The sequence below is a fragment of the Lacibacterium aquatile genome, from assembly GCF_042683105.1.
GTDB lineage: Bacteria > Pseudomonadota > Alphaproteobacteria > Elsterales > Elsteraceae > Lacibacterium > Lacibacterium aquatile.
The window spans coordinates 341,659-453,791 of the sequence record NZ_JBHUIP010000014.1 but is presented as its reverse complement, the minus strand read 5'-3'; the positions used below and the strand labels follow the sequence as shown (position 1 = coordinate 453,791).

At 62.7% G+C, this 112,133-nt stretch carries 109 protein-coding genes and 3 tRNA genes (2 of these 112 only partly in view); 46 read left to right on the top strand and 66 right to left on the bottom strand.

All coding sequences use genetic code 11. The features are described 5' to 3' along the window. Together ACFSM5_RS19215 and ACFSM5_RS19210 are read left to right on the top strand one after the other, a co-directional pair. Positions 1-3,889, top strand: the 3' portion of a protein-coding gene (locus ACFSM5_RS19215) for a glycosyltransferase (RefSeq protein ID WP_379878211.1). Its footprint begins 1,220 nt before the window's first position; only the last 3,889 of its 5,109 coding nucleotides appear in the window; its start codon lies beyond the left edge, outside the window; its stop codon occupies positions 3,887-3,889. A gap of 102 nt (positions 3,890-3,991) precedes the next feature. Then, complete coding sequence (locus tag ACFSM5_RS19210) at positions 3,992-4,390, top strand: RidA family protein (protein WP_379878210.1); 399 nt, start codon at positions 3,992-3,994, stop codon at positions 4,388-4,390. A gap of 83 nt (positions 4,391-4,473) precedes the next feature. Here the strand turns inward: ACFSM5_RS19210 and ACFSM5_RS19205 are convergent, their stop codons facing one another. From ACFSM5_RS19205 to ACFSM5_RS19155, 11 genes are all read right to left on the bottom strand, one after another. Beyond that, on the bottom strand, positions 4,474-4,956 hold the full coding sequence (locus ACFSM5_RS19205) for a hypothetical protein (protein WP_379878209.1): 483 nt from the start codon (positions 4,954-4,956) through the stop codon (positions 4,474-4,476). Further along, positions 4,949-5,683, bottom strand: a complete 735-nt coding sequence (locus ACFSM5_RS19200) for a hypothetical protein (RefSeq protein ID WP_379878208.1) — start codon at positions 5,681-5,683, stop codon at positions 4,949-4,951. Before ACFSM5_RS19200 ends, ACFSM5_RS19205 begins: the two co-directional genes overlap by 8 nt. A gap of 121 nt (positions 5,684-5,804) precedes the next feature. After that, on the bottom strand, positions 5,805-7,310 hold the full coding sequence (locus ACFSM5_RS19195; protein ID WP_379878207.1) for a formylglycine-generating enzyme family protein: 1,506 nt from the start codon (positions 7,308-7,310) through the stop codon (positions 5,805-5,807). Continuing rightward, complete coding sequence (locus tag ACFSM5_RS19190) at positions 7,303-8,511, bottom strand: ABC transporter permease (RefSeq protein WP_379878206.1); 1,209 nt, start codon at positions 8,509-8,511, stop codon at positions 7,303-7,305. Before ACFSM5_RS19190 ends, ACFSM5_RS19195 begins: the two co-directional genes overlap by 8 nt. Next, on the bottom strand, positions 8,508-9,170 hold the full coding sequence (locus ACFSM5_RS19185; RefSeq protein WP_379878205.1) for an ABC transporter ATP-binding protein: 663 nt from the start codon (positions 9,168-9,170) through the stop codon (positions 8,508-8,510). Before ACFSM5_RS19185 ends, ACFSM5_RS19190 begins: the two co-directional genes overlap by 4 nt. Further along, positions 9,167-11,083, bottom strand: coding sequence for a vWA domain-containing protein (locus tag ACFSM5_RS19180; RefSeq protein WP_379878204.1), 1,917 nt, complete (start codon positions 11,081-11,083; stop codon positions 9,167-9,169). Before ACFSM5_RS19180 ends, ACFSM5_RS19185 begins: the two co-directional genes overlap by 4 nt. After that, on the bottom strand, positions 11,080-12,123 hold the full coding sequence (locus tag ACFSM5_RS19175; RefSeq protein WP_379878203.1) for a tetratricopeptide repeat protein: 1,044 nt from the start codon (positions 12,121-12,123) through the stop codon (positions 11,080-11,082). The genes ACFSM5_RS19180 and ACFSM5_RS19175 overlap by 4 nt, the downstream gene beginning before the upstream one ends. Before the next feature lie 13 nt (positions 12,124-12,136). Then, entirely contained in the window at positions 12,137-14,812 is a 2,676-nt protein-coding gene (locus ACFSM5_RS19170) for a virulence factor SrfC family protein (RefSeq protein ID WP_379878202.1), read from the bottom strand. Positions 14,813-14,824: 12 nt separating this feature from the next. After that, entirely contained in the window at positions 14,825-17,890 is a 3,066-nt protein-coding gene (locus ACFSM5_RS19165) for a virulence factor SrfB (RefSeq protein WP_379878201.1), read from the bottom strand. 73 nt (positions 17,891-17,963) lie between these two features. Then, positions 17,964-19,262: a hypothetical protein gene (locus ACFSM5_RS19160; RefSeq protein WP_379878200.1), complete on the bottom strand. Its 1,299-nt coding sequence runs from the start codon at positions 19,260-19,262 to the stop codon at positions 17,964-17,966. Between the two features lie 10 nt (positions 19,263-19,272). Continuing rightward, a complete protein-coding gene (locus ACFSM5_RS19155; RefSeq protein ID WP_379878199.1) occupies positions 19,273-20,880 on the bottom strand; it encodes a VWA domain-containing protein in 1,608 nt (535 codons plus the stop codon). 107 nt (positions 20,881-20,987) lie between these two features. Between ACFSM5_RS19155 and ACFSM5_RS19150 the strand changes: the two genes are divergently transcribed. Next, positions 20,988-22,031, top strand: a complete 1,044-nt coding sequence (locus ACFSM5_RS19150; protein ID WP_379878198.1) for a S1 family peptidase — start codon at positions 20,988-20,990, stop codon at positions 22,029-22,031. Positions 22,032-22,089: 58 nt separating this feature from the next. Here ACFSM5_RS19150 and ACFSM5_RS19145 read toward each other — a convergent pair whose 3' ends face one another. Then, complete coding sequence (locus ACFSM5_RS19145; RefSeq protein WP_379878197.1) at positions 22,090-23,316, bottom strand: MFS transporter; 1,227 nt, start codon at positions 23,314-23,316, stop codon at positions 22,090-22,092. Between the two features lie 129 nt (positions 23,317-23,445). On the opposite strand from ACFSM5_RS19145, the gene ACFSM5_RS19140 reads away from it, so the two are divergent. Further along, entirely contained in the window at positions 23,446-24,036 is a 591-nt protein-coding gene (locus ACFSM5_RS19140; protein ID WP_379878196.1) for a TetR/AcrR family transcriptional regulator, read from the top strand. Here ACFSM5_RS19140 and ACFSM5_RS19135 read toward each other — a convergent pair. The 4 genes from ACFSM5_RS19135 to ACFSM5_RS19120 all read right to left on the bottom strand — a co-directional run bounded on the left by ACFSM5_RS19135 (position 24,033) and on the right by ACFSM5_RS19120 (position 28,364). Further along, positions 24,033-25,034, bottom strand: a complete 1,002-nt coding sequence (locus ACFSM5_RS19135) for a serine hydrolase domain-containing protein (RefSeq protein WP_379878195.1) — start codon at positions 25,032-25,034, stop codon at positions 24,033-24,035. The genes ACFSM5_RS19140 and ACFSM5_RS19135 overlap by 4 nt on opposite strands. A gap of 134 nt (positions 25,035-25,168) precedes the next feature. After that, positions 25,169-26,677 carry a tripartite tricarboxylate transporter permease gene (locus ACFSM5_RS19130; RefSeq protein WP_379878194.1) on the bottom strand — a complete coding sequence of 503 codons (1,509 nt, stop codon included), beginning with the start codon at positions 26,675-26,677 and terminating at the stop codon, positions 25,169-25,171. A gap of 10 nt (positions 26,678-26,687) precedes the next feature. Beyond that, positions 26,688-27,173: a tripartite tricarboxylate transporter TctB family protein gene (locus ACFSM5_RS19125; protein WP_379878193.1), complete on the bottom strand. Its 486-nt coding sequence runs from the start codon at positions 27,171-27,173 to the stop codon at positions 26,688-26,690. Positions 27,174-27,251: 78 nt separating this feature from the next. Continuing rightward, entirely contained in the window at positions 27,252-28,364 is a 1,113-nt protein-coding gene (locus ACFSM5_RS19120; RefSeq protein WP_379878192.1) for a GntR family transcriptional regulator, read from the bottom strand. A gap of 213 nt (positions 28,365-28,577) precedes the next feature. On the opposite strand from ACFSM5_RS19120, the gene ACFSM5_RS19115 reads away from it, so the two are divergent. The 3 genes from ACFSM5_RS19115 (at position 28,578) to ACFSM5_RS19105 (ending at position 30,978) form a co-directional block, all read left to right on the top strand. After that, a complete protein-coding gene (locus ACFSM5_RS19115; protein ID WP_379878191.1) occupies positions 28,578-29,348 on the top strand; it encodes a Bug family tripartite tricarboxylate transporter substrate binding protein in 771 nt (256 codons plus the stop codon). Then, positions 29,345-29,551, top strand: coding sequence for a hypothetical protein (locus ACFSM5_RS19110; protein WP_379878190.1), 207 nt, complete (start codon positions 29,345-29,347; stop codon positions 29,549-29,551). The genes ACFSM5_RS19115 and ACFSM5_RS19110 overlap by 4 nt, the downstream gene beginning before the upstream one ends. Before the next feature lie 86 nt (positions 29,552-29,637). After that, positions 29,638-30,978, top strand: a complete 1,341-nt coding sequence (locus ACFSM5_RS19105; protein WP_379878189.1) for a class-II fumarase/aspartase family protein — start codon at positions 29,638-29,640, stop codon at positions 30,976-30,978. On the opposite strand, the gene ACFSM5_RS19100 is transcribed toward ACFSM5_RS19105, so the two are convergent. The 3 genes from ACFSM5_RS19100 to ACFSM5_RS19090 form a co-directional block, all read right to left on the bottom strand. Continuing rightward, entirely contained in the window at positions 30,959-31,885 is a 927-nt protein-coding gene (locus ACFSM5_RS19100) for a lysylphosphatidylglycerol synthase domain-containing protein (protein ID WP_379878188.1), read from the bottom strand. The genes ACFSM5_RS19105 and ACFSM5_RS19100 overlap by 20 nt on opposite strands. Before the next feature lie 71 nt (positions 31,886-31,956). Next, positions 31,957-32,145, bottom strand: coding sequence for a hypothetical protein (locus ACFSM5_RS19095; RefSeq protein WP_379878187.1), 189 nt, complete (start codon positions 32,143-32,145; stop codon positions 31,957-31,959). 81 nt (positions 32,146-32,226) lie between these two features. Continuing rightward, the gene (locus ACFSM5_RS19090; RefSeq protein ID WP_379878186.1) at positions 32,227-32,775 is read right to left on the bottom strand and encodes an ATP-binding protein; all 549 of its coding nucleotides are present in this window, start codon (positions 32,773-32,775) and stop codon (positions 32,227-32,229) included. Positions 32,776-32,915: 140 nt separating this feature from the next. Here ACFSM5_RS19090 and ACFSM5_RS19085 point away from each other — a divergent pair, with 140 nt between their 5' ends. From ACFSM5_RS19085 to ACFSM5_RS19070, 4 genes are all read left to right on the top strand, one after another. After that, entirely contained in the window at positions 32,916-33,338 is a 423-nt protein-coding gene (locus ACFSM5_RS19085; RefSeq protein WP_379878185.1) for a hypothetical protein, read from the top strand. Positions 33,339-33,405: 67 nt separating this feature from the next. Then, positions 33,406-34,296, top strand: coding sequence for an MbnP family copper-binding protein (locus ACFSM5_RS19080; protein ID WP_379878184.1), 891 nt, complete (start codon positions 33,406-33,408; stop codon positions 34,294-34,296). Next, positions 34,296-35,438: an MbnH family di-heme enzyme gene (locus ACFSM5_RS19075; protein ID WP_379878183.1), complete on the top strand. Its 1,143-nt coding sequence runs from the start codon at positions 34,296-34,298 to the stop codon at positions 35,436-35,438. The genes ACFSM5_RS19080 and ACFSM5_RS19075 overlap by 1 nt, the downstream gene beginning before the upstream one ends. Positions 35,439-35,812: 374 nt before the next feature. Further along, positions 35,813-36,598, top strand: coding sequence for a MetQ/NlpA family ABC transporter substrate-binding protein (locus ACFSM5_RS19070; RefSeq protein ID WP_379878182.1), 786 nt, complete (start codon positions 35,813-35,815; stop codon positions 36,596-36,598). A 70-nt stretch (positions 36,599-36,668) separates the two neighbouring features. Here the strand turns inward: ACFSM5_RS19070 and ACFSM5_RS19065 are convergent, their stop codons facing one another. Together ACFSM5_RS19065 and ACFSM5_RS19060 are read right to left on the bottom strand one after the other, a co-directional pair. Then, positions 36,669-36,863: a hypothetical protein gene (locus ACFSM5_RS19065; protein ID WP_379878181.1), complete on the bottom strand. Its 195-nt coding sequence runs from the start codon at positions 36,861-36,863 to the stop codon at positions 36,669-36,671. Between the two features lie 85 nt (positions 36,864-36,948). Continuing rightward, positions 36,949-37,512 carry a TetR/AcrR family transcriptional regulator gene (locus tag ACFSM5_RS19060; protein ID WP_379878180.1) on the bottom strand — a complete coding sequence of 188 codons (564 nt, stop codon included), beginning with the start codon at positions 37,510-37,512 and terminating at the stop codon, positions 36,949-36,951. Positions 37,513-37,685: 173 nt separating this feature from the next. Here ACFSM5_RS19060 and ACFSM5_RS19055 point away from each other — a divergent pair, with 173 nt between their 5' ends. From ACFSM5_RS19055 to ACFSM5_RS19005, 11 genes are all read left to right on the top strand, one after another. Next, complete coding sequence (locus ACFSM5_RS19055; protein ID WP_379878179.1) at positions 37,686-39,104, top strand: MFS transporter; 1,419 nt, start codon at positions 37,686-37,688, stop codon at positions 39,102-39,104. A gap of 68 nt (positions 39,105-39,172) precedes the next feature. Further along, a complete protein-coding gene (locus ACFSM5_RS19050) occupies positions 39,173-40,327 on the top strand; it encodes a winged helix-turn-helix domain-containing protein (protein ID WP_379878178.1) in 1,155 nt (384 codons plus the stop codon). A 159-nt stretch (positions 40,328-40,486) separates the two neighbouring features. Further along, the gene (locus ACFSM5_RS19045; protein ID WP_379878177.1) at positions 40,487-41,146 is read left to right on the top strand and encodes a MarR family winged helix-turn-helix transcriptional regulator; all 660 of its coding nucleotides are present in this window, start codon (positions 40,487-40,489) and stop codon (positions 41,144-41,146) included. 56 nt (positions 41,147-41,202) lie between these two features. Continuing rightward, positions 41,203-41,922: a hypothetical protein gene (locus ACFSM5_RS19040; RefSeq protein ID WP_379878176.1), complete on the top strand. Its 720-nt coding sequence runs from the start codon at positions 41,203-41,205 to the stop codon at positions 41,920-41,922. A gap of 85 nt (positions 41,923-42,007) precedes the next feature. After that, entirely contained in the window at positions 42,008-42,556 is a 549-nt protein-coding gene (locus ACFSM5_RS19035) for a carboxymuconolactone decarboxylase family protein (RefSeq protein WP_379878175.1), read from the top strand. A gap of 56 nt (positions 42,557-42,612) precedes the next feature. Continuing rightward, entirely contained in the window at positions 42,613-43,155 is a 543-nt protein-coding gene (locus ACFSM5_RS19030) for a redoxin family protein (RefSeq protein WP_379878174.1), read from the top strand. A gap of 12 nt (positions 43,156-43,167) precedes the next feature. Then, entirely contained in the window at positions 43,168-43,872 is a 705-nt protein-coding gene (locus tag ACFSM5_RS19025; RefSeq protein ID WP_379878173.1) for a glutamine amidotransferase, read from the top strand. Further along, entirely contained in the window at positions 43,869-44,564 is a 696-nt protein-coding gene (locus ACFSM5_RS19020) for an MOSC domain-containing protein (RefSeq protein WP_379878172.1), read from the top strand. The genes ACFSM5_RS19025 and ACFSM5_RS19020 overlap by 4 nt, the downstream gene beginning before the upstream one ends. A gap of 78 nt (positions 44,565-44,642) precedes the next feature. Then, complete coding sequence (locus tag ACFSM5_RS19015) at positions 44,643-45,266, top strand: response regulator transcription factor (RefSeq protein ID WP_379878171.1); 624 nt, start codon at positions 44,643-44,645, stop codon at positions 45,264-45,266. Between the two features lie 89 nt (positions 45,267-45,355). Further along, entirely contained in the window at positions 45,356-45,730 is a 375-nt protein-coding gene (locus ACFSM5_RS19010; RefSeq protein ID WP_379878170.1) for a response regulator transcription factor, read from the top strand. A gap of 51 nt (positions 45,731-45,781) precedes the next feature. Next, positions 45,782-47,836, top strand: coding sequence for a PAS domain-containing sensor histidine kinase (locus ACFSM5_RS19005; protein ID WP_379878169.1), 2,055 nt, complete (start codon positions 45,782-45,784; stop codon positions 47,834-47,836). On the opposite strand, the gene ACFSM5_RS19000 is transcribed toward ACFSM5_RS19005, so the two are convergent. After that, positions 47,818-48,255: a helix-turn-helix domain-containing protein gene (locus ACFSM5_RS19000; protein WP_379878168.1), complete on the bottom strand. Its 438-nt coding sequence runs from the start codon at positions 48,253-48,255 to the stop codon at positions 47,818-47,820. The genes ACFSM5_RS19005 and ACFSM5_RS19000 overlap by 19 nt on opposite strands. Positions 48,256-48,528: 273 nt before the next feature. Next, a complete protein-coding gene (locus ACFSM5_RS18995; RefSeq protein ID WP_379878167.1) occupies positions 48,529-49,233 on the bottom strand; it encodes an SDR family oxidoreductase in 705 nt (234 codons plus the stop codon). Between the two features lie 100 nt (positions 49,234-49,333). Between ACFSM5_RS18995 and gcvA the strand changes: the two genes are divergently transcribed. Further along, positions 49,334-50,218 carry a transcriptional regulator GcvA gene (gcvA, locus tag ACFSM5_RS18990; protein ID WP_379878166.1) on the top strand — a complete coding sequence of 295 codons (885 nt, stop codon included), beginning with the start codon at positions 49,334-49,336 and terminating at the stop codon, positions 50,216-50,218. Between the two features lie 6 nt (positions 50,219-50,224). Here the strand turns inward: gcvA and ACFSM5_RS18985 are convergent, their stop codons facing one another. Both ACFSM5_RS18985 and ACFSM5_RS18980 read right to left on the bottom strand, forming a co-directional pair. Next, the gene (locus tag ACFSM5_RS18985; protein ID WP_379878165.1) at positions 50,225-50,575 is read right to left on the bottom strand and encodes a hypothetical protein; all 351 of its coding nucleotides are present in this window, start codon (positions 50,573-50,575) and stop codon (positions 50,225-50,227) included. A gap of 160 nt (positions 50,576-50,735) precedes the next feature. After that, on the bottom strand, positions 50,736-51,620 hold the full coding sequence (locus ACFSM5_RS18980; RefSeq protein ID WP_379878164.1) for a MurR/RpiR family transcriptional regulator: 885 nt from the start codon (positions 51,618-51,620) through the stop codon (positions 50,736-50,738). Positions 51,621-51,716: 96 nt separating this feature from the next. Between ACFSM5_RS18980 and ACFSM5_RS18975 the strand changes: the two genes are divergently transcribed. Continuing rightward, the gene (locus tag ACFSM5_RS18975) at positions 51,717-52,022 is read left to right on the top strand and encodes a DUF1289 domain-containing protein (RefSeq protein ID WP_379878163.1); all 306 of its coding nucleotides are present in this window, start codon (positions 51,717-51,719) and stop codon (positions 52,020-52,022) included. On the opposite strand, the gene ccoS is transcribed toward ACFSM5_RS18975, so the two are convergent. From ccoS to ACFSM5_RS18930, 9 genes are read right to left on the bottom strand one after another with little or no spacing between them, the layout of a single operon-like run. Next, positions 51,970-52,173, bottom strand: a complete 204-nt coding sequence (gene ccoS, locus ACFSM5_RS18970; RefSeq protein ID WP_379878162.1) for a cbb3-type cytochrome oxidase assembly protein CcoS — start codon at positions 52,171-52,173, stop codon at positions 51,970-51,972. The two genes, ACFSM5_RS18975 and ccoS, sit on opposite strands and share 53 nt — an antisense overlap. After that, positions 52,173-54,500: a heavy metal translocating P-type ATPase metal-binding domain-containing protein gene (locus ACFSM5_RS18965; RefSeq protein WP_379878161.1), complete on the bottom strand. Its 2,328-nt coding sequence runs from the start codon at positions 54,498-54,500 to the stop codon at positions 52,173-52,175. The genes ccoS and ACFSM5_RS18965 overlap by 1 nt, the downstream gene beginning before the upstream one ends. Then, positions 54,497-54,946, bottom strand: coding sequence for a FixH family protein (locus ACFSM5_RS18960; protein WP_379878160.1), 450 nt, complete (start codon positions 54,944-54,946; stop codon positions 54,497-54,499). Before ACFSM5_RS18960 ends, ACFSM5_RS18965 begins: the two co-directional genes overlap by 4 nt. Positions 54,947-54,951: 5 nt before the next feature. Further along, entirely contained in the window at positions 54,952-56,358 is a 1,407-nt protein-coding gene (ccoG, locus tag ACFSM5_RS18955; protein WP_379878159.1) for a cytochrome c oxidase accessory protein CcoG, read from the bottom strand. A 2-nt stretch (positions 56,359-56,360) separates the two neighbouring features. Continuing rightward, positions 56,361-57,224, bottom strand: a complete 864-nt coding sequence (ccoP, locus tag ACFSM5_RS18950; RefSeq protein ID WP_379878158.1) for a cytochrome-c oxidase, cbb3-type subunit III — start codon at positions 57,222-57,224, stop codon at positions 56,361-56,363. A gap of 3 nt (positions 57,225-57,227) precedes the next feature. Further along, positions 57,228-57,377: a cbb3-type cytochrome oxidase subunit 3 gene (locus ACFSM5_RS18945; protein WP_379878157.1), complete on the bottom strand. Its 150-nt coding sequence runs from the start codon at positions 57,375-57,377 to the stop codon at positions 57,228-57,230. 10 nt (positions 57,378-57,387) lie between these two features. Then, positions 57,388-58,113, bottom strand: a complete 726-nt coding sequence (gene ccoO, locus ACFSM5_RS18940; protein ID WP_379878156.1) for a cytochrome-c oxidase, cbb3-type subunit II — start codon at positions 58,111-58,113, stop codon at positions 57,388-57,390. Between the two features lie 3 nt (positions 58,114-58,116). Next, positions 58,117-59,565, bottom strand: coding sequence for a cytochrome-c oxidase, cbb3-type subunit I (gene ccoN, locus ACFSM5_RS18935; protein ID WP_379878154.1), 1,449 nt, complete (start codon positions 59,563-59,565; stop codon positions 58,117-58,119). Next, the gene (locus ACFSM5_RS18930) at positions 59,562-59,741 is read right to left on the bottom strand and encodes a hypothetical protein (RefSeq protein ID WP_379878153.1); all 180 of its coding nucleotides are present in this window, start codon (positions 59,739-59,741) and stop codon (positions 59,562-59,564) included. Before ACFSM5_RS18930 ends, ccoN begins: the two co-directional genes overlap by 4 nt. Before the next feature lie 62 nt (positions 59,742-59,803). Here ACFSM5_RS18930 and ACFSM5_RS18925 point away from each other — a divergent pair, with 62 nt between their 5' ends. After that, a complete protein-coding gene (locus tag ACFSM5_RS18925; protein WP_379878152.1) occupies positions 59,804-60,565 on the top strand; it encodes a sulfite exporter TauE/SafE family protein in 762 nt (253 codons plus the stop codon). Positions 60,566-60,884: 319 nt separating this feature from the next. On the opposite strand, the gene hemN is transcribed toward ACFSM5_RS18925, so the two are convergent. Then, complete coding sequence (gene hemN, locus ACFSM5_RS18920; protein WP_379878151.1) at positions 60,885-62,234, bottom strand: oxygen-independent coproporphyrinogen III oxidase; 1,350 nt, start codon at positions 62,232-62,234, stop codon at positions 60,885-60,887. Next, positions 62,219-62,650, bottom strand: a complete 432-nt coding sequence (locus tag ACFSM5_RS18915) for a hypothetical protein (protein ID WP_379878150.1) — start codon at positions 62,648-62,650, stop codon at positions 62,219-62,221. The genes hemN and ACFSM5_RS18915 overlap by 16 nt, the downstream gene beginning before the upstream one ends. A 155-nt stretch (positions 62,651-62,805) precedes the next feature. On the opposite strand from ACFSM5_RS18915, the gene ACFSM5_RS18910 reads away from it, so the two are divergent. Next, positions 62,806-63,543 (top strand): Crp/Fnr family transcriptional regulator, encoded by a 738-nt coding sequence (locus ACFSM5_RS18910; protein WP_379878149.1) that lies wholly within the window; start codon positions 62,806-62,808, stop codon positions 63,541-63,543. Here ACFSM5_RS18910 and ACFSM5_RS18905 read toward each other — a convergent pair. Then, positions 63,540-65,297 carry a methyl-accepting chemotaxis protein gene (locus ACFSM5_RS18905; RefSeq protein WP_379878148.1) on the bottom strand — a complete coding sequence of 586 codons (1,758 nt, stop codon included), beginning with the start codon at positions 65,295-65,297 and terminating at the stop codon, positions 63,540-63,542. The genes ACFSM5_RS18910 and ACFSM5_RS18905 overlap by 4 nt on opposite strands. A gap of 43 nt (positions 65,298-65,340) precedes the next feature. Continuing rightward, positions 65,341-65,682 carry a hypothetical protein gene (locus tag ACFSM5_RS18900; protein WP_379878147.1) on the bottom strand — a complete coding sequence of 114 codons (342 nt, stop codon included), beginning with the start codon at positions 65,680-65,682 and terminating at the stop codon, positions 65,341-65,343. A gap of 270 nt (positions 65,683-65,952) precedes the next feature. Here ACFSM5_RS18900 and ACFSM5_RS18895 point away from each other — a divergent pair, with 270 nt between their 5' ends. Then, positions 65,953-66,561: an HAD family hydrolase gene (locus ACFSM5_RS18895; protein WP_379878146.1), complete on the top strand. Its 609-nt coding sequence runs from the start codon at positions 65,953-65,955 to the stop codon at positions 66,559-66,561. Positions 66,562-66,565: 4 nt separating this feature from the next. Here ACFSM5_RS18895 and ACFSM5_RS18890 read toward each other — a convergent pair whose 3' ends face one another. Beyond that, a complete protein-coding gene (locus ACFSM5_RS18890) occupies positions 66,566-66,805 on the bottom strand; it encodes a hypothetical protein (protein ID WP_379878145.1) in 240 nt (79 codons plus the stop codon). A 190-nt stretch (positions 66,806-66,995) separates the two neighbouring features. On the opposite strand from ACFSM5_RS18890, the gene ACFSM5_RS18885 reads away from it, so the two are divergent. After that, positions 66,996-67,919 (top strand): ketopantoate reductase family protein, encoded by a 924-nt coding sequence (locus tag ACFSM5_RS18885; protein ID WP_379878144.1) that lies wholly within the window; start codon positions 66,996-66,998, stop codon positions 67,917-67,919. A 7-nt stretch (positions 67,920-67,926) separates the two neighbouring features. Here the strand turns inward: ACFSM5_RS18885 and ACFSM5_RS18880 are convergent, their stop codons facing one another. Then, complete coding sequence (locus ACFSM5_RS18880) at positions 67,927-68,682, bottom strand: GntR family transcriptional regulator (RefSeq protein WP_379878143.1); 756 nt, start codon at positions 68,680-68,682, stop codon at positions 67,927-67,929. A gap of 151 nt (positions 68,683-68,833) precedes the next feature. Between ACFSM5_RS18880 and ACFSM5_RS18875 the strand changes: the two genes are divergently transcribed. From ACFSM5_RS18875 to ACFSM5_RS18860, 4 genes are all read left to right on the top strand, one after another. Further along, positions 68,834-70,093: a glycosyltransferase family 4 protein gene (locus ACFSM5_RS18875; RefSeq protein ID WP_379878142.1), complete on the top strand. Its 1,260-nt coding sequence runs from the start codon at positions 68,834-68,836 to the stop codon at positions 70,091-70,093. Further along, positions 70,090-71,955, top strand: coding sequence for a tetratricopeptide repeat protein (locus tag ACFSM5_RS18870; RefSeq protein WP_379878141.1), 1,866 nt, complete (start codon positions 70,090-70,092; stop codon positions 71,953-71,955). The genes ACFSM5_RS18875 and ACFSM5_RS18870 overlap by 4 nt, the downstream gene beginning before the upstream one ends. Positions 71,956-71,978: 23 nt before the next feature. After that, a complete protein-coding gene (locus ACFSM5_RS18865; RefSeq protein ID WP_379878140.1) occupies positions 71,979-72,503 on the top strand; it encodes an adenine phosphoribosyltransferase in 525 nt (174 codons plus the stop codon). Between the two features lie 135 nt (positions 72,504-72,638). Beyond that, the gene (locus ACFSM5_RS18860; protein ID WP_379878139.1) at positions 72,639-73,271 is read left to right on the top strand and encodes a LysE family translocator; all 633 of its coding nucleotides are present in this window, start codon (positions 72,639-72,641) and stop codon (positions 73,269-73,271) included. Positions 73,272-73,299: 28 nt separating this feature from the next. Here ACFSM5_RS18860 and ACFSM5_RS18855 read toward each other — a convergent pair whose 3' ends face one another. After that, complete coding sequence (locus ACFSM5_RS18855; protein WP_379878138.1) at positions 73,300-73,557, bottom strand: YjhX family toxin; 258 nt, start codon at positions 73,555-73,557, stop codon at positions 73,300-73,302. Between the two features lie 166 nt (positions 73,558-73,723). Next, positions 73,724-73,978: a TfoX/Sxy family DNA transformation protein gene (locus ACFSM5_RS18850; RefSeq protein ID WP_379878137.1), complete on the bottom strand. Its 255-nt coding sequence runs from the start codon at positions 73,976-73,978 to the stop codon at positions 73,724-73,726. A 106-nt stretch (positions 73,979-74,084) separates the two neighbouring features. On the opposite strand from ACFSM5_RS18850, the gene ACFSM5_RS18845 reads away from it, so the two are divergent. The 7 genes from ACFSM5_RS18845 (at position 74,085) to ACFSM5_RS18815 (ending at position 81,862) form a co-directional block, all read left to right on the top strand. Next, on the top strand, positions 74,085-76,010 hold the full coding sequence (locus tag ACFSM5_RS18845) for a PhoX family protein (RefSeq protein WP_379878136.1): 1,926 nt from the start codon (positions 74,085-74,087) through the stop codon (positions 76,008-76,010). 101 nt (positions 76,011-76,111) lie between these two features. Next, a tRNA-Val gene (locus ACFSM5_RS18840) sits at positions 76,112-76,186 on the top strand. Between the two features lie 394 nt (positions 76,187-76,580). Beyond that, positions 76,581-77,597, top strand: a complete 1,017-nt coding sequence (locus ACFSM5_RS18835) for an ABC transporter substrate-binding protein (protein ID WP_379878251.1) — start codon at positions 76,581-76,583, stop codon at positions 77,595-77,597. After that, on the top strand, positions 77,594-78,634 hold the full coding sequence (locus ACFSM5_RS18830) for a FecCD family ABC transporter permease (RefSeq protein ID WP_379878135.1): 1,041 nt from the start codon (positions 77,594-77,596) through the stop codon (positions 78,632-78,634). Before ACFSM5_RS18835 ends, ACFSM5_RS18830 begins: the two co-directional genes overlap by 4 nt. Beyond that, positions 78,631-79,392, top strand: coding sequence for an ABC transporter ATP-binding protein (locus tag ACFSM5_RS18825; RefSeq protein WP_379878134.1), 762 nt, complete (start codon positions 78,631-78,633; stop codon positions 79,390-79,392). The genes ACFSM5_RS18830 and ACFSM5_RS18825 overlap by 4 nt, the downstream gene beginning before the upstream one ends. Positions 79,393-79,467: 75 nt before the next feature. Beyond that, a complete protein-coding gene (locus tag ACFSM5_RS18820) occupies positions 79,468-79,761 on the top strand; it encodes a hypothetical protein (protein WP_379878132.1) in 294 nt (97 codons plus the stop codon). A gap of 400 nt (positions 79,762-80,161) precedes the next feature. After that, positions 80,162-81,862, top strand: coding sequence for an EAL domain-containing protein (locus tag ACFSM5_RS18815; RefSeq protein WP_379878130.1), 1,701 nt, complete (start codon positions 80,162-80,164; stop codon positions 81,860-81,862). Here the strand turns inward: ACFSM5_RS18815 and ACFSM5_RS18810 are convergent. The 9 genes from ACFSM5_RS18810 to ACFSM5_RS18770 all read right to left on the bottom strand — a co-directional run bounded on the left by ACFSM5_RS18810 (position 81,831) and on the right by ACFSM5_RS18770 (position 88,610). Next, on the bottom strand, positions 81,831-82,511 hold the full coding sequence (locus tag ACFSM5_RS18810; protein WP_379878128.1) for an SOS response-associated peptidase: 681 nt from the start codon (positions 82,509-82,511) through the stop codon (positions 81,831-81,833). The genes ACFSM5_RS18815 and ACFSM5_RS18810 overlap by 32 nt on opposite strands. Then, positions 82,512-84,260, bottom strand: a complete 1,749-nt coding sequence (locus ACFSM5_RS18805) for a sensor histidine kinase (RefSeq protein ID WP_379878126.1) — start codon at positions 84,258-84,260, stop codon at positions 82,512-82,514. Between the two features lie 269 nt (positions 84,261-84,529). Then, positions 84,530-84,605 (bottom strand) — tRNA-Phe (locus tag ACFSM5_RS18800). 55 nt (positions 84,606-84,660) lie between these two features. Continuing rightward, complete coding sequence (locus tag ACFSM5_RS18795) at positions 84,661-85,329, bottom strand: HAD family hydrolase (protein WP_379878124.1); 669 nt, start codon at positions 85,327-85,329, stop codon at positions 84,661-84,663. Positions 85,330-85,362: 33 nt separating this feature from the next. Beyond that, positions 85,363-85,566 (bottom strand): DNA gyrase inhibitor YacG, encoded by a 204-nt coding sequence (locus ACFSM5_RS18790; RefSeq protein WP_379878122.1) that lies wholly within the window; start codon positions 85,564-85,566, stop codon positions 85,363-85,365. A 5-nt stretch (positions 85,567-85,571) separates the two neighbouring features. Then, on the bottom strand, positions 85,572-86,864 hold the full coding sequence (locus ACFSM5_RS18785; RefSeq protein WP_379878120.1) for a ribonuclease E/G: 1,293 nt from the start codon (positions 86,862-86,864) through the stop codon (positions 85,572-85,574). Next, complete coding sequence (locus ACFSM5_RS18780) at positions 86,861-87,439, bottom strand: Maf family protein (RefSeq protein WP_379878118.1); 579 nt, start codon at positions 87,437-87,439, stop codon at positions 86,861-86,863. Before ACFSM5_RS18780 ends, ACFSM5_RS18785 begins: the two co-directional genes overlap by 4 nt. A gap of 12 nt (positions 87,440-87,451) precedes the next feature. Continuing rightward, positions 87,452-87,670, bottom strand: coding sequence for a translation initiation factor IF-1 (infA, locus tag ACFSM5_RS18775; RefSeq protein WP_379878115.1), 219 nt, complete (start codon positions 87,668-87,670; stop codon positions 87,452-87,454). Positions 87,671-87,752: 82 nt separating this feature from the next. Next, on the bottom strand, positions 87,753-88,610 hold the full coding sequence (locus ACFSM5_RS18770; RefSeq protein WP_379878112.1) for a DMT family transporter: 858 nt from the start codon (positions 88,608-88,610) through the stop codon (positions 87,753-87,755). Positions 88,611-88,733: 123 nt separating this feature from the next. Between ACFSM5_RS18770 and ACFSM5_RS18765 the strand changes: the two genes are divergently transcribed. Beyond that, positions 88,734-89,201, top strand: coding sequence for an Lrp/AsnC family transcriptional regulator (locus tag ACFSM5_RS18765; protein ID WP_379878110.1), 468 nt, complete (start codon positions 88,734-88,736; stop codon positions 89,199-89,201). A 187-nt stretch (positions 89,202-89,388) separates the two neighbouring features. On the opposite strand, the gene ACFSM5_RS18760 is transcribed toward ACFSM5_RS18765, so the two are convergent. From ACFSM5_RS18760 to ACFSM5_RS18725, 8 genes are all read right to left on the bottom strand, one after another. Beyond that, a complete protein-coding gene (locus ACFSM5_RS18760; RefSeq protein ID WP_379878108.1) occupies positions 89,389-89,853 on the bottom strand; it encodes an arsenate-mycothiol transferase ArsC in 465 nt (154 codons plus the stop codon). Positions 89,854-89,858: 5 nt separating this feature from the next. After that, positions 89,859-90,344 (bottom strand): UPF0262 family protein, encoded by a 486-nt coding sequence (locus tag ACFSM5_RS18755; RefSeq protein ID WP_379878106.1) that lies wholly within the window; start codon positions 90,342-90,344, stop codon positions 89,859-89,861. Positions 90,345-90,347: 3 nt separating this feature from the next. Continuing rightward, positions 90,348-91,646 carry a histidinol dehydrogenase gene (gene hisD / locus ACFSM5_RS18750; RefSeq protein ID WP_379878104.1) on the bottom strand — a complete coding sequence of 433 codons (1,299 nt, stop codon included), beginning with the start codon at positions 91,644-91,646 and terminating at the stop codon, positions 90,348-90,350. Beyond that, entirely contained in the window at positions 91,630-92,301 is a 672-nt protein-coding gene (gene hisG, locus ACFSM5_RS18745; RefSeq protein ID WP_379878103.1) for an ATP phosphoribosyltransferase, read from the bottom strand. The genes hisD and hisG overlap by 17 nt, the downstream gene beginning before the upstream one ends. Then, positions 92,298-92,705 carry a DUF2948 family protein gene (locus tag ACFSM5_RS18740; RefSeq protein WP_379878102.1) on the bottom strand — a complete coding sequence of 136 codons (408 nt, stop codon included), beginning with the start codon at positions 92,703-92,705 and terminating at the stop codon, positions 92,298-92,300. The genes hisG and ACFSM5_RS18740 overlap by 4 nt, the downstream gene beginning before the upstream one ends. Continuing rightward, a complete protein-coding gene (gene murA / locus ACFSM5_RS18735) occupies positions 92,705-93,994 on the bottom strand; it encodes a UDP-N-acetylglucosamine 1-carboxyvinyltransferase (protein WP_379878101.1) in 1,290 nt (429 codons plus the stop codon). Before murA ends, ACFSM5_RS18740 begins: the two co-directional genes overlap by 1 nt. A 29-nt stretch (positions 93,995-94,023) precedes the next feature. Continuing rightward, positions 94,024-94,578, bottom strand: coding sequence for a dCTP deaminase (gene dcd, locus ACFSM5_RS18730; RefSeq protein WP_379878100.1), 555 nt, complete (start codon positions 94,576-94,578; stop codon positions 94,024-94,026). 93 nt (positions 94,579-94,671) lie between these two features. Continuing rightward, entirely contained in the window at positions 94,672-94,857 is a 186-nt protein-coding gene (locus ACFSM5_RS18725) for a hypothetical protein (RefSeq protein ID WP_379878099.1), read from the bottom strand. 116 nt (positions 94,858-94,973) lie between these two features. Here ACFSM5_RS18725 and ACFSM5_RS18720 point away from each other — a divergent pair. Both ACFSM5_RS18720 and ACFSM5_RS18715 read left to right on the top strand, forming a co-directional pair. Further along, a tRNA-Thr gene (locus tag ACFSM5_RS18720) sits at positions 94,974-95,049 on the top strand. Positions 95,050-95,349: 300 nt separating this feature from the next. Next, on the top strand, positions 95,350-95,940 hold the full coding sequence (locus ACFSM5_RS18715) for a hypothetical protein (protein ID WP_379878098.1): 591 nt from the start codon (positions 95,350-95,352) through the stop codon (positions 95,938-95,940). A gap of 242 nt (positions 95,941-96,182) precedes the next feature. Here ACFSM5_RS18715 and ACFSM5_RS18710 read toward each other — a convergent pair whose 3' ends face one another. Together ACFSM5_RS18710 and ACFSM5_RS18705 are read right to left on the bottom strand one after the other, a co-directional pair. Continuing rightward, entirely contained in the window at positions 96,183-97,592 is a 1,410-nt protein-coding gene (locus ACFSM5_RS18710) for a PleD family two-component system response regulator (protein ID WP_379878097.1), read from the bottom strand. 12 nt (positions 97,593-97,604) lie between these two features. Then, entirely contained in the window at positions 97,605-97,967 is a 363-nt protein-coding gene (locus ACFSM5_RS18705; RefSeq protein ID WP_379878096.1) for a response regulator, read from the bottom strand. Between the two features lie 141 nt (positions 97,968-98,108). On the opposite strand from ACFSM5_RS18705, the gene ACFSM5_RS18700 reads away from it, so the two are divergent. Further along, complete coding sequence (locus ACFSM5_RS18700) at positions 98,109-99,377, top strand: DNA polymerase IV (RefSeq protein WP_379878095.1); 1,269 nt, start codon at positions 98,109-98,111, stop codon at positions 99,375-99,377. A gap of 5 nt (positions 99,378-99,382) precedes the next feature. Here the strand turns inward: ACFSM5_RS18700 and ACFSM5_RS18695 are convergent, their stop codons facing one another. The 4 genes from ACFSM5_RS18695 to aspS all read right to left on the bottom strand — a co-directional run bounded on the left by ACFSM5_RS18695 (position 99,383) and on the right by aspS (position 105,997). Beyond that, positions 99,383-101,329 carry a sensor domain-containing diguanylate cyclase gene (locus ACFSM5_RS18695; protein WP_379878094.1) on the bottom strand — a complete coding sequence of 649 codons (1,947 nt, stop codon included), beginning with the start codon at positions 101,327-101,329 and terminating at the stop codon, positions 99,383-99,385. A gap of 92 nt (positions 101,330-101,421) precedes the next feature. Beyond that, positions 101,422-102,234, bottom strand: coding sequence for a cell envelope integrity EipB family protein (locus ACFSM5_RS18690; RefSeq protein ID WP_379878093.1), 813 nt, complete (start codon positions 102,232-102,234; stop codon positions 101,422-101,424). Between the two features lie 114 nt (positions 102,235-102,348). Beyond that, on the bottom strand, positions 102,349-104,109 hold the full coding sequence (locus ACFSM5_RS18685; RefSeq protein WP_379878092.1) for a carbamoyltransferase C-terminal domain-containing protein: 1,761 nt from the start codon (positions 104,107-104,109) through the stop codon (positions 102,349-102,351). 91 nt (positions 104,110-104,200) lie between these two features. Further along, a complete protein-coding gene (gene aspS / locus ACFSM5_RS18680) occupies positions 104,201-105,997 on the bottom strand; it encodes an aspartate--tRNA ligase (protein WP_379878091.1) in 1,797 nt (598 codons plus the stop codon). A gap of 155 nt (positions 105,998-106,152) precedes the next feature. Between aspS and rnd the strand changes: the two genes are divergently transcribed. Continuing rightward, entirely contained in the window at positions 106,153-107,304 is a 1,152-nt protein-coding gene (rnd, locus tag ACFSM5_RS18675) for a ribonuclease D (protein WP_379878090.1), read from the top strand. 191 nt (positions 107,305-107,495) lie between these two features. On the opposite strand, the gene ACFSM5_RS18670 is transcribed toward rnd, so the two are convergent. Further along, positions 107,496-108,569 carry a methylglyoxal synthase gene (locus ACFSM5_RS18670; RefSeq protein ID WP_379878088.1) on the bottom strand — a complete coding sequence of 358 codons (1,074 nt, stop codon included), beginning with the start codon at positions 108,567-108,569 and terminating at the stop codon, positions 107,496-107,498. 193 nt (positions 108,570-108,762) lie between these two features. On the opposite strand from ACFSM5_RS18670, the gene ACFSM5_RS18665 reads away from it, so the two are divergent. Next, a complete protein-coding gene (locus tag ACFSM5_RS18665; RefSeq protein ID WP_379878086.1) occupies positions 108,763-110,811 on the top strand; it encodes a peptidase domain-containing ABC transporter in 2,049 nt (682 codons plus the stop codon). Between the two features lie 17 nt (positions 110,812-110,828). Next, positions 110,829-112,133, top strand: the 5' portion of a protein-coding gene (locus ACFSM5_RS18660) for a peptidase domain-containing ABC transporter (RefSeq protein WP_379878084.1). It continues 900 nt past the right edge of the window; only the first 1,305 of its 2,205 coding nucleotides appear in the window; it begins with the start codon at positions 110,829-110,831; its stop codon lies beyond the right edge, outside the window.

Sequence of the window (112,133 nt, the reverse complement as noted above, 5' to 3'; positions counted from 1 at the left end):
CCTGGAACGCGGCAACATCGACAAAGCCACCAATGCCAATCGGCGTGCCCGCGCACTTCTTGACCGGGACAAATCCTTCCGGATTCAGAGCGTCTATATCCTGTTGCACCAGGATCCGCAGGCCGCCAATCGTGAGGCCGAGGATCTGGTCCGCGAGTATCCGCAATCGGCGGAATGCCTGGCACCGTTGGCTCAAGTACGCTTGGTTCAGAAGTCGTTTCTGGAAGCCTATCGCTACTTCCGGCAAGCCGTCGATCTTCAACCCACCGTTGCCGATTTCTGGTCAGGCATGGCTTTCGCGCTGATCCCGCAGGATCGTCTTCTCGAGGCGGACGAAGCCTTAAGTCAGGCGCGTTTACTACGGCCCGAGAATCGGTACTATCGGACCGAACACGCAATTCTTTACCGGCTGATGGGCCGCTTCGCGGACGCCCTGGATCTCTTGCGGACCGCAGCGAACAATACGGATCGTCTGCTGATTGAGGAGGCCCGCAACGAATTCCATCTCGGATATCACCAAGAAGGCAAGGCGCGGGATGAGCATTGGCAGCGGGCTCACGATTGTCTCGCCCGCGTTCTCCGGCGTAATTCCCGCCACTCAGAAGCATCCGCAGAACTGCTGCGGTTAGCAGCCTTCGGTGACGGTCGAAGCGAGGCAGCTCGAGAGCTTGCCAACAGACCCGATCGCGAACGGATCTATTCCGAACAATTGGCGGCGGCCATTGCCCGTCGAGGTGTGGACGAAGCGGCGGCTTGGTCACGACTGGCGCGGCAAGACGGCTTCACTGGCGCGATGATGGAGGCGACAGATCTTTATCTGCGCCTCATGCGCGGCGGGCAATCAATCGACGAGATATTTCGGGATGTACGCGGCTGGACCCGTCGTTTTTCGGCAGAAACCGGCTGGGCTAGACCCCGCCCGGTCACACGGGGTAAACGGCTGCGTGTCGCGTATCTCGCTGCGATTCCTCATCCGGCTATCCTGTTTCCTGTAATCACGGCCCATGACGAGAGCGTCGATATATCGGTCTATACGTCGGATCCGGCCACCGCGATACAAGCGCTGCCGGGCCGATGCACCATCTTTCCATGGAATGCAGACACGCTTGAAACCGCCCTGCTGGCGGGAGGCTATGACGTTGTTATCGATACGGTCGGCATGCATCCCTTGTGCAGGCAGGACGCAGCACTGAAAGCGTTGCAGCGCCGCGTCGCAACGGTGCAATGCGGATGGCTGGGCGCGAATTGGGGCACAAGCGGCGGCCTTTACGACGCGATCTTTCTGGACGAGGCCTGTGCGCCGGATGGGAACCTGCAGCATTATTCCGAAGAAATAATCCGCATTCCAGGCGGCCAATGGGCTTGGGAGCCACCCCGCCTGTCCCCGCCGCTCACCGTGCCGCCCTCCCAGAAGAACGGCTTTATCACCTTCGGCGTGAGCAACCGCAGCTTTCGCTTCTCGAGTGACACCCTGCGAACCTGGGCAGAGGTCTTGCAACGCCTGCCGGGCGCCCGCCTGGAAATCCTGGGTGATCAGAACCGAGACTGGGTTCATCGGCACGACTTTGCGAAGATTCTGCAATCGATGGGCGTCGATGGGGACCGCGTCGGATATCGCGGCTTTCGGCCCTATGCCGACAGCCTTGCCTTCATGCAGGAAATTGACATTTTCCTCGATTGTTTTCCCGGCGCCGGCGGCCTTAGCAGCCTGGATGCCCTGTGGATGGGAGTGCCGCTCGTCACCCTGTCGGGTGCCGCTGAAGGATGGAGCGGTGCGCGTCAAGGCGCCTCGGTCCTGGCAGCAATTGGCCGGGCGGACTGGCTTACCGATACAGCGGACGCCTATGTGGAAAAAGCACTCGCATTGGCAGCCGACGAAGAGGGCCGGGCTGAATGGCGGCGTGAAGCCCGTCGTCATATCCTGGCGTCTCCACTCTGCGATGGCCGCCGGGTCGCGGCGGAGTTGGAGAGCCACAGCCGGCGCCTCCTCAGTGACTATCCGCCCGCCGAAGACTTTGACGGCCTGATCGAGACGACAGCGCGCCGCCGCCTTGCCGCTTTCCACGGCAACGGTCGAAAAATTGCTTTCCCTGCCACCCCGACACCCGACCTTTCAGTTGTCATCGCGCTGAACCGAAAAGCTCCCTCGCTGCTGGCAACCCTTGAGGCCCTGGCCGACGAGCAGGACGTCGCGCTGGAAGTCATCCTGGTCGACTGCGGCGCGGATACGGAAGCAACCCGCCTGCTTCCATCAATCGAAGGGCTGCGCGTCCTATCCTCCCCCACCGGCACCAGCCCGGCGGAGGCGATCAACCTGGGCGCCGAAAAAGCTCGCGCGCCCCTCCTGCTGGTACTGGATGGATCGGTTGTCGTAACGCCAGGTGCTCTCCGATCGGCCGTGCAGACTATGGCAGACGACTATGCCGTCGGCGGCCTTGCTGCCCGCTTGACCCAGGCGGATGGCACCTTGAAGGAAGCAGGCTCGGTCCTGCTGCCTCTTGGCCAGACCATTGCTTTTGGACGCGGCGACTCGCCCCAGAACTCAGCCTATCTCCATCGCCGGGATATCGATTTCTGTTCGACCGATTTCCTGCTGACCCGTACCGATCATTGGCAGATGTTCGGCGGCTTCTCGACCGACCCCGTCCAGGATCTCGGCCTGGATTATTGTCAGCGCCTGCGTTCCATCGGCCTCAGGATTGCCTATGATCCCGATGTACTGGCTGCCAGTCACACCGCCCCCAATCCGGGCGCCGTCCCCTCCTACCGCCTCGGAAGCGGGGACAGGGAGCGGGTGCTGATGATCGATTTTGCGATACCGCATCAAGGCACCGGCGCCGGGCTGCCCAGGGCAAAGCTGATGGTGGAGGCCCTAGCCGCCACCCGCCACGTCACCTATTACCCCTTGCACAAGCCTTTCGAATCCCGGCGCCAGCTCAAGCGAGCCCTGCCAGACACGGTGGAAGTGGTGCTCGATCAGGGCGTCGCCGGTTTGGAAGGGTTCCTCTCTGCGCGTATCGGCACCTTCGATATTCTTCTGGTCAGTAGACCAACCAATATGAACGTGGTGCAGGATCTCAAAAGACGTCGCCCCGACCTCTTCCAGGGCATGCGCATCGTCTATGATGCCGAGGCACTTTTCGCCCTGCGCGAGGCTGCCGAAGCAGCTTTAAAGGGCCGCGCGCTCCCGCTTGCCGATCAGCGTATGCGGATCAAGAATGAAATTGCCCTAGCCAGAGATGCCGATGCGATTCTCTGCGTCTCACCTATGGAGGGGCGCTATTTTGTCGGCGCAGGGCATTTGGACGTCCGCGTCGCAGCCCATGCAGTCATACCGCGCACCAATGCCCCCGGCCCCCAGAAGCGGCGCGGCCTGCTGTTTGTCGGTGCCCTGGTCCCCGGCACTCCCAACGAGGATGGGTTGGAGTGGTTTGTCACCTCCATCCTGCCGCACTTACGCGGCACCCCTCGCCTCACCATCGTCGGAACTTGTCTGTCGAACCGCATCGCGGCGCTGGCAGGCCCACAGGTTCGGCTGGTTGGTGGTGTCCGCGACCTTGGGCCGCTCTATGACTCCCACCGTCTCTTCGTCGCGCCGACGCGATTTGCCGCTGGGGTACCGGCCAAGGTTATCGAAGCGGCAGGGGCCGGTATTCCCGTTGTCGCCTCCGCCCTCCTCGCCCAGCAGTTGGAATGGCAGGACGGGCAGGAACTTTTAAGCGCAGACGACGGCGATACTTTCATCCAGGCCATCGATCGGCTGATTGAAGACGACGCCCTGTGGCTCGACCTGCAGGCTCGCGCGCTGGCGCAGACGGCGCTGCAGTTCGATCCCCAGCGCTTCGCCGCAACCGTCCGCGAGGTTTGCCGCAGACCGGATCCAGAATAACCGGCGCCGCCCCATTGACATACGCTTCGTATGTACAAATCTACTGACATACGGAGCGTATCTGAATGATCGCTCCGATCAGTCGATTATCGGAGTTGAACCATGTCTAAACGTGATGCGATCTTCCCTGCCGGTCGGCAGGCGCTGTACGAGATCAATCATTATTCCGCAGCGATCCGCTCGGGCGATCTGCTGTTTGTTTCAGGGCAGGTTGGCAGCCGCGAAGATGGCTCGCCGGAGCCGGATTTCGCCAAGCAGGTCCAATTGGCCTTCGACAATCTTGCCGCCGTGCTGAAGGCCGCGGGCGCCAGCTTCGATGATGTCGTGGACATTACGACCTTCCACACCGATCCGCAGAACCAGTGGGAAACCATAGCTCCCATCCGCCTGAAGGCAATCGGCGAGAAGCCCTATCCCAACTGGACCGCCGTCGGGGTGAACTGGCTGGCAGGCTTCGACTTCGAGATCAAAGCCATCGCCCGGATCCCCGCGCAAGCCTGACCCCTGAAACGACACGGCCCGCCGAGGCGGCCGGAAGCAAAAAAGTACGGCCCGCCGAGGCGGGCCGTGTTTTGAGAGCTTCTCTAGCCCCCGAGGGCCAGCTTGATCGCCTTATCCAGCTCGGCTTTGCGCCGCTCCAGCTCCTTCAAGCGAGCTTCTTTGGCCGCGAGTTCAGGACTGCCTGACGCACGATCGTTCTGCACCTGAAGATCCAGGGTGGCGAGATCACCGTTCAGCTTATCTGACTCGGATTTCAGCCTGGCATACTGCTGCTCGGAAACTTTCTTCTTCGCCCTGGCATCGGCAAGCTGCGCATTGGTCTGCTTCAGATCCGCCTGAGCCGCGGAGATGCGCTTCTCGTTGCGTTCGATATCGCGCTCGATCTGCAGGCGCTGATCTTCGAGGTTCTGATTGGTGGCAACGGCCGCGTTGTAGTTCGACTGCGCCTGGGCAACCCGCTGCTGCGGGCCACCGGCTGCCAGATCGGCACGTTGGTTCATGTAGGTCGAGCAGCCTGCAACGGCCAATGCCGGAAGCAGGACGATGAGCGAGCGATACTTAGCCAACGCGGGTTACCTCCAATGCCGAGTTCAGGCTGGAGACATTCGCTTCCAACTCCTGAACCTGTTTCTCCATTGCCGCGATCTGGGCATCCATCTCGGCGGTATTGCCGCCTTGTGCCTTCATGCGCTGGGCAGCTTCCTTATAGCTGTTACGCTTCTCGACGCCGGTCTCCAAGGTCTTCTGCATCAGCGCCTGATTGGCTTCGATCCGGCTGCGTTCGGCATTCGCCTGGGCGACCGTCAGACGCTTGGCGGCAACATCGGCTTTGATGTCCTCCAGCCGGTCCTTGCTGTCGGCCAGAATGGTATTGGAACTGGCGACCATGCGGCGCAGCCGATCCGTATCCTTCTTCGCATCCTCAGTCATGGAATTGAGCATGCGGACTTTGTTATTGGCGTTCTCCTGCGCCTTGGCGGTCATATAGCCATCGACGCCGCCCAGCACGCCACCCGCCGCCGCACCCACGGCGGCGCCGGTCGCAATCGCCTGCCCCCGGTTCTTGCCGCCGGACGCAGCCCCCACCAGGGCACCGAGCAAGGCACCGACAACGACGCCGGTGACGACACCGCCCGCGACCGTCTCATTGAAGGTATCGGCTTCGGCCCGCAGTTGCTGCTCGGCCGGGGTCAGCGGACGCGAGCTCTGATCCGTCGTCTGGCAGGCCGCGAGCCCCATCGCAGCCACCACCACCAATGCCGTCGTCTTGCTCCGGAATAGCTTTAGCCCCATCACCCGCATCCCCCGCTTTTGACCCACATTCTTGGGTTGAATTGCCACGATCTTATCACCGCGCGCAGCCTTCCCAACTTAGCGTTTCGTCATCTCTTCGAAACCACCAGGAAACCTCAGCCTAGTCGATTTCGTCCAGCAACTTCGCGCGATCCAGGTTCTGGCCGCCGCGCAGGCGCTCCACGTGTTTGACAAAGGTATCAATGCGCTTGTTGAGGGCGGTAACTTTTTTTGCTTCCAGATCCCGTTTCAGAACCTCCGCCTGACTCGACACCACGGTAGGCGGATAGTCGGATGCAACCGCCAGCGCGACATCGAGATAATAGCTAAGATTATCGTCGAACGCCGCCTGCGATCGGGCGAGCCCTTCCTCGTAGCCCTTACGCTCCGGCGACCCTGCCGCTGCGGTCTTCAGAATGCTCCTGCGGGCTTCCAGCAGCTTGCTGTCGGCCACCAGCTTGTCCGCGACATAGGCCCCGACGCGCAGGGCATTGACCGCCGCCCGGTCGCGCTGTTCGTTGCGGGTCTGGATCGAGGTCTTGATGACCGTCGACAGCGCCGCGATCCGCTGGCGCAGGGCCGGATCGTCGACCGACTGGGCCAGCGCCTCGGCTTCCTTCACCGGATCATCCTGCGGCGCCACCGACGCGCTGGTCGGCAGCGCTGCCCATTCCGCGCGGATCGCCGTCAGGCGCTGCGGGCTCGGCAGGCTCGGCGCCACCAGAACAAGCCGCAGGCCCGTCATAGCCGAGCGCCGCTCGCCCTTCTTATCGACGGGGGCGAATTCCTGGCGGGCCGCGCTGCGCAGATCCTTCAGCGGCGTGCGATAGTCCCCGCCCTTGACGATCTGCCCCCCCGCCTGCCCATGCAACCGCGAGAGTTTATTGAGGCGGAAGGGGTCCAGCACGAACTCCCCCACATTCCCCAGTACGTCATGGAGCCCCAGTGGATTAGGCTTCAGCAGACCGACGGCATTCAGCTCGTTATTGGCCGAATCCGTGCCCTGATACCAGACGTAGCGCGCGGGCGCCTCGCTCATCGGGAATGTTGCTTCGATGAAGGTCGACTCCGGTACAGCCGCCCCACCACGCGCGGCATATTCCCATTCCGCCTCGGTCGGCAGGCGCAGAAAGGCCGGGCTGCCGTCTTCTTGCGGCAGTTCTTTCGTGGCATTGGCAACGGCCCAGGCGGAGTATTTCGCGGCAAACCCCACGGACTCGGCCCAGGTAACATTGATCGCGGGCATGCGCCCCTCGTCCGTCACCTTCCTGCAGGGGGCATCGAACGCCGCCCATTGCGCCTGGGTGACCTCATATTTCCCGATGTAATAGGCCTGGGTGCCTTTCTTCTTCGGGTCGGTGAACCCCCCGCCGACGTAATCGGCGCGGCTGTTCTCGGCATAACCCAGCGCCTCATCCGTGCGGCCCAGTTGCACCCGGCGATCCCCCAGCAAACCGTCGGCAGGCAGCTCGACCCGGCGGAAAGCCATGGCACCGCCGCAGGGCATCGGCAGCAGCAGATCGCCCTCGGCCTTCTGGGGATTATAGATCCGCTCCGGCCAGGGGGCATCGGCGGCAGCAGCCAGACCAGGGCAAAGCAGCAAAGCCGCGAGCAATAACCTAGACATCCCTGATTTCCTCGGCTGGATCGATACGGGCGGCGCGCCAGCCTGCGGCCAGACCGGCGGGCAGCGCGACGATAAGGGTGGCCCCCATGATTCCGGCGATCTCGGCGGGCGTCAAACGGCAGGCGCTTTCGCCCGCGCCCAGGCTGGTCGCAAAGAAGCTGTTGATGGCATAGGCGGTGACGCTGAACAGTACCACCGCCAGCCCGCCGCCGATCAGGCACACGGCGAAGACCTGCCCCACGGGCAAGGCCGCCAGCCAGCCGGGGCCATAACCGATGAGGCTGAGGATCGCGAGATCCCGGCGCTTCTTCTGCAAGGCCGCCAATTGCCCGGCCAGCAGCGACACGGCAATCCCGAGGCTCGCCGCCACCAGAATGATCGCCAGCACAGCCCGCAGATTGGCATCCAGTTGCAGCGTCCCGGCAATCTCGCTTTCCCGCGTCGCGACCTGGATCCCCTCGGCCCGCAGAACCGCCGCCAGGGGAGCCACATCGCGGATCGACTTGGCATAGAGGCGAAACAGCGGAAACGCCTTGGTTTCCGGCGCGGGTCCATTGCCGCCGCTCCCCAGACCCGCAACCTCAAAACCATCGCGATAGGCCTGGATATCCAATAGCAGCGGCAGGCTCACATAGGCCCCGGTCCCAGCCGCTTTCTCCACCGGCAGGACAGCAGCAACACTCACGGCGCGGCTGGCCGGTTCGATCCGGCCGCTGCGGGTGCGCTCGATCGCCAATGTCAGCCGGTCGCCCGCCTTGACCGCCAGCCGCCGCGCGGTTTCCGCCGTCAGCGCGATTGTGTCCGCCCCGCTGACCGCCTCTCCCCCGCCCAGCGGATCGCCCGGCGCGGTGGGATTGAGCGACACCCGCAGGCTTTCCCCGGATGCAGACACCAGATCGACCTGGCCTGCGATGGCACGGGTGTTCGGTAGAGCAAAAGCCACATCCGGCCGAGCCCGCCACGTCGTGAACCAAGCGTCATCGAAGCGGGAATTCCCCGTCACTTCGGGCAGGATCAGGCGCATCGCCGGATCGCTGTCCATCCGCTCGATCAGCGTGCCGATCACCCCGCTGCGCAGTCCCAGCAGCACCATCAGCGGCACCAGGACCGCCGCCAGCGCCAGCGCCTGACAGGAGACGGCGATGCGGTCATGGCGCACATCGGCCAGGGTCAGCCGGAAAAGCTGCGCAAGCCGCCTCATGATACGATCACCGTGCGGCCGGGCTCGGTCCGGCAGGCGACGATGGTCAGCCCAGCCTCCCGCGCCAGATCGGCATCATGGGTAACGATCAGCAGGCTCGATCCCCGCTGACGGGTCAGGTCGACCAGCAGCGCCATCACCTCGGCAGCGCGGGCGGGATCGAGGGCCGCCGTCGGCTCGTCCGCCAGCACCAGGGCCGGTTCATGCATCAGGGCGCGGGCAATCGCCACCCGCTGCCGCTCGCCTATGGAAAGCGCTGCCGGTTTGCGGTCCAGCAGATGGGAGATGCCCAGGCGCCCCGCGATATCCGCCATCGCCCCGGCGCCCGCCAGATCCAGCAGGCGGCGGGACAGGCGGATATTCTCGGCCACCGACAGGAACGGCACCAGCCCCCCGGTCTGCAGCACATAACCGATGGAGCGGGCGCGCCAGCTGGTCATCTCCCCGGATGACAGCATCGGCAGATCCGCCCCCGCCACCCGCAGCAGCTTGACCTTCTCAGGGCGTAGGGTTCCCGCGATCAGGTCCAGCGCCGTGCTCTTGCCGCACCCCGACGGGCCAACCAGCGCCGTCAGCGAGCCTTCTGCCAGAGCAAGCCCCTCCAGGGCAACCGTCAGACCGCCCCGGACCTTCTCCACTCCAACGGCGTCGACAATCACGGCAGGCTATCGATGGGAACGGGATAGACCGTATCGCCAGCCCCGGCGCCGTCGGCCAGCTTCACCCAGCGGTCGACATCGTCGTGGTAGCGCTGATAGAGCGCGACCTTGGACTTAATGTCATCGATCACCGCCTGCTGCTCGCCAACGCCCATCCGGCTCCAGCTATCCTCGTCCAGGGCCATCAGCTTGCTCTGATACGGCAGGCCGTCCAGATATTCGCCCATCAGCCCCGCCTGCTCCAGGTTCCGCACCTGACCCTGGCCGATCTTGCCGGGATCGCGGCCCATGGCGGCGGCGGCGCTGCGCAGCTGATTGAAGAAATCGCCCGGCTGCAGCTGGGCCTTCTCGCCCGCTTCCACGATGCGCCGCAGGGTCGCCTGCAGATCGGAGAGCTGGTTCTTGGTCAGCAGCACACGGACGCTGAAGGCTGCCACATCGGGCTTGGCGAAATCGCGGTCCGATGCCCAGGCTTCGAACATCGAGGGCGCAGCAGTGTTCTGTGCCTTGCCCAGATAGGCCAGACGCATGGCATGGCCCACAGCCTCGGTGGTCTTGGCCAGCTTGTCGTCAGTCGGCTTGGCGTCGGGCTTGGCATTCGGGTCACCCGCCTTGCGCACCTGATCGACCAGAAGATCGGCCAATTGCTTCACCTCGGCCTTGAAAGCCTCGGGATCGCCTGAGGGAACCGGGAAATAGAGCGAACCTGTACCGGGATAGTTCGACAAGCGCTCATACTGCGATTTCGCCGCCGCATGATCGCCCTTGCCCTCGGCCGTCAGCTGATGCAGCACATAGATCGCGGTGCCGTTCTCCTGCGCCATCTGGCGCATCTGATCGGTCGACAGCTTGGTCGCGGACAGGGGTGAATTACCTTCGCGCGAACTGGCGTCGGTGATCATCACGATGAATTTACCACCGAACCCATCCCAGTCGATACCACGCAGGGCATGCTCCAACCCGGCATAGCCATCCTCGGCAAAGGCGCGGGTGGAGATGGTGGAGGCCTTCACCCCTTCCGCCGCTTTCAGGAAGTCAGCCTTGGTCGAGGCCTTGTTGGGATCGGCGAAGGTCTTGGCGAGATATTCGATGCCCTTCACTTCCGACGGGTCGTCGCGATAGGCGACCATGCCGAAACGCACCTTGTCGTTCAGCTTGGCCGCTTCGACCCGGTCGAACACCTCCGACACCGCCTGACGGGTGCGGTCGATATAGGGCTGCATGGACGACGAGGCATCCACCACGAACACCACGCCCGACCGGAAGTCCTTCAGCGCATCGCTCGGATTGACCCGCTGGGCCTGCACCGGCTTATCGTCCTTGGTGACCGAGGCGACACGCACCGTGCGCACCCGGAAGCCCGACGGCAGCACGGCTGACTTAGCTTCCAGGATCGGCAGCAGATAGAACTGCTTCTGCAGATCGACCGTATTTTCCGGCTCGATAGAGATGACAGGGCTGTCGGCGGGCAGTTTGTTGTCGGCAATCGCCTTGCGCTGAGGGGCGGCGGCATCGGCGGGCTTTTCCGCCGTCAGCGTCGCCATCAGCCCGTCGCGCTCCTTATAGAACAACACCCGGTCACGGCCCGCCGGATTGGCGAACCCCATGACCAGCGTGTGTTGCCAGGGAATGGTCTCGGCTTCAGTCAGGAAACCCTGCACCTTGCCGTCCGACGCAGCCCCGACCTCGACCAGCCCATCCTTGCGGCCATAGACGAACAGCACGCTCATCGGTGCCAGAACTTTACCGCCCGATGCGCCCGGCTTGTCGATCAGCTTGGCGCCCGGACGGGTCAGGATCTTCTGATACAGCGTCGTCTTGCCTTCGATCAGCAGTGGCGTGCGCGCCTGGGCCACCGCCTGCGGGGCGGCCAGCAGCAGAGCCAATGCCAGCGATGTCGCGAGTTTCTTCATTGCCCAAGCGCCTCCTTGGCTTTGGCATGCCCCTGGTCTGCGGCTTTTTTAAGCCAGGAGACCGCCTGTTCGGGGCCGTTGGTTGCTTCGGTCTTGCCGCTTTTCAGCAGCAGGCCCAGACGATATTGCGCCTCCGCATCCCCCGCATCGGCCGCCCGCTTGTACCAATCCACCGCCTGTTCGGCGTTGGGCGCGGGCAGCGGGCTCGTCTCTTTGCTCCAGCTTGCCGGATCATAGAAATTGCCCACGGCAACGGAGGCTTTGGCGTCGCCCTTTTCGGCAGCGGCCCGGAACAGAATGAAAGCGCCATCGAGATCCTTGGCGGCCAGATGTGCCTCGCCCAGTTCCCGCGCGGCTTGCGGCTCGGGATTGGCCGCCAATGCGGTCCGGGCCGCAGCCAGCGTGCGATCAGGAGCAGCCGCAGGCGTTTCAGCCGTCTGCGGCTCCTTGTCGCGCCCCAGGAACCACCAGCCCGCGCCACCGCCAGCAACCAGCAGCACCAGCAGCCCGGCGATCAGCGGCAGGAAAGACCGCTGGCGCGGCTCCTCCTTCTTGAGCTCGACCCGCGGCTCCACCTCGATCGGCGCCACCGGCACCTCAACGGGTTCGGGTACGGCCTCGACAACCGGTTCAGGGGCAGGCGGCGGAGGGGGCGGTGCCGCATCGACCGGTTTCCAGCCGGTGGGCGGCGCGCTCGGCAACCGCATGGCAATCCCGAGCAGCGGCGCATTGGGCCGTGCTCCGGTTGCATCTCGCAGCGCCACCAGATAGGGCCGGTTCGGCGTCAGATGGAACGTGGTGAAAGCATCGAGCGTCAGGATCAGCGCCCCACCCTCCTGCCGTGCCGCCACCGGGCGCTGCCAGAATTCGGCAGCCCCCCAGGGGTGGGCACTGTCTCGGGGATCGAGGTGATGTTGCCCGCCACCCGGCAGCGGTTGGCCGATACAGATCTCGGCCGAAGCGGGATCCATCGTGACACCGGGGCAATGAAGCTCGGCGGTGCCGGGCGACATGGTCTGGGTCTGGACGAGGCGCAGCATCGTGGATCTACCTTCAGGCAACGCGGGTCAGAATGGGATTGAGCGCATCCAGGATACGCCCCAGCCGGGCATTGCCGACATCATCGATCTCGCGCCCGCCGCCAAAGCTGACGTTATCGAGAGCGAGGCGATGCAGGCCGGTTGCCCAATCCAGGAAATAATCCAGCTCCAGCCGCTGGCGATGATCCCCCAGCGACGGCAGCCCTTGGAAGATGGGCGGCGGGGCGAAGATCGGCAGATCGGACTTCGGGCGCTTGGGACGTTCGCCCGCCGGCAGCACGCCAAAGCCGAGGTCGGCGACAAAATCATTCAGGATGCCATTGGCGAGATTGGCCGCGCGGTCGGCCACATCGTCCCAGCGCACGTTGGCCGCCTGGGTCTGACGGCGCACCACATCGGCGATGGCGCCGCCCAGGTTGAGGCGATTGGCGCCGACGATCATCTCGCTCGCCATATCCTCGATGATCCGGCCCGAAATCCCGAAACCGGCGGCAGCCTGGGGCAGGCGACGCAGCTTGTCGGCCCAGAGGTTCATGAGATCGCGGGCGAAATGCGCGGGCCGGTCCTGCAGCACCACCGGTTTTGGCGCTGGCGCGGCGACGGGCGCGGCAGGCGCCTCGGCCCAGGGATCGTCCGCCCAGGGGTCGCTGGCAGCCGCAGGCGCTTCGGCAGCAGCGGGTTCCTGTTTGGGCACCGCCACGGTCAGAAAACATTCCCGGCTTTCCCGGTCTTCCAGCGCCATGGCGGCGATCAGGCGCAGGAACGGCTTATACTGCTGGGGATCGACCTGGCGAAACAGATCGCGCCGCAGCGCCTGGATCGCCAGATCCTTCTCCTTGCGGCCCGCATCATCGTCGGCGTGATAGAAGCGGCGGAACTGGCTATGCAGCACCCGCGCCTGCTCGCTCAACCGCTCGCCGATCTGCTTGGCTTTCAGCCGTTCATCGATGGTGTTGGTCAGGCGGTCGACCAGGAAGGAAATACCGCCGTCGTTGGGCGACAGGGCTGCCTCCCAAACCGCCTCGCGATTGGCAAAATGTTTGGCCGTGATCTCAGAGGTCAGGAAGGCATCGCGATATTCCGCGACAACCGGCGCCTTGGCTGGCGCGATGCCGCCTTCGACCAGATGTTCGCTGCCATCGGGCAGGCGTTTGATCTCGGCATAGGACATCAGATGTTCCTGCTTCATGCCGGGATTGCGCAGGAACAACGTATTGGCAAACGGCTTGCCATCCCAGTCGGCGGGCCAGCCGTCGCGGCCATACAGCTCCAGGAAGGAGGCATAGAGCCGCCGGTCCCACTTACCCTTGCGGGTTTCGGAAGTCTCGCCGCCCTTTTCGATGAATTCCAGGTCGAACTTGGTCAGCACCAGGAACAGGGCGTTGCGCACGCTCGCGCGCTCGGCCGGGGTGTCGCCGTGGGTCAGCCCGATCCAGCCGCGCACCATGGCCGCCAGATCCTTCACTTCGGCCGGGTTATTCGGCATGCAGAGCAGCATGGCCGTCAGTTCGCGCTCCTCGGTGAAGCGCTGGAACAGATAGGCGATCTTGCCGCGCAGCAGCAGCCCGCGCACCTGTTCCACCTGTTCTTCGGCGTCCGACGCGATCTCGATCATCTTTTCGCGCGACCGGGCGCCGGGGAAATCCAGCAGATCCGTCTGCCCCAGGAACGGCCAGGCCGTCTCCGTCATCACGATCTTCAGCTCGGCCACCAGCGACGCCAGCAGCGCACGCGGCAGGCGCACGGCACCCCCGGCCCCCGAAGCCAGCAGGGGCTGGACCGCAATCGTATCCGCTGCATCCTCTGGCGTGCGCAGGCGCTTCAGGGTGAAGACGTCGATGATGCTGGCTTCGCGTGGCACCAGGGCGTCGATAGCCGCCCGCGCCTCGGGCGCATGGCCCAATTGCTCCAGCCCCTGGGCCAGATGCAGGAACAGCGACGTCAGCTCGGCAATCCCGCCCCACAGCGGGGCATAGAGCCGGGCGCGCCCCGCCAGCGACAGCCGCCCGCCCAACCGGATCAGCGCCTCCCAATAGCTGGTCTGCCGTAGGGTTTCGATACGGGCCGGGAAATAGCGCTCGAAATATTCGCCGAGGTCGAACAGCACGATCTCATCGAGATGCGCCGCCACCGACGCTGGCGCTGCTTCTGCCTCCGCCGCCGCGATCACCGCACGCAGGGCAGCCTCGTTCGGAGCCGCAATCTTCAGGTTATTCGCATCGAAGTCGGAGAAATAGGCGTTCGCCAGGATCTTGACGATATCGGTTTCGCTCAAAAGCCGCAGTTCGACGGGGAAAGCCGGATCGACCGTGCCACTGCGTGCCGTGGTGAAGCGGGTGACGAGGCCGGTCGATTCGCGATCGCCCGGCGGGTTGATATCGCGCAGGAAATCCTTGGGCGTTCCGGCGAAATCGCAGATCAGCGTGCTCCCCGGACGCCGGGCGAGTGCCGATACCAGATAGGACTTGCCTGCCTGACTGGGGCCAAAGACGCCGACGCAGGGGCGACGCCCGGCGGCTCCACTCAACCGGCGGCCCAGGTTTTCGGCCCGGCGGGTGGTGGTAATCAGGGCATGCGCCTCGTTCGCGACGCTTCCAGCCACGGGCGCAATATCGCCGACCCAGGCACGGGCTTCGCTGGCGGCACGCCCAAGGCCTTGGGCGGCGGAGGGCAGATTGTCGATGCTCATGATGCTGTCCGCCTATTGGTCCAGCAGGATGCCGGTGTCGAGCCAATAGCCCAACTGGTTGTCGATGGTCTGCAAACGCAGGCGAAGCTGATCGTTTGGCACGCTGCGCCCGTCGCGATCCTCGATCTTGCCGATCAGGAACTTGTCGACCACCCGCTTGGCCTTGTCGCCCGACTTGTCGCGGCGCAGGCGGACCGTCAGCGGGGTGCGCTGCTGGATCGAGCTGATATCTGCATTGTCGGCATAGGCCAGATTATAAAGTCGCGTCGCAGGCCACCAGTCGGCAGCCATCTGGCGGAAGCCCAACGGCATCGGCCCCCGGAACTCCACCCCCGTCTCCGGCAGCGGCCAATCGGTATCTTCCAGATGCATATCCGTGAAGAACTCATCGTCCTTCAACAGACGGCTGCCCCGGTCGAGCTTGCCGAAGAAACGCGCGGTTGAAGCCGGGCGCAGCAGGTCCGCGCGGAAGTTGAAGTTCGGTAACTGCCCCTCGGACAGCAGGCAGATCATGGCGCCCACCGCTGCAGTAGTCTTGGGATCGGCGATGGTGGCGCGGGCATCGCGGAAGGGATACCAGCCGCCAACGCGGAAGCGATGCAGCGGAATGATACGGGCGGGCGGCAGACAGGCCGTCTCCCACAGCAGCTTGGCGATCGCAGGCAAACGTGACGGACGGCCAGATACGAGCAGCACGTCACAGCGGAAGCGCCAGACCATCTCTCCCAGGGCCTGCATCATCTCGCTGAACGCCTCCCGCACCGTACGGTCGATCTCCGCCACATCGATGGGGATTTCCAGCTCCAGCAGATTGAAGGCCGGATCGCCCGCCTTGCGGACCTCGGCATTCACATAATCCACCAGCATCATCGGTAGCCCGTCGCCCTCATTGAAGAAGGCGCTGAAAGGCCGCCGCTCCAGGGCGGGTGGATTCTGCGGGTCATTCTGCTCGTAGGTCGAAAGCAGCGCGATGGCGATAGGCGCCGCGATCTGGGTCGCGAACTGCTGACGCCGCAGCTGTTCGATCACCTTCATGTCGCCCCGGTCGCCGCCGAACAGCTGCGACAGGATCGACTCGGCCCCATCGGCGCCTAGCGGACCATCGGCCAGTCGCTTGCGCAGCGGCGGCAACACATGTTCGCGAACCACTTGTTGCACGGCATCGTCACCGGCCAGATTGAAGCCTTCGCGGAATTCTTGGGTCGGCGAGACGGTGACATTCGCTCCGCGGCCATCAACGTCGAGGCGCGTGATCACCAGATCGGTGGTGCCGCCGCCGATATCCAGCGTTGCCACCCGCAGCGCATCCTTCATCGCCGGATCGGACTTATTCACCGGATGCCGCATGCTGTCGAAGAAAGCGCGGGCGTCGCCGGAATAATTTACGGCTATCTGGGTGTAGAAATAAATCGCCTGGGTCGCACTCGCCTCGTCCCACTGCAGCCGCACCTCGGGGCCAACGGTGGGCTGATCGGCGCTGCGGCGCACGTCGGAGGCATAATGGACCGCCGGGCGGCCATCCGCACCCTGCTCCCGCCAGGCCAGCCCCAGCGCCATATAGGCCAGCTCGCAAGCCGCCTCGGCCTGTTCGGTCAGGATCTGCCGCTCGGCCAGCGGCATCGCGGTCGGCATGGTCATGATCAGACGGCGCAGGCGGCGCGGCAGCCGCTCGTTCGCCGCCCGTCGCACCCGGTGGGCGGCGGAATTCATCATGCACAACGCCTGAAGGATGATCTCCGCCAGGGTGAAGGACATGAGGTTACGGCGGGCATACAGCGCGCGGATCGACGGGAAGCTGTCTTCCAGCGGCATCCCCGGCCCGGTTTCCATCCGGTGCAGCGCTTCGCCCTTATCATTGACCAGGGTGGTGAAGGCCACCCCGGTCGCAATGTCCGACTGTTCGCCCGAAATGAACGGACTGTTGAAGCGCCAGCTGTCCCGCCGTGCATCCTCGTCCCACAGATAGCGCTTGGGGCTGGACAGACCCGACGCCCCCTCACTGCCACGACGCAAGCCCGCAAGGCGGGACGCCTCCGGCCCCACCCGCACGATGCTGGGCCAGGAGAAGCGGTCAGCGAGGCCAGAGCGCAAGGAGAGATGGTCGCGCCCGAAGCTGGCCCGGCTGAACTCGATCCGACTGGCAAACGGGTCGGTATAGACATTGTAGGGGCGCGAGAGATCCCGCAGCTTCAGCTTCACTGCATTGGTGATATCGGCGCCGGTTTCGCTGGGGTCCGCCTCGATCAGCAGGCCGCAGGTACGTGAGTTGCCGAGATCCAGCACCAGATCCACATCAATGGGTGCGGCATGACCTTCGGTCGCCCGATCCACGATGACAATGGCAGGCAGCACGCCCGAGGAATGCAGCCAGTCGAGATAGGCGCGATAAGCTGCCAGATGCAGCATCGGCTTACCTTCCTCAACCATCCAGGCCTGTACCTCCTCGATAGTCGGTGTCGGCACGGATCGGCCCTTGGCGGCGGCGCGCTCGCGCTTCTCCACCACATCCTTGCCTGCCTCGATGCACCAGTCGCGCACCCATTCTTCCTGCAGGTACCAGTCTATCGGATCGCGATAGGAGGGCAGCGCGAAAGGACGGCCGTTCTTGGCGTCGCTTGAGCTTGGCGCGACATAGGCTTCCTCTTCAATGAAGGGGATGAGACGGGTATCCAGGCTGACCGTAACCCGGTGGGTATTGCCGTCGGCATCCGCCTCGGTCAGGCGATGCAGGAACACCCGCGCCCAGTTCGTCGGTCCCCGGAAGAAGCTGCCGGACAGATCGCGCCGAAACAGCGGCAGCGGCATCCATTGGTCGCCGAACAGAGTCTCGATGTCCTTGAGGTCGACCTCGCAGGTCACACGGCCAGTGCCGCTCGCTCCACCAGGGACTTCCCGCTGCACCAGTTGCGGCAGGTCCTTGCCGGTCAGCGCCCAGGCCTTATCCGCGTAGAACCCCCAGCGTTCCGGCATCTCAGTCTGATCTTTTCCGACACGGATGCCGAAATCCAGGAACTGCAATCCGCTTTCCGGGATGATGGGCACGCTGTCGTGAAAATGGCTCAGTTCCGCGAGGGGCATGACTCACCGAAAATTGTTCGAGAACATTCAAGACGTTGAATCTGCATAGCCTATCGGCAGCACAGACACAAAGTTAAGGTTTTTCCAGTCCGACACGATAACGGCTGCCATCAGGATTGACACCATAGCAGGCTGTGACACCGCTGGCCGTACGGTCGCATTGGGTTTGCGAGCGGTCATAGGTACGGCCGTCCGGGCAGACCAGGTCGCCCTGCTCCTCCAGCACCAACTGCCCGCCCTTGAAGGTACCGCGCGCCGGGGCCTTGCATTCAACACCGTCAGCGCGCCGCACCACCGCTTCGCCCCGACCGTCCTGGCCGAACCGATAATATTGCGTCAGTGCCTCGCCGGTATTGTTGTCGATCAGCCCCCGGCGCGACCGCCACAAGCCATCCAGGAAGCCGGTATCACCCTTCGCAGCTGCGTCGGGCGGGATCTCCATCGGCTTGCCGGGCGGCGCATCGGGCCGGGGTGGTGGTGGCACGGTTGGTGGTGTTGTGGGCGGCGGCGTCGCTGGCGGCGTGACCGCTGGCGGAGTCGTGGCGGGCGGTGTTTCCGGCGTTCCCCCAGGGGGCGTAGCCGGAGTCGTGGGCGTCGTTCCCGTACCAGGAGCAACCGACCCAGGGGCGCCAACACCAGGAACCACCGGGACGGGGGTCACCGGCTCAGGCAGAGAAGGCTTAATCTCTTCCGGCTTCTTGGGTTCTTCAATGGCGGGTGGCACCGGCGGGACGACCGGCTTTTCGTCGCGCCACCATCCCCAGAACCACCAGAGCAGCAGAGCCAGCAACAGCAGCAACGCCAACAACCACAGCAGCCACTTCCACCAGGGAGTGGTGGCTACGACAGCAGCTGCGGCCACCGGCGCGGCCGGGCCGCCAACCGGCGCTCCGGCCGGAGGCGGAGCGAAGCTGGTGACCACTGTGCCTTGTGCGGACCGGAAACCCCAGAAGCTTAAGACCGGCTGCTCACCGACCAGATGCACATGCTCGATGCCCGGAATGCTGAGGGCATTATCGATCAAGGCAGCAAAACTCAAGGCGCCGCCATCCTGCGTTCCCGCCCGGATCTCTGCAGCATAGGCTTTGAGGTCGGCCTGCATCATCTCAAGTGTCAAGGCGGTGCGGGTCTGCTCCTCGGGCGATAGATCGCTCCAACGCCGTGCCTCACCCGGCACCTCGGCCACCCAGCGGATGGTTTCGTCACGGGCATCCTGGTCGGGCCGGGAGAAAAGCGCCGCATGCTCCGCCCCAAAGCGCTGCGTCAACGCCGCCTTCAGCTGGACATGGGACTCGAACACCGGCTGCCCATGAATACCGATGGGCTGATAGCGATCGGCAGGCGCCGCCGCCAGGACGGTTCCCAGTCTCATAAGGCCCCCCTCATGGCCTGCAGTTACGCATGTCAGGCTGCTTGGTCGCCTGCTGCAGCTTGCGGGCAAAGTCGGCAGGCGAATTCGGCTTCAGCACCTGCCCGCCGGTCGCCTGGGCGACACATTGGATCGCGGCACGCCCGCCTGCATCGCCGGAAATATCGATCACATTGATGACCGCATTCGGCTTGGCCTTCTTCAGGGCACGGGCAGCAGCGCAGGGATCGCCCCCGCAGGTATCCTCGCCATCCGAGACAACGACAATCACCGAGTCCACATCGTTGGAGACGATATTGCCCGCCCGCTCGATGGATCGGGCCAGCGGCGTCCCACCCCAGGGGCTGAGGCCGTTGACCTTGTTCAGCAGTTGCTGACGCTCGCTGTCGGAATAGAAATCGTCGCGATTGACGGCATCGCAGCCCCGGAAGTCGATCAGGCCGATGTCGATCCCCGGCGGCATGCCCTTCACCACACCATCAATGGACCGGCGCGCCTGATCGATACGGGACGATCCCCCCGCGAAGTTTTCATTCATGCTCCCGGAGCCATCGACGATCATCACCACTTCCGGTTCGTCGCCCGGACCATAGGACGGCGTGCAGCTGGGCGGCGGCGTCGCATCGGCACGCGGCGGTGTCGGTGCCGGAGTCGGAGTCGGACGCGGCGTGGGGGTCGGGGCCGGTTTCGGCGGCTCCACCGGCTTTGGCGGTTCCGGCTTAACAGGTTCGGGCTTAACAGGTTCGGGCTTCGGGGGTTCTGGTGTCGGAAGCGGTTTTGGCGTCGCGGGCAGATCTTCGGCCCGCCGCGGCGGGGTCGGATCATCAGGGACGCAGCGGTTCAGAAACTCCGCCTTTTCCTTGCCAAGCTGCGCCTGCTCATCCTTCAAAGCCTGAAGCCGCCGTTCGAGGTCCGCCGTCGGATCGGCAGGCGCTGCGGGCGGATTGGGATCGGGCACTTGCACGATCTTCGGCATCATCGGCTCGCAGGCCTTGAGCAGCAGAAGCAGCAGGAGCAACAGCAGCAGGAACGGCAGCAGCCAGAACAGCCACCCCCAGAATCCCCGGCGTGCAGGGGCTGCCGCCATCGCGGAGACAGTTGCTTCAGCAGCAACCGGAGCCGGGGTTGGGGCCGGAGTTGGTGCGGGCGGAGGCGGCGCCATCGGCGCCACGGGGGCAGCGACCACCCCTTCTGTCTCGTGCCCCCACATGGCGAGGACCGGCTGGTCGCCGACCTGATAGAGGAAATCGGCCCCCGGCGCGGTCAAGGCGAGCGCCAGCATTCGGCCGACCAGTTCCCCCGTCCCGCCGCTCTGGATCAGGGTCTGGCTCAGCGACGCGATATCGGCCTTCAGCGCCTCGGCATCCGCACGCAGCTTTCCCTGCGCCTCGGGCGGCAACTGCGTTACCGGTGTCACGGTTCCAGGCAGGGCTGAATACCAGTCGATACGCTGCCCTTTGGGGTCGATGCGCGGCAGGGCCAACAGGGCCGCATGGCGGGGCGAGAGACGGCTGGAGAGAATGGAGGCGAGCTGCCGATGGGAATCGACAACGGCCTGTCCATGCACCCCCAGTTGTCGATATCCCCCTGTCGGGCTAGTCGCGATCAGCCGGTCGGCCATGGGGTGCTTGTCGCCTCTTGCTTGGCATTGCTTCTGGCAGGAGTGTAGAGTCTGCACTGCGTGCTGCGCAAGGCGGGCGGCAGTTAATTAACTTTTAGGACAGGCGGATGGCCGCATCGGCTGCAGAGGCGAACAACAACGACCGCAGGTTCCTGGGCGCCATCCCCGGCCGCTGGCTCTGGCTGGCGATGATGCTGTTGCTACTGCTTGGCATCCTGGCGCTGGGGGCTTGGATCTGGTGGTTCAAGAAGCCGCTGGTCATCGAACAGATCATCCCGGCGCAAGCGGCGGAGCTTGCCCCGGACATCCAGAAGCGCGCGGTCCAGTTGGCCGACGAGATCGCCGCCCTGGAGAAAGCCATCGCCGACGCCCGCAGCCAGAACAATCCCCTGCTCTGCCCGCCTGGACAGAAGCTGCGGCAAGGTGCGGCACTGGCTCCCGCCCCGCTTGCGCCCACCGCGACCGGCCCCTTAAAGACCCTGACCATCCCGGAATTGACGGATCGGCTGGAGAAAGCCACCGCGCTGGTGCTGACGAGCGACAGCATCGCCACCGGCTTTTTCATCGCCCCCGACCTGCTGATGACCAATCGCCATGCGGTCGAAGATGCCAAGAACGGCCGCCTGCTGATCGCGAGCGCCAGCCTCGGCCGTGCCGTTCCGGCCCAGGTCGTTCGCACATCAGCCTCTGGCAAGCCTGGCGCCGCCGACTTCGCCCTCGTCCGCCTCACCGAAGGAAGCGCTCCGGCGACACTGCCCCTGACCAGTCAGAACGGCAAACTGACCGCTATCGTGGCTGCCGGATATCCGGGCCTGACCGTCCAGAATGATCCCGGCTTCCGCCGACTTGTCTCAGGCGACCCCAAATCCGCCCCCGACCTCAATCTCACCCAGGGCGTGGTGCAGTCTCTCCAGACCTCCCCTCAAGGGGTGCCGGTAGTGCTGCATACCGCGTCCATCCTGCAAGGGAATTCCGGCGGACCGCTTGTGGATAGCTGCGGCCGGGTCATCGGCATCAATACCTTCATCACGGTCGATGCCGAGAATGCGGGCCGCATCTCCTACGCCCAGACCTCGGGCGCGATCAGCGATTTCCTGGCCCAAAGTGGCGGGCGACTGCCTTTGGACAGCCGCCCTTGCCCCTCGAACTAGCCGCTTACGCGGCGGGCGACTGCCTCTCGACAGCCGCGCTTGCCCCTCGAACTAGCCTCTATTCGGCTGGTTGAGCCACAGGCTCAGGCGCTTCTGCCTCGGTCTTATCGGCCAGCGTGCCTTGGCCCAACGCGATCGTCAGGGCCGCCGCCACACTGGCGATGACTGAGACCCAGAAGCCGTTCTGCGCCCCGAAATTATCGACAACCCAGCCTGTGGCGAACGACCCGAACGCCATACCGATGCCGATCCCGGTCATGACCCAGGTCACGCCTTCCGTCAGCATCGACTCCGGCACCCGGCGCTCGATCAGGCCAAAGGCGGTGATGAAGGTCGGCGAGATCGCAATCCCGCTGACGAAGACCGCCGCCGCCAGCAGCGCAACCGATGTGCCGGCAAACAGCAGCGGCACCGACGTCACCGCCAGAATGCTGACCGCGATCAGCAGTTGGCGGCGCAGCGCCATCTTGGGATTGAGCGCACCCAGGATCAGACCCACCACGAAAGACCCCACGGCATAGACGCCGATCACCAGAGTGGCCCCGCTCTCCTGGCCCAATTGCTTGGTGATCGCGACGGCACTGACTTCCGCCGTAGCAAAGGTCGCGCCGACAAAGATCAGGGCCAGGGTGATGATCTGCACAGCCCGCAGTCGGATCGCCGACCCCTGCGGTCCGGCAGCATCGACGGGACGCACTTTCGGCTCGGTGCCGCGTTGAAGCAGGAAGGCTGAAGCGCCAATGGCAAAGAAGATCGTGCTCGCCAGCATCCCCGCTTCGGGGAACAGCGAGACGGACAAGCCGACCGAGATCGACGCCCCTGAGATATAGATCAGCTCATCCGCCGCGGATTCGAAGGCAAAGGCCGTATTGAGTTCGGGCCGGTCGCGGAAAATCTCGCTCCAGCGCGCCCGCACCATGGCCGAGATGCTGGGCATTGCAGCGGCGAGGAAAGCAGAGGCAAACAAAGTCCAGACCGGCCAATCCTGGTTCGTCGCCAGGATCAGCAAAAGAAAGGCGATGACCGATATCGCCGCCGCCGGTCCGCCGACCGCAGCCTGGCCGAACCGATCCACAAGGCGCGAAACCTGGGGAGAGATGAAAGCATTGGTCAGGGCAAAGGTCGCGGACACAGCGCCCGCCAGCCAATATTCGCCATGAGTCTGCGACAGCATCGCGACGATCCCGATGGGCGCCATCGCAAACGGCAGGCGCCCCATGAAGGCTGCAGCCGAAAAGCCTTTAGCCCCCGGCGCACGGAAGATTTCGGCATAGGGATTGGACATTTAAACAGCTCCTTGATCGAATGCCCGCTTCACATATATACGTGACGTATGTGAATGACATAATCGCATACACTTCGTATGTCAATTAACATACGCGACGTATGCGAGATTATTTTTGGAGCCCTCCCAATGCGAAAATCCCGCCAGGAGATGATCGCCGAAACCAGAGCCAAACTGATCGCCGCCGGGCGCCATGCCTTCGGCACGGTCGGTTATGCCGACAGCTCGATGGATGATTTCACGACCGAAGCAGGCCTGACGCGGGGCGCGCTCTATCATCATTTTGGCGACAAAAAAGGGTTGCTGCAGGCGGTCGTCCATCAGATCGACTCTGAAATGTCGCAGCGTCTCAAGGAAATATCGGAGCGCACTCCGGATGCCTGGCAGGGCGTGCTCGACGAGTGGGTCGGCTATATCGAGATGGCGCTAGAGCCGGAAATCCAGCGCATCATGTTCCGCGATGGCCCTGCTGTCCTGGGCGATATTTCCCAATGGGAAAACAACAACTGCTGCGTCATGGTGCTGAAAGAACGTCTGGACGCTCTGAAAGCGGACGGCAAGCTCATCGATATCGATACGGAAAGCGCCGCCCGCCTGATCAACGGCGCCAGCAGCCACGCCGCCACCTGGATCGCGAGTTCCGACAACCCGCAAGAAACCTCGCAAAAAGCCGTCGCCGCTTTCCGCGACCTGCTGGAAGGGTTGCGGCGGAAGAGCTAACCCGCGACCTGCGTCGCCAGGATGCGACCCAGCAGCCCCGTCAGTTGCTCGCGATAGCCGGTGCGCCCCGACGGCTCATTCTCGTTCGAGGTCATCACCACGACCATATCGAGCGACGGCACGATATAGAGCATCTGCCCGCCATACCCCCAGGCATAGCGCACCTCGTGCTCCCCCACCCTCCGCAGGAACCAGCCATAGCCATAGGCATCGCCGGTAAAGCGCGAGGCAGTGCGCGGCAGCCAGGACTGGTCGATCCAATCTTCCGAAATCAGCCGCACCCCGGTCGGATTCCGCCCGCGATTGCGGTAAAGCTCGCCGAACGCCAGCAGGGAACGCGGACTCATCGCCATCTGATTGCCGCCGAAATAAATCCCCTGCGGGTCCCGCTCCCAGGCCGCGATGGCAAAGCCAGGCATGCCGCCCAGCCACTCGCGCGCCAGCTGCAGCGTCGATTTCCCGGACACCCGGGTCAGGATGGCCGACAGCAGATGGGTCGATCCGGTGGAATAGAGCATATCGCCGCCCGGTTCATCGACGAAGGGACGGCTCAAGGCGCCCTGCACCCAGTTTCTGCCCGCCGTCCAGCGGCCATAGAAGGCGCCCGACGTCCGCTCCAGTCCCGCCTGCATCGACAGCAGATGCCCGATGGTGATCTGCCGCAATCTCGGGTCGGGCTTGGCAGGCAGATCGGCTTTCAGCAGCGGGGCGATCAATTGATCCGGCCCGCTCAACAGCTTCTTGTCGATGGCGATCCCAACCAGGGCCGACACCACCGATTTGGAGGCCGATTTGATATTGGTAGCCCGGCTGGTGGAGCGGCCCCGATAGCCGCGCTCAATCAGAATCTCACCACCGCGCGCGACGATCACCGTCTGCAGCGTCTCGAAACTCGCAGCCTCATTCAGCAGACCCTCAAGGGTAGCCCCTTGCGCCTGGGAGAAGCGGCTCAAGGCCAGCAGGCTGGCGGTTCCGGCGATGAAGGCGCGACGATCCATGAATGATGGTAAGCCTGTGCTTTATGGCGACAGCGTGACCTCGAAAATGGAACCGGGCCGGACCGAGGGGCACCTCGACCGACCCGGTTCTCCAGGCGGATATATCCTTAGACCCGCAGGTCCGCCTGGATCTCTTAGCTCTCGCCTTCCTGGAACGCCTCCTCGCGGCGTTTACGGATGACGGGCAGCACCACGATCAGCAGCAGAATGGCGGCGACGGCCAGCAGGCTTGCGCTGATCGGGCGCGTCACCAGCACCAGCGGATCCCCGCGCGAAAACAGCAGGGTCCGCCGCAGGAACTCTTCCATCATCGGCCCCAGGATGAAGGCCAGCAGCATCGGCGCCGGTTCGGCCTCAAGCTTTCGGAAGACATAACCGAGCACGCCGAACACGGCCATCAGCCCCACGTCGAACACATTATTGTTCACGCTGAACACGCCGATGGCGCAGAAGACGATGATGATCGGAAACAGGAAGTGGTAGGGGATCGAGATCATGCGGACCCAAAGCCCGATCAGCGGCAGGTTCAGCACCAGCAGCATCAGATTGCCGATCCACATCGACACGATCAGACCCCAGAACAGCCCCGGCTGTTCGGTCATGACCGCCGGCCCCGGCTGGATGCCCTGCATGATCATCGCGCCAATCATCAGCGCCATGACCGTGTTCGACGGCAGGCCGAGGGTCAGCATGGGAATGAAGGAGGTTTGCGCGCCCGCATTATTGGCCGCTTCCGGCGCCGCGACTCCTTCGATGGCGCCTTTGCCGAACCGGCTCGGATCCTTGGCGATCTTCTTTTCGATGGAATAGGCGCCGAAGGATGCCAAGGCCGCGCCCCCGCCGGGCAGGATACCCAGAACCGACCCCAGGGCGGTGCCACGGAAGATTGGCCCCAGCGTGCGCTTCCAATCCTCCCGCGTCGGCATCAGGCCGGTGACCTTCTTGGTCAGGAGGGTACGGTCCCCCTCCTGCTCCAGGTTCGCGACAATCTCGCCGATCCCGAATATGCCCATGGCCAGCACGACAAAATTGATGCCGTCGCTCAGTTCCGGGATGCCGAAGGAATAGCGCTGTACCGCCGAATTGACGTCGGTCCCGACCATACCCAGCAACAGCCCCAGCAGAATGATCCCCAGCGCCCGCAGCAGCGATCCATGGGCCATGACGATGGACGCGATCAACCCCAATACCATCAGCGAGAAATATTCCGCCGGACCGAACTTCAGGGCGATGACCGTCAGGCTGGGGGCAAAGACCGCCACCAGGATCGTGGCGACCGTGCCCGCGATGAAGGACCCGATGGCAGCGGTCGACAGCGCGCGTCCCGCCTCGCCCTTCTGCGCCATCTGATACCCATCAAGGGCGGTAACCACCGATGACGGCTCGCCCGGCAGATTGACCAGAATGGCCGTGGTCGATCCGCCGTATTGCGCGCCGTAGTAGATACCGGCCAGCATGATCAGCGAGGTTTCTGGCGGCAGACCGAAGGTGACGGGCAGCAGCATCGCGATGGTCGCAACCGGCCCCAGGCCCGGCAACACGCCGATGGCCGTCCCAAGGAAGACACCCAGCAGGCAATAGAGCAGGTTCTGGAAGGTCGCGGCGACGGTGAGGCCGAGCCACAGATTATCGAGAATATCCATGACTACCCCCTCACGCGCCGAAGCCGGGCACAAGGCCCGTGAACCAATCGCCGACCAGCGGCATCGGTACCCCCAGGCCCTTCACGAAAACGGCAACGCAGAACACGACGAGCAGCACCAGTCCCAGCACCGGCTTCCAGCCTAGGCGGAAGCGAACGCTGGCAACTGCGCTCACCAGAGTCAGCACGATCAAGGCGACGATCAGCCCCGCCCCCTGCAGCAACCAGCCGAACGCCAGCACCGACACGGTGATAAGGCTCAGTGCCTTCCAATTGAAAGGCGCGATGGGCGCGGAATCCTGGACCATCCCCCGCGCGATCGAGATCAGCCCCAGCAGGATCAGCAGCGCAGAGATCACGGTCGGGAAATATCCCGGCCCCATCCGTCCGGCCGTCCCGAATGCATAGCCACGCGCTATCGCCAACCCGGCCAATCCGCTGACGGCAAAGATGATCCCTATCCAGAAATCTTGCTGGCCTTTGATTTTCAAAAGCATAAAGCCTCCCTGTCCCGGCAGCTTATGCGGCTGCCTTGGCATAGTTCAGTCAGGTCCACTTAAAAACCGGATGAAAGATCAGCCGGTATCGGTTCTCCACCCATTCATGGGGGCAACGGTCTGGCCGCTGCGCTCATGCATGGGGACAAATTCAGGCACATAGGGCGCCGAAGGGTTCGCCCAACGGTGCAACAGCTTGGCATGCAGCGCCGCGCCCTGCTCGGCCGAGCTATAGCCGATCATCGTGAAGAAATCGGCGTGTTCCGCGACCAGATCGGTGCGCCCCAGCAGCACGACGGACATACGGGCCGGGATGGTTCCGAGGTGACGTTCGAGCAGGCTGCGCAGCACGGCGCCATTCTCGACGCCCCAGACCAGCACGGCGGTCATCTTGTGCTGATCCTTGGCCGCCCGGATCTGCTCGACCACCAGTTGTTCGTAATCGGCATGGGGCAGTTTGGAGAGTTCGACGATCTCCAGCAGCCTGTCGGCAAACTCCGGCCGCTGGCGCAGACGGCGATAGCGCAGCTTGCCCAACTCATTGGCCAGGAAGCTGCTGGCGGTGGTGATATAGCCGATACGCCGATGCCCCTGCTGCACCAGCAGATCGATGGCGCGCGCCACCGGCTCGCCCCATTCAAAACCGACCGCATCGACGTCGGTCCCCATCAGCCAGGCACCGTCGACCACCACCGTGTCCGTCTTCTTGCGAATCGCGGTCAGCATATCGATGGGCAGTTTTTCGAAGAAATTCTGCACCAGACAGGCGTCAAACCGAGGCATGCCCTGCAGCACCTGCTTCGCATGATCCGCATCGGAATAGGCAACTTCCAGCGCCAGATCGCCCGATTGCAGGATACGGTTCTGCACATCGTCGGCGACGAACCGCGCCCGTCCCGTGCTTAAGACCCGCCGCAGCAGCATGACGCTGCGCCCGCGCTGCTTCACCAGCGGCGGCTTTTCGACCGGCAGTTCGACCGAACCGTCGCCGCCTTTGACAAAGAAGGTTCCGCGCCCGATCTGAGCAGAAATGACGCCTTCGTGTTTCAGGTCGGCCAGCACCCGCTGCACATTGGGCTGCGACAGGCTGAAATCCCGCATGAGGTCGCGCACCGGCGGCAATCGGTCGCCCGGCAAGGCCTTCGCCGCCAAGTCCCGCAGATGATCCTGAAGCTTCGATAGTTCGACCATGCACCGCCACTCTCACGCTTACAGGTCAGGTGTATATACGATACAATACAATATGACCAGCCCAGAAAAGCGTAACAACGACCAGAATCCCAGTTGATCCGCCGCCGAGAATCGTGTTAGCCCTCAATTACACGACGATACAATATGTATCGTATCAAAGATGCCAATCGCCGGATCGCAAATTGGCACGCTTCATACCGGAGGAAAGTCCCGATGACGGTCAAAGCTTCAGCCTTTCGCGCGGCCTGCCTAGCCGCTTCCCTGCTGGCGGCCCCTGCTGCATTCGCCCAGTCGACCGGCCCGATTACCTTGCTTGTCGGCTATTCCGCAGGCGGCAGCGCCGACTTCGCCGCCCGTGTGGTCGCCCCTGAGATTGCCAGCCGCCTCGGCCGTACTGTCGTAGTGGAAAATGCCACCGGCGCCAGCGGCATGATCGCCCTGCAGAAGCTGATCAATGGCAAGGCTGATACAAATACAATGTATTATGGCGGCTTCGATACGGTTGCCGTGCCGCTGGTCAATAAGGACGTCAAGATCGACTGGGCCAAGGAAACCATTCCGGTCAGCCGCACCGTCGTCACCTCGATGGCTTTTGCCGTTCTCAAAGACAAGCCCTACACCGATCTTCAGGCGTTTGTGGCGGCCGCCAAGGCCGATCCGTCGAACCTGACCTATGGCACCCCCGGCATTGCTTCGGCCCAGCATTTTCTGGGCGAAATGGTCGCCGCCCGCGCTGGTGTAAAGCTGCTCCATGCCCCCTATCGCGGCGGCGCGCAGGTGTCGAACGATCTGCTGGGCGGCATTCTCAGCTCGGCCGTTCTGACCACCTCCACCGCTCTGCCGTTTGTGCAGCAGGACAAGATCCGGGTGCTGTTTGTCAGCGATACCACTCGCTCGCCCCAGCTTCCCAATGTTCCGGCCTTGTCGGAAATCCCCGGCTTCGAAGGCCTCTCGCTGCCGCTCTGTGGCAGGGCATTTTCGTGAAGTCGGGCACGCCGGATGATTTCGTGAAGAAGCTGGAAGCCGCCATCGCCGACGGCCTTAAGAACCCGGACGCCCAGAAGAAATACGCCGACGCCGGTTTCTCGACTTCGCCGCTGGGTGGCAAACCGTTCCATGACTTCGTCCAGGCCCAGGCAGACGCCTACAAGAAGATCATCACCGACGCCAATATCACGGCCGAATAACTCCCTCTCCCTCCCGCCTTGGCGAAGCGCGTGCTCCCCAATAACGCGCTTCGCATTTTTTTCCGATGCAGTCCGGAGCCTTCCCCGTGCCCTTGAGCATGTATGATTCCTATATCACCAGCCATTGGTTCAGTGCCGACGCCAAGGCCGTCTGGGATGATCTGGCGACCATACAGGCCTGGCTGGATGTGGAAGCAGCCCTGGCCCAGGCCCAGGCTGACGTCGGGCTGATCCCGGCGGATGCCGCCGTGGCGATCACGGCGTCGGCCGATGTCTCTCTGCTGGATCTCGACAAGCTGGCCGAGGATATCGCCTTTGCCCAGCACCCCTTTGTCCCGGTTCTGAAGCAGATCGAAAGTCATTGCGGTGACCGCGCTGCGGGTTACCTGCATTGGGGCGCAACGACCCAGAATATCTTCGATACCGGCGCGGCCTTGCAGATGCGCAAGACCCATGCGCTGATCCTGACCGCCCTGACCCAGGTCGAGACGCAGGTTGCCGCCCTCGCCCGCCAGCATAGCGCCACCGTTCAGCCCGGCCGCACCCATGGCCAGCACGCCCTGCCGACCACCTTCGGCTATAAGGCCCTGGGTTGGCTGGAAGAATTGCGCCGCAGCCGCCAGCGCCTGGAAGATCGCATCGACGGCAGCTTCGTCGCCTGCATGGGCGGCGCCATCGGCACCTTTGCCGCGATGAACGGCCAGGGCCGCCGGGTCGAGGCGTTGATGGCGGAAAAGCTGGGCCTGCGCCCCGCCGTTGTTCCCCTGCGTTCCTCCTTCGACCGGGCCAGCGATTATATCTCGTCCCTGACGATCCTGGCAGGATCGGCCGAAAAGGTTGCCCAGGACGTGGTCTTCCTGCAGCGGACCGAACTGGGCGAGCTCGAAGAGTCCTTCCACATGGGTAAGGTGGGCAGTTCCACCATGGCCCAGAAGCGCAATCCATCGATGTCCCTCACCTTGATCAGCCTCTGCCGGATGCTGCGCTCCCGCGCGGCCCTGGCCGTGGAGACCATGGTGCGGATGGATGAAGGCGACAGTTCCACCACCAATATCGCCGATATCACCCTGCGCGAGGTGGCGATCATCGCGGTGTCCATCGTCGAGATGCTGGCCAAGCTGACCGCCGGACTGACCGTCCATGCCGACGCCATGCGCCGCAATCTGGAAATCTCCAACGGCCTGATCGCCTCCGAAGCCGTGATGATGCAGCTCTCGGATCAATTGGGCCGCCACCATGCGCACCATATGCTCTATGAGGCCGCCCAGCGATCCGTCGCCGAGGGTATTCCCTTCCTGACCCTGATCCGCGACAGCCTGACCGCCAGCGGTCATCCCGAGATCGCGGAGAGCGTTACCATCGACCCCGCCGCCTATCTGGGCGAGGTCGAAAGCCTGATCAGCGATCTTACCTCTCCGACCGCTTAGGGCTGGCAAACACCTCCGCCAGCAGGAATGCCAGCACGCCCAAAGGCAGCGGTGCCAGGTAATAGAGGGCGCGGAAGGTGACGGCGGCGGCCAGCACCTTCGCCCCTGGTAAAATCGTGACCAGGACAGCCTCGATCACCCCCATACCGCCGGGGACATGGGAGACCAGCCCCGCCACATTGGCCATGCCATAGGCAGCGGCGGCCGACGGGTAATCGATCTCCACCACCGCCAGCAGCAACTGGTGGAGACAGGCGGCGACGCAGGCGAAATTCAGCGGCCCCAGCAACACCTGCGCCACGGCGACCTTCACCGTTGGAAAGCCGAATGACCAGCGCCAGAGCTTCAAGGGACGGCGCAATTTCGCCGCCAGCAGCGGATAAATCACCAGCAGCGCCAATCCAACAGCGCCGATCACCCGCACCCAGGCAGACGAGAGTCCGACGATCGTTTCCGCCAGATCCGGTTTGATCAGCAGGCTCAAGCTGATCAAACCCGTCAAGCCGAGGCCGACCGTGACGCCGCAGCACAGGATGACCTTGGCCACCTGTTCGGCATTGAGGCCCCAGCGGCTATAGAAACGATAGCGGATGGCGCCGCTGCTCAAGATCGCCAGCCCGATGGTATGGCCGATGGCATGGGTGGTGAAGGACGCCAGGGCGACACGGAGATGGCTGAGAGGCTTGCCCGCGTAATGCAGGCCAATGGCATCGAAGCCGGTGAGGCAGAGATAACTTAGCGCCGCAAAACCGCCTGCCGTCAGCAATCGCTGCATCGGCATCGCCCGCACCGCCTGCCAGACTTCCGCGAAGTCATATTGCTCGGTCAGCCGATAAACCAGCCAGACGGCGGCGCCCGCCATGATCAGTGCAATCAGCGGCTTCGACCACCGCTGAAGAAAAGACATTGTTCCTGCCACCACCCCTCCCGCTTTGTCTGCAAAGACAACTCGGGCTGGGGCGGGCAGTTCCGGGCCGGTTAACCGAGAGCGCCCGGCTTCCGGATGCCCTGCGGCTGGGCTCTACCCTGAAGCCTGTCCGCAACTGCGCTGACGAGGGTGCGGACGTCCTGCTCGGTTACCTGGTCGCGCCCCATGGTCAGGCGGACGATGGGATCCGCCATCATCTCCTCCAGGGTCAGTTCGACAATCGATAATCCTTTGCCCATGCGACGGCTCCTTAAGCGTTCGCGATGGATAACGCGCCGAAGCTTTAATTGCAAATGACTATCAATTGCGAATACTGATTGTCACACCCAGCCACTGCCCTGAAGGATCAGTGCCGCCAGCTCCTGGGGTGACTTGCCATCCGTCTGCAGAACCAGGAACTCGCTGGCATCCTGACTGGCGATCCGCTGGGCCTGCCCCAGGGAGCGCTGCACCTGCGCCTCCGCCCCCGATCCGGTTTCGCGCCGGGCGAGCCTTTCGGTAATCGTCGCCTCATTGCCCATCAGACGAACCACCTTGATCGTGGCATCGGGAATAGCGGCCAAGATCCAGCGGCGATCGAACCCCACATGCACCATCACGCCGGACATGATCAGGCGCCGATGGCCCAGCGCATGGTAGGTCGACCAGATCCCCGCCAGCGTCAGGCTGCTGATATCGCGCGTCCCAGGACGCAGCGCCTCCAACTCCTCAGCCGACGGCTTGGGAAATACCCGGTCCAGCTCGTCCGTTTCGACGATGGCATGGGCGATCTCTTTGGCCGCCAGTTGCGCCCCGACCTCCCAACTGACCGTCGATTTTCCGACACCCGCCGGACCTGTGATCAAGAGTATTTCGACCTGTTGATTCATTCAGCGCTGCATCCCCGACGCGATTTCATGTGTCTGCGTCTCATTCTTACCTGAAAACACGGGATGCGGGTATGATGGCCGAAGCTTGAACTCCAGCCTTTTTCTTGACGCAATCCCCCGCCCTGAGGAATCTTCAGGGCATGAGCCGCCATCTGCCGTATCGGAAGGGATCGCAGCCCTGCTCGACACTCCGTCGGCAGGCGGGAGTCCTCTTGGCAATCCTGGCGATCCTCATCTCCAGTTTCACGATGCCGATGGCGTCCAAATCCGCAATGGCCAGGGCTTTGGATATTGAGCGGATCCAGGTTGCGGCGCTTTTTGGCAGTGATGCCTTCTGTGAACCGACCCAGCATCAGGGCGACAAAACCACCCCGAGCCATGCACATCATTGTGTGCTCTGCTCGTCCCTGCGCTTTGCTCTGCCCGACATCAGCCCGATCCTAATCGGATTCGAGGGGTTGGAGATCGCTTCTCTGCCCCAGGCGCGCCATCTGGCGATGGTCCGGGAACCGGACATCGCGTCGCGTCCCCACAAGCCGCGCGACCCGCCGTCCCTGGCTTAAACGACGCTTTCCAACCGGCGCCCCCTATGCCGGTGACCTTCATGCCCCCAAGACAAAAGGCAGTTCCATGATGCGCTCGCTTCTCGCGGCCATGGCCGTTCTTTGCGCCACCAGCGCCTTTGCAGCCGACAAGCCCGTTGAAATCCGCTTCGCCGCCAAGGTCGGCGACCAGCCCTTCATATGCGGCAATTCCTATCCGGGGATCGGCACCAGCGCTTCGACGGTGAAGCCCAGCGACTTCCGCTTCTATGTGTCGGAGATCGCGCTGCTGAAGGCGGATGGCAGCGCCGTGCCGGTCAAGCTGACCCAGGACAAGAAATGGCAGCATCGCAACGTTGCTTTGCTGGATTTCGAAGGCAAGAACGACGGCTGCAAGGGCGGCACGGCAGAGGTGAACGACCGGGCGGTCGGCACCGTGCCCGAAGGCGCCTATACCGGTATCGCCTTCACCCTGGGCCTGCCGTTCGAGCTGAACCACGCCGATTCGACGATTGCCGACTCGCCCCTGAACCTGACCGGCCTCTTCTGGAGCTGGTTCTCCGGCTACAAGTTCCTGCGCATCGACATGGAAACCACCGGCGGGGCTGGCGGCATGGCCCATGGCAGCGGCAAGGATCGCGGCTTTGTCGTGCATCTGGGTTCCACCGCCTGCAAGGCCAAGGGCGCGATGGCGATGAGCGGCGGTCACGCAGGCCACGGCAGTCACGGCCAGACCGGCATGCGCGCGCCGGAATCCTGCGCCAATCCCAACCGCCCCCGCGTGACCCTGACCGGCTTCGATCCCGCCAAATCCACCATCGTCGCCGACCTTCGCACCCTTTTGAGCGACACCAACGTCGACACCAACCAGCCCAACACGCCGCTCGGCTGCCTCGCCTCGGCGGATGACAGCGATTGCACCGGCATCTTCGCCGCCCTGGGGCTGACCGGGACCCAGCGCTTCTTCCGGGCGGAATGATGCAGAAGAAACATCTATTCGCCTTTCTGCCGGTCCTGGTGCCGCTGGCCGTCGGAGCCTGGCTGCATTTTGGCCAGGACGACACCGAATGGCGCTGGCCGATGCCGTCCTGGGTGCCGTTGCCGGTGGTTCCGGCCGACAATCCCATGACACCTGCCAAGGTCGAACTGGGCCGCCATCTCTTCTACGACAAACGCCTGTCGATTACCGGCGACATGGCCTGCGCCTCCTGCCATGAACAGGCCAAAGCCTTCACCGATGGCAAGGTCCATGCGGTCGGGGCGACGGGCGAACCCCATCGGCGCAACAGCATGGGGCTGGCCAATTCCGCCTATGCCGTCTCCTACACCTGGGCCAATCCGCTGCTGCAATCCCTGGAGCTGCAGGCCCTGGTGCCGATGTTCAGCGAAGACCCCGTGGAAATGGGGCTCATGAACCGGGAGCAGGCGATTTTCGCCAATCTTTCCCAGGATCCCACATATCGCCAACTGCTGCGGGCGGTGGGGGCCAAGGAGCTGGATCTCTCGACAGTCACCAAAGCGCTGGCGAGTTTCGAGCGCGCGCTCGTCTCCTTCAACAGTCCCTATGACCGCTATCGCTATGGGGGTCAGGAGGATGCGATTTCCGAAGCCGCCAAGCGCGGGGAGGAGATGTTCTTTTCCGAGCGGCTGGAATGTTTCCACTGCCACGGGTCCGTGACCTTCTCCAACGCCACCCGGCATCAGAAATCCCCCTTCTGGGAGATGGGCCTGCATAACACCGGCCTCTATAATATCGACGGCAAGGGCGCCTACCCCGCCCGCGATACCGGGGCGCTGGAGATCAGCGGCGATCCCAAGGATATGGGCAAGTTCCGCACGCCGAGCCTGCGCAATGTCGCCGTCACCGCCCCCTATTTCCACGATGGCAGCGCCGCCACCTTGAGCGAGGCGCTTGCCCATTACGAAGCTGGCGGTCGCACAATCGCCGAAGGTCCGGATGCCGGGAACGGGTCAATCAGTCCGCGCAAGGATATCCTGGTGCTGGGCTTCAAGCTGTCGGCGGAGGAGAAAGCCGACCTCGTAGCCTTTTTGGAAAGCCTTACGGATCGGGAGTTTCTGACCAACCCGGCCTTCAGCGATCCTTGGGCGAAAAACAAATAAACAGGATTTATTCGTATATAATTTATTGAACTACATATTTTTGTTTTATTCTTTTTGACTACCGCCTATCGATTGTGCAATATCACATCAGGTCAGCGATGACCTCGCGGGAATTTGAGCAGCAGCTTGCGCCGCGTCACCAAACGCTAAAGCGCCACGACGGCATGTCGTGGTCCATCACGTAAAGGGGCCGCTATGACCATTCTTCGCCGTCATCTCTGTCGACGCTAAAAGACAGCAGGGGCCTGTAAAGCCCAATCCTCCGATCAGATCGACGTCAGCGCGCCCTTAGCGCCAGCTAGCCGCTCGCCTTAGCGCCTGACAGTTTAAGCGTTTGTCCCCAAGGGACGGCGCAACGCCCGAGGTTTATCCAAATGTCCAAGAAATTTCTGACTCTCCTTGCCACCGCCGCCGTGTTCGCCCTGCCCGCCTTCGCCCAGGAGAAGGTGAAGGTCGGCGTTTCGGGCGGCGATGGCGAAGCCATCTGGCAGGAAGTCAAAGAGCTGGCCAAGAAGGACGGCATCGACGTCCAGATCGTGGTCTTCAACGATTATCTGCTGCCGAACGAGGCGCTGAATGCGGGCGATCTCGACGCCAATGCCTTCCAGCACAAGCCTTTCCTGGAAAATCAGATCAAGGCCAAGGGCTATAAGATCGTCCCCATCGCCGATACCGTGGTGGCGCCCATCGGGCTCTATTCCAACAAGGTGAAGACGGTGGCCGAGCTGAAGAATGGCGCGACTGTCGGCATCCCGAACGATCCCTCCAACGGTGGCCGCGCCCTGCTGCTGCTCCAGGCCCAGGGCCTCGTGAAGCTGAAGGATGGCGTCGGCATCCTGCCGACCGTGCTGGATATCACCGAGAACAAGCGCGACCTGAAACTGCGCGAACTCGACGCCGCCCAACTGCCGCGCAGCCTGCAGGATCTGGATGCGGCGGTGATCAACACCAATTATGCGCTCCAGGCGAACCTTAATCCGTCCAAGGACGCCATTGCCATCGAAGCCGCCAAGGGAAACCCCTATGGCAATATCATCGCCGTCCGCGAAGGCGATAAGGACAAGCCGGTCTTCAAGAAGCTGGTGGCCTCCTATCAGAACGAGACCATCCGCGCCTTCATCCTCGACAAGTTCAAGGGTGCGCAGATCCCGGTCTTCTAAGTCCAGGACTGCTGACGATAAAGGGGAGGCATCGCGCCTCCCCTTTTTGCTTTGTCCCTAGGGAACAGCCTCACGAACGCCCAGCGTTCCCCAGGTTGAGCATTACCCGGCGCAGTTTCAGCATGCCGCCTGCAATTTCCTTGAAACGTGCCGATTTGGCGGAGGCTCCAAAAAGCTCGATCCGCCGGGCACTCAGATCGGCGGGCATCGGGACGGCAGGAAGATCGCGAGCCAGTTCGACAAGTCCGAAATCGCCGTCAGCCATGATGTCGCCTCCTTGTTGTCACGCTTCTCAACGCGGCCCAATCCCGGCAGTTCCATCGGCGGCACCGGAATGAGGTAGCCCAGCGCTAGCGCTTCAACCGCAGGCCGTCCAGGGCGATGGAGAGCACGTGCTTACGCTGCTCCCAGCTGCCATAACCGACCATGGCGATACCGCCGACGAGGCGCAGCACATCGTCGATGGTGACGTCCGAGCGTACCGTCTTTGCCGCCTGGGCCCGCAACAGCAGCGGCTCGCCCGCAGCCCACAGCACCTCGCGGCAACTCTGGAAGGCGAAACCTTCGCGGTTGATGCCTTCGATCAGCGCCTTCTTGGTGCCGACATAGACGACAAAGCGGTCAAGCCAAGCCGCCAGTGCCTCCCACGGCTCCTGCCCGGCCACATCGCGGGCAGCGTCGCGCACCGCTTCCACTTCCTCGAAATAGATCGCCTCGATCAGCGCCTCGCGGGTTGGGAAGTTACGATAGAGGGTCGCGATACCGACTTCAGCCCGGCGGGCGATCTCCTCCAGCGGGGCGCCCGTGCCAAGCTCGGCAAAGGTTTCGCGCGCTGTTCCGATCAGCTTGTCGTAGTTGCGGCGGGCATCGGCGCGGGCGGGGCGGCGGTGCGCCAGTTCGGCAATCTTCGTCATGCGAGGAGATATATCATCGAACAAGAGGGCTTGCCTAACCCGACCGTTCAGGATAAACGGAGGGACCCTCCGTTTAAGTGGAGGCTCCCTCCACTATAGCAGTCTTTGCGCTTTCGCCAAGGTGCGAGGGCCAGAGTTAGGGGGACAGTTTGCCCGATAGAAAGATCCGGTCGATGAAACAGCCATCCACCACTCCCAGCCTGACCTTCCTGGTGCTCGCCGTCGGCGCCGGTTCCTTTTCGATGCTGCAATCGCTGCTGAGCCCCGTGCTGCCCACCTTGCAGCGCGAGCTCAACACCAGCCAGAGCGCCGTGACCTGGGTGCTGATCGCCTGGCTGCTGGCGGCAGCGGTCGCAACCCCGATCCTGGGCAAGATCGGCGATACCGTTGGCAAGGCGCGCACACTGATCATCGCTCTCTGTGCCATCGCGCTGGGCAGCCTGATCGCGGCGCTGGGATCGAGCATCGAGGTGGTGGTGATCGGCCGGGTGGTGCAGGGCTTGGGCGGTGCCGTCTTTCCGCTGTCCTTCGGCATCATCCGCGACGAGTTCCCGCCCAGTCGCGTCGCGCCCGCCGTGGGTTCGCTGTCGTCGGTCATAGCGGTCGGCGGCGGCATCGGCACCCTGTTGGCAGGGCCGGTCGTGACGTGGCTCGGCTGGCATTGGCTGTTCTGGCTGCCGATGATCGTCGTCAGCGCCACCGCCCTGCTGGCCTGGAAGTTTGTACCGGAATCGCCTGTGCGGGCCGGGGGACGCATCAACTGGCTGGCCGCAGCCCTGCTGGCAGGCTGGCTGACAACCCTGCTGCTGCCCTTGAGCCAGGGGTCGCTCTGGGGCTGGACCTCGCCCGCCGTCATCGGTCTGTTCGTCGCTTCCGCCCTCTTAGCATCCGCCTGGATGGCGGTTGAACTGACCAGCGCTAATCCCATGATCGACATGCGGATGATGCGCCTGCCTGCCGTCTGGACCAGCAACCTGCTGGCCGTGCTGTTCGGCGCCTCCATGTTCGCGGTCTGGGCTTTCCTGCCCCAACTGATTCAGGTGCCGCCCCAGGCTGGATACGGCTTTGGCGCCAGCATCACGGAGGCAGGTTTCGTGATGCTGCCGATGCTGATCACCATGGCGCTGTCGGGGATCGTCAGCGGGCGGATTTCCCACCGGGTCAGCTTCAATCTGCAACTGACCGGCGCCTCGGCCCTGATCGCGCTATCCTGCTTCATGCTGGCCTTCCTGCATGCGAGTTTCCTGCAGCTGTTCATCGCCAGCGGCATCTTCGGGGTTGGTCTTGGCTTTGCCTATTCGGCCATGACCAGCACCATCGTGCAGACAGTCGCGCCCCATCAGACCGGGGTCGCCATCGGCATGAACGCCAATATCCGCACCATCGGCGGTGCCCTGGGCGCAGCGGTCATGACCGCCATCGTCACCTCCCACAAGCAGCCGGGCGGCCTGCCTGCCGAGGAAGGCTTCACGCAAGGCTTCGTGCTGTTCGGGATCGTATCTCTGGCCGCTATTCTGGTGTCCCGCCTGATCCCCAAAGGTCTGCAGGAGGAACCGGAACTGGTGATCGCCGAAGAAACGCCCGCCGGATAATGTTCCCTATTTACCCCCGTTTGTGCTAGGCATGGGCGGCATCCTGTTTTCGTTGGAGAGCCGCCCCGATGACTGCCCCCTCCCGGTCGATTTCCCCCGCCCTTGCCCGTGCGATCTGGCTGCGGGCGCAAAAGCTGGATACGGCAGAGCCTTTTGGATCGGGGCCGGAGGCGGTGCGGCTGGCGACCGAACATCTGGGCTATGTGCAGATCGATACGATCAATGTGATCGAGCGCTGCCACCACCATATCCTCTTCACCCGCATCCCCTCCTATCGCCGTGAAGACCTGCAGCAGGCGCAGTCAGTCGACAAGTCGGTCTTCGAATATTGGACCCATGCCCTGGCCTATGTGCCGAGCAGCGACTATCGCTATTTCATCGCTGCCATGGATGGTTACACCGCCCGGCCCAATTCCGAGTTCGTCGGCGCGAGTGAGCAGGATTACAAGGCCTTGTTGAAGCGCATCCGCACCGAAGGTCCGCTCTCCATCCGCGATATCGAGGATGAGGTGCTGGTGGAGAAAACCCACCTCTGGGCCAGCCGGAAACCCTCGAAGCGCGCCCTGAATTTCGGCTTCTACAGTGGCGACCTGACCGTCAGCAGCCGACTGGGCATGCTGAAAAGCTATGAACTGGCCGCGCGTCATTTCGGCTGGTCCCGCCGCCCGAAGGCGGCATCCGAGGAACAATATGCCCAATATCTGCTGCGCCGCGCGCTGCGCGCCCAGGGCATCATCAGCCTGGAATCCGCCACCTATGGCGATGCCCGCAGCAAGCCCCTGGTGAAAGGGCTGATCGAGGCGGCGGTGAAACGCAAAAAGCTCGTGCCGGTGCAGATCAAGGGGGCAGAGGCCAGTCCTCTCTGGGTTGAGCCTGCCCTGCTGGACAGCGCGCCGGTCGACCCATCGGTCGTGCATATTCTGTCGCCGTTCGATCCGCTGATCATCCAGCGCAAACGCCTGAAGCTGTTCTTCGACTACGACCATCGCTTCGAAGCCTATGTCCCGCCCGCCAAGCGGGTGATGGGCTATTTCGCCCTGCCGGTGCTGGTGGGCGACCGGATCGTTGCCGCCATCGACCTCAAGATGGATCGGCAGGCGGGCAAACTGCTGGTGCAAAAATGGAACTGGATCGCGCCGGAAACCCCCGCCCTCCAGGCCACCATCGACGAAGCGCTGCATCGCTTCGAAGCTTTCCAGAAGCCCACCGTCCTGGCCGACTGAACCGGTCCTTCCATACAAGATCCGATCCCATGCTTCAGGCGATATTTTCGCCTGTAACCGGCTGATATGTCGAGAAATCGACGGGGCCTTTTCTCAAGTCAGCACTTTTTCAAGCTTGGCCTCTTGCATATAAATAGGAGTCCTATATATACTCCAATCATGGAAACGAAACCCGCCCTTGCTTCTCCCCTCTCCTCCCGCATCGCCGATGGGCTGTCGCGGGTTGCGAGTGCGATGCGGGCGGATGAATGGAGCGCTGCGGAAGCAGTCGATCTGACGCCGACCCAGCTGACTATTCTGGGGTATCTGGCTGGCCGGGAAACGATGGGTGCGCGGGTCAAGGAGATCGCGGCCCATCTGGGCACCAGCCAGCCGACAGCAACGGACTCGATCAATGCGCTGGAGCGTAAGGCCTATGTCGCCAAGCTGGCCTCGCCCACCGACAAACGGTCGGTCTCGGTGCTGATCACCGGCGGCGGCAAGGCGGCACTGGATCAGGCCAAAGCCATGGGCGGCGCCACCCAGGATGCCCTGGCGATGCTGCCTGCGGGTGAGAAACAGGAGCTGCTGATGAGCCTTGTAAAGGTCATCCGCAATCTTCAGGAAGCAGGCGCCATACCGCTGCAACGCATGTGCGCGACGTGCCGCTACTTCCAGCCGAATACCTACCCCGATGCGGGGGCCCCGCATCATTGTGCCTTCGTGAATGCTGCTTTCGGAACCCCGGATTTCCGGATCGATTGCGGTGACCATGAAGCCGCCGACCCTGCGACCCGGGCTGCCACCTGGGCCGAATTCCAGCGGGATACGGCGGCGTAACCCCCCTTCCACTACCCCCTCCAGGCCAATCAAGAAGTAAGAGAAAGGAAGATTTCATGTCCAAGTTCGACCTGCTGGCGGGCACGCTGCTCGCCGCGACGCTCCCCCTTATCCTGTCGCCCGCTGCTGCCCAGTCGGTCACGGCCAAGCCGGACGAGAAGGTCCAGGCCTCCTTCGATATCATCGAAACCAACATCACGACCAAGGGCGACAAGGCGATCTTCTCGACCAAGGTGCGCGGCGTTGCGGGCAAGGATATGCCCACCGCCACCGGCAAGTTCGAAGGGTCGGACGTCTATGCCTATGTCTGGCCGACCTCGCTCGACAGCTCGGAAGTAGGCTTCGAGAAGGCGCAAGGCATCCTGGCGCTGGCCGTCACCTTCCACCCGGACTTCGACGATGCGGCCAATGGCGGCAAGAACCGCCACATCTGGCACCCGCACTGGGTCGTGCTTAATCAGGACGCCGCCTGCGGTGCCGGTCTGAAGGTCACCGACATTCCCAAGGGTGCCAAGCCGAAGCTGCCCGCCACCTGGCCCGGCGTACCGCTGCTGATCGACAGCCCGGAATATCCGACCGAGTTCAAGGGCAACAGCGTCGACGTCACCATCCCGCTCAATCTGATCGGCGGCATCAAAGGCGCGAAGTTCGATGGCGTGACCAGCGGCCTCAAGGTCAATGGCAACCTGCATGCCCCACTGCTCTGCGTCTCGGGCGTCTTCAAGGTCGCATCCGGCAATCTGTCGCTGCCCGGCACCGTTACTCCGGCGAAGTAATCGCCACTAAGGCGCCGGTCCAGGGACTGCCATCCCCAGACCGGCATTTCCTCCCCCCTCCAGGCAAATAGAAGGAAGAGAAACCATGTCCAGAATTAACCTCGTTGACCCCGCCACCGCAACTGGCACGTCTGCCCAGCATCTGGCGGAGATCAAAGGCGCCTTCGGTGTTGTGCCGAACATGTTCAAGGCCGTTGCCAATTCGCCCGCCGCCCTTGCCTCCATGTGGGGTTCGTTCGGTGCACTGGGTAGTGGCCGCCTGGGTGCGAAGTTCGGCGAACAGCTGGCTGTCGCCATCGCCGACAAGAACAGCTGCCACTACTGCCTTGCCGCCCATACCGGTCTTGGCCGCAAAGCGGGCGCCACTGCCCAGGAAATGGCCGAAGCCCAGGCTGGCCGCTCCAGCGATCCGAAGACTGCCGCCGCGCTGACGTTCGCGGTGAAGGTTGTCGAAGACCGCGCTGCGGTCACCGCCGAAGACGTCGCTGCCCTGCGCGCTGCAGGCTTTGACGATCAGGATATTGTGGAGATCATGGGCCATATCGCCCTCAACCTCTTCACGAACTACATCAATGTGGCCCTGGACGTGCCGGTCGATTTCCCCGGCGTCAAACTCCTGCGCGCTGCTGCTTAACGCGGTCGGCGGGGTGGATCGCGGTCGATCCGCCCCTCCCCCGTCGGAGACCCGTCATGTTCAAGGACCCAAAACTCGCCCCCGAACTCGCCGTCAGCCAGTGGTTCAATACCGACAAGCCGCTGACGCTCGAAGGACTGCGCGGCCGGGTCGTCTATCTCCATGCTTTCCAGCTGCTCTGCCCTGGTTGCGTCGCCCATGCGATCCCGCAGGTGCAGAAGATCGAGAAGATCTTCCGCCGCAGCGATCTGCAGATCATCGGGCTGCATACGGTGTTCGAGCATCACGCGGCGATGACGCCGGTGACGCTGGAAGCCTTCATCCATGAATATCGCCTGCAATCGCCCATCGGGGTCGATCTGGCCGATGGCAAATCGCCGCTGCCCGTCACCATGCGGCGCTATGAGATGCAGGGCACGCCGAGTTCCTTCCTGATCGGCCGCGATGGCACGATCATCCATCGCGGCTTCGGGATCGAGGATGACATGGTGGTCGGCGCGCGCATCGCCAGCGCCCTCGCCATGCCGATCCCGGAGGTCGAAAAGCCCGCCGCCCCCACCGGCGATGCCAGCTGCGCCGACGGCGTATGCCCGGTCTGACGGGAGAGCGCCATGGATAAATCCGCCCTCGTCCTGCGGCACCTGATGTTCGAGGATCTCGGCACCTTCGCCGAGCCTCTGGCGGCTGCAGGCTATGCGGTCGAGTATCGCGATGCCTGGGAGCTGGATTTCGACAAGCAGGATCCGCTGACACCGGATCTGCTGGTCGTCCTCGGCGGCCCCATCGGGGTCTATGAGCAGGCGGCCTATCCTTTTCTGGTGCAGGAGCGCGGTTTCATCGCCGCGCGCCTCGCTGCCGGTCGGCCGACCCTGGGCATCTGCCTCGGCGCGCAGCTGATGGCAGCGGCCCTGGGGGCGGAGGTCTATCCTTCGGGGCTTAAGGAAATCGGCTTTGGCACCTTGACTCTGACGGCAGAGGGCGAGCGAGGTCCGCTGCGGCACCTAAAGGATACGCGCGTCCTGCATTGGCATGGCGACACCTACCGCCTGCCGGAAGGCGCAAAGCTGCTGGCATCGAGCGATCTTGTCGAACAGCAGGCTTTTGCCATCGGCGCCAATATCCTGGGGCTGCAATTCCATGCCGAAGCCGACAGTTTCCCGAAGTTCGAACGCTGGCTGGTCGGCCATACGGTGGAACTGAATGCCGCCGGGATCGATATTCCGCGCTTACGGGAAAATGCCACCCGGCATGGGGGGACGTTGAAGGTGAAAGCCCAGGCGATGCTCCGCGACTGGCTGGCAGGGCTTGCTCCATGACGCCCGGCACCCCGTTGGAAGCTCTGCTGACCGGTGGCCTTACTCCCTTGGGAGAGAGGGCGGCGCCGAGCGGTATCGCCAAACTCCCGGTCAACGGTCCCCTTCATTTGAGTAAAACGGGGTTTGCCGGGGACCATCAGGGGGACCTGAAACATCACGGCGGGCCGGAGAAGGCGGTTCATCATTACCCGCTGGATCACTATGGCTGCTGGCAGGGCGAGATCGGCCCGCATCCGCTGCTCGATCAACCCGGTGCCTTTGGCGAAAACCTCTCCACCTTCGGGCTGGTGGAGGCGGATGTAGCCATCGGCGATGTTTTCCGCCTCGGGAGCGCACTGCTGGAGGTCAGCCAGGGGCGTCAGCCCTGCTGGAAGCTGAATGCGCGCTTCGACCATCCCGCCATGGCCCGTCAGGTCCAGGAGACCGGCCGCACCGGCTGGTACTATCGCGTGCTGGAGGAAGGATTAGTCGCCCCCGGCGACAGCCTCATTCCCCTGGAGCTGATGTGCCATGGCTGGACCATCCGCAGGATCTGGCATTTCCTCTATGTCGATCCCTTGAACCGCGAGGCCTTGAGCGCGATTGCGGGCCTTGGCAGCCTGAGCGAGAGTTGGCGGAAACTGGCGGCAAAACGCCTCGCGACCCTGGAGGTCGAAGGCTGGGAAAAGCGGCTGACTGGCGAGGCGTTTTGAAGAATCGGACTAAAATCCGCAGCCCATATCTTTGTATGATTGCGTTTGACCGGATCGGATAAGACACTCCTTCCCATGATGGCTAGCCCCTTGATTCATATCGTCGATGACGACAGCTCGCTGAGATGCGCGCTGGAGAGTCTGTTTCGCTCGGTCGATCTTGAGGCGCGGTCCTATGAATCCGTCAGTGCTTTCCTGACTGCCCCGCGCAGTAATCAGCCCGGCTGCCTGCTGCTGGACGTGCGGTTGCCGGGCCTGGGCGGCCTCGAATTTCAATCGCAGCTCGCCAGCCACGGCATAACCCTGCCGGTGATCATGATGACCGGCCATGGCGATATCCCCATGTCGGTGCGGGCGATGAAAGCCGGTGCCGTCGACTTTCTGCCCAAGCCGTTCCGCGATCAGGATCTGCTGGATGCCGTCGCCGTGGCTCTTCAACGCGATCAGGCCCAGCGGGAGGAACGCGGTGATCTGGATCAGGTGCGCGAACGCTATGCCACCCTGTCGCCACGCGAACAGCAGGTGATGGGGCTGGTGACCGCCGGGCGGCTGAATAAACAGGTCGCGGGCGATCTGGGGCTTAGCGAAATCACCGTCAAAATCCACCGGGGTGCGGCCATGCGCAAGATGGGAGCCCGCACCCTGCCCGACCTTGTGCGCATGGCCGAAAGCCTGAAACTGACCACTAACACGAAGGTATAATTCAAAGCGCGTCGATTGGCCGCTATCGTCAGCCTGTCGAGTTTCCGCATCCCCACCAGCGGACCTAACCGCTGAACAAGGATCGTCGCGTGTCATCAGTACCTTTGATCTCCATTGTGGATGACGATCCGTCGATGCGAGTCGCCGTTGCCAGCCTGGTTCGCTCCCTCGGGTACCGCACCAGCGAACATCCGACAGCCGAGGATTTCCTAGCGTCTGGTGAATGGCAACAGGCCGGGTGCATCGTGTCCGACATCCAGATGCCGGGCATGAGCGGTATCGATCTCACCCGACGTTTGGCCGAACTGGGCTCCACCATCCCGGTGATCCTGGTAACCGCCCGAACGGAAACCGTTCTGGTTAACGATGCGATCGAACAGAACCCCATCGCCCTGCTTAAAAAGCCCTTTGAGAGCGAAGCATTCATTGAATGGATCGAACGGGCGCTTGCCTCGAAGCCTTAAGCTCTGCACAGTTTTGCCCTGGATCCGACCCGATAGACGAGGGCCTTTCGCTTGCTTAACGCTGCCCACCTGTATGATGTGCTGGATCAAGTCACTGAAAGCGTGATCGTCCGCGATCTCGACGGGCGGATCCTCTTCTGGAATGTCTTTTCGGAAAAGCTTTACGGCTTTGCGAAAGATGCCGCCCTCGGCCAGCCGATCCATGAACTGCTGACCGGGCGCCACCCCCATTCCATTACCGGGGTCGAGCGTCTGCTGACCGAGCGGGGCAATTGGGAAGGCGAGCTTTACCGCACCACGGCGTCGGGCCTCGAAAAGAAGATCGAGGTGCGCTGGTCGCTGGACAAGGCGCGCGGCACCATCCTGGAGTTCGGGCGTGACATCACCAGCCTGACAGCCCAGGAGGCGGAGATGCAGATCGCGTCGCACCGCTATCGCAACCTGTTCCAGGCGATGGCAGCCTCCTTCTGGGAGCTAGATTTTTCGGACGTGCGCCGCATGATCGGCGGCTTGCTAGCCAGCGGTGTCACGGATTTGCGCGGCTATTTCGCCGACCATCCCGAGTTCATCGACAGCGCCATTGCCGCCACCAAGATCCTGGACGTCAACGAGAAGACGGTACAGCTGTTCGGTGCAGACAGCCGTGATGTGCTGATCGGCATGTCGGTCGATCCCTTCTGGCCCAAAGCCAGCCGCCCTGTCTATGCCGCCTCGCTCCTGGCGGCTGCGGCGCGGCTGCCGAATTATTCGACCGAAACCCAGCTCACGTCCCTGGATGGGCGCGAGGTCAATGGGCTGTTCACGGTCTGCTGGCCGGAAAGCCACCAGGGGCGCGGATCGGTGCTGGTCGGCGTCATCGACATCTCCGACCGCAAGGCGGCGGAAATGGAACTGCGGCGCAGTGAAGAACGCTATCGGACCTTGTTCCACGCCATGGCCAGCGGCCTCTTCCAGTTGGATACATCCGGCGTGCAGGCCTTGTATGGGGAGGTCAGGACGGCGGGCTACACCGACCTGTCGGCCTATATCGATGCGCATCCGGACTTCATCACCCGCGCCATGGATGCCACGATTGTCGTCGAGGTGAATGACGCGGCCCTGCGTGTCTATGGCGCCAAGGACAGATCCGAGCTGATCGGCCAGAAATCCAGCCGCTTCTGGGCCAAGGCGGGCTATGGCACCTTCCGCCGGGCGCTGGAGTCGGGCTTCGTCCTGGGTCCGACCTTCGAGGAGGAAACCCGGCATCTGCGTCTGGATGGCACCGAGTTCGATGTGCATTTCACGATCAATGCCCCCGATGGCCTGCGCCAGCGCGGCATCGTGGTAGCCGGGATCGTCGATATCAGCGAAAGGACGGCCGCCAAGAAGGCGCTGGAGCAGTTGCAGAGCGACTTTGCCCACGCGACCCGCCTGTCGATGCTGGGCGAGCTTGCGACCTCTATCGCCCATGAGGTGAACCAGCCGCTGGCGGCCATTGCCGCCAACGGCTCGGCAAGCGGGCGCTGGCTGGCGCGGCCGGTGCCGGATCTTGACGAAGTGCGGGCGATCAACGAGCGGATCGTCGCCGACGCCCGGCGCGCTGCCGATATCATCGCCCGTGTGCGCACCATGGCCTCCAAGGCCGAACCGGATCGCGCGCCCCTCAAGCTGAATGAAGCAATCGAGGAGGCGATGTTGTTCCTGCGCCACGAGCTTCAGGCCCATCATGTGAAGCTGACCCTGGATCTGGCGCCGAACCTGCCCGAGGTGTTGGCGGACCGCACCCAGCTTCAGCAGGTGCTGGTCAATCTGGCGATGAACGGCATGCAGGAGATGAAGCGCGCCGGCACAGCGTCCCCCAGCCTGACCGTCACCAGTTGGTCGCCCGAACCTGGCCTTCTGGCGGTGCAGGTCGAAGATAGCGGCCCCGGTATCCCCGAGGCGCATCTGGGGCAGCTGTTCGAAAGCTTCTTCACCACCAAGAGCACCGGCCTTGGCATGGGTCTGTCGATCTGCCGGTCGCTGATCGAGGCCCATCGGGGCCGCATCCTGGCCGAAAACGGCAAGCACGGCGCCCGCTTCATCTTCGAACTACCCGCCCTGGTCGATCAGGCCGCCGCCGACTGACTGCGCCGCCAGCGCAGCGGGGTCATGCCGGTGAAATCGCGGAACACTCGCGACAGGTGCGGCTGATCGCAGAAACCGCAGTCGAGGGCGATCTCGGAGAGCGCCTTACCGCTGTCCTGCATCATCGCCTTGGCCGTGGCGATCCGCTGGCCCAGGACATATTCGCGCGGAGTGCAGCCGAAGCTGACCTGGAAGGCGCGGTTGAAATAGCTTTTCGACAGGCGGGCGATCCCGGCCAGGATCGCGACGTTGAGGTCGGTGTCGATATTGTCGCGTACATGGCGACGCACGCCCTGTTCCTGCCACGGTGCAAGACCACCGCGCGCCGGAGTTTCCGGCGCGATGCGGGGCGCCCGAAAAGCGCCGCGCAGGGCAAAGGGAAGAGACGACGAAGAACCCGTGTTTTCGACCGCAAGCATGTTCCCAACCTCCTGTTCGATTGTGTTCTTACAGGTAAGTTTAGGCAGCGGGCGGGAGGCCCGATATTAGCCGTGGGTATTCGGGACTCATCCATTCGTATGAGTGTGAAGCGGAGTTCTCACCGGATGGTATGGGTGGGGCCCCTGTTCCATCGTCACCCCGGGACTAGATCCCGGGGTCCCCTCCGGGGGCGTTTCCACACTGTTGGAGCTGGAATTGGACTAGCTCCCGGAGGAGATCCCGTGGTCAAGCCACGGGATGACGAGTTTTCCTCAAACCGACCGCGTGACGCCACCGTCGACGCGCAGGTTCTGGCCGGTGATATAGGCAGCGCCGTCGGAGGCGAGGAAGGCGATGGTCGCGGCAATCTCCTCGGCCGTGCCATAGCGCTGCATCGGGATGCTGGCGCGGCGGGCTTCTGTTTCCGGCAGGCTGTCGATCCAGCCCGGCAGCACATTATTCATGCGGATATTCTCGCCCGCATAGGTATCGGCATAGAGCTTGGTGAAAGACGCGAGGCCCGCGCGGAACACGCCCGATGTCGGGAACTGGCGGTCCGGTTCGAAGGCGAAGAAGGTGGAGATATTGATGATCGCGCCGTTTTTCTGCTTCTGCATGAAGGGCGTCACCAGCCGCGTCGGGCGGATGACGTTCATCAGATAGATATCCATGCCGGTGTGCCACTGCTCGTCCGTCAAATCGAGGATCGAGGCGCGCGGACCATGGCCTGCGCTGTTGACCAGCACATCGATCCGGCCCCATTTGTCCGCCGCCAGATCGACAAGCCGCTGGAGATCGTCCGTCGACTGGTTGGAGCCGGTGACGCCGATGCCGCCCAGCTCCTTGGCTAGTGCCTCGCCCTTGCCGGAGGAGGAGAGGACGGCGACCTTGAAGCCATCGGCGGCAAGACGGCGGGCCGACGCTGCGCCCATGCCGCTGCCGGCGGCGGTGATAAGCGCTACTTTTTCTACAGGCATCACAAGGTTCCTCGGTTAGAGTGCATGGTCAATTCTTAGCACCAATCAAAACAGTCTTCGAACCAGATCGCCTGACCACATCCTGTAGAAAATCTACTGCATGTCCGAGAAACGCCATCGCCTGCCGCCGCTGAATGCCTTGCGCGCCTTCGATGCCGCCGGAAGGCATCTGAATTTCCGCATCGCCGCAGAGGAATTGGGCGTAACTCAGGGCGCTGTCGCCCAGCAGGTGCGCGGGCTGGAGGCGGAACTTGGCGTGAAGCTGTTCGACCGGCTGCCGCGCACCCTTGCGCTAACGGTGGAAGGACGCAGTTATCTCGCTGGGATCGGCCGGGCGTTCGAGCTGATCGGCGAGGCGACGGCAAGCCTGCGGCCAACGCTTTTACAGCTGACCATCAGCGTCACCCCGTCCTTTGCCTCGAAATGGCTGATCCCGCGCCTGCCGGACTTTACCGAGGCGCATCCGCATCTGGATCTGCGCATCCATGCCAGCGAGGGTCTGTCTAATTTCCAGTCAGACGCGGTCGATATCGCCGTGCGTCAGGGGCGCCCGCCGTTTGGGACCGGACTTCAAGCCGATCTACTGTTCGAGCAGGAGGTAATCGCCGTCTGCAGTCCGTTACTGCTGGACACGCCCGTGACATTACCAGCAGCGGATGAGCTTCATCGCTTCGCCCTGCTGCACGATGCCCATAACCTGTGGCCGGAATTCATCGAGACCGCCCTGGGCAGCAAGGCTCCGATGGCCTCAAAAGGCGTTCGGTTCAACCAGACGGCTTTGGCCATCGATGCCGCCGTCGCCGGGCAAGGGATGGCGCTCGCCAGCCGCTTTCTAGTGGAACAGGACATAAAGGCCGGGCGCCTGATCTGCCCTTTTAGCGCATCCCTGCGCGGGCAGTTCGATTTCTATATCCTGGCGCCGCGCAAGCAACGCCATGTCGCAGCCACCGCCAAGGTCCGCGAGTGGCTGCTGGGCTACCGCTAAAGCGGCCTACCACATCGTGTTATCGAAAGCCTTGCGGACATCGCCGATGAAGTCATCGTCGGTCAGCAGGGCCGTATTGGCGACGCCGCCCTTCATGCCGACCTTGACCTTATACATGCGGTCGGGCGAGGCGCCTTCGAAGCGTGCCAGCATCCAGTCGTAATCATGCACCTTCATGCTTGCGCCGAGGCTGGTCATGGCAGCGAGCGCCGCAGCGTCGAATTCCTCGTCCCCCATAATGATCTTGCCGGATGCTGCGGCCAGAACCAGTACTTCACGGCCTTCGTAATCGACCTTGAGATAACCGATCTGCACCGGTGCCGAGGTGGCGGTTTGAAGGACGATGGGGGTAAACATGCGCAACTCCAAGAGCAGAACCACATTGTGATGCAACGTGGTGAATTCGAAAGCCATACTCACAGAACATGGGCAGGCAAACTATGTCAACCCATTGTTCCCGTTAATTAATACGTCAAATTTTATGCAGAAAAGCTGCGTTCTGCCTAAAATCCTTTGCCTAAAATCGTTTGATCGAAAGCACATCGAAGGTTTTTGCGATGGTTTCCACCGACTTGTCATGGCGGGCCAGTGCCAGCGCCGCGATTAGCGCATCGACAATGCCGAGCTGCGCGATGCGGCTGGTCATGGCTTCGGTGCGGAACTGGGTTTCCCGCGCCATGGTCTGCAACAGCACATCAGCATAGGCCTGGATCGGGGATTTGCCGAAATTGGTGATGCAGATGGTCGAAGCCCCCGCCTCCTTGGCAAGACGGGTCGCCGCCAGGGTCTCGTGGGTCGCGCCCGAGTGGGTGACGGTGATCACGGCAACATCCGGCCCGGTCAGCGAGGCGCTGATCGCCTGGATATGGCTGTCCACCACCGCTTTGCAGTCGAGTCCAATGCGCAGCATGCGGTAATGGGCATCCTCGGCAATCGAAGCAGCACTGCCGATGCCATAGACTTCGATCCGCTTGGCCTTGAGGATGATATCCACGGCCCGCGCCATGGCGCTCATGTCGAGCACCTTAAGCGTATCCTGCAAAGCCTGCATGCCGCTGGCGAAAACCTTCTCCACCACGACATCGACCGGATCGTTCCGCTCCAAATCTTCGTGAATGAATTTGATCGGCTGCACCAGTTCACGGGCCAGCGAGATTTTGAGCTGCTGGAAACCCTTGGCGCCCATGCGCTGACACAGGCTGATGACGCTGCCTTCGCTACTTCCCGCCTGCTCCGCCACCTCGGTCACCGACATATGGACCACGCTGTGGGCATTGGTGATGATGAAATCCGCCAGCCGCGCAGCGACGGGGGAAAGCGATGGTTTCAGCGCCTCCAGGCGCCGGATGACCCCTTCCAAGGAGGCGGGGGCGGTCGACGCAGACGCAGGCTTGGGGGGCATTCGAATAAGGCTCCGCTTCAGGCTATCAATTTGTTACTCGACTTAAGTTATACCGCCTCGGCATGGAAATTCATCTAAACAGTATCTTTTTTTTCGATGACCGATCTGCGTAAAGCGACGGTTGATCGATCTAAAAGTGATGCACATCTTCATACATATAACTCGGCTGAGGGCGTCAGAGCATGCCCACGGCAGTCAAACCGTCGCCCCCGCCACGAAAGTACTTTACCCGTGAAATCCCCGTGTATCGACGTCTGCTCCTTCGACAAGAAAACCGGCTGGTGTAAAGGCTGCGGCCGGACCAAGGACGAATGTCGTTCCTGGAAGAAGGAGGGCAAGAAGAAGTTGCTTAAGATCGCGATGGATCTGCCCCGCCGCCTCGCCGCGCTGAAGGGTCGCTGATCGGCCTGTCAGTTTCGTCATCGAACAGGATGCGGTGGGCCGCGCCGTCGAGGTCTTCGTACTGACCGCTACGGAGCGACCAGAGGAAGGCCCCCAGCGCTAGCCCACCCAGAAACAGGCTGACGGGGATGAGATACAAAAGGATATCCATCAGTCCTTCTCCGTCGTCCGCGCCAATCGGAAGGCATTGGCGATCACCAGCAGCGAAGAAGCGGACATAGACAAGGCCGCGATCAACGGCGTCACCATCCCGCCAATCGCCAGCGGCAGGGCAAAACAATTATAGCCCAGCGCGATAAGCAGGTTCTGCCGGGCGAGCTTCTGGGCCATGCGCGCGACATTCATCGCCAGCGGCACGGCGGCAAGCCGATCCCCCTGAAAGACCAGATCGGCCTTGATCTGCGCCAGATCCACCGCGCTGGCAGGTGCCATCGATACCGAGGCGGCACTCAAGGCCGGGCCGTCGTTCAACCCGTCGCCGACCATAAGAACCTTCCCCCCGCTCGCCGCCATTGCTTCCAGAGCAGCATATTTCCCGGCAGGCGAGAGCTGCGCGCGGCGATCCAGGATCCCGCAGGCATCGGCGATGCTATCGACCGGCCCCGGCCGATCGCCCGAGAGCAGCGCCACCTTGGTTCCCTCAGCCAACAAATCCGCCACCGTTGCACGCGCGTCGGGGCGCAACACGTCAGCGAAAAGGAAACGGTGCGTCTGCCCTTGCCCATCCAGCAACCAGACTTCGGAAGCATCGGCGTGTTCGTCGCTCACCACGCCGCAGAAGGCCCGGCTGCCTAAGCGCAGGGTGCCGCTGGCAAGGCCTTCGCCCGCGACTTCCACCGTATCGCAGGCGGCAATCGCAGGTCCGGCGGCTCGCACCAGGGCCTTGGAGAGCGGATGGCGGCTGGAAAGGGCGAGACTCGCCGCCTGCCGCAGCACGGTCGGATCATGGGCGCTGATGAGATGCGGCTCGCCCCGTGTCAGGGTGCCGGTCTTATCGAAGGCGACACTATCGACCGCCGCCAGCCGCTCCAGCGCGGTGGGGCTTTTCAGCAGAATGCCGCGTTTCAGCAACCGGCCCGCCGCGATCACCTGAACCACCGGCACGGCCAGCGCCAGGGCGCAGGGGCAGGTGATGATCAGCACCGAGATGGCGTAGCCCAAGGCCGGATGCCAGCCGCCGCTGCCCAGGAACGTCCAGCCGATAAAGGTCGCCAGCGCCGCCAGATGAACCACCGGGGCATAGGCCCGCGCCACCCGGTCGGCCAGGGCGGTGAAACGTCCCCGCCCCTGTTCCGCCGTTTCCATCAGCCGCACGATTTCGGCCAGCACCGTGCTTTCGCCACTGGCGGTCACCCGCACGGTCAGGGGCTTGCCGAGGTTGACCATGCCCGCCAGCACCGCTTCCCCCAGCCCCAGGCGTCGGGGCAGAGTCTCGCCGGTCAGGACGGAGGTATCGAGCAGCGCATCGCCCTGCTCCACCACGCCATCCAGGCCCAGGCGCTCGCCGGTCGCGACCAGGATACGCTCGCCCGGCAGCACCCGATCCGGCACACGCGATGTCGTCTCGCCCGCAGCCCCCAGCACCTGCACGGCACTGGTGCGCATCAGCAGCAGGCGACCGACGGCGGAGCGCGCCTGACCGCGCGCCCGGTGATCCAGCACCCGGCCGATCAGCAGGAAAAACAGCAGCATGGTCGCGCCGTCGAAATAGGCGTGATCGGCACTGGTCGCGGTTTCGAAGACGCTGGCGCCGACCGCCAGCAGGACGCCGATGCTGATCGGCACATCCATATTGGTGCCACCCGCCCGCAGCGCCCCGATGGCGGAGCGGAAGAAGGGCCGCCCGGCATAGGCAACGGCGGGGATGGCGATGATCGCCGAGACCCAATGCATGAGATCGCGGGTGGCATTCCCGATGCCCTGGAAGGCCCCGGCCCAGACGCCGACCGACAGCAGCATGATATTGGCAGCCGCAAAGCCCGCGACAGCAAGACAGCGGATAAGATCGCGGCCGGTAGTATCCTCCAGGCTCGCCCCTTGGGCGAAGGGTACCAGACGATAGCCGAGGCGCGCCACGTCGGCGGCCAGATCATCCGCCATCGCCGCTTCGCCGCGCCAAGCCAGCGAAAGGCGGCGGGTGGTCATATTGATGCGTGCGCGTTCCACTCCCGAACAGCGGGCCAGCACCTGCTCGATCAGCCAGACGCAGGCGGCGCAGGTGAGTCCATCAACAGCAAGGTCGAGGGTGCACACCCCCCGCTCGTCCATTTTGACCGCGTCGACCAGCGGTACCGGATCGATGGTTTCTGGCTTCATAGCCAGGGTGCGTTGACGATAGTAGCTGTCGAGGCCCAAGCCGTTGATAAGGCGGAAAGCCCCCGCGCAGCCCGTGCAGCAGAAACGCTCCTCCCCTGCCCCTCCGGCGGCGAGCGGTCCCTGGCAATGGGCGCAGGCGGACAGCGGACGCAGGGCCTTCATGGCAGCACCAGCCGATGATCGCTCACCTGCCTGTCGGCCCCGACATGCAGGATGACATGGGCTGTCCATTGACCCGGACGGGCGCCATCGATGGGCAGGCGGCCCTGGCTTTTGACCAGTAGCACCGGGAAGGGGCCGATCCGGTCACCTTCGATGGGCCGCTGCAAGGTGACTTCCGCCACCGCGTCGGCGAACTCATGGTCGGCAGCGGTGGCTGTCACGCTAAGGGCGCCACCGTCGACCGCGACTTTGACCGACCAGCCCAGCGCCTGCTGGCGATGCTGTTCGGCCAGCAGGCGATTATAGTCGAGGCCGCGCTCGTAGGGCTTTTCCACCACCAGGCTGACCTTCTGGCGGGTCGCGGCATAGATCAGCGCGCCATTGGCCGAGAGGACGACAGCGAAACCGGCGATGAAGGCATAGGGAATCCAGGCGGATCTGGTCATGGCGCTCACCTATGGGGGCCGAGGAAACTGGAGGAGGTATCGGCAAGCAGCTTGCCGTCACGGGTACGCAGCATCACCGAGATGGGGGTGTTTTCCCCTTCCAGGGCCGATGGCGGCGCTTTCAAGAACAGACGTAGACTGGTCACCTGCCCTGCCCGGATCAGGACAGCGTTCGGGTCGATGGCTTCATCATGGACCGACGGCATCAGAGTCAGGTCCTGCATGCCTTCGACCTTCAGGTTGACCAACTCATCCTCATGCAGCTTGGAGACGATCTTCAGCGTGTAGCCGTTACGGATCGAGCCATCGGACAGCGGCACGAACAGCGGCGCCCGATCCCGCAGCACGGTCAGCTCCACATCGGCGCGGGTGGCGATGCCCAGGATCATCAGCAGCCCCAGCGCGCCCATCAGACCGAGGTAGAGCATGGAGCGCAGGCGCATCCATTTGCGCTTGGGCGTGCGGCCGAGAGATTTTTCCAGTTGCCCTGCGACACTGTCCCAGGTGATCAGCCGCTCCGGCCGGCCCACCCGCTGCATGATGTCGTCGCAGGCATCGACGCAGAGACCGCAGTTGATGCATTCGAGTTGCAGACCGTCGCGGATATCGATCCCGGTCGGACAGGCGGCCACGCACTGCTTGCAGTCGATACAGTCGCCCCGGCCTTCCCAGCTGGTGTCCTTCTTATGGGGGCCGCGAGTCTCACCGCGATAAGCCTGATAGGTAACGGTAATCGTCTGCTCGTCCAGCATCGCCGACTGGAACCGCGGCCAGGGGCACATGTAGGTGCAGACCTGTTCGCGCGCCCAGCCCGCCAGCAGATAGGTGGTCGCGGTGAAAAGGGCGAAGAAGAAATAGACCCCGAAGCTCAGTTCCCCCAGGAACAGCTGCTTCGTCACCGTCGGGGCATCGTAGAAATAGAGGATCCAGGCGCCGCCGGTGGCGCCCGCGATGATCAGCCAGGCAAGATGCTTGGCAGATTTCCGCAGGGCCTTTGCCGCACTCATGGGCGCAGCATCCCGGCGCATGCGTTCGGCCCGGTCGCCCTCGATCCAGCGCTCCACCGCCATGAAGAGATCAGTCCAGACCGTCTGCGGACAGGCATAGCCGCACCAGATCCGCCCGAAGAGGCTGGTGACGAAGAACAGCGCCACCGCCGCCAGGATCAGCAGGCCCGTCAGATAGATGATCTCCTGCGGCCAGATCTCCAGATCCAGGAAATAGGCGCGATAGGCCTCCATATCGATCAGGAAGGCCTGGGTCGGCCGGTGCGGCCCCCGGTCCCAGCGGAGCCACGGCAAGCCGTAGTAAACCGCCAGACAGAAAGCCAGCACGGCCCATTTCACCCGCCGGAACGGCCCGGAGACCGCTTTGGGATAGATCTGCACCCGGCTGGCGTAGTTCGCGAACATGGTTACTTCCCACCGCCAAGGCTGTGGACATAGAAGGTCAGCATCTTCACCGCCGCCGGATCAAGGCGGGTCCCCCAGGCGGGCATCACGCCCAGGCGAGGTGCGCTGATCTGCTGGATGATCTGGGCGCGGCTGCCGCCATAGAGCCAGACGGCATCCACGAGGTTCGGCGCCCCCAGCTCGGCATTGCCGTGACCGCTGTCGCCATGGCAGGCGGCGCAATTGTCGGCATAGAGCTTTGCCCCCACCGCAGTTCCCGCATTGCCTTTACCAAGCGCGAGCACTTGATCAGCGATGGCAGCTATTTCCTTGTCCTGCAGCATGCCGTCGATGCCAAAACGTGGCATCACGCTGTCGCGAGCTTCGGCCGATCCATTGCGGATGCCGTGGCGGATGGTCGCCAGGATTGCCTCATCACTGCCGCCCCACAGCCAGTCGTCATCGGCAAGGCTGGGGAAGCCACCCACACGACCACCGCCGCCCGGACCATGGCAGGGCGCGCAATTATCGCCGAAGATCTGCTTGCCGCCGGTCATGGCAAAGGCCGCCAGATCGGGATCCTTGCGGATATCGGCAATCGAGGTCTCCGCGATCTTTTTGACCATCGGCGCGCGTTCGGCCGCGACATTGGCCATCACCACCGCGATCTCCTCGCGCTGGGTGCCGCCGATGAAGCCGCTGAAATAGCCGGTGATGCCGGGCCAGGTCGGATAGAGCACGCTCCAGACCAGCCCCCAGATCACGGTGGCATAGAGGCTATAGAGCCACCAGCGCGGCAGCGGGGTGTTGAGTTCCTTGATCCCGTCCCATTCATGGCCCGTGGTATCGGTGCCGGTGACGAGGTCTTTTTCGATCTTGGTCGGCATGTTTCACGCCTCTTCCAGGGGAATGCGGGCTGCGGCGTCCAGGGCGGGTTTGCGCGATGGGCGCATCACCCACCAGATCATCCCCACGAACAGCAGCAGGCCCCAGGCGACCCAGCCGCCGCGGATGATGCGATAGAGGTCGATGAGATCCATGGTCGGCCCCCTATTGCTTCAGGTCTTCAGCGGTCAGGCTGTTGAAGTCGATCAGCGTACCGAGCAGCTGGAGATAGGCGACCAGCGCATCCATCTCGGTCAGCTTCTTCGGATTGCCGTCGAAATCAGCGACGACAGCACGCGGATAGCGTTTCAACAGATCGGCGGTATCGGCTTCCGGGTCCGCCTGATCGGCCAGATCCTTGACGGCTGCCGCGATCATCTCGTCGCTATAGGGAACACCCACGCGGCGATTGGCGATCAGGTTGGCTTTCACATTCGGCACCGTCAGCGCCCGGTCGGCCAGGAAGGCATAGGGCGGCATCACCGAGCCCGGCACCTGGGCCTGGGGATCGATCAGATGGGCGACGTGCCATTCGTTGGAATATTTGCCGCCCACGCGCGCCAGATCCGGCCCGGTGCGCTTGGAGCCCCATTGGAACGGATGGTCGTATTTGCTTTCGGCCGCGATGGAATAATGGCCGTAGCGTTCGACCTCGTCCCGGAAGGGGCGGATCTGCTGGCTATGGCAGAGGTAGCAGCCCTCGCGGATGTAGATGTCGCGCCCGGCGAGTTCCAGCGGGGAGTATGGCCGGGTTCCTTCCACCTTCTCCACCGTGGTTTCGATGGTGAAGAGCGGAATGATCTCGACCAGCCCGCCGATGGCGACGGTGAGCAGGGTCAGCACCAACATCAGCGGCGCGTTACGTTCGATCAAAGCATGGCTGAGGCGCATGGCTTAGGCCTCCTTATCGGCGGGTTTGCCAACCCGGATGGTCTTGCAGATGTTCCAGACCATGAGCAGCATCCCGGTGAGGAACAGCACCCCGCCCAGGGCACGGACGATGTAGAAGGGGTGCATCGCCTGCACGGTCTCGATGAAGCTGTATTGCAGAAAACCGAAGGTGTCATAAGCACGCCACATCAGGCCCTGCATGATCCCCGACACCCACATGGAGGTGATGTAGAAGACGATGCCCAACGTCGAGAGCCAGAAGTGCCAGGATACAAGACGCTGGCTCCAGAGCTGCTTCCGCCACAGGTGCGGGACGAGGTAGTAGATCGCGCCGAAGCTGACGAAGGCGTTCCAGCCCAGCGCACCCGAATGCACATGACCGATGGTCCAGTCGGTATAGTGGCTGAGCGCATTCACCTGCCGGACCGACATCAACGGGCCTTCGAAGGTCGCCATGCCATAGAAGCCGACGGCGGTGACGCTGAAGCGCAGGCTGGCATCGGTGCGCAGCTTGTCCCAGGCCCCGGACAGGGTCATGAGCCCGTTGATCATCCCGCCCCAGGACGGCATCCACAACATGATCGAGAAGACCATGCCCAGCGTCTGCGCCCAGTCGGGCAGCGCGGTATAATGCAGATGATGGGGACCGGCCCAGATATAGAGGAAGATCAGCGCCCAGAAATGGATGATCGACAGCCGGTAGGAGTAGACCGGACGACCAGCCGCTTTCGGGATGTAGTAATACATGATGGCGAGGAAGCCGGCGGTCAGGAAGAAGCCGACCGCGTTATGCCCGTACCACCATTGGATCAGCGCATCCTGCACACCCGAGAAGAGGCTATAGGAGCGCGAACCCGCCCAGCTGACCGGCATTGCGAGGTTATTGCCGATATGCAGCATCGCGATGGTGACGATGAAGGCGAGGTAGAACCAGTTCGCCACATAGATATGCGGCTCCTCACGCTTCAGCAGCGTGCCGAGGAATATCACCAGATAGACAACCCAGACCACGGTCAGCCAGAGATCTAGGTACCATTCCGGTTCGGCATATTCCTTGGACTGGGAGAAACCCAGCACATAGGAGAGCGCGGCCATCACGATGAAGAACTGATAGCCCCAGAAGACGAAGCTGGCCAAAGCCTCGCCACCGAACAGCGCCGTGCGGCAGGTGCGCTGCACCACATGGAAGCTGGTGCCGATCAGCACCGAGCCACCAAAAGCGAAAATCGCGGCCGAGGTATGGACCGGACGCAGACGACCGAAGGTGGTCCATTCCAGGCCGAGGTTCAGGGCCGGAAAGGCGAGCTGGAAGGCGATGTAAGTCCCGGCGGCAAAGGCGACGACGCCCCAGAACATCGCCGCGATGACAAACTGCTGGACGATCCGCTCGTTGTAGACGACGACGCGCGCCTGAGATGGAGCATGCGCCAGATCGGCGGTGATGGCGGTCATAACACGCCCCCATCGATGCGGTCGAAGTGGCGCTTGATCAGGCCGAAATCGAACAGGACGGCAAAGACGAACAGCGCCTGACCGAAGATCGCCATCATCACATCCTGGGCATTGGCGGCCAGCACCAGCCCCAGAATGCCCAGGGCTGCGAGGAAGACTCCCAGCACGTAATCCATAACCCTTTCCTTTCACGGGAATTCGTTGGGGGAAGGGTTACGCCTCGCAGAAGAAAGCCGCCTTGACATGGATCAACGCCGCCCCCACCCGCCTGCGGCAGACTGCCGCCATGGAGCATCTGATCGCCCTTGCGAACCTTTGCGTTCCGGCCGGTTTCAACCTTGCCGGGGCGTTCGGACTCTATGGTGGATTGTTCCTGGCAGGTCTGACGGGATCGCTGTTCCACTGCGGCCCCATGTGCGGACCGCTGGTCCTGGCCCAGGCGGGTGCGCGGCTAGAGGGGGCAAAACTCTGCGAAACCGCCCGCTGGCGCGCAGGGCTGCTGCCGGGATATCACCTGGGGCGGCTAAGCACTTATGGTGTCCTGGGGGCTGTTGCCGGTCTGCTGACACCGCCGCCCTGGCTTTCGTCCGTCCTTCTGATCCTGGCGGCGCTGGTTCTGACATCGATGGGATTGCGGATGCTGATGCCGTCGCTGTTTCCCGGTATCGCAGCGACGGGGGGCTGGGTTGCGCGATTGGCACCCCTGTTTCGTCAACCGCGAGGGATGAGATCGGTTGTCTTGGGAAGTCTGCTCGGCTTCCTGCCCTGCGGATTGATCTATGGCGGATTGGCGGTCGCGGCCACCACCGGCAATCCCGTCAGCGGGGCGGTGTCGATGCTGGCGTTTGGACTGGGGACCGTGCCGATGCTCGGTGCGATTGGGCTGGCGGGCGCTTTGGCAAGTCGCCGCTGGCAAGGACGCGTGCGGATGGTCGCGCCCTATCTGATGCTGCTGGGCGCGGGCACCGTGGCCGGGTTGGCGGTTGTGAGACTCGTTTAGGCAGCCCCAGAAATATCGTCATGCCCCGGTTTATCCGGGGCATCTCCTCCGGGGGCTCCTCAAACAAGGACCGTCATCCCGCACTTGATGCGGGATCTTGTGTTGCCAAACTCCAGTCGGCCTCTCGACGCGGTGTGTCTACGCAAGATCCCGCATCAAGTGCGGGATGACGAGACCTTTTGGGTCTGGCTCCCGGAGGAGATCCCCCGATCAAGTCGGGGGATGACGACAAATCAAAAGAAGCTGATAGCCTGATTTTGACAAAAAAACCGCCGCCCCTGGAGGGGAGTCCAAGGGGCGGCGGCGTCAGGGGAACCGACTAGACCGCTACGGCGTGCCGCTGGGCCATGGGCTCCAGGTACGCATCGAAAGCGGCTGCAACATGGCGGATATAGGCGCGGGCGCTCTCCGGCACCTCGATCCAGCTGCCGACCCGCTTGCAGAGGCCCAGATCGACCAGCCGGTCGACTTCCGCCAGCGCCTCGTCCCAATGCATCCAACCGTCCCAGATGACGGCCAGATCGACACTGAGATCGCACATCAGACGCTCGATCACCGCGCCCCGGCGACGATCCTCGTCGGTCAGGATGCGGCCCTTAATCACGGGGAAACGTTCCTCGCGGACCGCACGGCGCCAAGTGGGAATATCGGGCGAATTCTGGACGAACCCCTGGGGCAACTGACCGATGGATGAGGCACCGAGGCCGATCAGCACCGGGCTGGCGTCGGTCGTATAGCCCTGGAAGTTGCGGGCGACCGGCGCCTCGACCAGACCATCACCGGGCAGGGCAAAATGGTCCAGGCCGACGGGTAGATAACCCGCCGCCTCGAAGACGCCGGCCGCCACCGCTGCCTGTGCCAACCGGGCTTCGCCATCGGGCAGAGCCTGGGTCGGCAGCAGATTCTGGTGTTTCTTCATCCAGGGAACATGGGCATAGCCGAACAGCGCGATCCGGCGCGGACGATAGGCGGCCACCGCGAGCGCGGAGGCCTTGACGCTTTCCACCGTCTGATAGGGCAGCCCATAGAGAAGATCGACCGAGATATCCTCGATACCCGCACCGCGCAGCCAGCGAACCGCGAGGTCGATCTGGCTTTCGGGCTGCAGGCGGTTGATCGCCTTCTGCACCCGCTCGTCCATATCCTGGATGCCGAGGCTGACACGGTTGAAACCGTTGCTGGCCAGGGTTTCCGCTAGGCTTGGCGTCATATGCCGGGGATCGAGTTCGATGGCGCGCTCCCCTTCCAGGTCGAACATATCGGAGAGGCGGCGGATCAGCCAGGTGAGCCCCATGTTCCCGAGGATCGACGGGGTGCCACCGCCTAAGTGCAGATGGGTCACCTTGCGCCGGGTGCCGAGACGCCGGGCGACGAGGCTGGCTTCGGCCAGCAGATCTTCCAGATACTCCTCGACAGGCTGATCCTGGCGGACCACCCGCATATGGCAGCCGCAATAGAGGCAGAGCTGGCGGCAGAAGGGGATATGGAGATAGAGCGACAGCGCCTGATCCGGCGCCAGAGTATCGAGCCAGGCGCCATAGGTCTCACCCGTCACATCGGGGGCGAAATGAGGCGCAGTCGGATAGCTGGTATAGCGCGGCAGGCGGCGATTCAACAGCTCGTCACGCGCTGCGGCAGCCATCGGCGGCGGCGTCAGACGGCTTTGCATAGTTTGACCCCTTCAAGATGGTGCCCTGCCGCCAGAAACGGGCGCAGCAGCACGGATTCAGTCGGCGGCAAGGTGACCTGCACGGCACGCACCCCTGCCCCGCGCGCCAGCATCTCCAAACCGTCGACTAGGGCACCGGCGACCTTCTCCGGCTCGACCAGATCAAGGGCGACGAGGTAGTCGACTGTGAGCACCGGCCCATGGTCGAGGTCATTGGCCCGGCGCCAGATGGCAAGGCCGTTGAGATGACCGGACTCGCCCCGCAAGCCAAGGATTCCGCCCTCCAGCGACCCTAGGCGCTGGGAGGCGAATTGCCGCCATTCCTGCAGGCTCTGGTCGGGCCACAGGTTCTGGATCAGCGGAAACGCCGCGTCGATATCGGTGGGCGTAAGGGGAATGGCGACGAAAGAGCGCATCGACGACCTCGGTCGGAAAGCTTAGGGCTAGGAAGCCGTAAGCCTGTTGTAATGCGCAGGAGCGGATGGGCGCGTTGATCTATATCAATCGCAGGTGAGCCGCCGGGTGCTATGGTGGTTTTGCCCGTGACGAAAGGTGTTCCTAGATGAACCCGATGAGCAGAAACCAGGACTTGCCGCTGAAGTCCTTCCTGTCGGCCTGTACCACTGCCGAATGCCAGGATTGCGACGCGCGCCCGCATTCGGTGTGCGCGGGCGTGCCCGAGCATGGCATCGCCGACCTGGAGGCCAATGTCACCCACATGAGTGTGGAGCCGCGCGGCGCGATCCTGATGGAGGGCGACCCCGCCCATCATATGTTCAACGTCACCTCGGGCACGGTGCGGGTCTATAAGCTGCTGCCCGATGGCCGCCGTCAGGTGATCGGTTTCCTGATGACCGGTGACTTCCTGGGGTTCGCCGTCCGCGACGCCTATGCCTATAGCGCCGAGGCGGTGACCGAAGTCAGCCTCTGCCGCTTCTCCCGCCCCCGGATGGAAGCGCTGCTGCAGAAATTCCCCGGCATGGAGAAGCGCCTGCTGGGCCTTGCCGCCAACGAGTTGGCGATTGCCCAGGACCTGATGCTGCTGCTGGGTCGCAAGACCGCACGTGAACGGTTGGCGAGCTTCTTCCTGATGATGGTCGAGCGACTGACCCGCCTGGGGCGCACGGGTAATCCGCTGCCGCTCCCCATGAGCCGCAGCGATATCGCCGATTACCTGGGGCTGACGACCGAAACCGTCAGCCGCGCCTTTACCCAGTTCCGCAACGACGGGCTGATCGCTCTGGAAGGGACCGACACCGTCCGCCTGACCGATCTGGCAGGGCTGCAGGAAATCGCGGACGGTAACTAACCGACCGCGCGAGCCCGCTCGACAAGGCCGGGCAACGACTTCAGGAAAGCCTCATAGGCCGGGCTTTCCTTACGGAACTTCAGCACCACCCCACCCTCGCGCAGCCCCTTCACGGTTACACTCAGGCGGTGATTCAGGATCAGGATTTCCGCTTCGACCTGCTGGCCTTCCAGCAACTCGTAGCCCGCCGCCATCGCCCCACCCTCGGACATATTGACCAACTGCACAGGGACCGAGCGGTCGCGCAGCTCCAGCTTGGTCGCAATATTGACGGCATAGCGCGGCTTGGAGCGGCGGTTCACCGCATCGGTCGAGGTGCGGACAATATGAATCACCTTCTGGCGCAGGGAGTCGATGTCATCGGCCACCTTGGCGGCAATATGGTTCAACTCATCCGCAGTCGTGCCATTGGCGCTCGCCTCTTCGGCCACCTTGCCGATTTCCTCGGACACATGGCGGGCGGCATCGGCGGTCTGGCCGACGGTGCGGGCGATTTCCGCCGTAACCGCGCCCTGCTGTTCGACGGCGCTCGCGATGGTCGCTGCGGCGCTGTCGATGGCACGGATGCGCTCGATCATGCCATAGACCTTTTCGACCACCTGATCCGTCACCTCGCGGATCGCGCCGACCATGCGCGAAATTTCATCGGTCGAGCGATGAGTCTGGGTCGCGAGGTTCTTCACCTCCGAGGCAACAACAGCAAAGCCCTTTCCGGCATCGCCCGCTCTCGCCGCTTCGATGGTCGCATTGAGCGCCAGCAGATTGGTCTGTCCCGCGATATCGCCGATCAACTTGGCGACATCGCCGATCCGATCGACGGTTTCGGTCAGGGTGCCGACGATTTCTGCTGCTGCATCGCCTTCGCGGTTGGCATCGCGTGTATTGGCGGCGGTTTCGGCAATGCGGCGCCCAATGTCGCCCACAGCCGTCGACAGTTCCTCGGTCGCGCTGGCAACCGACTGAGCGGCTTCCAGAACCTCTTCCGCCGTCGCATTCACCCGGCCCGACTTCTGACGCATGCGGGCCGCCGTTTCGGCCATACCAGTGGCAAGATCCGTCAGATGGGCCCCTTGTTCCGCGACAGTCTTCACTGCGTTTCCAGCTTCGGTTTCGACCCGGTTAGCCATATCCTCCAGGGCATTGCGGCGCTCGTCCTCAGCCGTGCGACGGTCGAGCTCCTGCGCCTGACGCACATCCAGCGCCGCCTGCTCGGCCCGGCGGGCTGCTGCCGTCTGCTCTCCGGCACGGGCCAGCAGACCCGTCAACAGGATGCAGGCGGCCGACAGCGATGCCGTCTCGATCACCACGATAATCGCATGCACAATCACGCGGCCGAAATCGGCGCCACCAGGATACAGAGCGGTCGGCAGCATGAAGTTCAGCATCAGGTGATGCACCGCCGTCACCGCAGCCGCCAGAACCACTACACGCCAGTCGCAATAGGTCACCAGCACTGCCAGGGCAGCGAAATAGGCCATGTGGATATCGACCTGCCACGCATGGCCGCTAAGCCCCCAGAGCACCGCCGAGATCTGGCCGATCAAACCCACAGCGACTGCACAACGGGCAGCAAAACCCTCGTCCGCCACAAGCCGAACCACCGTCGCCATCAAGGCGCAGACGGCAACGCCAAGCTCCATCGCCCAGCCGTCCTGCGGGATAAGCAGGGCAGCCACTACGTTGAACCAGAGCAGTCCCAGCATGAGTTTGCCGGTCAGTCGGCGCAGTGCGTCGAGATCGCTAAGATGATTCATGGCGTCCGGTTTCTTCAAAAAAGAGTGTGGAGGATGACAACGGCTAAAGACAGGCAGCCGCCCCATCGTTGAACAGAATGAACCAGGCCCCGGCCCGCCGAAGGGCGGCGCGCCCTTCGTCAGTCACATCGGACAAGGTAACGGTCGGCAGACGCTCGCCCACCGCAATCAGCCGCCCATTCGGTACCGCTGCCAGCGCGGTCTGCAGCCGTGTAGCAGCATCCCAGGTCGGCGGAAAGACGACGATGCCGAATTCCCCCTCTCCCCGTCCGAAAACCAGAAGAAGCGCGAGATATAGAAAGGATCCGACAAACATCGCCGCCACCACACCGAGTTGCGAGCGTGCAAGAGTACCCTTTTTGGCGGTGAGCGGAGGCGACTTCATCTTAAGCGCCACCCTAGTCATTATGGCGCCCGAAAGGCACTGTGTATTTATACAGACATCCGCAACCGAACAATGCCGCCAACTCAAGAAGTATTATTTACGTATCTTAAATACTGCCGCCTGTCAGGACAGACGGGGAATCGAGACGCATCTTGCGCGTTGATACAAACGGCTACAATAAAATCCCAGTAAAAACATATCCTTAGCCTGGACAGAGGCCCATAAATCGGCTTCCCTGCCTACGAATGATTTCAAAGAAGGGGATAACTCGTGGGCATCGAAGCGGTTTTGTTCGACTTAGGCAATGTGCTGATCAAATGGGATCCAGAAACCCCCTATCGCACGCTGATCCCCGATGCCACCGAGCGTCGACGCTTCCTGGATGAAGTCTGCACGCTGGCCTGGCACGCCCCCTCGGACGAAGGGCGCCCCTGGGCCGAGATGATCGCCGAAAAGATCGCCGAATTCCCCCAGCATGAGCCGCTGATCCGGGCATGGCGCGAGCGGTTCCACGAAATGGTGGTCGGCCCCATCGAGGGCACCGTCGCCCTGCTGGAGCAGATGAATGACCGCCAGGTGCCGCTCTTCGCCCTGACCAACTGGGCCGCCGATACCTTCATCGAGGCGCGGCCGCGCTTTGCCTTCCTGGAGCGCTTCCGTCACATCACGGTTTCGGGCGAACTGGGCATGATGAAGCCGGATCCCAAGATCTTCCTGCATGCGCTGGGGCATATCGCGCTGCCTGCCGAGAAGGTGCTGTTCATCGACGACAGCGCCACCAACATCGCCAGCGCCAAAGCACTCGGCTTTGCCTGCCACCATTTCCAGGCTCCAGAAGCCCTGGCGGCGGACCTGAAGGCACGCGGCCTGCTGGGCTGATCGGTCAGCGCCTGGGATGGTTGTGATGCTGGCCGGGGCGATGGTGTCCCGGCCGGTGATCATAGCGATGCGGACGCGGATGATAATGCGGGCGATAGCGAGGCGGCGGATCATAGTAATAGACCGGCGCTGGCGCAGCATAATAGGTCGGCTCGCTGTAATAGGCTGGCGCGTCATAGTCTGACGCGACGCATCCGCTTAAAGACAGAGCCGCCACGACAAGAACGGCAGTCCGCGCGATCATTTCGCTTCTCCAGCATAAAACCACGCTCCCATCCTAGGGATCGGCCGATTACAAATCCTCCTGCCGGGGGATTAAATTCCCGCCACCAATCTCGAAACGAGATGAGATCCATCACATCAAATCGTTTTTAGCGATGCCGCTTCCCGGCTAAGAGAAAGGGAGGCTTTGCTGGCAAAGGCGGTTTTTTAAGATGCGGGTCATCGTGATGGGCAGCGGCGGTATCGGCGGCTACTTCGGCGCCAGACTGGTCAAGGTGGGCGCAGAAGTTACGTTTCTGGCGCGCGGCCAACATCTGGCAGCCATGCAGCAGAACGGACTGCGGATCAACTCGAAGATCGACGGCACCTGGACCCTGCCCGTGAAAGCAGTCGCCGATCTGTCAGGCGAGGCGCCGGCGGATATCGTGCTGTTCTGTGTCAAATCCTATGACACCGAGACGGCCATCGAGACCATCCGCCCGGTGATCAGTCCCCATACCGGCATCATCTCGCTGCAGAACGGCATGGGGAACGAGGAAAAGCTGGCCGCTGCCTTTGGCGAAGACCGGGTGATAGGCGGCATCTGCTATATCTTCGCCAATATCACCGAGCCGGGGGTGATCGCCCATCACCAGCTATCGAAAATCGTCTTTGGCGACTGGACCGCAACGACCTCCGACCGTTGCCAACGCTTCCTGGCGCTCTGCGGTGCGGCCGGGTTCGAAGCGGTGCATTCCACCGACGTCCGCAAGACGCTGTGGGAGAAATATGTGTTCCTGACCGCCATGGCCGGGACCACGGCCCTGACCCGGCAGCCTGCCGGAACGGTACAGCAGCAACCCGCCGTGGAAGCGCTGTTCCTCGGGCAGCTCGACGAACTCCTGGCCCTCGCGGCGGCGAGCAAGATCGGCCTGGACGCGGATATGCGGGAGCGTTGCCGCAGCTTCCTGGCGGGGCTGGCGCCGGGCAACTATTCCTCACTCTACCTGGATCTCGCCCAGGGCAACCGGCTGGAACTGGAGGCGCTGCACGGCCATGCCGTTCGCCTGGGCCGCAGGCTGTCTGTGCCGACCCCGATGCTGGATGCCGTCTATGGCGGGCTTTACCCCTATAAGGACGGCGCTCCAGCCAAGTGATGGGCGGTCAGGTAATGGTCGCCTGATAATAGCGGTTGCGGCTGTCGATCCGTCCCACGCGCCATTCGACGATCCGCCCGTCGAGCTGATAGGCGGTGCGATCAACCTCCAGCAGCGGCGCGCCGGGGGCGATCTTCAGCAAATCGGCTTCCCGGGCGTCGGCCGCCACCGCTGACAGCCGCTCGTCGGCGCGCACGATGGTGACGTCGCAGCGCTGCTGGTAGAGCACATAAAGCTCCGCCCCCAGATCCTCGCCCACGGGCAGATCGAGATCGCCGAACAGGTCGAACGGCAGCATGATCTTTTCGACGATGGCAGGCTCGCCATTCAGCAGGCGCACCCGCTCCAGCCGCAGGACTTGCTGACCGGCGCCAAGTTGCAGGCGCGCGGCTTCCTGGGCGGTCGCCGGACCGACATCGCGGGACAGCACCCGGCTGACCGGCAGCAGCCGCTCGCCAGCCGCATCACAGATATGGAAGAAATGGAACAGCGAACGGTGCGGCGAATGTTCGGCGACATAGGTGCCGCGCCCCTGGCGGCGGACCACCAGATTCTGCGCCGCCATCTCGTCCAGTGCCTTGCGCACGGTCCCCTGGGAGACGTTGAAAATCTCGGCCAGGCGAAACTCGGACGGTAGCAGTTCCCCAGGCTTCCATTCCCCCGCGATCAGCCGCTTGATGATCAGATCCTTCACCTGGGCATAGAGGGGACGGAAATCCGGCGCCTCGCGGATCTCGGTCGATTGGGCCTGCCGCTCTGACATGACTGATTACTCCGTCCTCTTATATAAGTTAGTCATCTAACCCTGATGCCCGCCCCGGCGCAAGCGGGCAAAGATTGACGGCAGGCCGCCCGACTTGCGACAACTGACGGCTGTTATTTTCTTTTTCTGACCGCAAGAGTGTTTCGTCCCCGTGAATATCGTTTTCATTCATCAGAACGCCCCTGGGCAATGGCGCCATATCGCCGCCCATCTGGCAGCCGAGGGCGGGCATAAGATCGTCATTATCGGGAAGCACAAGCGGGTCGATATCGAAGGCGCCGACTATCGCCTTTACAAGGTCTCGCCCGCCCATGAGTCGCCCGAACCGGGCAATCCTGAATCCCTGTTCGCCAGCTTCATCGGCCATGGCAAAGCGGTGGCGGAGATCCTGAAGACGCTGCTGGCCGAAGGCTTCAAGCCCGACGTCATCGCCGCCCATCCGGGCTGGGGCGAATCGATTTTCGCCAAAGATGTGCTGCCGGACGTTCCTCTGCTGCATTACTGCGAGTTCTATTATCGCTCGAAGGGCGCGGACTATGGCTTTGCCAATGATACGACGCTTGAAGGCGACATGGCCCTGCGCGCCCGCAACGCCGGTCTCAACCTGAGCTTGGAGGCCATGGACTGGGGCGTCTGCCCGACCAATTGGCAGAAAGCGCAGCATCCGGCCTCGAGCCACGACAAGATCACGGTCGTCCACGAGGGCATCGACACCAGCGTGGTGAAGCCAGACCCCGAGGCAACCATAGTCCTGCCAACCGGCCGGATCCTGACGGCCCAGGACGAGGTGGTGACCTATGTCGCCCGCAACCTCGAACCCTATCGCGGCATCCATATCTTCACCCGCGCCGCCGAACTGATCCAACGCCAGCGTCCCAACGCCCATGTGGTCCTGGTGGGCGGCACCGGCGTCAGCTATGGCGGCCCGCCTGCCGATGGGCGGACCTGGAAGGAAAATCTGCTCGATACCGCGCGCCTCGACCCGATGCGCACCCATTTCCTGGGGACTCTGGCCTACGACCGCTATCTCAAGGTGCTGCAGACCTCCTCGGTCCATGTGTATCTGACCTTCCCGTTTGTGCTGTCCTGGTCGATGACCGAATCCATGAGCGCGGGCTGCCTGATCGTCGGCAGCAACACACAGCCGGTGCAGGAGGTTCTGCGCCATAACGAGAATGGCCTGATGGTCGATTTCTTCAAACCCGAAGAGGTGGCCGCCACCGTGTGCGACGCGTTGGAAAACCGCGACAAGCTACGGCACCTGCGCGAGGGCGCACGGAACACCATCCTGTCCGGCTACGATCAGGCGGCCCACTGCATTCCGGCCCATAAGCAGCTGTTGCTTGATCTCGCCGCCGGGCGTCGCCCTGCCCTGTCCCATACCCCCAGCGCGACCCTGGGGGCAGCATGAGCGAAACCCCGGAAAGCACCGTGATCATCGTCGAGCCGACGGCGCAGGCGAAGAGCACTCCCGTTCTGGCTGCACCGCCCGCCGGAAAGGCCGCTGCCAAATCGGCCCAGCCGCTGCCGACCCGCCTGACCGACCTCGACAAGCGCCTGCGCGAGCTTTCAGCCCGCGCGCAACATGCCGAAGCTGTCACGCTGCTGGAGCAGATGCGCGCCACGGCGCCCAAAGAACATCGCATCACGGCGCGTCTTGCCCGCTACGCCCTGGCCGCCAATGATATCGACAAGGCGGAAACGGCGGCCAAGCTTGCTCTGACCGAAGGCGCCGCAGATAGCTGGTGTTATGTTGCCATGGCCTCGGCCGCGCGGCGCCGGGGGGACCTGCCCCGTGCGCTGACCGTCATCGACGGCGCCCTCGCCCTGCCCGGCACCTTCGCCGAACTGCATCTGGAACGGGCGGAGATCCTGAAGGCCCAGGGCAACCGCGCAGGCGCTGCCCTGGCCTATGAAGCGGCGATCAACATCAACCCCGATATACCCAACGCCCTGACCTTGTTGGGGCAGATGGTCCATAGTCTGGGGGAACTGGAGCGCGCACGCCTGATCTTCGAACAGATCATCGATCGCACCCCCAATACCCAGCAGCCGCAGCTGCAGCTAGGGAACGTGCTCCAGGCTGTGGGGATGGAAGAACAGGCGCTGGAGGCCTATGCCAAGGTCATCGCCCTCAATCCCAAACATGGCGGCGTCCATACCAACCGGGGTGCGGTGCTGCGCCGCCTCAAGCGCTATGACGAAGCGATGGCCGCCTATGACAAGGCGATCGAACTGGACCCCATGGGTTCGGGCGCCTTCTACAACCGGGGCAATCTGCTGAAAAGCCAGGGCAAGCTCGACGAGGCGCTGGACAGCTACGACCGGTCGCTGGCGCTCGATCCGAACAATGGCACCACCCATTGGAACAAGGCGCTGGCACTGCTGACCAAGGGCGATCTGCTGGCGGGATTCCGGGAATATGAATGGCGTTGGCGCTATCCGCAGTTCCCGACCAAGCCGCGCTCCTTCACCCAGCCGGTCTGGATCGGCGATCCGCTCAATGGCCGCACCCTGTTCGTCTATTCCGAACAGGGCCAGGGCGACATGTTCCAGTTCCTGCGTTTTCTGCCGATTCTGAAAAAGCTGGGCGGCGGCAAGATCGTGCTCGAAGTGCATGAGGAGCTGGTATCGCTGATCACGCCCCAGCGCTTTGCTGATACTGTGATCGCCCGCGGCGCTCAGCCGCCCGACTTCGATGTGCATGTTCCCATCGGGTCCCTGGCGCATCGCCTGGGTGTGACGCTGGAGAAGCTGCCCAACCGCCCCTATCTCGCACCGCTGCCCAACGTCGCGGACCCTCTGGGTCCGAAGGACGGCAAGACCAAACGCATCGGTCTGGTCTGGGCGGGCAATCCGAACTACAGCGGCGACAAGGACCGCTCCATGCGGTTCGACCAGATCCGCCCGCTGCTCGATATTCCGAATATCGAGTGGATATCGTTGCAGAAAGGCTATGCCGAGGCACAGCTTCCGGCCGATGCCCCCATCAAGCCGCTTGGGCCGCAGCTCACCGACTGGCCGACCACCGCCGCGACCATCGCGGGGCTCGACCTCGTGATTTCCACCTGCACCTCGGTCCCGCATCTGACCGGCGCGCTGGGCAGGCCCGCCTGGGTCATGCTGGCCCATGACGCCGACTGGCGCTGGCTGGATCGCAGCCGCAACGACAGCCCCTGGTATCCGAGCATCCGGCTGTTCCGTCAGCCCAAGCCGGGCGACTGGGCCAGCGTCGTCCAGGATGTCGTCCAGGCACTCACCCCTAAAAAATGACGTCGATAAAGGAATTCAGTCCCGTGAACCTCAAGGATCACATCCGCCACGTCCCGGATTTCCCCAAGCCCGGCATCCTGTTCTATGACATCTCGACCCTGCTGGCCCACGCGGCTGCCTGGGCCGAGGCGATGCGTCAAGTGAAGGAAGCCGTTGCGCCCTTGAAGCCGGATCTGCTGGTGGGGATCGAGTCGCGCGGGTTCCTGGTCGCCGCTCCCCTCGCCCTGTCGCTGGGCATCGGTTTCGTGATGGTGCGCAAGAAGAACAAGCTGCCGGGCGCGGTCGTCAGCCACTCCTACGATCTGGAATATGGCTCCGACACCATCGAGATCCAGGAAGGCGCCGTGGCCAAGGGTCAGCGCGTGGTGATTCTGGACGATCTGCTGGCAACCGGCGGCACCATGACCGCCGCTGTCGACCTCTGCCGCAAAGTCGGCGCCGAGGTGGTGGGCACCAACTATCTGATCGAACTGAGCTTCCTGAATGGCCGTCAGCGTCTGGCCGATAAGGGCGTCGGGGTGCATAGCCTGATGGTCTACGATAGTTAGGGTTTAAATAAACATCCTACGGCATCGTCATCCCGCACTTGATGCGGGATCTCTCTCAAGCGGGACCGCCTCGGATGGCCCCCACATCAAGTGCGGGGTGACGGTCAAAATAATAAAACAGCCGAAGGACTTCTTATGACCGCCAATCTGATCGCCTTTGCCGGTGTCATCGCCCTCGCCTCCGCCTCGCCGGGGCCGAATGTCATTCTGGTGGTCGATCATAGTCTTGCCGTGGGTCTGAAGCGCATCGCGCCGACGATCCTCGGCAATATCAGCTTTCTGTTCCTGATCGCCCTGGCCGCCGCCCTGGGTGTCGGTGCCTTGATCAAGGCAGCGCCTGTCGCCTTCGATGCCCTGCGCCTCGCGGGCGCGGCTTACCTTGCCTATCTGGGGATCAAGGCTCTGCGGGCTGCTTTCAGCGGTCAAGCAGCTCTGTCGGGCGGTGCCGGCGCCAGCGATGCAGCCCTGACGCGCTACCGTCAGGCCTTTCTGATGAGCGCGACAAACATACAGTCGATCCTGTTCTTAAGCGCGCTGTTCCCGCAGTTTATCGACCATGGGGAGCCGCTGACAGGCCAGTTTCTGCTGCTGTTCTCCACCCTGATTCTGGTGGTGGGCAGCGTGCATCTTTCCTACGCCCTCTGTGCCGCCGTTGTGCGCAGGCACCTGGGCGACGGGCGTTTTCGGGCAGGCATCAAAGCCTTGTCCGGTATCGCCTTCATCGGCTTTTCCGCCGCCATTCTGACCAGCGTCCTGCGCCGGGGATAAGGGGCGGTTACCCGCCCCTCTCCTTCACCTACCGATTATCGAGCTGCGCCCGCACCGCCAGCAGGCCAAGGCCGGTGATGCGGTAGGGCAAGCCGCTCGCGGACGCGATCAGTCCGCGCCGCTTCAGCTTCTTGAACAGGCCCAGCGTGCAATCGTCGAGGCGCCAGCCGTCGCGCGTCACGCAATCGACTTCGATGATCTTCCCAGCCTCATCCTTGTAATGCTGGATATGCCCACCCTGGGCCAGCGCGTGCAGCACGCGCTGTTCGTACTTCGATACATTCATGGGAAACTCTGACTTCAGGACGTGAAGGGTCGCCCGCAGCCCTGGTAGCAGGGGCGACGTTTCGGCTTGTCCCGCCCCCGTCTCGGCCGTTCGAGATCGGGGGTATCAGAGGGTCGGAAGGTACTTAAACATCCGATATCGGATGTATCGAAAAAGCCGAACGGCGTCAATCCCTGGCGACCGCCGCCTTCAGCGCCGCTTTTTCATCTACCGTATAGCTTTGCCAGTGCCGACCCTCGATGGCGCCCGCCAAGGCCCAGAGGGCATTGAGGGACGTGTCGCGCGGGAATTCGGTCTTAAGACGGCGATAGGCTTCGGCAGCGCCCATCACCAACAGGCTTTCGGAATCGGCAATACCCGCGATCCGCAGGCGCTTGGCCGTTTTCATCCCAAGGTTTGGCAGGTCTTCCAAATTCGCCATCATACCGTCCCGAAAGCGTCACGCGTCTGCAATAGGCCATCCGTATCACTGACCCGTCTTAAGCGCGGCGGGAAAACCGACCGCATCATCCAAGAAGGGCCGAGCAATGAGCGATTATGGCGTATACGAAGACAGCCAGGATGTCGGCGTCAATCAATCCACTGCCACTCCGATGGCAACGCTGATCGAGAACCATATGTCGCGCCGCGGCCTACTGAAGGGCCTTGCCGCCAGCAGCGCGCTGGGCGTCATGGGCTCGATGCTGCCGCTGGGTGCCAAGGAAGCCGAAGCTGCTTCGGGCAGCGCCTTCAAGTTCAAGGAAATCAGCCACGGCTATGACGCCACCGCCCATGTGCCGGAAGGCTATGAGATCCAGACCCTGATCCGCTGGGGCGATAAGGTCGAAGCCGGTGCCGCCGCGTTTGACGTCAATAAGCTGACCGTTGCAGGGCAAGCCAAGCAGTTCGGTTATAACAACGACTTCGTCGGCTTCCTGCCGCTGCCCTTCGGCTCCAAGAAGTCCGATCATGGTCTGCTGGCCGTCAATCACGAATATACCAACGCGGGCATGATGTGGGCCGGTCTGCCGGAAGGCGACGCCGCCGAACTGAAGCTCAGCAACGAACAGGTCGAGATCGAAATCGCCTCGATGGGCATGAGCGTCATCGAGATCAAGCGGACCAATGGCAAATGGGCCGTCGTCGACAGCTCGAAGTACAACCGCCGCCTGACTGGTTCCTCCCCCTTCACCGTCACCGGTCCCGCTGCCGGTCACGACAAGCTGAAGACCAAGGAAGACCCGACCGGCCTCAAGGTTCTGGGCACCATCAACAATTGCGCTGGCGGCGTCACCCCCTGGGGTACGGTTCTGTCGGGCGAAGAGAATTTCAACGGCTACTTCGGCGGCAGCCCGGAGACCTCGCAGTGGGCCGCCGACTTCAAGCGCTACGGCGTGACCAAGGACAGCTTCTACAGCTGGTCGCAGCACGTCGACCGCTTCAATGTCGACAAGGAACCGAACGAAGCCCACCGCTTTGGCTGGATCGTCGAAATCGACCCCTATGATCCGACCTCGACCCCGAAGAAGCGTACCGCCCTTGGCCGCTTCAAGCACGAAGGGGCCAACGTCATCCTCAACAAGGATGGCCGCGTGGTTGCCTATATGGGCGACGATGAGCGCTTCGAGTATGTCTATAAGTTCGTCTCGGACGGCAAATACGACCCGGCCAAGCGCGAAGCCAACATGGATCTGCTCGACAAGGGGACGCTCTATGTCGCTCAGTTCGCCGACGACGGCAAAGTGACCTGGATTGCGCTGGTCCATGGCCAGGGTCCGCTGACCGCCGAGAACGGCTTTAACAGCCAGGCCGACATCCTGATCAATACCCGCAAGGCCGCCGATCTGCTGAAAGCGACCCCGATGGATCGCCCGGAAGACGTTGAAGCCAACACCGTGACCGGCAAGGTCTACGTCATGTTGACCAACAACAACCGCCGCACCACCGAGCAGATCAACAAGGCCAATCCGCGCGCCAACAACACCCACGGCCATGTGGTCGAAATCACCACGGCCGACCATGCGGCAACCGATGCCAAATGGTCGATCCTGCTGGTGGCGGGCAAGCCGGGTGTCGATCACGGCGCGCAGTACCACCGCGCCACCTCGGACAATGGCTGGATGAGCTGCGTCGACAATTGCGCCGTCGACAGCAAGGGCCGCCTCTGGATCTCGACGGACGGCTCGCCCAGCGCTGCCGGTGTCGCCGATGGTCTCTATGCCGTCGATACCGAAGGCATGATGCGCGGCCTCTCGCAGCTGTTCTTCCAGGCCCCCTCGGGCGCGGAAGTCTGCGGTCCCTGGTTCACGCCGGACGACACCACCCTTTTCATCGCCGTCCAGCATCCGGGTGAAGACAAGGGCTCGACCTTCTCCAAGCCTTCGACCCGCTGGCCGGACTTCAAGGACGGCATGCCGCCGCGCCCGTCGGTCATCGCGATCACCCGCAAGGGCGGCGGCCCCATCGCCGTCTGATCGGATCAAGCGTAAAGGAAAGGGGGGACGGGCGACCGTCCCCCTTTTTCAATTGACGAGACCCCGCGCCGTCCGCTAGAAACCGGCCACCGCACAGGCATGGGCGCGTAGCTCAGCGGGAGAGCACACCCTTCACACGGGTGGGGTCACAGGTTCAATCCCTGTCGCGCCCACCATGCCTTTCAAGATCAAAAGCTTAGTCAGCAAAATCCCCTGGTGGGTCACCCCAGGAGGACGTTTGCTTGTGCATCCCCCGACATCGCCGCGCATACCTGTGACCAATGGCAGCTGAGAGCGTCAGCGCTTTGGATATTCTTGCAAATCATTATCAATTGCGATATCGGGTGTCTGCCGATGCGGATAAGGGGCAAATGACCCTAACCTTCGCTTACTCGTCCGGACGTAACAGAAAGCGCCAGCATTGAATGTGAATACGGATCGTATGGTGCGCCTGATTAAACGTTACACTATTTATCGTTTTTCCAGATGAATTCTGAAAAATCGATCTCAAAGCCTTGGCTATCCGCCCGCCCTCTTCAACAACCCTTGAGATTATCTGCCGTGATCAAAATGAACGCGCTCGCCACCGTCGCCGGTCTTGCTGTCGCCCTGGGATTTGCCAGCAGTTCTGCCCTGGCCGCCCCGACGAAATACCCGCTGGTCATCGAGAATTGCGGGACGCAGGCGACCTTCACCAAAGCGCCGCAGCGCGCGGTCGGTCTGGGTCAGAACAGCGCTGAGGTCATGCTGCTGCTGGGTCTGCAGGACAAGATGGTCGGCACCGCCTTCTGGCCCAGCAAGGTGCTGCCGGAACTGGCCGACGCCAATGCCAAGGTCAAACTGCTGACCGTGGAATTCCCGACCTTCGAATCGATCCTGGCCGTAAACCCCGACTTCGTGGCCGCCGCTCTGCCGAGCCTGGTCGGCCCGACCAGCAAGGTCGCCAAACGCGAGGATTTCGACAAGGTCAGCGTGCCGAGCTATCTGTCGCCCAGCACCTGCCTCAGCACCCAGCAGGTCAAGGACCAGTACGGCAGCCGCGATCAGCTGTGGAACATGGAGCTGCTCTATAAGGAGATCGATGAGCTGTCGCAGATCTTCGACGTTGCGGACCGCGGGCAGGCCCTGATCAGCGATTTCAAGGCCCGTGAAGCAAAGCTGCGTTCGGCGGTTTCCAAGGACGGCAAGAACCTGTCCTATGTATTCTGGTTCTCCAGCGCCAGCCCGTCGGCCGATGCCTATCTCGGCGGCAAGAACGGCGCGTCGGGCTTCATCGCCGATCTGCTGGGTGGGAAGAATGCGATCCAGGCCGAAGCGGAATGGCCGACCCTGGGCTGGGAAGCCATCATCGCCTCCAACCCGGATGTGATCGTCGTGGCCAGCCTCGACCGTAATCGCTGGGAACTCGACAAGCCTGAAGCCAAGATCAAATTCCTGACCACCGATCCGGCCGTCAGCCAGATCCCCGCCGTGAAGAACAAGGCGCTGGTGGTCATGGATGGGCAGGCGATGAACCCGACCATCCGCACGCTCTATGGCGCCGAACAGGTGGCGGCTCAGCTCAAGACCCTCGGCCTGTTGAAGTGACAAGCACCCGGCATCCGGTTCGGCAGTTCGTTATCCTGGGCGCGCTGCTGCTCGCCTCGGTGACTGCCATCGGCCTGGTTGTGGCTATCAGTGTGGGGATCGGCGATCTGCCGATCCCCCTTGCCACGACCCTGTCCTCCGTCACCAACCGATTGGGATGGACCGCCGTCGAACTCAACCGGATCCATGAGACGGTGATCTGGGACTATCGGCTGAGCCGGGCGCTGGTGGCGGCTTTCTGCGGGGCCGGGCTGGCGCTATGCGGCGCGATCATGCAGTCGCTGCTGCGCAACCCCCTGGCCGAACCCTATGTCCTCGGCATCTCCGCCGGGGCATCGACGGGCGCGGTTGCCATCGTGATCCTGGGGATCGGCGCGGGCGCGGTCTCGCTGTCCGTCGGCGCCTTTATCGGTGCCTTCGCCGCCTTCCTGTTCGTCGCCCTACTGTCCAACGGTACCCGCAGCGGAGCGGATCGCACGATCCTGGCCGGGGTCGCGGCCTCGCAACTGTTCAATGCGGCGACTTCCTATATCGTCACCACCTCCGGCAATGCCCAGCAGGCCCGCGATATCATGTTCTGGCTGCTGGGAAGCTTCGGCGGCGTCCGCTGGCCGGAATTCATGCTGGTTTCGACCGTCGTCGGCCTGGGCCTCCTCATCTGCCTGCTCTATTCACGTGTTCTCGATGCTTTTGCCTTTGGCGACGAGGCAGCCTCGACCCTCGGCGTCAACGTCGGCCGGGCGCGGATTATCCTGTTCGCCCTGACCGCCATGATGACCGCGACCATCGTCAGCATGGTCGGCTCCATCGGGTTCGTCGGGCTGGTTGTGCCGCATGCCGCGCGCTTCCTGGTCGGCCCCACCCATAGCCGCCTGCTGCCCGCCTGCGCGATTGCGGGCGCGATCTTCATGGTTCTGGCCGATATCACCTCCCGCGCGCTGATCCCCCAGCAGACCCTCCCTATCGGTGTCGTCACGGCGCTGGTGGGTGTGCCTTTCTTCTCGATCATTCTCTATCGGTTTCAACGGGCGTCATGAGCATCAAGGTCGACAATCTGGTCTGGAAGATCGGCAATAAGACGATCCTGGATTCCGTATCCTTCGAGGCCAAGCCTGGAAAGATGCTCGGCCTGCTGGGGCCTAACGGCTCGGGCAAGACGTCGTTACTCCGGCTGCTCGCCGGACTGAAAAAGCCCGATGGCGGTCAGATTCTGCTGGAGCAGAAAGATATCCGGACGATCAGCCGCCGCGCCATCGCCCAGCGGGTCGCCTTTGTCGAGCAGCACGCGACCACCAACGCCAACCTGGGCGTCATCGATGTCGTGAAGCTTGGCCGCTTTCCCCACCGCTCCCTATTCGCGGGCTGGACCAGGGCGGATGAAGAGGCTGTGGAAACAGCACTGGAGCGCACGGGCATGAGCACCAAGCGCAACGACCGCTGGCAGAGCCTGTCGGGCGGGGAAAAGCAGCGCACCCATATCGCCAGAGCCCTGGCGCAGGCGCCGAGCGAGTTGATCCTGGACGAGCCGACCAATCATCTGGATGTGCAGCATCAGATCGGATTGCTGCGACTAGTCGCCGGGCTGGGCATCACCAGCATCATTGCACTCCACGATCTGAATCACGCTGCGATGTTCTGCGACGAACTGATCGTCATGAAAGGCGGCAGGATCGTCGCAACCGGCGCCCCTGACGCAGTGTTGACCGAAGACCTGCTGCGGAACGTCTTTGCGGTCGATGCGCGGGTTGAGGCGTCCCAGTATCATGGACGCCCCCACATTCACTACCTGCGTTAGACTCCCAGGGGGGGGGGAACCCGGACGCCCTCCTCTCCGTTCCTTACCGAAGACCCTTCTTCAGGAGGAATGTTCATGCGAACCATCCTACTTGCCATCGCAGGCACCGTAGCGCTCGCCGGTGCCATTGTTCCGACCGCAGCCGCACAAGCGGGAGATCGTCCCGAAGTGATCGGTTGCGGAGGCATGGGCGGCGGTTCCTGGCCGAACTGCGGCAGCAGCGGCCCGGCGACGGCACCGTTCGGCGGAAGCACAATGCCGCAGACCACATCGCCGCCGCCCGCTCCCATGGCGCCCCCTCCCCTGAGCGCGCCACCCAGCGCTCCCAGCAGTAATCCTGGGCTGACGCCCCCTCCGACCCAGAACTAGACTGTAAGACAGAATCGGCTGACAGAAGGGGGATGGAAGACTTTCCCATTCTGTCAGCCTTACGGATACGGTAGTGAGGTAAGGCGCAAAGAAAAGCATCGTTTCATTGCTTTTCCGCTATTTACAGGAAATCGATTTCCTTAACGAGGACTGAAGAGGACTATGGGTGAAATCGCAGACCCTGTATAAAATATCAGGACAAAATCAGAGCTTATACTTCAGCCATGTGCGTAAATATAAAATCCAAATGAATATTAATGGAAAATTATCCATAAAATCAGAGTTTAAGGGGATTGTTATTCAGTGATACACGGGTCATTATACTGCCATAAACTTCGGCCGCAGTGGGGTCCTTGACCTCGCCGCTCTCGGGCGGCAGTAGCCTTACTTTGAGGACTAAATGCTCGACGAAACAGCCCGTTTCCTGGCGTTCTCATTCGCTGCTGCCGACGTCCTCGCCGAGGTCGACCGACATGGAAAAATCACCTTCGTTGCGGGCGCGGTCCGCGGCATTCTCGGTCAAAGCGATAAGAACCTGATCGGTCAGCCGCTGGGCGAACTTTTTACAAAAAGCGACAGCGGAATGCTGGCTCTGCAGCTTGCGGATCTGGGCATGGGCAAGCGCATCGGGCCGACCCTGCTGCACCTGGAGCATCCGCCGATCAATGCCAGCGCCGAAGCGGCGATGGTTCAGATGCACGCCTGCCGCCTGCCGCACCGACCCGATCATGTCGCCTGCACCATCGGCCGCGTCCCCGCGATGATGGCAGCCGCCCATATGAAGCGCCGCCGCGACAATTCCACCGGCATGCTGAGCGTCGATGATTTTGCCGACGTCGCGGGCGGCCATGTGGCCTCTGCCCGCCAGGGTGACAATCCGCTGACCCTGACCACGGTCGATCTGCCCGGCCTGGAACAACTGACCGCCGATCTGCCGGAGTCGATGGTCAAGACCCTGATGGACAAGATCGGCACGACGCTGCGCGCCGCCTCGATGGACGGCGATAGCGCCGGTCGCCTGGGGCCGGGTCGCTTTGGCGTGGTGCATGAGGCGGGCAAGGCTCCCGAAGCCATCACGAACAGCCTTAATGCCATCGCCCGCGACATGAATGCGCCGGGCCTCAAGGCCGCCGTGCAGAGCATGAGCCTCGCCTCGACCGGCCTGCAGCCAGAAGACGCAATCCGGGCCGTGCGCTATTCCATCAACCGGCTGGCCAATGAAGACGAAGGCCCCATGATGGGTGGCCTTGCCGAGAGTTTCGACAAGATGGTGCAGGACACGCTGTCCCGCATCGCCGAATTCTCGGACCGCATCAACAAGGACGAATTCCGGCTGGTTTATCAGCCCATCGTCAATCTGGCCGACCGCTCGCTCCATCATTTCGAAGCGCTGGTGCGCTTCAATGGCGACGGCAGCCCGTTCGAGACGATCCAGTTCGCCGAAGAAACCGGTATCATCGGCACGATGGATCTGGCGGTCATCGACCGCGTGATCGTCATTCTGAAAGGTCTGTCGGGCAGTTCGACGTCGATTGCCGCCAATCTGTCTGGCCGCTCGCTGGCGTCGGATCTCTTTGTCCGCTGCCTGATGGATCGCCTGAAGGCCGCTGCGCCGCTCGGCAAGCGCCTGCTGGTGGAAGTTACGGAAAGCGCGGCGATCAAGGATCTGACCCGCGCGAACAATATTCTTCAGGATATCCGCAAGCTTGGCTTCACCGTCTGCCTGGACGATATCGGTGCCGGGGCGGCGGGCTTCGACTATGTCCATGCGTTGCAGGCCGACGCGGGCAAGATCGACGGGCGCTATATCAAGAAGCTGGTCGAAAACAAGCGCGACAGCGCCATGGTCATCGCCATGGCCAATCTGTTCCGTCGCCTCGACATGTTCACCATCGCCGAGATGGTGGAGACCGAGGAACAGGCCGCGATGTTGCAGAGCATGAAGATCGAATGCGGCCAGGGCTGGCTGTTCGGCAAGCCCCTGGAGTCCCCGTCCTACGAGGCCCCCAAGCTTAAGGTCGTTGCCGAGGCAGCCGCCCACGTGAAGACGATCACCAAGGCCGCGCCGATCATGAAGCAGATCTACGGGGAGCGGCGCTGAAGAGATCAGCGCTTTCCTCGACTCTGTTCACGCCGCGCTCAACAGCTTCACGCTCATAAAGCGACACGACCGACCCGGCAAGCGACCGGATGTCGTTGGCCGGGTCTAACCAGGCCCCCCAGGCCTCTGGCTTCAGAACGACCGGCATCCGTGGATGCAGATCCGCCAGGACAGGCAGGGCCGATGTCGTGCAGATGGCGGCCGAGAAAACCGGCGTCTCCCCTTCAGCCGATACCCAGCGGTCATAGAGACCCGCGAACATCATTCCCTCGCCGCCGGGAAGCGTGATCTGCCAAGGCTGCTTGCGCTTATCGTCCGGCTGCCATTCGATCCAGCCGCTAGCAGGGATCAGGCAGCGACCGCGCGTAACGGCCCGGCGCCACATCGGCTTGTCGGCAGCCTCCTCCAGCCGCGCATTGAAGCTTTTGCCCGGCATCGCCGCATCGCGCCACCAGTAAGGGATCAAGCCCCAGCGCAACGGGCTCAGGCCCAAGGAGCCGCCTGCCTTGCGCCCGATGGCCCAGATCGAACTAGACGGGGCGATATTGGTCTGATCGCCCTGAACTGCCAACTGGCGCAGGACATCTCCCAAACCATCCAGATCCCCTGCGTATCCTTGCTTCTGCTTCCGAAAGAACCGACCGCACATTCACGCATTTACCGTTGGAGCTGCGACTGCGGCGGCTTTCAACCGTGCCGCCGGAAAGACCAGCCGCGCGGTGACCCCCGCCCCAGGAGGACTTAGCAGTTCCAACTGCCCGCCGTGAAGCGCGATCAGCCCCTTGGTGATGGCCAACCCCAGGCCGGTGCCTTCGGTAGCTGTCGCTGCCCTCACCTGACCGGCACCGAACGGCTCGGTAACGCGCGGCAGATCAACCGCGGAAATGCCAGGTCCCTGATCGATGACATCGATAGCGAGCCCGCCATCGGCGGATAGTCCAACGGCAATCGTGATGACCGTGCGGGGCGGTGCGAACTTGACGGCATTGCCACAGAGATTAAGCAGCATCTGCACAACGGCCCGCCGATCCGCCCACAGGAGCGGCAGCCCCTGGTCGAAGTTCAGGTCGAAAACAACACTATTGAGCCGCGCCCGTTCAGCCAGCAGGCCCGATGTCTCCGCCACCAATGGGGCGATCTCCAGAGCCTCGGGTAGCAGCGGATGTTTACCCGCCTCGATCCGCGCGATGTCGAGGATATCGTTGATCAGAGACAAGAGATGTTTGCCCGACCGGCGGATATCGGAAGCATAGTCGCGATAACGCTCGGTGATCGCGCCGAACATGCCTTCGGCGATAATCTCGGAAAAGCCCAGGATCGCGTTCAACGGTGTGCGCAGTTCATGGCTCATGCGAGCCAGAAAGTCGGACTTGGCAGCATTGGCGGCATCGGCCGCCATGAGGGCTGCCGCCAGCTTCTCTCCCTCCCGGTCGCGGGCCATCTCAAGGCGCAGCAGAAAGAAGGCCCCCAGCAGCACCACAGCGGTCGCGATCGACACCAGGATAAGGGAGAAGGTGCGCTGCTGCATATGCCCTGCCAGCGCCTCCTCCAGCGGCTGATAGGCCACGGCCACCAGCGGATATTCATCGACGAACCGATAGGCGATCAACGCCTGATGCCCGGGGTCGCTCAGGAAGCCGCCGCCAACGTCCTCGGCATCGACATCGGTCGGAAACCAGGAGGGCTTTTCCCGATTAGGTTCCTGCCCACCCGGCCCCATGGCCGGGGTCAGAAGCGCGCCATCCCGCCGATAGAGATTAGCCGAACCGGAGCGACCGCCGCCCAGGGAAGCATAGTGATCGCTGAAGATCCGCACCGGCAGACCGAGGGCGATGACCGCAACGCCGTAAGGGTTGTCGGCAACGCGTTTGGCAATCGGGATGATGAAGCTGCCGGTATCGGCTGCCTTCAGGGGAACGCCGATCACCATGCCAGGATCGTCTCCCCTCATCAGGGTCTGGAAATATTCGCGTCCCGCCGCCGAAACGCGGGCATCGCCCTTGCCCGCCACAGGGATCATATGACCGTTGGCGGCGAAGAGGCGCACATCCGCATCAATGGCAAGCCCCGCCACCAGCTTGTCGAGACGTGCATCCAGCAAATCGAGAGGCGGCGCATAGGCCATGTCGGTCACGCCCTGGATAGGTTCGACCAACCATTGCTCGATGATATTCATCAGAAGCTGGGCGCCGTCGAAGGTCCGCAACGCGTGCCCTTCCATCAGCAGCACCGTGCGATGAGCTTCCTCATGCGTAATCTTCAGGGCACTGCGGCGGTCTCGATCAATGGCGACGCCAGCAACGCCCCAGAAAAGCACCAGACATAAAAACGCAAAGGCGCCGACGAAGACCACCGGCCGCGAGACCCACCTTCTTAACGCCCCAACACGAAAAGCCATAACATTCGCCGACAAACAATACCCTCAATCAAGCATAGATTAAGAAATGCTTTACAACAAATGGCAATAAGCACAGGGAGGTTTTTGGCAAATCTCGTTAGAGATACTTCCAGAATCAGCTCTAAGCCGAAGATGGCAGGCACACACTTCTTGGCGGATAAACATCCACTCAAAGGACAACTAGTGCACCACGCCAGCAGATGGAAGATCTGCGCACAAGCTCCAAAGAGAAAACCCCCAAAAGCTGTTCGCTTTCAGGGGTTTACAGATGGTGCCCGGGGTCGGAATCGAACCAACGACACTGCGATTTTCAGTCGCATGCTCTACCAACTGAGCTACCCGGGCTCCGTGTTGGTGGCGGGCTTATAGCGGGCCGCCGCGCCCCCTGTCCAGAGGAAAATCAATCAACCGGCAATGCCCGCAATCCGGCCAAGGTTTCCAGGGTCAGATCGGCATAGTCGGCAACGGTCAGAACTGCGCCGATAGCCTTGAGTTCAGCCGCGCTGTGGGTTGTCATGATCCCCACAGTTGCCAGCCCCGCCCGGACGGCGGCAGTCATGCCGCTGGTGGAATCCTCGAAGGCCACCGCCTCATGGGCAGCTAGGCCAAAACGGCGCAGCCCTTCAAGATAAGGTGCGGGGTCAGGCTTGCCGATGCCCAATTGATCCGACGAAACGATGGTCTCGATCCGGTCCGCCAAGCCGATGGCGTTCAGCACATGCACGGCATTGGCCATCGGAGCATTGGTGACAACACCGATCCGGATGCCCTGGGCACGTGCAGTATCCATGAGCGTCTTCAGCCCCGGCAGTGGATCGATCAGCGGGTTGCGGTCGCGGAACAGCGCTTCCTTGGCATCGCCCATGGCATCGGCATCGGCATCCGACAGGCCGGGCAGGAAGGTGGTGAAGATCTGCCGGTTCAGCTTGCCCAGGATCACCGCCCGGTACACCTCGTCGTCCACGGTAATGCCGTGAGGGGCCAGGAACTCGGTAAAGGTGGCGTGGTGCAGCGGGTCCGTGGCCGCCAGAGTCCCATCCAGATCGAACAAAAGGCCCTTCAGCGACATATTTCCCTACCGTCCAATTTCTATCGTCAGTTTCTAATTGATTGTCTGATCGTCATCTTCGCTTTCGACCGCCGGACCGGCAATGCGATAGCTTTCGGTGAACCAGCGCCCGAGATCCGCATCCTTGCAGCGCGGCGAGCAGAAGGGGCGATATTTCTGTTCCGTCGGCCGCCCACATGAAGGGCAGAAGCCCGCCGGACTGGCAGACACATCTCCCGATTTCAGATCTTTGCTCATAGGGCCTACTCCTCGCCCGGAAAAATCAGGCGGCCATAGTGATCCGGCGCGCCCTGACGCACAAGACGGCGCGGTGCATGTCCGAGTTGCCGGACGAGGTCTGCCCAGGCGCCCGCCCCCTCGCCCGACAGCCACATATCGCCCACCCTCGACAACTCCACCGCCAGGGGCAAAGGTCCCTGGACGGCACGGCGAAGCAGGGCTAGCACAAGGGACGCCGTGGAGAGCGTCGGCACGGCCGGAGCCAGCATGACCTCCGCCAGCGACGGACGCAGACGGGGCCGGGTGATTTCAATCAGACCAGCCCGGGTGAAACCATGCAGCACAGGCGCCAGGGGATCCGCCTCCAGCGCGCCCCTCAGCACAGAGAGCAACCGGTCCCTGCCACCACCGCGCGGGGGATCGATCAGGATCAGCCCGGCCAGATTGCGCAAACGGATCTGACGCGCGGCTTCCAGCATCGCCTGACGCGCGACTTCGCCGCCATCGCTGGCCCCCGCCGTATCGATATCGATGGTGGTTGCCATGCGGGTCACCGCCAGATGCAGCCGACCACCGCCTGGAAGCGCCACCGTGGGCGACAAAGCGGCTTCAAGCTCCTCCTCAAGGGCGAAATGACTGAAGACCTCCTGCCCTGGCGGCAGAAGGCGGATGCGGCCGTCAAAGCCCGCCAGCCGCCGACCACTGACGAAGATGGGGCTCGACCCATCGTCCAGGGTCGCCAGAACGCGCTCCAGAGGGTCTGGAGCAGCCAGAGCGACGCCCGGGGCGCCATCGGCCTTACGCAAGCTCCAGCGCTGCTGTAACCCCGCCAGCTCGCGATCAAGGCGTGCTGTCTCCATGGAGGCCGCCGCAGTGCGGATGGTGAGATGACCGTCCTGCGCCTCGGCCCAGACCTTCAGGCGCTGCCGGTCGGCTTTTTCGATGCGCCGGGAGATTTCGACACCGGGTGTCAGCGGCGTCAGGATCAGCGCATCGCCAGTAATCTCGATCCGGCGGCGCGCCTCTGCCCGTTTATCGCCGATGGCCGGCTTGACGATCTGCACCAGGAGATGGGCGCCCAGGGGATCGTCGCCAGGATGAGCGATATAGGCCTGCTGCCCCTCGCCGATATCGAGGAAGCCGCCGCCGCTGGCGTCGTCGCGGGCGCGCAGGATCGCCCGACGGACTTCGCCGCTGGCGTCGCCACCCCGTTCGATCAGAATTTCAGTAAGCCTACCGGCTTCGATCCGCCCGGCCCGCAGTTCACCCGGCGAGACCGAGGCTACCAGCGCGCTATCGGGCAGATCGCCGCTCACACGCGAAAGCCCAGGCCGTCCAGCATCGCCCCGACATCGTAGAGCGACAGGCCGACGATATTGGAATAGGAACCTTCGATCCCCAGCACATAGCGCGCGGCCAGGCCCTGGATCGCGTAGCCACCCGCTTTGCCATGCCACTCACCGCTGGCGATATAGCGGTCGGTCTCGTCAGCGCTCAGGCGTTTGAAGGTCACCTGGCTGCGCACCAACCGATGACTGGCGCGGCCATCGGGGGCCAGCAGCGTAATGCCGCCCCAGACCTTGTGATTGCGCCCGGACAGCAGCTTAAGGCAGGCGCGCGCAGTTGCTTCGTCTTCCGCCTTGGGCAGGATCCGGCGACCCACGGCAACCACCGTGTCGGCGGCGAGGATATAAGCATTCGGATAGGTCTGGGCTACCGCAGCAGCCTTGGCCGCAGCCAGACGCCTTGCATGCGGGCCGGGTAATTCGTGACGCAGCGGCGTCTCGTCGATATCGGCAGGGGCCACGCCGGAGGGCTCAATCCCTATCTGCCGCAGAAGGTCCAGCCGCCGGGGAGATGCCGAGGCGAGTACTAGGGAAGCAAAGGTCACGCGATCGCAACCCTATTTAAAGCGGAAAGTGATACGGCCCTTGGAGAGGTCGTAGGGGGTCATCTCAACATTGACCCGGTCACCCGCCAACACGCGGATGCGGTTCTTGCGCATCTTGCCCGAAACCTGGGCCAACACCTGGTGATCGTTATCGAGCTTCACCCGAAACATTGCGTTAGGCAGCAGTTCCGACACGATGCCGGAGAACTCGATTAAATCTTCTTTTGGCATGAGCGTACCAGTTAAGTGTTTAAAGCGGCCAAGTAAGTGAGCTTTCCGCAGCCTGGGGTCAAGTCCAAATAAGGTTATTCTGCTATGTTCTCACTGCTTGTGGTCGCACGGCAAAGATCACGCCAAGGGTAATAAGCCCAAGCCCAAGCCAGGCCATTACGCTTGGATATTCTCCCAACACAGGGATCGCCAGCAGCGCTGCAATCGCTGGCGTCAGCGCCCCGTAAAGACTGGCCCCCGCCCCCAGACGCGCTACCGCCACCCCATAGACCGCGAGGCTGACAAGCCCGGTCAGCACACCTTGGATCGCCAATTGCCAAAGCAGTGTCTGCGTCGGCACCTCCAGCAGGTGGCTGCCCCAGTGCACAGCGGCGCCCAGGAACAGCACACCGGAAACGCTGGAGATCAGCGCCGCTGCCGCCCAGGGGCTGAGGCCCGAGTTCCGGTAGGCAAGCGTATAGACCGCCCAGCAGCAGGCAGCGCTCATGACCGTCACCTGCCCCTGCCATTGCCCGCCCCCGATCAACGACGGCGCCAGGAACAGCAGGACGCCGCCCAGCACCAGCGCCACCCCCATCAGCTTGGCAATCGACGGCAGACGCCGGTCGACCAGGGCCGCGAGGATCATGACGAAGATCGGCATAGTGCCGGGCATCAGCGAACCGATATCGGCCATCGGCACCTGCTTCATCCCGGTTGCGGCAATCATGAAGAAGGGCGCACCCGCCCCCCAGACGATCAGCAGACAGCGCAACAGCCCGGCTTCGCGATAGGCAGGCAGCGATTTCCAGGCAACCGGCAGCAGAACAACGGCAGGAATGACGAAACGCAACAGTCCGGCATCCAACGCGCTCAAACCGCCGGTGACACCGGCCCGCGTCGCCGTCAACCAGATCGCCCAGATCACCGGAACCGTGATCGCCGCCAGAACGCCGCCCATGTCTTCTCTCCATGCATCAGAACCGCGATGGCGATCCTAGGATGGAAGCCCCTGGTGAATCCCGGCGAATTACGCCACGATCTCGAGCTCAATTAGCGATTATCACTAATATCAGGCTCACTCATGGAGAAACCTCCCCTCGACGGGTTCGACCGTAAAATACTACTGCTGCTGCAGGAAGACGGACGCATGTCGATGACGGATCTGGCAGAAAAAGTCGGCCTGTCCGCCACCCCCTGCCAGCGCCGGGTCAAGCGGTTGGAGGAAGCGGGTCTCATCACCGGCTATCGCGCGCAGATAAGCCGGACTGCCGCCGGACGGGCCTTGACCGCCTTTGTCTATCTCAAGGTCGACAACCATGGTGAAGCAACTTCGAACGCCGTGCAGCAGGCGATGGCCGCCATGCCCGAGGTCGTCGCCTGCTACATCACGTCGGGCGAGGCGGACTTCATGGTCGAGCTGGTTCTGCCGGATCTTGCCGCCTACGAGGCGATCCTGTTTGGCAAGTTCCTGAAGATGCCGATGATCAAGGACGTCAATACGACGTTCGTCCTGCGGACCGTGAAGCAGGATGGGGCGATCCCAGTTTAAGGGCGGTCACATCTGTTCTCGCGGGAGATCTCTTAGCGCACTACCAAGGTCGTCATCCCCCGCTTCATGCGGGGGATCTCCTCCGGGAGCCCGTCCATTGGGAATTCAGACCGTATGGAAACTCTCCGGAGGAGATGCCCCGGACAAGCCGTGGCATGACGAAGAAAGAAAGACTGAGCCCGTAAACTCACCCAACCTTGGGGAAGAACTGCCGGGGGAAGCGCTCGATGATGCGGTCGTGCAGGCGGTCCCGCATGGCACGGTAATGGCTGAGGCGTTCCTCGCGTGAGCCTTCGATGCCGGTCGGATCTTCGGTCGGCCAATATTCGACTGTCACATCCTGGGTGCGGGTCAGTTCCAGCGCGGCCCGGTGCGCATCGGGCGATAGGGTGATGATCAGGTCGAAATTACTGTCTTCAAGATCCTCCAGCAGCTTGGGCTGGTGCTTCTTGATGTCGATGCCTTCTTCAGCCGCCACCGCCACCGCGAACCCATCGAGCGGCCCTTCGCGCACCCCGGCCGATTGGATATAGACGCTTTTGCCCAGCCAGTGTTTCGCCAACCCCTCGGCCACCGGCGAGCGCACAGCGTTATAGGTGCACATGAACAGCACGCTGCCCGGAATAGCGACGCGATCGCGTACCCCGGTCATATGGGTTAACCCCGAATATGCAGAACGCAGATCAGCGTAAACAGCCGCCGCGCCGTATCGAGATCAAGGCCCACCCGTTCCACCAGCCGCTCGCGCAGCATCTCCGCCGCCTCGTTATGCAGACCGCGCCGGGCCATATCGAGTGTCTCGATCTGGGCCAGGGACTGGTTCTTGATCGCCCCGTAGTAGCTGTCGCAGATGGTGAAGTAGTCACGGATGGTGCCGCGCATGCCGACCAGCGGCAATTGGATGCGGTCGACCTCGCCGTCATTCTCATCCCGCACATCAAACACGAGGCGGCTTTCCTCGATCCCCAGCATCAGCTTATAGGGGCCGGGCGGATGTCCCCGCAGATCGAAGAGATTTTCCTCGAGCAGATCGAAGATCGCGACCGCACGCTCGTGCTCGATAGTCTGGTTGCGACGGACGACGGAGCGCTCGTCGAGCCGGACATCGATAATCCGCTGAGTTGCGGCGTCCGGCTCGGCCATGTCTTACCCCCGATTGAGTCGGATCGCGACGGAACGGCCGTGGGCGTCAAGCCCCTCAGCCGCCGCCAAGCCTATCGCAGCCGGACCGATCTTCGCCAGCGACTCCGGCGAACAACCGACAAAAGTCGTGCGCTTCATGAAGTCGATGACACCCAGGCCCGACGAAAACCGCGCCGAACGGGCGGTCGGCAGCACGTGGTTCGGCCCCGCCACATAATCGCCGATGGCTTCGGGCGTATGGCGGCCCAGGAAGATCGCGCCCGCATTCCGGATCTTGGCGGCCAGAGCACGGGGCTTGTCGACGGCCAGTTCCAGATGCTCGGCGGCGATCCGGTCGATAATGCCGATGGCGCCCTCGATGCTGGGCACCAGGATCACCGCGCCATGCTCGGCCCAGGAGGTCGCGGCGATGCCCGCACGCGGCAGGGTCGCCAGATGCCGGTCGACGGCCTGGGTAACCGCAGCCGCGAAATCGGCGTCGTCGGTGATCAGGATGCTCTGGGCGCTGGTGTCATGTTCGGCCTGGGACAGCAGGTCGGCGGCGATCCAGTCGGGATCGTTGTTGCCATCGGCGACCACCAGAATCTCCGACGGCCCGGCGATGCTGTCGATGCCGACTGTTCCAAAGACCTGACGCTTGGCCGCTGCCACAAAGGCATTGCCCGGCCCGACGATCTTATCGACCGGCTTGATGGCCTGCGTGCCATAGGCGAGCGCGCCCACAGCCTGGGCACCACCGATCTTGAAGATCTCCGTCACGCCAGCGCGTTTAGCGGCGGCCAGCACCAGGGGATTGAGCACGCCGTCCGGGGCCGGAACCACCATCACCACCCGGTCGACACCGGCGACGCTGGCGGGAATGGCGTTCATCAAAACCGAACTGGGATAGGCCGCCGTGCCGCCGGGAACATAAAGGCCCGCCGCTTCGACCGGCTTCCACCACATGCCAAGCTCGACACCCGCGTCATCGGTATAATCGAGATCGCTGGGCTTCTGCTTTTCATGGAAGGCACGGATGCGGCTGGCGGCGAGGTCGAGATGCTTCAGCACCTCGGCATCGCAGGCCTTTTCCGCCGCATCGACTTCAGCCGATGAAACCCGCAGGGCATCAATCCCGCTGACCGAGACACGGTCGAATTTGTTGGTGTAATCGACAACGGCGGCATCGCCGCGCTGCTTCACATCGGCCAGGATCGCGCGGACGGCGGCATCGACATCCTCGGAAACCTCGCGCTTGGCGGCGAGCAGATCGAGGAAACGACGCTCGAAATCGCCCGAGGCGGCGTTAAGCTGCTGAGGCACGGGACGCCTCCGCAAAACGGTCGATCCAGCCTGCGACGGCGTCCGAACGCGTCTTCAAGGCCGTGCGGTTGACGATCAGGCGCGAGGAGACATCGGCGATCCGCTCGACCTCCACCAGCCCATTAGCCTTCAACGTGGCACCGGAGGACACGAGATCCACGATGCGCTCGCACAGCCCCAGATTGGGAGCGAGTTCCAGGGCGCCATTCAGCTTGATGCATTCAGCCTGCACGCCGCGGGCGGCGAAATGGCGCTTGGTGATCTCGGGATATTTGGTCGCGACCCGCACATGGGACCAGGAACGCGGCTCGTCGCTTTCCACCAGATCCTGCGGCTCGGCAACGGAGATATGGCAGCGCCCGATGCCCAGATCGAGCGGCGCATAGAGTTCGGAATAATTGAACTCCATCAGCACGTCCGAACCCGCGACACCGATATCGGCCGCCCCGAAAGCGACGAAGGTCGCGACGTCGAAGCTGCGCACGCGGATGATTTCCAGGTCCGGGCGGTTGGTGGCAAAGCGCAGCTTGCGGCTGCTGTCCTTTGCGAACTCGGCTTCCGGTTCGATGCCGCAGGATTTCAGCATCGGCATGACCTCGTCCAGGATGCGGCCCTTGGGCAGCGCCAGGACGAGCGGGCGGTCAACGGGGCTCACGCGCCCTCTCCTTCATGATTGGGCACCGATTCGCAGGGCCAGGGGGTCCCGAAGTCGGTCAGGCGCAGTTCCAGATCCTGCCCCAGCAGCTGAAGCACAGCACCGCCGGAAAAAGTCAGGGTCACCGCCTCGGGCGTGTGGGCGACGGTCAGCAGATTGAGGAACTGGCCCCGGTCCGATACATCGAGATCGCGACGCCGCAGGGAGGTGACGCCGTTCACTTCGAACCCGCTATGGATCCGCTCCTTGGCCGCCGCATCCTCCCACCGGAAGCGATTGGCAACCGCCATGAAGCGCTTTTCGGCAGGATCGAAGGCGATATCGGACAAGGGGATCAGGGCATCCTGGAGCAAGGCCCCCAGGACGGCGCAATCTTCGGCCGATGTCGCCTTCAGTCGCAGCATCAGTCGGCCTCGCGCACGCGTTCGATATCGGCACCGCAGGCAGCCAGCTTGGCTTCCAGACGTTCATAGCCGCGATCCAGGTGATAGACGCGCTGGACCAGGGTTTCGCCCTGGGCAGCAAGACCCGCCAGCACAAGGCTGACCGAGGCACGCAGATCGGTCGCCATGACCGGAGCGCCGCGCAGGCCCTTCACACCACGCACCATGGCGGACGAGCCATGGATATTGATGTTGGCGCCCATACGCGCGAGTTCCGGCACATGCATGAAGCGGTTCTCGAAAATGGTCTCGGTAACCATCGAGGCGCCTTCGGCCACCGTCATCAGGGCCATGGTCTGGGCCTGGAGATCGGTCGGAAAGCCGGGATAGGGTTCGGTCATCACGTCGACGCCGACCAGCGGACCCTTGCGGGTGACGCGGATGGCCTCGCCTTCCTGCTCGACCGACACGCCGGCTTCGCGCAGCTTGTCGATGAAAGCCGGCAACAGATCGAGGCTGCAACCCTTCAGCAGAATGTCACCGCCGGTGATGGCGGCGGCAATCGCATAGGTACCGGCTTCGATACGGTCGGCGACAATGCGATGTTCGGCGCCATGCAGGCTGGTCTTGCCCTGTACCAGGATGCGATCGGTGCCGAGGCCTTCGATCTGCGCGCCCATGGCAATCAGGCAACGGCCGAGATCGATGACTTCCGGTTCGCGGGCGGCGTTGACGATCTCGGTTTCGCCCTTGGCAAGAGACGCCGCCATCAGCGCGCTCTCGGTCGCGCCCACGGACACCTTCGGGAAGACCACGCGCCCGCCCTTAAGGCCGCCCTTGGCGGTCGCAATCATATAGCCAGCGTCAAGATCGACCTTTGCACCCATGGCTTCCATCGCCTTGATGTGCAGATCGACCGGGCGGGCACCGATGCCGCAGCCGCCGGGCAGCGACACACGCGCCTCGCCGCAACGGGCGACCAGCGGGCCGAGCACCAGGGCCGAGGCCCGCATCTTGCGCACCAGATCATAGGGCGCCGTGGTCGAGGAGATCGTCGGGGTGGTCAGGCGCAGAACGCGACCGGCACTGCCACCGTCAGCAGCACCGCCATCCAGCGCAACGTCGGTCCCATGCTGGGCCAGAAGATTGGCCATCGCCGTGATGTCCGCCAGATGCGGCACATTCGTCAGGGTCAGCGTCTCTTCGGTCAAGAGGGCCGCCGTCATCAGCGGCAGCGCGGCATTTTTGGCGCCGCTGATTTCAATCGTCCCGTTCAGGGTCTTGCCGCCACGGATGCGGATCTTATCCATCGAACTCTCCGGCTTAAGGGGTAGGCGCCTTAAAGGCGCGGCAGGGTGACGCCGCGTTGACCCATATATTTACCGGCGCGGTCGGCATAGGAAGTCTCGCAGGGCTCATTTCCCTGCAGGAACAGGAACTGGCAGATCCCCTCGTTCGCATAGATCTTGGCGGGCAAGGGGGTGGTGTTGGAGATCTCAATCGTGACCTCCCCTTCCCAACCCGGCTCCAGCGGGGTGACATTGACGATGATTCCGCAACGGGCATAGGTGCTCTTGCCGAGGCAGATCACCAGCACGTCCTTGGGCACGCGGAAATATTCCACCGTCCGCGTCAGCGCAAAGCTGTTGGGCGGGATGATGCAGACGTCGGTCTTGCGATCGACAAAGCTCTTGGCGTCAAAATTCTTCGGATCGACCAGCGCGTTTTCGACGTTGGTGAAAATCTTGAATTCGTCGGTCGCCCGGGCGTCATAGCCGTAAGAGGAAAGGCCGTAGGAGATCACCCCGTCGCGGGTCTGCCGCTCCACAAACGGCTCGATCATCCCGTGTTCGGTGGCCATGCGCCGAATCCATTTGTCCGACATGATGGCCATCGACGACTACTCCCGTGAAAAAGATTGGTATGCCAGGATCGGTATGACAGGCAGGAAAGCTTGGGCGCTTGTAGCGCAATTCGGCAGCAAGCCTCAAGTATCCTCGCGCGAAGAAAGGCCCGTGGGGGGCACCTCTGCAGGGGACGCATCCTCCCGCCCCCGGTCCTGGCTTTTTCGTTTGCGCAGATTTTCGCGCAAGGCCGCCGCCAGACGCTCTTCGCGGGTCAAGGGTTTGCCCGGCTTTTTGGGCTTTGACGCATTGGGATCTGGGTCGTTCATGGGTCCATCCTTCATCCCCTTTTTTACTCATGTCATTATCTGCTTGCCAAGCCCGTCACAGCCGGGGTAAAGAACCGCCCACCGCAGCGGACGACCTCTTCCGGACCGCTTGCAGGGCTGACGTAGCTCAGTAGGTAGAGCACACCCTTGGTAAGGGTGAGGTCGCTGGTTCGATCCCAGTCGTCAGCACCATCTTTTCCCGACATATCCGATTTTAGTGATGCGCTGTCGTGCAAGATGGCGCTATTCGTATTCCTACGAACTGAATCCATCTGCCGAAGCTGGAGTTTTCAAAACCCCATCTGCGATCTTTTGGATAAATATTAATATTGCGTTAATGATACCTGTTTTGTTAAGGAAATCGCGCCTTTAGGAAGACACTGCTCTGCAGTGCTTTTTCCGCCTCCCAGATGATTTTGAACTGTCACCCACCGGCGGTTTCTGCCACATTTGCAAGACCGTTCGCCCAGTCAACCGTAGGTGTTGAGAAGAATGACTGTGCTGCGCAATTCGCCTCGGGCGCCGGATCAACCGGGCAGCCAACCAACGCCGGAACAGCTGTGGCTGGCCGCCGCCGGGCTGGTCGACATGCTGGCGACGACGAACCTGACACTGGACCAGCAGCATTACGTCAATAGCCTGCGCCGCATCGTGACGGCTGGCTTGGCGTCTCCGCCTCAGCAGGCACATGCCCCCGCAGCACCGCCCCCTGCCCCCATGCCGATGCGTCCGGAAGTGGACTTGGGCGTGTTGCGCGAGTTGCGCTCCTTCCTGCCTGAAGACAGCTTCCGGGAACTGGCCTCGCAGTTCGAAGGTAACGTGCGCCGCCTGCGCGACGATCTGGTCATCGCGGTGGATCAGCGCAACGCCAAGGCGGTCGAGTTTGCCACCCACGCCATGATCGGCGCAGTGGGGGCCTTCGGCGTGCAGAAGCTGGCGATGGAATCCCGCCGCGCCGTAACGGCTGTACGCGAAAGCCGGATCGACGAAGGCATCGAGATCGCTGGCCGCATCATCCCGCAGATCGAACCGGCCCTGGGCGCCGTCCGCGCCGCCATCAATGAAGTCCTGGCCGCGCGCTGACTCATTAGTTTTATAGATCATTTGTTGGCGATTGATCTATCTGGCTCATGAGTCGGGGCTTGGCATACCCTGGCGCCTCAAACAAACGCCTCAAACAAGAACCGTCATCCCGGACTTGATCCGGGATCTTGAGTAGCCGCACTTCGACCGTTTTCTCGACGCGGTTCGGCCACACGAGATCCCGGATCAAGTCCGGGATGACAAGCTTTAAAGGAGGAGCGGCCTCATCGAGAAGCCCCAGCCTAGTCCTGGCCTTCGGTGATCGGCTCGACCGGCAAATCAGCAGCAACGACCTTGTTTCGGCCACCTTGCTTCGCCCGGTACATCGCCTCGTCCGCCCGCTTGAGAAGCGGCAGAGGATCGTCTTCGCCCGGCCGCAGGGTCGCGAGGCCGACGCTCATGGTCACCGCCAGCGGATCGAGCCCTTCGACGGCATAACGCTCGCTCGCGACCTTGGCCCGCAGACGCTCGGCCACTTTGATCGCGATATCGGGGCCGGTATCCGGCATCACCACGACAAATTCCTCGCCGCCCATGCGGGCCAGCAAGTCGAAATTGCGCAGATTACGGCGGATGCGCTTGGCAAATTCGATCAGAACCTCATCGCCAGCGCCATGGCCATAGGTGTCATTGAGGTTCTTGAAGCGGTCGATATCGCAGAAGGCGATGGTCAACGGCTTGTGGTTCTGCGCCGAGTCCTTCACCAGCGTTTCGAGCTGAGCATCAAGGTAGCGCCGATTGAACACCCCGGTCAGGGCATCCGTCGTCGCCATGGCGATGCTTTCCTCGAAATTCAGACGCAGGCGGTTCTGATAGCGGCGACGCCGAACCTGGGTGCGCACACGGGCCAGCAGTTCCTGACGCTCCAGCGGACGCATCACATAGTCATTCACGCCCAGATCGAGGGCCTTGGCGATCTTATTGAGATCCTCGTCATCCTCGGCGATCAGCAACAGGGGCAGCGAGCGCGCGCTTTCCTGCACGGCCGAACGGATCTGACTGCAGAGACGCAGACCGTCGCCTTTCAGCAAGGACAAGGACACGATGCCGAGATCGAAGCTCTCGTTCGAAACGATCTCCAGCGCCTTATCGACATCGGCGATCACCGTGGTCTGGTGGTGATCGATCCGCAAGGTCGACTGCATTGTATCGACGTCGAGGGGATTATCTTCGACCAGCAGCACCCGGCCGGACGCGCCATCAGAGGCGCCATTCACGACCTTATTGGCAAGGCCCATGCGCTGGCTGGCCTCTTCGCGCACCCGCCAGGCATCCATCAGGCTTTTCAGACGGATCAGCGAGCGGACGCGGGCAAACAGCGGCACATCGCGAACCGGCTTGGACAGGAAATCATCGGCACCGGCCTGCAATCCCCGGACGCGGTCGGCAGTATCCGACAGCGCCGTCACCATGATGACAGGGATATGGGCGGTATTGGGATCCTCTTTCAGCTTCTCGCAGACCTTGAAGCCGTCCATGCCGGGCATCATGACATCGAGCAGAATCAGGTCGGGCGCCTGCGTCCGCGCCAGCTCGAGCGCGGTGAGGCCATTATCCGCCGTAATCACGTCGTAATATTCGCTGGTTAGTTTAGCTTCCAGCAATTTGACGTTAGGCGGAATATCGTCGACGACGAGAACACGACCGGGCATGTCAGCAGAAAATCAACCGAGGAAACGTTGAACAGTTTCGAGGAAGTGTGTCACCGAAATCGGTTTAGCGATATAGGCTTCACATCCACCTTCGCGAATCTTTTCCTCGTCACCCTTCATGGCAAAGGCCGTGACAGCAATAACCGGAATAGAACGCAGGTCGTCGTCTTCCTTGATCCACTTGGTAACTTCGAGGCCTGAAACCTCCGGAAGTTGAATATCCATAAGGATCAGGTCGGGCTTCTGCTCGCGCGCGATACGCAATGCTTCCATGCCCTCGCGCGTCTGGAGAATTCGATAGCCCCGGGCTTCCAGAAGATCGTGGAACAACTTCATGTTCAACTCGTTGTCTTCTACGATCAATACTGTCTTCATGACACTCGCCTGCCCTGTGTTCGACCTTTTTGGCCCTTATCGGCCAAAAGGCAGCCGACGGGAATGTTCGCCCCTAAAGGAGGAATAGCTTAACCTCTCGGTCGGCTCAACCCAAGCTATTGAAAATTGATCAAAAATACTATGGCCGATGAGACCTATAAGCGCGTTTGCCGGGATTGCGGCCATATAACGACCGCGCCGTCACAACGCTGCCAAGCTTGCGGTGGGCGCCGTTTCGTGACGCATTCCGAGCTTTTCACGCTCTCCATCGCCCATATCGACTGCGATGCCTTCTATGCTTCAGTCGAGAAGCGGGACAACCCATCCCTGGTAGATCAACCAGTGATCGTAGGCGGCGGCGGACCGCGAGGCGTCGTTTCTGCCGCCTGTTATATCGCCCGATCTTCGGGGGTACGCTCGGCTATGCCGATGTTCAAGGCACTAGACCTCTGCCCGAAGGCAGTCGTCATCCCGCCGAACATGAGCAAATATGTCGCCGTTGGGCGCGAGGTGCGCGCGATGATGCTGAACCTCACCCCGCTGGTGGAGCCTCTTTCCATCGATGAAGCCTTTCTGGATCTGACGGGAACCGAGACCTTGCATCAAGGCCCGCCCGCCCGGACGCTGGCGCTGTTCGCGAAACGGGTTGAAGCGGAGTTGGGCATCACAGTCTCCATCGGGCTTTCGCACAATAAGCTGCTGGCCAAGATCGCCTCCGACCTCGATAAGCCCCGAGGGTTCGCCATCGTCGGCAAGGCTGAAACGCTCGATTTCCTGTCGCCGCGCCCCGTCACGTTGCTCTGGGGAGTCGGCAAGGCCGCCGCCGCTTCCCTGGCGCGGGAGGGCATCACGACCATTGGCGATATTGCCAAGGTCGATCAGCGCCAATTCATCAAGCGCCATGGCGCCCTGGGCCTGCGACTTGCAAAGTTCGCCCGCGGTGAAGATCCACGCCCGGTCACTCCCGACCGCGAGACCAAATCCATCTCGGTCGAAACAACCCTGGATACCGACATTGCCGAATTCTCGGCCCTGGAAAAGATCCTTTGGCCCCTGACCGAAAAACTGTCCCAGCGCCTGAAAGCCGCCGACAAGGGCGGCACCGGCGTCACCCTGAAGCTTAAGACAGCGGATTTCCAGGGACGCACGCGGTCGGCATCGCTGCCGCCGACGCAACTGGCAGAAAACCTCTGGGATGCCGCCCTGCCCCTGCTGGAGGCGGAGGCCGATGGGCGGACACGCTTCCGGCTGATCGGCATCGGCTGTGACCGGCTGGTACCGGGTGACCGCGCCGATCCGCCCAATCTGCTGGATGCGACCCAGGAGAAACGCCGCAAGGTCGAAACCGCCATGGATCAGGTGCGCGCTAAGCTTGGCAACGGCAGCATCCGCAAGGGGCGCAGCTTCTAAGCGCCTCAAGCGGCGGAGTGATCCGCCTCGAAAGCCGGACGGTCGGGATGGGCCGCGACAACCCGGTTCCGCCCGCTGCGCTTGGCCTGATACAGCGCATTATCAGCAAGCTTCAGGAGTTCATCGACCGTTGCCTCAGCCGGGGGCATGGTCACCGACCCGATGGAGGCCGTGACCGAAATTGTGACGCCAGTGGATAGCGTAACCACGACACCAGCAATCGCCTTACGCAGATCCTCCAAAACCTGCCGGGCTTCATCCTCGTTGGTTTCGATCAGCAGGGCAGCGAATTCCTCGCCGCCAAGGCGTCCAAACAGATCGGTGCTACGCAACCGGGTCCGGCACAGGTCCGCCACCGCGCGCAGCACCATGTCGCCTGCATCATGGCCGTAGGTATCATTCACCGACTTGAAGTGATCGAGATCGATCATCGCCACCGTCAAGGACCCTTCATAGCGGCGCACCCGGGCCAGATCATATTCGGCACGGGCCAGGAAGGCCCGACGGTTCGCTACCCCGGTGAGGGGGTCGACCTCGGCCAGCCAGCGCAGTTCGGCTTCATTCTCCTTCAGGGAGCGGATGGCTTTTTCCAGCTCGACGGTGCGCTGAAGCAGTGCCGTTTCCAGGCTTTTCGCCAACGTGACATCGGTGCCAGTCCCGATGACGCGTACGGGCTGCCCCTGGCGATCACGCTCCACCACGATGCCTCGCGACAGAATCCAGCGGTAAGAACCATCGGAACATAGAATGCGATGCTCATTGCGGAAGACCGGGGTGCGACCCTGAAGATGGTCCGCCATATCGGCCAGGGCCTTCGCTCGATCTTCGGGATGGATGCGCCCTTCCCATTCCTCCGGTCGATTAGAGACATCCTGCTCGCGATAACCCAGCAGCGCCTTCCACCCGGCCGACAGGAATATCTCACGTGTTTGCGGATTCCAGTCCCAAACCCCATCGCCGACGGCATCGAGAGCAAAACGCCAACGCTCCTCCTGTCGCAGCGCAGCAGCCACCTGCAGCCCCTGGTCAGCAGCGCGGCGATGGATCAGGAATATGCAGAGCGCGATAAAACCCGTAAGAGCCAATCCGCCGTAGAAAAGCACCAGTCGGTTTGACAGGCGCTGAGCCTGAATTTCCGCCTCGGCTAGGAACACCAGCACCGTCATCGGAAAATTATGTAAACGCCGCCAACTGCCGACGCGGGGCTCGCCATCAATCGGACTGTCGATGCGATAGGTTCCAAAGGGCGGCAGTTCGCCGGTGTAGAGCTGTTCCAGCAACTGCTGTTGATAGGCGGCAGCGGGAGTCGGGCGGTCTGCAATCACCCGCACGCGCAGAAAACCATCGTTGCCAATGATCGAAACCGCCCCCCCATGCCCAAGGTCGAGCTGGCTGAAAAACCGCTCGAAGAAACCAGGATTGAGAGACAGCGAAGCGACGCCCGCGAATGCCCCCTCTCGATCTGTTAGGCGACGCGACATCTGAATCAGAAGGCGGCCGGTCCCTGCTTCTATCTGCGGGCGGCTGATGTAGGGCACGTCATCGCCTTTAAGGTGACTATCAAAAGCACTCGTACCAGCGATGGAGACAGGGACAGTTTCCCTCAGACTCGAATAGCTCAAACGACCGCTGGCGTCAGCGACCGTCAGTTGGAGGAACAGACCGGGCTGGGTCTTGGATAATTGGGTATAGGCGTTAGAGAGCGCATCACCGCTCTGCATCGCGGCCAAATCGCGCAACTGCACTAGGCTCTGGTCTGCCTGGGCAAAGACGCTGTCGACATGCCGTTCCACCGCGAGCGCCAGATTGGCGGTGGTCGCCCTGGCATCATCAAGGGCATCATTGCGATCATAGCGCCAGGCAAGCCCCACGATGCCCCACACAAGCGCTTCTATCAGCAAGAAGACCGCTGCATAAGGAACCCAAGCCTGCTGTCGGCGAAAGTCCGCCATCGAAATCCCCGGTACACTCTCCCAGGGTGGTTTTATGCACCAGGCTATGGAAGGCGACGACTGTGAGAGCAGTCAGGGAAAGCGCTTTATCCCTAGCATTTCTGCCGGGGCAGCGCCTCCAGCTTGTCCAGCGTAGCCTTTACGGAATAGTCGCCGTAATCGAGCGTCATGCCACGGGCTATGCCATTTTCCAGCAGGGTCATGCCAAGCTCGTAGGTCGGTGTCCCCTCCCCCGGCTCGCCCGCATCGCTGGCATTGAAGAAGGCAATTCGCACCGGCCACCAGCGGGCGCGCAGCAGCGGATCGGTTGCAGCAGCGTCACCAGCATGGACAGCGCCAATTCCGGCCGTCACATCGGACGCGCCTTCCATCAACCCGCCGTCGAAAACCGGCTTGGCGAAGAAATTCTGACCTGCTTTTGCGGCTTCCAGCACGGCGATGGTATGGGCCGAGGGGAAAAGCGTATTGCGCGGAAGATCAAACTTCGACCGTTCGGGCTGGGTAAAGGTCGCTTCACCGCTTTTGCCCGCGCGAGTACGGGCGGTTCCCGCCAGTTCCTCGGTCAGTTCGCCGTCGTTCCACTTCTTGACCGTGAAGCGATACCGGCTGCCGTCCTTCGACTCCCAGGTCACGAAGGAGATATTGAGGTTCAGCTCGTCAGCCTCGTTATAGGCCATCTTCAGCCTATAGCGCTGCTCGATGACCCAACCATCGCAGGCATCCGCCCATTCGAAGAACATCTGGCCCGACGCGCCAACGACTCCGCTGGCAGATTTGGCCTTATCGAGCTTGAGCGTATAGATCGCGCGATGCGGGCGGATATCCGCCGGTCCGGCCAAGGCCGTGCCAGCCAGAAAACAGGTCGCCAATCCCAGGGAGACAGTCTTCTTGAACGCCTGATACATAAAATCCCCTGATCGAAACGCCTGAAGGGCGCAGCGTCGCGACTTAATATGGCATGTTTTAGGCTTAGACGCAGAACAAGCTTAGGCTTAGATGCTAAACAAACTCCGAACCATTTAAGCCTCATCCCGTTTTTGCAGCAACAGATGCCCGAGAACGAGGTGACGCAGCCCAGAGCGATCCATGGTGGAAATCGCATCGGCGGGCGACATCACAATCGGCTCGCCATGGATATTGAAGCTGGTATTCAGCACCGCCCCGATGCCTGTGCGACGCTCGAAAGCAGAAATCAGCGCGTGATACTCCGGATTCCAGTCGGCACGCACGATCTGCGGGCGCAGGGTCCGGTCGCCCTGGTGAGTCGCGGCAATCAGCTTTTCCCGGGCCAGCGGCGTGGCGTTGTAGGAGATCATCATATAGTCGGGCGAGGCTTTGTCCGACATGTCGAAATAGTCCGATGCCCGCTCCTGCAGCACGGACGGGGCAAAGGGCATCCAGAAGTCGCGGCTCTTGATCGCCTGATTGATGAAGGTAACGGTATCAAGGCGCGAGGGATCGGCCAGGATCGATCGGTTGCCGAGCGCGCGAGCGCCGAACTCCATCGCCCCTGAACAGCGCGCGACCACACCGCCCGCCGCCAGAATATCGGCAATGGCTTCGGCCATATCGTCGGGCTGGCTGACGACATAGCGATTGGCCGCCCCCGTCGCCCGGATCGCATCCTCAATCTCCTGCCGATCATAAGAGCGGCCGAGATAGAGGCCTTTCACCGGCGGATGATAGAGCGACGGATCAACCTCCAGCCCTGCCAGCACAGCCGATCCGATAGCCGCGGACTCATCGCCGCTGGACGGCACGACGGCGAAATACTCCACCCCCGGCAGGCGGGTCAGCCGCTGGTTGGCCTTCACATTCATGAAAAAGCCGCCCGCGCAGGCGATATGGCTGACACCCGTGCGCGCCACCCAGGCCGAGATCAGATTCTCCACCTGCTGTTCGACATAGGCTTGCAGCGCCGCCGCGACGTTATCGAAGCGCTGGAAGGCGATGATCTCCGCCAGGGCCGCCTCGCGCTCCATCATGCCCAGGGCCTGCCCGCTAAAAGCACCCGTTAGGGGGTCGAAGCGCAGCAGTTCTTCGAACTTGGCGACCAGAGGCTTCCAATAGGCACCCTTGGCATAGGGCGCGAGGCCCATGATCTTATATTCATGCTCGTAGGCCTTGAACCCCAGCAAGGTCGTCACGCAGGCATAGATCAAGCCCAGCGAATAGGTATCCGGGATCTCCTCCAGCACGATCATCGAGCCGGCTGTATAGAGAGACACCGTGCCGGACTTACCGTCGCCCATGCCGTCGAGCGTGAAAACCAGCCACCGCTCGTTCCGCTTGTCTTCGGGCATGAAGGGCAGCGTCGAATAGGCGTGGGTCATCTGATGATCGAAGAAGCGAATCTTGTCCGCCGGGATGCCGAACTGATTCTGAAAGATCAACGGCAGTTGCGCCCGGTTCTGCGGGAGGTCGAAATCGGTATAGGTCTTAAGCGCCTGGTCGTCATACGCCCGGCCTGCTTCACGCGAGTAGGGACGACCTTCACCAAGCTCGCCGCCCATTACCTGGGGTTGACCGGCACCCTGGGCGATCACCATCATGTGATAAGCGTTATTGTTGGTTACACCGATACCTCTGAGAGCATCATAGCCGCCGGCCTGCTCGACATAACGATTGACCAGATCGACTGGCCAGCAGACGGAATTCTTGAGGCGGGTTTCCCGCTCGTAGCTTTGAAGCGCGACCAGATGACCGTCGGTCATCAGCGCCGCCGTAGCGTTATGCCCTGGGTTAACACCGATGACAGTAATACCACGCGCGCTCGTCACAACCGCCGCCTCTGATCCGTTTTCTCCAAACCGGCATAACATAAAATTTGACCGGCTGTTAGCCGGTCAAATTCAACTTCTGCGATAGGAGTTAGTCTTTCTGCTTGGTCAGCGGAATGTCGATCTTGATCGACAGTTCCTTGAGGCGCGCCACATCGACGGTGTTCGGGGCCTGCATCAGCAGATCTTCGGCCTTCTGGTTCAGCGGGAAAGCCATGATCTCGCGGATATTCGGCTCGTCGGCCAGCAGCATGACGATACGGTCGATGCCGGGAGCGGAACCGCCATGGGGCGGCGCGCCGTACTTGAAGGCATTCAGCATGCCGCCGAACTTGGTCTCGACGTCTTCGGCGCCGTAACCGGCGATCTCGAACGCGCGATACATGATCTCGGGCAGATGGTTACGGATCGCACCCGACGACAGCTCGATACCATTACAGACGATGTCGTACTGGAACGCCTTGATATCCAGCGGATCCATCGTGTTCAGCGCCTCGAGACCGCCCTGCGGCATCGAGAAGGGGTTGTGCGAGAATTCGATCTTGCCGGTGTCTTCGTTCAGCTCGTACATCGGGAAATCGACGATCCAGCAGAAGTGGAAGACGTTCGGATCGATGAGGCCCAACTCGTCGCCCAGCTTCTTGCGGGCGGCACCGGCGAACTTCTCGGCGGCCAGCTTCTTGTTGCAGACGAAGAAGAGCGCATCGCCTGCACCGACACCGGCGGCCTTCGCCATCTCGGCCAGCACATCCTCGGGGATGAACTTGGCGATCGGACCACCGGCCTTGCCGTCCTTGTCCCAGACGATATAGCCAAGACCCGGTGCGCCTTCGCCACGTGCCCAATCGTTGAGCTTGTCGAAGAAGCTGCGCGGCTTATCGGAAACCTGCGGGGCCGGAATGCCGCGCACAACGGCGCCACCGGCAATCGCGGTCTTGAAGGCGTTGAAGGTCACACCCTCGGCCTGGAAGAAGCGGGTCAGATCCGAATTGACGATCGGGTTACGCAGGTCCGGCTTGTCGGAGCCGTACTTCAGCATCGACTCATCATAGGGAATGCGCTGGAACGGGAAGCCGGTGACGGCCTTGCCGTTGGCGAATTCCTCGAACACACCGTGCAGCACGGGTTCGATTGCGGCAAACACGTCGTCCTGGGTGACGAAGCTCATTTCGAAATCGAGCTGATAGAATTCGCCGGGGCTGCGATCAGCACGGGCGTCTTCGTCACGGAAGCAGGGGGCGATCTGGAAATAGCGGTCAAAGCCCGCGACCATCAGCAGCTGCTTGAACTGCTGCGGCGCCTGGGGCAGCGCGTAGAACTTGCCCGGATGCACGCGGCTGGGCACCAGGAAGTCGCGCGCGCCTTCGGGCGAGCTGGAGGTCAGGATCGGGGTCTGGAACTCCATGAAGCCCTGATCGATCATGCGGCGGCGGATCGAGGCGATAACCTTCGAGCGCAGCATGATGTTGTTGTGCAGACGCTCGCGACGCAGATCGAGGAAGCGATAGCGCAGGCGAAGATCTTCAGACGTATCGGCGTCCGAATTGACCTGCAGCGGCACCTGATCGGCCTGGCTCTGGATCGTGAAGACTTCAACCTTCAGTTCGATCTCGCCGGTCGGCAGGTTCTTGTTCACGGTTTCCGGCGTGCGGGTCAGCACCTTGCCGTCGACGGTCACGACGCTTTCGACGCGGATCTGGCTGGCGGTCTCGAAGGCCGGATTATCGCTGTCGATGACGATCTGGGTCAGACCGTAGTGGTCGCGCAGATCGATGAACAGCAACTGGCCGTGGTCGCGCTTGCGATGGACCCAGCCCGAAAGGCGGACGGTCTGACCGGTGTGCGACTTGTTGAGAGCGCCGCAGGTGTGCGTGCGATAAGCGTGCATGGAAGGGTTCACCCTAGATGGAACGGTCCGTATTCGAGTGACAGTTAACTATCACACGATAAAGTCCGTACCAACACCGGGAGGGGCCCTCATGTCAAGGCTGGGTGCCTATTCTGGCACTTTCCCGAAACCGTTCGCACGTGTATAGCAGTGCGATGCTGATCGAAACGACCGAAGCCCTGGCGGCTTTCTGCGACAAGCTCGCGACTGAACCCTATTGCACCGTCGATACTGAATTCGTTCGGGACAAGACCTATTATTCCCAGCTCTGCCTTGTGCAGCTGGCCGGGAAAGCGGGCGCGGTCGCCGTGGATCCGCTGGCGCCGGGCATCGACCTCAAGCCGTTGTTCGACCTGATGGCGAACGAAAAGGTGCTGAAGGTCTTCCATGCCGCCCGCCAGGATCTGGAGATTTTCTATCTGCTGATGGGTCGCATGCCTGCCCCGCTGTGGGACAGTCAGGTCGCCGCCATGGTCTGCGGCTTTGGCGAAAGCGCCTCTTATGAGACGCTGGCAACCAAGCTGGCCAATGCGCGCATCGATAAATCCTCGCGCTTCACCGACTGGTCGCGCCGTCCGCTGACCCAGAAGCAGAGCGATTACGCCATCTCGGACGTGACCCATCTGCGCACGATCTATGAAGTGCTGTCCGCGCGGATCCAGCAGGAAGGCCGCGACGAATGGGTCGCCGAAGAATTGGCGATGCTGACCGATCCCGCGACATATCGTAGCGATCCGGACCGCGCCTGGATGCGCCTGAAGCCCCGCACCTCCAGCCCCAAGTTCCTGTCGATCCTGAAGGAATTGGCGGCCTGGCGTGAGGTCGAGGCGCAGAAGCGCAACCTGCCCCGCCAGCGCATCCTCAAAGACGACGCGCTGCTGGAAGTTGCGGCCCAGGCCCCCGCCAGCGCAGACGACCTGTCCAACAGCCGCGCTATCGGTAAAGGGTTCCTGGAGGGGTCCTTGGGCGAAAGCTTCATGGCTGCCATCCAGCGCGGTCGCGAGACGCCGAATAATCAGGCGCCGAAACTACCCGAACGCCCGGAGCTGCCGCCCGGCCGCGCCCCGCTGGTCGATCTGCTGAAGGTCCTGCTGAAGCTGAAGTGCGAGGCAAATGATGTCGCGCAGAAGCTGATCGCCACCGCCGATGATCTCAATCTGCTGGCGATGGATGACGCTCCGGCGGATCTGCCGTGCCTCAATGGCTGGCGCAAGGTGGTGTTCGGCAACGATGCCCTGGCGCTGAAAAGCGGCAAGATGGCGCTGACGGCCCGCAATGGCGCGATTGATGTGGTGAAGCTGGGGTAGCTACCGGCCTAACTTAACGCGCCTGGACTAGAAGCACGCCTCAAACAAGACCTCGTCATCCCGCACTTGATGCGGGATCTAGGGTGGCCGAACTCTGTTCGGTGTCTCGACGCGGTCTGGCAACACGAGACCCCGCATCAAGTGCGGGGTGACGAAATTTTATCGGAATGGCGGTTACTGTTTGAAGTATATCAAACAAGCGCCCGCAGCACCGGCACATCCCCCGCCTCCAGCGCCGCTTCCATCAGCACCGCCCAGCGTTCCGCCGTCACGGCGTGGTGGAAACAGAGGTTTGCCGCACCGTCGAGGCGAGCGGCGCGTTCCAGCAGCTGGATATCTGCCTCATGCTCGCGGGCAACATGGGGGTCCTCGAAGAAAATCACCGTTGCTCCCGGGCGCTCCAGGATCAGTTCGGCGATTTCGGCGTCACCGCCCTTGGGGCCGCTTTTGAAGGGATGGGTCCATTCCCCCGCCCGCCCGGCAAGCTTTCCCTGCATAAGGGCAACGCCCTTTTCGATCTCCGCCCGGTCCGCAAGCTTATCAGCCAGGATGCCCAGCGGCAGGCTCAGACGTTCACGCACCATCGCCTCATCCGCTTCAGCCTGCCATCCAGCCTTAAGGCGCGCAGGCAAGGTGCCGTTCAGTAGCTCGCCCGTCGTCCCGGTCGATACCCGCTGACGAAAGCGATCCAGCATGGTGAAATGACGGGCCGCGAAATCCAGCATCGTGCCTTTGCGGCTATCATGGGCCACCAAACCCAGAAGACGCCCACCCGGTTGCTCGATTTGAGGTAACGCCTCAACCGGCATCAGCAAAGGGCGGACCTTGGCCGGATCGCGCGCCAAAGCCTCCAGCGTGCAGAACTCCGCCGCCGCCCGCAGAGTGCCGAGGTAAGGTTTGCCGTGGACGACACACTGGCGTTTGATCGCCAGGCTCTCGGGATGCAGCGAAATCGGATCGGCCGGATCTGTCAGATAAATGACCCAATCGACCGCGCGCTGCTCGTTATTTGTCACAATACGGGCCGCGATGGTCGCCATTGCTCCCTCTTCGGCAGGGGGCAGCGGTTCGACCGCCTCGTAATCGGCAAGAATATTATGGACCTGTAATACCCGCCGGACCCCGTCCGTCACCAGCAGGCTTGGTCGGAGCACCTCGCGGAAAACAGGCTCCAGCGCCCTTAACAGGCGCACGAGATCGCTGTTTGGCCCTACCCGGCGCGAGGGACTGGCCAGAATGGCGATGCGAAGAGGAGTTTTTTCCATAAGAGACAGGCTATTGCGCGGAATTTCATAAGGCAACGCTCAAACTGCTTGCCCCAATATCTAAAATTTTACATAAGTCACTTGTCTGTCACAGCAAACCTGTGCGTCTACCCATGTGGAAGACAAGGACTATCCGTGACATAAGACCGAACTAGATTATGTATGCATGCGTATTTTTGGTTGAGGATGAGGGATGAATATCGGGACCTTTGCACGCGCACCGGGCATACGGCTTGAGGTCTTCCTCGTCTCGCTGATCATCAATGTCCTGGCACTCGCGCTGCCGTTGGCGCTGCTGCAGGTTTACGATCGCATTCTCCCGAATCAAGGCTACGCAACGACCACGGTGCTGGTGCTGGCGGTGCTGGGTGCGCTGGCTCTGGAGGCGCTGCTGCGTCTTGCACGGTCATACCTGATGGGTATTCTCGGCATGCGGTTCGAGCGCCGCTGCGCCGAAGCTGCCGTCCAGCACGTGCTGCATGCCGACCTCGATGCCTTTGAGCGGGATAACAGCGGCCTGCATATCGAGCGTATCAATGCCGTTGGCCAGCTGCGCGACTATTATTCCGGCCAGTCGATCCTGACGCTGTACGATCTTCCCTTCGCGGGTGTCTATATGTGGCTGGTCTGGGTGCTGGGCGGCCCGCTGTTCTGGGTCCCGACCATTATGCTGGCGGCCTATATGTTCATCGGCCTGATCTGGGGTGGACGTCTACAGGGGCATGTGGAGCGCCTGACGAACCTTGAAAACCAGCGCATGGGCTTCCTGATCGGTGCCGTCTCCGGCATCCATACCGTCAAGTCACTGGCGATGGAGGAAGGCGTCACCCGCCGCTACGAGACGCTGCAGGAAACCCGTTCGGCTCAGAGCCTGAAGGTCGATCTGATGAATACGGTGCTGCTGGATCTCGGCGCCGCCATCGGCCAGTGGTGCACGATCATGGTGGTCAGCCTGGGCGCGATCCTGGTGCTGAACGACCAGATTTCGACCGGCGCCCTGTCGGCCTGTCTGCTGCTGGCGGGCCGCGCGCTGCAGCCGCTGCAGAATGCCGTCAACTTCTGGACCCGTTTCCAGACGATCACCACTGCCCGCCGCCAGTTGCGCGAACTCTTCGCTCTGCCCAAGGAACATGTGGCTCTCTCGTCCGGTGCCCCATCGACGCTGGAAGGGGCGGTGCAACTAGACCATGTGTCCTTCAAGTTCCCCGGTGCCGACCGCGCGCTGCTGGACGATATCAGCCTGAAGGTACCCGCTGGTGAGATCATCGCCATTTCCGGCATCAACGGGTCCGGCAAGTCGGTGCTGATGTCGATCATCGCCGGTTTGCAGCAGCCCAGCGATGGCCGTGTGCTGCTCGATGGGCTTGAGCCCTATCGTCATGACCCGACGGTCCTCGACGATCAGGTCGCCTATATGGCCCAGCGCGAGCAGCTGTTCCGCGGCACGATCCTCGAAAATCTGTCGATGTTCCGCCCGGAACGTCGCGACCGCTCCGCCATGCTCGCCCGCCTGACCGGCCTTGCCGAAACCGTGTCGAACCTGCCCCAGGGCTATCGCACCATGGTCAGCGACGGCGCGCAGGAATTCCTGCCACGCGGCGTTATCCAGCAGATCGCCATCGTCCGCGCGCTGGCGGGCGATCCGCGCCTGATCCTGTTCGATGAAGCCAATACGGCGATGGACGATCTGGCCGACCGCGCCTTCAAGAAGCTGCTGACCGAAATGAAGGGCAAGGCCACCGCGATCCTGGTGACCCATCGCCCGTCGATCATGCGCCTTGCCGACCGCACCTTCCGCCTGGAAGACGGCAAGCTGAATGAATTCAAGATGGAGTCACTGCCGGTGCGCCCGCCCGCCCCGCCCGCTCCCCCGGCCGCGCCGCCGACGGCCTCCACGCCGATGCAGCCCCCGGCGCAGCGCCCGGTGGCCCCGCCCGCACAGGCCCGCGCCCCGCAGGCTCAGCCGCAGCAGCCCCAGGCCGCTCCGCCCAAGGCCCCGCAACCGCTCCAGCCACAACCGCTTCAGCCGAGGGCAGCCACGGGCCCCGGTCCGGCGCCTGCCCCTGCTGCTGGCGGTCCGCCGCCGGTGTCGCTGTCCGTTCTGAAACCGGTTCCCGCCGCACCGAGCGAGCCGCCGCCCCCGCCGCAGCCGCTGAAACTTTCGATGAAGCGCCCCACTCCACCCGACGCCCCGTCCGCGCCTGAAAAAGGCCCCTCGGACGAGCCGCCGAAGGCCGGTTGAGGGGAGCCACAGAGATTATGACCACAGCACGCCTCTCCCACACCTCCCCGCTCGACGATGGCGGTAAAAGCTGGAAGCGCCTCAATTCCTTCGGGATCGGCGGTCTTTCAGAACTCGCCAATCGCGGCGATCTCGCGGCCTGCCTGCCCGCTCTGCTGACTGCGCTGGAATGGAAGGGCTCGCCCCGCCTTCTGGCCGAAATGCTGCCGTCGGGCGAGGATCGGATCGATCTGACCGATTTCCTGAACCTGCTGCGCCGTGTCGGCTACGAAGGGGCATTTGCCCTGGAGCGGCTACCCCGGGAAATCGTTGAAGCCGACCTGCCCTGCATGGTGCTGCCGGGCCGCCGCCCTGCTTACGTCGTGCTGGCATCAGAGCCCAAGCGTCTGCAGATCTTCCGGCCCGAAACCGGCGAGATCGACTGGATCCCCCGCCGCCGTGCCACGGGAGAGCTGCTGCTGATCGGCCCCGACGCCGCCGCTGTCGCCGCCCTCGCAGCCCAGCCGGGCGCGCCGATCAATCCGCCGGGAACCTCCTGGTTCCGCCTGAAGATGATCAACTTCAAGCGGCTGGTCTGGCTGTCGGTCTTCCTGACCGTCATGGCCAACCTGCTGGGCCTATCCGTCTCGATCTTCACGATGGCTGTCTATGACGTGGTCATCGGGGCCCATGCGCCCGAGACTCTGATCCTGCTGGCAGCGGGCGCCTTCCTCGGGTCCTTGCTGGAATTCGGCGCGCGGCGTCTGCGAACCCGCACCATGACCTATGCGGGCGCCAAGATGTCCCTGATGGTCGGCAATTCGGTCTTCGGGCGCCTGGTGGCCCTGCCCGCCATGCTGACGGAACGCGCCAGCATCTCGGCCCAGATCGCCCGCATCAAGGATCTGGAGCGCGTCCGCGATCTGCTGACCGGCCCAATTGCCCAGTCCGCCATCGATCTGCCGTTCGTCATCATCTTCCTGGTGGCGCTGTTCTTCATCGGCGGCCCGATTGCCTTTGTGCCGCTGGTAGCGATCCTGATCTATGTGCTGATGGCCGTCGGCGTGTCCGGCATCGTCAACCGCTCGGTCTCCATCGCCTCGAAGGCCAATGCCCAACGCCAGGAACTGGTGCTGGAAGTGATCGAGAAGATGCGCATCATCCGCCTTAGCCGGAATGGCGAGGCGATGCTGAAGCGCTATCGCGAAATCAACACCGAGGCGGTCGGCGCCAACCATCGCAGTGCCACCATCTCGGCCACGATCCAGCAGGTGAGCTATTTCGTGACCATGGCGGCGGGCCTTGCCACCATTGTCGCGGGTATCCACTTCGTGCTGGCCGGA

Excerpts from the sequence above, each read along its gene's own strand:
- ACFSM5_RS19035 (WP_379878175.1), top strand. The coding sequence starts at position 42,008 with ATGTCCAGAATTAACCTCGTTGACCCCGCCACCGCAACTGGCACGTCT.
- ccoS (WP_379878162.1), bottom strand. The coding sequence starts at position 52,173 with ATGGATATCCTTTTGTATCTCATCCCCGTCAGCCTGTTTCTGGGTGGG.
- ACFSM5_RS18725 (WP_379878099.1), bottom strand. The coding sequence starts at position 94,857 with ATGAACGACCCAGATCCCAATGCGTCAAAGCCCAAAAAGCCGGGCAAA.
- ACFSM5_RS19065 (WP_379878181.1), bottom strand. The coding sequence starts at position 36,863 with ATGGCTGACGGCGATTTCGGACTTGTCGAACTGGCTCGCGATCTTCCT.
- ACFSM5_RS19175 (WP_379878203.1), bottom strand. The coding sequence starts at position 12,123 with ATGCTGCGCCTCGTCCAGACCCAGACCATGTCGCCCGGCACCGCCGAG.
- ccoN (WP_379878154.1), bottom strand. The coding sequence starts at position 59,565 with ATGACCGCCATCACCGCCGATCTGGCGCATGCTCCATCTCAGGCGCGC.
- ACFSM5_RS18770 (WP_379878112.1), bottom strand. The coding sequence starts at position 88,610 with ATGGGCGGCGTTCTGGCGGCGATCACGGTTCCGGTGATCTGGGCGATC.
- ACFSM5_RS19130 (WP_379878194.1), bottom strand. The coding sequence starts at position 26,677 with ATGGATATTCTCGATAATCTGTGGCTCGGCCTCACCGTCGCCGCGACC.
- hemN (WP_379878151.1), bottom strand. The coding sequence starts at position 62,234 with ATGCAAAGCCGTCTGACGCCGCCGCCGATGGCTGCCGCAGCGCGTGAC.
- rnd (WP_379878090.1), top strand. The coding sequence starts at position 106,153 with ATGCTGATCGAAACGACCGAAGCCCTGGCGGCTTTCTGCGACAAGCTC.
- ACFSM5_RS18705 (WP_379878096.1), bottom strand. The coding sequence starts at position 97,967 with ATGAAGACAGTATTGATCGTAGAAGACAACGAGTTGAACATGAAGTTG.
- ACFSM5_RS18985 (WP_379878165.1), bottom strand. The coding sequence starts at position 50,575 with ATGTTTACCCCCATCGTCCTTCAAACCGCCACCTCGGCACCGGTGCAG.
- ACFSM5_RS18995 (WP_379878167.1), bottom strand. The coding sequence starts at position 49,233 with ATGCCTGTAGAAAAAGTAGCGCTTATCACCGCCGCCGGCAGCGGCATG.
- ACFSM5_RS18760 (WP_379878108.1), bottom strand. The coding sequence starts at position 89,853 with ATGACCGGGGTACGCGATCGCGTCGCTATTCCGGGCAGCGTGCTGTTC.
- ACFSM5_RS18820 (WP_379878132.1), top strand. The coding sequence starts at position 79,468 with ATGCGAACCATCCTACTTGCCATCGCAGGCACCGTAGCGCTCGCCGGT.
- ACFSM5_RS19145 (WP_379878197.1), bottom strand. The coding sequence starts at position 23,316 with ATGTCCAATCCCTATGCCGAAATCTTCCGTGCGCCGGGGGCTAAAGGC.
- ACFSM5_RS18715 (WP_379878098.1), top strand. The coding sequence starts at position 95,350 with ATGACTGTGCTGCGCAATTCGCCTCGGGCGCCGGATCAACCGGGCAGC.
- ACFSM5_RS18700 (WP_379878095.1), top strand. The coding sequence starts at position 98,109 with ATGGCCGATGAGACCTATAAGCGCGTTTGCCGGGATTGCGGCCATATA.
- ACFSM5_RS19060 (WP_379878180.1), bottom strand. The coding sequence starts at position 37,512 with ATGACGAAGATTGCCGAACTGGCGCACCGCCGCCCCGCCCGCGCCGAT.
- ACFSM5_RS18795 (WP_379878124.1), bottom strand. The coding sequence starts at position 85,329 with ATGTCGCTGAAGGGCCTTTTGTTCGATCTGGATGGGACTCTGGCGGCC.
- ACFSM5_RS18930 (WP_379878153.1), bottom strand. The coding sequence starts at position 59,741 with ATGGATTACGTGCTGGGAGTCTTCCTCGCAGCCCTGGGCATTCTGGGG.
- ACFSM5_RS18885 (WP_379878144.1), top strand. The coding sequence starts at position 66,996 with ATGCGGGTCATCGTGATGGGCAGCGGCGGTATCGGCGGCTACTTCGGC.
- ACFSM5_RS18665 (WP_379878086.1), top strand. The coding sequence starts at position 108,763 with ATGAATATCGGGACCTTTGCACGCGCACCGGGCATACGGCTTGAGGTC.
- ACFSM5_RS18860 (WP_379878139.1), top strand. The coding sequence starts at position 72,639 with ATGACCGCCAATCTGATCGCCTTTGCCGGTGTCATCGCCCTCGCCTCC.
- ACFSM5_RS18975 (WP_379878163.1), top strand. The coding sequence starts at position 51,717 with ATGACCGATCTGCGTAAAGCGACGGTTGATCGATCTAAAAGTGATGCA.
- ACFSM5_RS19000 (WP_379878168.1), bottom strand. The coding sequence starts at position 48,255 with ATGCTTGCGGTCGAAAACACGGGTTCTTCGTCGTCTCTTCCCTTTGCC.
- ACFSM5_RS19095 (WP_379878187.1), bottom strand. The coding sequence starts at position 32,145 with ATGGGCAAAGGATTATCGATTGTCGAACTGACCCTGGAGGAGATGATG.
- ACFSM5_RS19210 (WP_379878210.1), top strand. The coding sequence starts at position 3,992 with ATGTCTAAACGTGATGCGATCTTCCCTGCCGGTCGGCAGGCGCTGTAC.
- ACFSM5_RS19045 (WP_379878177.1), top strand. The coding sequence starts at position 40,487 with ATGGAAACGAAACCCGCCCTTGCTTCTCCCCTCTCCTCCCGCATCGCC.
- ACFSM5_RS19200 (WP_379878208.1), bottom strand. The coding sequence starts at position 5,683 with ATGGGGCTAAAGCTATTCCGGAGCAAGACGACGGCATTGGTGGTGGTG.
- ACFSM5_RS18810 (WP_379878128.1), bottom strand. The coding sequence starts at position 82,511 with ATGTGCGGTCGGTTCTTTCGGAAGCAGAAGCAAGGATACGCAGGGGAT.
- ACFSM5_RS18690 (WP_379878093.1), bottom strand. The coding sequence starts at position 102,234 with ATGTATCAGGCGTTCAAGAAGACTGTCTCCCTGGGATTGGCGACCTGT.
- ACFSM5_RS18805 (WP_379878126.1), bottom strand. The coding sequence starts at position 84,260 with ATGGCTTTTCGTGTTGGGGCGTTAAGAAGGTGGGTCTCGCGGCCGGTG.
- ccoP (WP_379878158.1), bottom strand. The coding sequence starts at position 57,224 with ATGCCGACCAAGATCGAAAAAGACCTCGTCACCGGCACCGATACCACG.
- ACFSM5_RS18890 (WP_379878145.1), bottom strand. The coding sequence starts at position 66,805 with ATGATCGCGCGGACTGCCGTTCTTGTCGTGGCGGCTCTGTCTTTAAGC.
- ACFSM5_RS18670 (WP_379878088.1), bottom strand. The coding sequence starts at position 108,569 with ATGGAAAAAACTCCTCTTCGCATCGCCATTCTGGCCAGTCCCTCGCGC.
- ACFSM5_RS19160 (WP_379878200.1), bottom strand. The coding sequence starts at position 19,262 with ATGAGACTGGGAACCGTCCTGGCGGCGGCGCCTGCCGATCGCTATCAG.
- infA (WP_379878115.1), bottom strand. The coding sequence starts at position 87,670 with ATGCCAAAAGAAGATTTAATCGAGTTCTCCGGCATCGTGTCGGAACTG.
- ACFSM5_RS18880 (WP_379878143.1), bottom strand. The coding sequence starts at position 68,682 with ATGTCAGAGCGGCAGGCCCAATCGACCGAGATCCGCGAGGCGCCGGAT.
- ACFSM5_RS18900 (WP_379878147.1), bottom strand. The coding sequence starts at position 65,682 with ATGAAGTCGCCTCCGCTCACCGCCAAAAAGGGTACTCTTGCACGCTCG.
- ACFSM5_RS19070 (WP_379878182.1), top strand. The coding sequence starts at position 35,813 with ATGTCCAAGAAATTTCTGACTCTCCTTGCCACCGCCGCCGTGTTCGCC.
- ACFSM5_RS19025 (WP_379878173.1), top strand. The coding sequence starts at position 43,168 with ATGGATAAATCCGCCCTCGTCCTGCGGCACCTGATGTTCGAGGATCTC.
- ACFSM5_RS19020 (WP_379878172.1), top strand. The coding sequence starts at position 43,869 with ATGACGCCCGGCACCCCGTTGGAAGCTCTGCTGACCGGTGGCCTTACT.
- ACFSM5_RS19165 (WP_379878201.1), bottom strand. The coding sequence starts at position 17,890 with ATGCCCCTCGCGGAACTGAGCCATTTTCACGACAGCGTGCCCATCATC.
- ACFSM5_RS19015 (WP_379878171.1), top strand. The coding sequence starts at position 44,643 with ATGGCTAGCCCCTTGATTCATATCGTCGATGACGACAGCTCGCTGAGA.
- ACFSM5_RS19155 (WP_379878199.1), bottom strand. The coding sequence starts at position 20,880 with ATGGCCGACCGGCTGATCGCGACTAGCCCGACAGGGGGATATCGACAA.
- ACFSM5_RS18910 (WP_379878149.1), top strand. The coding sequence starts at position 62,806 with ATGAGCAGAAACCAGGACTTGCCGCTGAAGTCCTTCCTGTCGGCCTGT.
- ACFSM5_RS19055 (WP_379878179.1), top strand. The coding sequence starts at position 37,686 with ATGAAACAGCCATCCACCACTCCCAGCCTGACCTTCCTGGTGCTCGCC.
- gcvA (WP_379878166.1), top strand. The coding sequence starts at position 49,334 with ATGTCCGAGAAACGCCATCGCCTGCCGCCGCTGAATGCCTTGCGCGCC.
- ACFSM5_RS18815 (WP_379878130.1), top strand. The coding sequence starts at position 80,162 with ATGCTCGACGAAACAGCCCGTTTCCTGGCGTTCTCATTCGCTGCTGCC.
- ACFSM5_RS18850 (WP_379878137.1), bottom strand. The coding sequence starts at position 73,978 with ATGGCGAATTTGGAAGACCTGCCAAACCTTGGGATGAAAACGGCCAAG.
- ACFSM5_RS18790 (WP_379878122.1), bottom strand. The coding sequence starts at position 85,566 with ATGAGCAAAGATCTGAAATCGGGAGATGTGTCTGCCAGTCCGGCGGGC.
- ACFSM5_RS18845 (WP_379878136.1), top strand. The coding sequence starts at position 74,085 with ATGAGCGATTATGGCGTATACGAAGACAGCCAGGATGTCGGCGTCAAT.
- ACFSM5_RS18765 (WP_379878110.1), top strand. The coding sequence starts at position 88,734 with ATGGAGAAACCTCCCCTCGACGGGTTCGACCGTAAAATACTACTGCTG.
- ACFSM5_RS19195 (WP_379878207.1), bottom strand. The coding sequence starts at position 7,310 with ATGTCTAGGTTATTGCTCGCGGCTTTGCTGCTTTGCCCTGGTCTGGCT.
- ACFSM5_RS19075 (WP_379878183.1), top strand. The coding sequence starts at position 34,296 with ATGCAGAAGAAACATCTATTCGCCTTTCTGCCGGTCCTGGTGCCGCTG.
- ACFSM5_RS18965 (WP_379878161.1), bottom strand. The coding sequence starts at position 54,500 with ATGAAGGCCCTGCGTCCGCTGTCCGCCTGCGCCCATTGCCAGGGACCG.
- ACFSM5_RS18740 (WP_379878102.1), bottom strand. The coding sequence starts at position 92,705 with ATGCTGCGACTGAAGGCGACATCGGCCGAAGATTGCGCCGTCCTGGGG.
- ACFSM5_RS18945 (WP_379878157.1), bottom strand. The coding sequence starts at position 57,377 with ATGGATCTCATCGACCTCTATCGCATCATCCGCGGCGGCTGGGTCGCC.
- ACFSM5_RS19150 (WP_379878198.1), top strand. The coding sequence starts at position 20,988 with ATGGCCGCATCGGCTGCAGAGGCGAACAACAACGACCGCAGGTTCCTG.
- ACFSM5_RS18710 (WP_379878097.1), bottom strand. The coding sequence starts at position 97,592 with ATGCCCGGTCGTGTTCTCGTCGTCGACGATATTCCGCCTAACGTCAAA.
- ACFSM5_RS19050 (WP_379878178.1), top strand. The coding sequence starts at position 39,173 with ATGACTGCCCCCTCCCGGTCGATTTCCCCCGCCCTTGCCCGTGCGATC.
- ACFSM5_RS19100 (WP_379878188.1), bottom strand. The coding sequence starts at position 31,885 with ATGTCTTTTCTTCAGCGGTGGTCGAAGCCGCTGATTGCACTGATCATG.
- ACFSM5_RS19180 (WP_379878204.1), bottom strand. The coding sequence starts at position 11,083 with ATGAAGAAACTCGCGACATCGCTGGCATTGGCTCTGCTGCTGGCCGCC.
- ccoG (WP_379878159.1), bottom strand. The coding sequence starts at position 56,358 with ATGTTCGCGAACTACGCCAGCCGGGTGCAGATCTATCCCAAAGCGGTC.
- ACFSM5_RS18755 (WP_379878106.1), bottom strand. The coding sequence starts at position 90,344 with ATGGCCGAGCCGGACGCCGCAACTCAGCGGATTATCGATGTCCGGCTC.
- ACFSM5_RS18835 (WP_379878251.1), top strand. The coding sequence starts at position 76,581 with ATGAACGCGCTCGCCACCGTCGCCGGTCTTGCTGTCGCCCTGGGATTT.
- ACFSM5_RS18695 (WP_379878094.1), bottom strand. The coding sequence starts at position 101,329 with ATGGCGGACTTTCGCCGACAGCAGGCTTGGGTTCCTTATGCAGCGGTC.
- murA (WP_379878101.1), bottom strand. The coding sequence starts at position 93,994 with ATGGATAAGATCCGCATCCGTGGCGGCAAGACCCTGAACGGGACGATT.
- ACFSM5_RS19090 (WP_379878186.1), bottom strand. The coding sequence starts at position 32,775 with ATGAATCAACAGGTCGAAATACTCTTGATCACAGGTCCGGCGGGTGTC.
- ACFSM5_RS19135 (WP_379878195.1), bottom strand. The coding sequence starts at position 25,034 with ATGGATCGTCGCGCCTTCATCGCCGGAACCGCCAGCCTGCTGGCCTTG.
- ACFSM5_RS19140 (WP_379878196.1), top strand. The coding sequence starts at position 23,446 with ATGCGAAAATCCCGCCAGGAGATGATCGCCGAAACCAGAGCCAAACTG.
- ACFSM5_RS18870 (WP_379878141.1), top strand. The coding sequence starts at position 70,090 with ATGAGCGAAACCCCGGAAAGCACCGTGATCATCGTCGAGCCGACGGCG.
- ACFSM5_RS18980 (WP_379878164.1), bottom strand. The coding sequence starts at position 51,620 with ATGCCCCCCAAGCCTGCGTCTGCGTCGACCGCCCCCGCCTCCTTGGAA.
- ACFSM5_RS19125 (WP_379878193.1), bottom strand. The coding sequence starts at position 27,173 with ATGCTTTTGAAAATCAAAGGCCAGCAAGATTTCTGGATAGGGATCATC.
- aspS (WP_379878091.1), bottom strand. The coding sequence starts at position 105,997 with ATGCACGCTTATCGCACGCACACCTGCGGCGCTCTCAACAAGTCGCAC.
- ACFSM5_RS18825 (WP_379878134.1), top strand. The coding sequence starts at position 78,631 with ATGAGCATCAAGGTCGACAATCTGGTCTGGAAGATCGGCAATAAGACG.
- ACFSM5_RS19115 (WP_379878191.1), top strand. The coding sequence starts at position 28,578 with ATGACGGTCAAAGCTTCAGCCTTTCGCGCGGCCTGCCTAGCCGCTTCC.
- ACFSM5_RS19170 (WP_379878202.1), bottom strand. The coding sequence starts at position 14,812 with ATGAGCATCGACAATCTGCCCTCCGCCGCCCAAGGCCTTGGGCGTGCC.
- ccoO (WP_379878156.1), bottom strand. The coding sequence starts at position 58,113 with ATGCGCCTCAGCCATGCTTTGATCGAACGTAACGCGCCGCTGATGTTG.
- dcd (WP_379878100.1), bottom strand. The coding sequence starts at position 94,578 with ATGGCCATCATGTCGGACAAATGGATTCGGCGCATGGCCACCGAACAC.
- ACFSM5_RS18960 (WP_379878160.1), bottom strand. The coding sequence starts at position 54,946 with ATGACCAGATCCGCCTGGATTCCCTATGCCTTCATCGCCGGTTTCGCT.
- ACFSM5_RS18915 (WP_379878150.1), bottom strand. The coding sequence starts at position 62,650 with ATGCGCTCTTTCGTCGCCATTCCCCTTACGCCCACCGATATCGACGCG.
- ACFSM5_RS18855 (WP_379878138.1), bottom strand. The coding sequence starts at position 73,557 with ATGAATGTATCGAAGTACGAACAGCGCGTGCTGCACGCGCTGGCCCAG.
- ACFSM5_RS18905 (WP_379878148.1), bottom strand. The coding sequence starts at position 65,297 with ATGAATCATCTTAGCGATCTCGACGCACTGCGCCGACTGACCGGCAAA.
- ACFSM5_RS19190 (WP_379878206.1), bottom strand. The coding sequence starts at position 8,511 with ATGAGGCGGCTTGCGCAGCTTTTCCGGCTGACCCTGGCCGATGTGCGC.
- ACFSM5_RS19080 (WP_379878184.1), top strand. The coding sequence starts at position 33,406 with ATGATGCGCTCGCTTCTCGCGGCCATGGCCGTTCTTTGCGCCACCAGC.
- ACFSM5_RS19030 (WP_379878174.1), top strand. The coding sequence starts at position 42,613 with ATGTTCAAGGACCCAAAACTCGCCCCCGAACTCGCCGTCAGCCAGTGG.
- ACFSM5_RS19120 (WP_379878192.1), bottom strand. The coding sequence starts at position 28,364 with ATGGTCGAACTATCGAAGCTTCAGGATCATCTGCGGGACTTGGCGGCG.
- ACFSM5_RS19085 (WP_379878185.1), top strand. The coding sequence starts at position 32,916 with ATGAGCCGCCATCTGCCGTATCGGAAGGGATCGCAGCCCTGCTCGACA.
- ACFSM5_RS19040 (WP_379878176.1), top strand. The coding sequence starts at position 41,203 with ATGTCCAAGTTCGACCTGCTGGCGGGCACGCTGCTCGCCGCGACGCTC.